Origin of the sequence: Peribacillus sp. YIM B13477, assembly GCF_042787955.1 — a bacterium.
Lineage (GTDB): Bacteria > Bacillota > Bacilli > Bacillales > DSM-1321 > Peribacillus > Peribacillus frigoritolerans.
Window position 1 is genome coordinate 353,259 of sequence record NZ_JBHZPD010000003.1, and the last position, 86,856, is coordinate 440,114.

Annotated in this window: 81 protein-coding genes and 3 pseudogenes; 28 read left to right on the top strand and 56 right to left on the bottom strand. The window is 43.0% G+C overall.

The features are described 5' to 3' along the window. Positions 1 to 49 precede the first annotated feature (49 nt). From ACFX4H_RS13440 to ACFX4H_RS13500, 13 genes and pseudogenes are all read right to left on the bottom strand, one after another. Positions 50 to 826: an HpcH/HpaI aldolase family protein gene (locus ACFX4H_RS13440; protein ID WP_377435595.1), complete on the bottom strand. Its 777-nt coding sequence runs from the start codon at positions 824 to 826 to the stop codon at positions 50 to 52. Between the two features lie 69 nt (positions 827 to 895). Then, complete coding sequence (locus ACFX4H_RS13445; RefSeq protein ID WP_377435596.1) at positions 896 to 1,594, bottom strand: alpha/beta fold hydrolase; 699 nt, start codon at positions 1,592 to 1,594, stop codon at positions 896 to 898. A gap of 2 nt (positions 1,595 to 1,596) precedes the next feature. Beyond that, positions 1,597 to 2,220 carry a cupin domain-containing protein gene (locus ACFX4H_RS13450; protein WP_063594732.1) on the bottom strand — a complete coding sequence of 208 codons (624 nt, stop codon included), beginning with the start codon at positions 2,218 to 2,220 and terminating at the stop codon, positions 1,597 to 1,599. Between the two features lie 52 nt (positions 2,221 to 2,272). Continuing rightward, complete coding sequence (locus tag ACFX4H_RS13455; protein ID WP_377435647.1) at positions 2,273 to 3,706, bottom strand: aldehyde dehydrogenase family protein; 1,434 nt, start codon at positions 3,704 to 3,706, stop codon at positions 2,273 to 2,275. A 4-nt stretch (positions 3,707 to 3,710) separates the two neighbouring features. After that, entirely contained in the window at positions 3,711 to 4,898 is a 1,188-nt protein-coding gene (locus tag ACFX4H_RS13460) for an iron-containing alcohol dehydrogenase (RefSeq protein ID WP_262871391.1), read from the bottom strand. A 35-nt stretch (positions 4,899 to 4,933) separates the two neighbouring features. Beyond that, complete coding sequence (locus ACFX4H_RS13465; protein WP_223255775.1) at positions 4,934 to 5,701, bottom strand: SDR family NAD(P)-dependent oxidoreductase; 768 nt, start codon at positions 5,699 to 5,701, stop codon at positions 4,934 to 4,936. A 210-nt stretch (positions 5,702 to 5,911) separates the two neighbouring features. Then, positions 5,912 to 6,937 carry a LacI family DNA-binding transcriptional regulator gene (locus ACFX4H_RS13470; protein ID WP_377435597.1) on the bottom strand — a complete coding sequence of 342 codons (1,026 nt, stop codon included), beginning with the start codon at positions 6,935 to 6,937 and terminating at the stop codon, positions 5,912 to 5,914. Positions 6,938 to 7,704: 767 nt separating this feature from the next. Next, on the bottom strand, positions 7,705 to 8,550 hold the full coding sequence (locus ACFX4H_RS13475; protein WP_377435598.1) for an HAD family hydrolase: 846 nt from the start codon (positions 8,548 to 8,550) through the stop codon (positions 7,705 to 7,707). A 119-nt stretch (positions 8,551 to 8,669) separates the two neighbouring features. Continuing rightward, positions 8,670 to 9,938: a PTS ascorbate transporter subunit IIC gene (locus ACFX4H_RS13480; RefSeq protein ID WP_377435599.1), complete on the bottom strand. Its 1,269-nt coding sequence runs from the start codon at positions 9,936 to 9,938 to the stop codon at positions 8,670 to 8,672. Positions 9,939 to 9,969: 31 nt separating this feature from the next. Then, positions 9,970 to 10,236: a PTS sugar transporter subunit IIB gene (locus ACFX4H_RS13485; protein ID WP_053536259.1), complete on the bottom strand. Its 267-nt coding sequence runs from the start codon at positions 10,234 to 10,236 to the stop codon at positions 9,970 to 9,972. 17 nt (positions 10,237 to 10,253) lie between these two features. After that, on the bottom strand, positions 10,254 to 10,520 hold the full coding sequence (locus ACFX4H_RS13490; RefSeq protein WP_048883162.1) for a PTS sugar transporter subunit IIB: 267 nt from the start codon (positions 10,518 to 10,520) through the stop codon (positions 10,254 to 10,256). Further along, entirely contained in the window at positions 10,517 to 12,583 is a 2,067-nt protein-coding gene (locus ACFX4H_RS13495; protein WP_377435600.1) for a BglG family transcription antiterminator, read from the bottom strand. Before ACFX4H_RS13495 ends, ACFX4H_RS13490 begins: the two co-directional genes overlap by 4 nt. A 381-nt stretch (positions 12,584 to 12,964) precedes the next feature. Beyond that, positions 12,965 to 13,293: pseudogene (locus ACFX4H_RS13500) on the bottom strand (NADPH-dependent FMN reductase); the annotation flags it as partial. Between the two features lie 219 nt (positions 13,294 to 13,512). Here ACFX4H_RS13500 and ACFX4H_RS13505 point away from each other — a divergent pair. The 3 genes from ACFX4H_RS13505 to ACFX4H_RS13515 are packed head-to-tail and all read left to right on the top strand — an operon-like array spanning position 13,513 to position 15,395. Then, positions 13,513 to 14,604 (top strand): low temperature requirement protein A, encoded by a 1,092-nt coding sequence (locus ACFX4H_RS13505; protein ID WP_377435601.1) that lies wholly within the window; start codon positions 13,513 to 13,515, stop codon positions 14,602 to 14,604. A 31-nt stretch (positions 14,605 to 14,635) separates the two neighbouring features. Continuing rightward, positions 14,636 to 14,758, top strand: a complete 123-nt coding sequence (locus ACFX4H_RS13510) for a hypothetical protein (RefSeq protein WP_264639418.1) — start codon at positions 14,636 to 14,638, stop codon at positions 14,756 to 14,758. Next, a complete protein-coding gene (locus ACFX4H_RS13515; protein WP_377435602.1) occupies positions 14,745 to 15,395 on the top strand; it encodes an O-methyltransferase in 651 nt (216 codons plus the stop codon). The genes ACFX4H_RS13510 and ACFX4H_RS13515 overlap by 14 nt, the downstream gene beginning before the upstream one ends. Here ACFX4H_RS13515 and ACFX4H_RS13520 read toward each other — a convergent pair. The 5 genes from ACFX4H_RS13520 to ACFX4H_RS13540 all read right to left on the bottom strand — a co-directional run bounded on the left by ACFX4H_RS13520 (position 15,366) and on the right by ACFX4H_RS13540 (position 20,546). Then, positions 15,366 to 15,680 carry a hypothetical protein gene (locus tag ACFX4H_RS13520; protein WP_377435603.1) on the bottom strand — a complete coding sequence of 105 codons (315 nt, stop codon included), beginning with the start codon at positions 15,678 to 15,680 and terminating at the stop codon, positions 15,366 to 15,368. The two genes, ACFX4H_RS13515 and ACFX4H_RS13520, sit on opposite strands and share 30 nt — an antisense overlap. Before the next feature lie 130 nt (positions 15,681 to 15,810). Beyond that, the gene (locus ACFX4H_RS13525) at positions 15,811 to 15,966 is read right to left on the bottom strand and encodes a DUF1540 domain-containing protein (RefSeq protein ID WP_065310844.1); all 156 of its coding nucleotides are present in this window, start codon (positions 15,964 to 15,966) and stop codon (positions 15,811 to 15,813) included. A gap of 144 nt (positions 15,967 to 16,110) precedes the next feature. Further along, on the bottom strand, positions 16,111 to 17,904 hold the full coding sequence (gene cstA, locus ACFX4H_RS13530) for a carbon starvation protein CstA (RefSeq protein WP_377435604.1): 1,794 nt from the start codon (positions 17,902 to 17,904) through the stop codon (positions 16,111 to 16,113). A gap of 141 nt (positions 17,905 to 18,045) precedes the next feature. Beyond that, positions 18,046 to 18,792: a LytR/AlgR family response regulator transcription factor gene (locus ACFX4H_RS13535; protein ID WP_063590143.1), complete on the bottom strand. Its 747-nt coding sequence runs from the start codon at positions 18,790 to 18,792 to the stop codon at positions 18,046 to 18,048. Further along, a complete protein-coding gene (locus ACFX4H_RS13540; RefSeq protein WP_377435648.1) occupies positions 18,789 to 20,546 on the bottom strand; it encodes a LytS/YhcK type 5TM receptor domain-containing protein in 1,758 nt (585 codons plus the stop codon). The genes ACFX4H_RS13535 and ACFX4H_RS13540 overlap by 4 nt, the downstream gene beginning before the upstream one ends. Positions 20,547 to 21,018: 472 nt before the next feature. On the opposite strand from ACFX4H_RS13540, the gene ACFX4H_RS13545 reads away from it, so the two are divergent. From ACFX4H_RS13545 to ACFX4H_RS13560, 4 genes are all read left to right on the top strand, one after another. Then, positions 21,019 to 21,237 (top strand): response regulator transcription factor, encoded by a 219-nt coding sequence (locus ACFX4H_RS13545; RefSeq protein WP_377435605.1) that lies wholly within the window; start codon positions 21,019 to 21,021, stop codon positions 21,235 to 21,237. Between the two features lie 34 nt (positions 21,238 to 21,271). Further along, on the top strand, positions 21,272 to 21,478 hold the full coding sequence (locus tag ACFX4H_RS13550; protein WP_377435606.1) for a hypothetical protein: 207 nt from the start codon (positions 21,272 to 21,274) through the stop codon (positions 21,476 to 21,478). Between the two features lie 84 nt (positions 21,479 to 21,562). Beyond that, positions 21,563 to 21,883, top strand: a complete 321-nt coding sequence (locus ACFX4H_RS13555) for a YbjQ family protein (protein ID WP_034304199.1) — start codon at positions 21,563 to 21,565, stop codon at positions 21,881 to 21,883. Beyond that, positions 21,883 to 22,110: a hypothetical protein gene (locus tag ACFX4H_RS13560; RefSeq protein ID WP_034304201.1), complete on the top strand. Its 228-nt coding sequence runs from the start codon at positions 21,883 to 21,885 to the stop codon at positions 22,108 to 22,110. The genes ACFX4H_RS13555 and ACFX4H_RS13560 overlap by 1 nt, the downstream gene beginning before the upstream one ends. A 64-nt stretch (positions 22,111 to 22,174) precedes the next feature. Here the strand turns inward: ACFX4H_RS13560 and ACFX4H_RS13565 are convergent, their stop codons facing one another. From ACFX4H_RS13565 to ACFX4H_RS13585, 5 genes are all read right to left on the bottom strand, one after another. Continuing rightward, the gene (locus ACFX4H_RS13565) at positions 22,175 to 22,636 is read right to left on the bottom strand and encodes a carboxymuconolactone decarboxylase family protein (protein WP_377435607.1); all 462 of its coding nucleotides are present in this window, start codon (positions 22,634 to 22,636) and stop codon (positions 22,175 to 22,177) included. An 82-nt stretch (positions 22,637 to 22,718) separates the two neighbouring features. Continuing rightward, entirely contained in the window at positions 22,719 to 23,588 is an 870-nt protein-coding gene (locus tag ACFX4H_RS13570) for an RNA polymerase sigma-70 factor (protein ID WP_377435608.1), read from the bottom strand. A 232-nt stretch (positions 23,589 to 23,820) separates the two neighbouring features. Further along, on the bottom strand, positions 23,821 to 24,525 hold the full coding sequence (locus tag ACFX4H_RS13575) for a hypothetical protein (protein ID WP_377435609.1): 705 nt from the start codon (positions 24,523 to 24,525) through the stop codon (positions 23,821 to 23,823). Between the two features lie 319 nt (positions 24,526 to 24,844). Continuing rightward, positions 24,845 to 25,021 (bottom strand): hypothetical protein, encoded by a 177-nt coding sequence (locus ACFX4H_RS13580; protein ID WP_164468801.1) that lies wholly within the window; start codon positions 25,019 to 25,021, stop codon positions 24,845 to 24,847. Positions 25,022 to 25,405: 384 nt separating this feature from the next. Beyond that, the gene (locus ACFX4H_RS13585) at positions 25,406 to 26,302 is read right to left on the bottom strand and encodes a LysR family transcriptional regulator (protein WP_377435610.1); all 897 of its coding nucleotides are present in this window, start codon (positions 26,300 to 26,302) and stop codon (positions 25,406 to 25,408) included. A 134-nt stretch (positions 26,303 to 26,436) separates the two neighbouring features. On the opposite strand from ACFX4H_RS13585, the gene ACFX4H_RS13590 reads away from it, so the two are divergent. Both ACFX4H_RS13590 and ACFX4H_RS13595 read left to right on the top strand, forming a co-directional pair. Further along, on the top strand, positions 26,437 to 27,420 hold the full coding sequence (locus ACFX4H_RS13590; protein ID WP_328136632.1) for a DMT family transporter: 984 nt from the start codon (positions 26,437 to 26,439) through the stop codon (positions 27,418 to 27,420). Between the two features lie 10 nt (positions 27,421 to 27,430). Beyond that, entirely contained in the window at positions 27,431 to 27,574 is a 144-nt protein-coding gene (locus ACFX4H_RS13595; protein WP_134402094.1) for a YrzO family protein, read from the top strand. 254 nt (positions 27,575 to 27,828) lie between these two features. Here ACFX4H_RS13595 and ACFX4H_RS13600 read toward each other — a convergent pair whose 3' ends face one another. From ACFX4H_RS13600 to ACFX4H_RS13615, 4 genes are all read right to left on the bottom strand, one after another. After that, complete coding sequence (locus ACFX4H_RS13600; RefSeq protein WP_377435611.1) at positions 27,829 to 28,455, bottom strand: class I SAM-dependent methyltransferase; 627 nt, start codon at positions 28,453 to 28,455, stop codon at positions 27,829 to 27,831. A 45-nt stretch (positions 28,456 to 28,500) separates the two neighbouring features. Then, positions 28,501 to 29,406 carry an NAD(P)/FAD-dependent oxidoreductase gene (locus tag ACFX4H_RS13605; protein ID WP_084737488.1) on the bottom strand — a complete coding sequence of 302 codons (906 nt, stop codon included), beginning with the start codon at positions 29,404 to 29,406 and terminating at the stop codon, positions 28,501 to 28,503. A 66-nt stretch (positions 29,407 to 29,472) separates the two neighbouring features. Next, entirely contained in the window at positions 29,473 to 29,886 is a 414-nt protein-coding gene (locus ACFX4H_RS13610; protein WP_328136629.1) for an Rrf2 family transcriptional regulator, read from the bottom strand. Positions 29,887 to 30,240: 354 nt separating this feature from the next. Then, positions 30,241 to 32,145 (bottom strand): endonuclease MutS2, encoded by a 1,905-nt coding sequence (locus ACFX4H_RS13615; RefSeq protein WP_377435612.1) that lies wholly within the window; start codon positions 32,143 to 32,145, stop codon positions 30,241 to 30,243. Positions 32,146 to 32,859: 714 nt separating this feature from the next. On the opposite strand from ACFX4H_RS13615, the gene ACFX4H_RS13620 reads away from it, so the two are divergent. Next, positions 32,860 to 34,161, top strand: a complete 1,302-nt coding sequence (locus ACFX4H_RS13620) for an aminotransferase class V-fold PLP-dependent enzyme (protein WP_377435613.1) — start codon at positions 32,860 to 32,862, stop codon at positions 34,159 to 34,161. Between the two features lie 19 nt (positions 34,162 to 34,180). Then, positions 34,181 to 35,434 carry a dicarboxylate/amino acid:cation symporter gene (locus tag ACFX4H_RS13625; RefSeq protein ID WP_377435614.1) on the top strand — a complete coding sequence of 418 codons (1,254 nt, stop codon included), beginning with the start codon at positions 34,181 to 34,183 and terminating at the stop codon, positions 35,432 to 35,434. 371 nt (positions 35,435 to 35,805) lie between these two features. Here the strand turns inward: ACFX4H_RS13625 and ACFX4H_RS13630 are convergent, their stop codons facing one another. From ACFX4H_RS13630 to ACFX4H_RS13645, 4 genes and pseudogenes are all read right to left on the bottom strand, one after another. Further along, positions 35,806 to 36,678 carry a MurR/RpiR family transcriptional regulator gene (locus ACFX4H_RS13630; protein ID WP_328136623.1) on the bottom strand — a complete coding sequence of 291 codons (873 nt, stop codon included), beginning with the start codon at positions 36,676 to 36,678 and terminating at the stop codon, positions 35,806 to 35,808. Between the two features lie 859 nt (positions 36,679 to 37,537). Continuing rightward, a pseudogene (locus tag ACFX4H_RS13635) lies at positions 37,538 to 37,756 on the bottom strand (adenosine deaminase); the annotation flags it as partial. A 16-nt stretch (positions 37,757 to 37,772) separates the two neighbouring features. Further along, entirely contained in the window at positions 37,773 to 38,837 is a 1,065-nt protein-coding gene (locus ACFX4H_RS13640; protein WP_377435615.1) for an ABC transporter ATP-binding protein, read from the bottom strand. A gap of 15 nt (positions 38,838 to 38,852) precedes the next feature. Beyond that, complete coding sequence (locus tag ACFX4H_RS13645) at positions 38,853 to 39,491, bottom strand: ABC transporter permease (RefSeq protein ID WP_377435616.1); 639 nt, start codon at positions 39,489 to 39,491, stop codon at positions 38,853 to 38,855. Positions 39,492 to 39,583: 92 nt separating this feature from the next. On the opposite strand from ACFX4H_RS13645, the gene ACFX4H_RS13650 reads away from it, so the two are divergent. The 3 genes from ACFX4H_RS13650 (at position 39,584) to ACFX4H_RS13660 (ending at position 42,840) form a co-directional block, all read left to right on the top strand. Beyond that, positions 39,584 to 41,119: a maltose/glucose-specific PTS transporter subunit IIC gene (locus ACFX4H_RS13650; protein WP_057278334.1), complete on the top strand. Its 1,536-nt coding sequence runs from the start codon at positions 39,584 to 39,586 to the stop codon at positions 41,117 to 41,119. A gap of 31 nt (positions 41,120 to 41,150) precedes the next feature. Then, complete coding sequence (locus tag ACFX4H_RS13655; RefSeq protein WP_377435617.1) at positions 41,151 to 41,843, top strand: N-acetylmannosamine-6-phosphate 2-epimerase; 693 nt, start codon at positions 41,151 to 41,153, stop codon at positions 41,841 to 41,843. Between the two features lie 154 nt (positions 41,844 to 41,997). Next, positions 41,998 to 42,840 (top strand): MurR/RpiR family transcriptional regulator, encoded by an 843-nt coding sequence (locus tag ACFX4H_RS13660; RefSeq protein ID WP_034304744.1) that lies wholly within the window; start codon positions 41,998 to 42,000, stop codon positions 42,838 to 42,840. Between the two features lie 122 nt (positions 42,841 to 42,962). Here ACFX4H_RS13660 and ACFX4H_RS13665 read toward each other — a convergent pair whose 3' ends face one another. The 16 genes from ACFX4H_RS13665 to ACFX4H_RS13740 all read right to left on the bottom strand — a co-directional run bounded on the left by ACFX4H_RS13665 (position 42,963) and on the right by ACFX4H_RS13740 (position 65,473). Next, the gene (locus tag ACFX4H_RS13665; protein ID WP_377435618.1) at positions 42,963 to 43,412 is read right to left on the bottom strand and encodes a YfmQ family protein; all 450 of its coding nucleotides are present in this window, start codon (positions 43,410 to 43,412) and stop codon (positions 42,963 to 42,965) included. Between the two features lie 210 nt (positions 43,413 to 43,622). Next, the gene (locus tag ACFX4H_RS13670; protein ID WP_034304228.1) at positions 43,623 to 43,817 is read right to left on the bottom strand and encodes a hypothetical protein; all 195 of its coding nucleotides are present in this window, start codon (positions 43,815 to 43,817) and stop codon (positions 43,623 to 43,625) included. Between the two features lie 1,672 nt (positions 43,818 to 45,489). Then, positions 45,490 to 46,920, bottom strand: a complete 1,431-nt coding sequence (pdxR, locus tag ACFX4H_RS13675) for a MocR-like pyridoxine biosynthesis transcription factor PdxR (protein WP_241635461.1) — start codon at positions 46,918 to 46,920, stop codon at positions 45,490 to 45,492. Between the two features lie 169 nt (positions 46,921 to 47,089). Continuing rightward, positions 47,090 to 48,658: a SagB family peptide dehydrogenase gene (locus ACFX4H_RS13680; RefSeq protein WP_034304236.1), complete on the bottom strand. Its 1,569-nt coding sequence runs from the start codon at positions 48,656 to 48,658 to the stop codon at positions 47,090 to 47,092. A gap of 23 nt (positions 48,659 to 48,681) precedes the next feature. Next, entirely contained in the window at positions 48,682 to 50,625 is a 1,944-nt protein-coding gene (locus ACFX4H_RS13685; protein WP_249599284.1) for a TOMM precursor leader peptide-binding protein, read from the bottom strand. Next, positions 50,622 to 52,565: a putative thiazole-containing bacteriocin maturation protein gene (locus tag ACFX4H_RS13690; protein WP_377435619.1), complete on the bottom strand. Its 1,944-nt coding sequence runs from the start codon at positions 52,563 to 52,565 to the stop codon at positions 50,622 to 50,624. Before ACFX4H_RS13690 ends, ACFX4H_RS13685 begins: the two co-directional genes overlap by 4 nt. Positions 52,566 to 52,590: 25 nt before the next feature. Continuing rightward, on the bottom strand, positions 52,591 to 52,830 hold the full coding sequence (locus ACFX4H_RS13695; RefSeq protein ID WP_377435620.1) for a hypothetical protein: 240 nt from the start codon (positions 52,828 to 52,830) through the stop codon (positions 52,591 to 52,593). Positions 52,831 to 53,231: 401 nt separating this feature from the next. Then, positions 53,232 to 54,527: a uracil/xanthine transporter gene (locus tag ACFX4H_RS13700; protein WP_377435621.1), complete on the bottom strand. Its 1,296-nt coding sequence runs from the start codon at positions 54,525 to 54,527 to the stop codon at positions 53,232 to 53,234. Beyond that, entirely contained in the window at positions 54,524 to 54,730 is a 207-nt protein-coding gene (locus tag ACFX4H_RS13705) for a hypothetical protein (RefSeq protein ID WP_241635469.1), read from the bottom strand. Before ACFX4H_RS13705 ends, ACFX4H_RS13700 begins: the two co-directional genes overlap by 4 nt. Positions 54,731 to 54,953: 223 nt before the next feature. Beyond that, positions 54,954 to 56,201, bottom strand: coding sequence for an amidohydrolase (locus ACFX4H_RS13710; RefSeq protein ID WP_377435622.1), 1,248 nt, complete (start codon positions 56,199 to 56,201; stop codon positions 54,954 to 54,956). A gap of 27 nt (positions 56,202 to 56,228) precedes the next feature. Beyond that, on the bottom strand, positions 56,229 to 57,479 hold the full coding sequence (locus tag ACFX4H_RS13715; RefSeq protein WP_377435623.1) for an amidohydrolase family protein: 1,251 nt from the start codon (positions 57,477 to 57,479) through the stop codon (positions 56,229 to 56,231). Positions 57,480 to 57,503: 24 nt separating this feature from the next. Continuing rightward, on the bottom strand, positions 57,504 to 58,751 hold the full coding sequence (locus ACFX4H_RS13720) for an amidohydrolase family protein (protein ID WP_377435624.1): 1,248 nt from the start codon (positions 58,749 to 58,751) through the stop codon (positions 57,504 to 57,506). 423 nt (positions 58,752 to 59,174) lie between these two features. After that, on the bottom strand, positions 59,175 to 60,740 hold the full coding sequence (locus tag ACFX4H_RS13725; protein WP_377435625.1) for a glutathione ABC transporter substrate-binding protein: 1,566 nt from the start codon (positions 60,738 to 60,740) through the stop codon (positions 59,175 to 59,177). Between the two features lie 100 nt (positions 60,741 to 60,840). Then, positions 60,841 to 62,340, bottom strand: coding sequence for a chlorohydrolase family protein (locus ACFX4H_RS13730; protein ID WP_377435626.1), 1,500 nt, complete (start codon positions 62,338 to 62,340; stop codon positions 60,841 to 60,843). Next, positions 62,337 to 63,851 carry an amidohydrolase family protein gene (locus tag ACFX4H_RS13735; RefSeq protein ID WP_377435627.1) on the bottom strand — a complete coding sequence of 505 codons (1,515 nt, stop codon included), beginning with the start codon at positions 63,849 to 63,851 and terminating at the stop codon, positions 62,337 to 62,339. Before ACFX4H_RS13735 ends, ACFX4H_RS13730 begins: the two co-directional genes overlap by 4 nt. 65 nt (positions 63,852 to 63,916) lie before the next feature. Continuing rightward, entirely contained in the window at positions 63,917 to 65,473 is a 1,557-nt protein-coding gene (locus tag ACFX4H_RS13740) for a glutathione ABC transporter substrate-binding protein (RefSeq protein WP_377435628.1), read from the bottom strand. Between the two features lie 210 nt (positions 65,474 to 65,683). Between ACFX4H_RS13740 and nikC the strand changes: the two genes are divergently transcribed. The 7 genes from nikC (at position 65,684) to ACFX4H_RS13775 (ending at position 72,420) form a co-directional block, all read left to right on the top strand. Next, positions 65,684 to 66,586, top strand: a complete 903-nt coding sequence (gene nikC, locus ACFX4H_RS13745; protein ID WP_063590113.1) for a nickel transporter permease — start codon at positions 65,684 to 65,686, stop codon at positions 66,584 to 66,586. Between the two features lie 12 nt (positions 66,587 to 66,598). Continuing rightward, on the top strand, positions 66,599 to 67,519 hold the full coding sequence (gene nikB, locus ACFX4H_RS13750; RefSeq protein ID WP_034304259.1) for a nickel ABC transporter permease: 921 nt from the start codon (positions 66,599 to 66,601) through the stop codon (positions 67,517 to 67,519). A gap of 12 nt (positions 67,520 to 67,531) precedes the next feature. Beyond that, positions 67,532 to 68,554 carry an ABC transporter ATP-binding protein gene (locus ACFX4H_RS13755; protein ID WP_034304261.1) on the top strand — a complete coding sequence of 341 codons (1,023 nt, stop codon included), beginning with the start codon at positions 67,532 to 67,534 and terminating at the stop codon, positions 68,552 to 68,554. Then, complete coding sequence (locus ACFX4H_RS13760) at positions 68,554 to 69,543, top strand: ABC transporter ATP-binding protein (protein WP_063590112.1); 990 nt, start codon at positions 68,554 to 68,556, stop codon at positions 69,541 to 69,543. Before ACFX4H_RS13755 ends, ACFX4H_RS13760 begins: the two co-directional genes overlap by 1 nt. Positions 69,544 to 69,631: 88 nt before the next feature. Beyond that, positions 69,632 to 70,396 carry a sensor histidine kinase gene (locus ACFX4H_RS13765; protein WP_034304264.1) on the top strand — a complete coding sequence of 255 codons (765 nt, stop codon included), beginning with the start codon at positions 69,632 to 69,634 and terminating at the stop codon, positions 70,394 to 70,396. Next, positions 70,393 to 71,091, top strand: a complete 699-nt coding sequence (locus ACFX4H_RS13770) for a response regulator transcription factor (protein ID WP_377435629.1) — start codon at positions 70,393 to 70,395, stop codon at positions 71,089 to 71,091. The genes ACFX4H_RS13765 and ACFX4H_RS13770 overlap by 4 nt, the downstream gene beginning before the upstream one ends. A 3-nt stretch (positions 71,092 to 71,094) precedes the next feature. Then, positions 71,095 to 72,420, top strand: a complete 1,326-nt coding sequence (locus ACFX4H_RS13775; protein ID WP_283866450.1) for an SLC5/6 family protein — start codon at positions 71,095 to 71,097, stop codon at positions 72,418 to 72,420. Positions 72,421 to 72,478: 58 nt separating this feature from the next. Here the strand turns inward: ACFX4H_RS13775 and ACFX4H_RS13780 are convergent, their stop codons facing one another. After that, a complete protein-coding gene (locus tag ACFX4H_RS13780; RefSeq protein ID WP_034304269.1) occupies positions 72,479 to 73,066 on the bottom strand; it encodes an NAD(P)H-dependent oxidoreductase in 588 nt (195 codons plus the stop codon). Positions 73,067 to 73,188: 122 nt separating this feature from the next. On the opposite strand from ACFX4H_RS13780, the gene ACFX4H_RS13785 reads away from it, so the two are divergent. Next, positions 73,189 to 73,617 carry a MarR family winged helix-turn-helix transcriptional regulator gene (locus ACFX4H_RS13785; RefSeq protein WP_053536324.1) on the top strand — a complete coding sequence of 143 codons (429 nt, stop codon included), beginning with the start codon at positions 73,189 to 73,191 and terminating at the stop codon, positions 73,615 to 73,617. Between the two features lie 91 nt (positions 73,618 to 73,708). Here the strand turns inward: ACFX4H_RS13785 and ACFX4H_RS13790 are convergent, their stop codons facing one another. Next, positions 73,709 to 75,166, bottom strand: coding sequence for a protein adenylyltransferase SelO (locus ACFX4H_RS13790; protein WP_241635474.1), 1,458 nt, complete (start codon positions 75,164 to 75,166; stop codon positions 73,709 to 73,711). A gap of 1,012 nt (positions 75,167 to 76,178) precedes the next feature. Between ACFX4H_RS13790 and ACFX4H_RS13795 the strand changes: the two genes are divergently transcribed. Further along, complete coding sequence (locus ACFX4H_RS13795; protein WP_377435630.1) at positions 76,179 to 76,874, top strand: FHA domain-containing protein; 696 nt, start codon at positions 76,179 to 76,181, stop codon at positions 76,872 to 76,874. 96 nt (positions 76,875 to 76,970) lie between these two features. Here the strand turns inward: ACFX4H_RS13795 and ACFX4H_RS13800 are convergent, their stop codons facing one another. Beyond that, positions 76,971 to 78,734, bottom strand: coding sequence for a hypothetical protein (locus ACFX4H_RS13800; protein WP_377435631.1), 1,764 nt, complete (start codon positions 78,732 to 78,734; stop codon positions 76,971 to 76,973). 232 nt (positions 78,735 to 78,966) lie between these two features. On the opposite strand from ACFX4H_RS13800, the gene ACFX4H_RS13805 reads away from it, so the two are divergent. After that, positions 78,967 to 80,355, top strand: a complete 1,389-nt coding sequence (locus ACFX4H_RS13805; protein ID WP_377435632.1) for a hypothetical protein — start codon at positions 78,967 to 78,969, stop codon at positions 80,353 to 80,355. Positions 80,356 to 80,711: 356 nt separating this feature from the next. On the opposite strand, the gene ACFX4H_RS13810 is transcribed toward ACFX4H_RS13805, so the two are convergent. Then, on the bottom strand, positions 80,712 to 81,677 hold the full coding sequence (locus tag ACFX4H_RS13810; protein WP_241635481.1) for a quinone oxidoreductase family protein: 966 nt from the start codon (positions 81,675 to 81,677) through the stop codon (positions 80,712 to 80,714). Positions 81,678 to 81,794: 117 nt separating this feature from the next. After that, entirely contained in the window at positions 81,795 to 81,941 is a 147-nt protein-coding gene (locus ACFX4H_RS13815; protein ID WP_141236089.1) for a hypothetical protein, read from the bottom strand. Positions 81,942 to 82,093: 152 nt separating this feature from the next. Here ACFX4H_RS13815 and ACFX4H_RS13820 point away from each other — a divergent pair, with 152 nt between their 5' ends. Then, complete coding sequence (locus ACFX4H_RS13820) at positions 82,094 to 82,618, top strand: GNAT family N-acetyltransferase (protein WP_377435633.1); 525 nt, start codon at positions 82,094 to 82,096, stop codon at positions 82,616 to 82,618. Between the two features lie 215 nt (positions 82,619 to 82,833). Here ACFX4H_RS13820 and ACFX4H_RS13825 read toward each other — a convergent pair whose 3' ends face one another. Beyond that, a complete protein-coding gene (locus ACFX4H_RS13825; RefSeq protein ID WP_241635486.1) occupies positions 82,834 to 83,664 on the bottom strand; it encodes an STAS domain-containing protein in 831 nt (276 codons plus the stop codon). Positions 83,665 to 83,782: 118 nt separating this feature from the next. After that, positions 83,783 to 84,214: an Lrp/AsnC family transcriptional regulator gene (locus tag ACFX4H_RS13830; protein WP_377435634.1), complete on the bottom strand. Its 432-nt coding sequence runs from the start codon at positions 84,212 to 84,214 to the stop codon at positions 83,783 to 83,785. A 149-nt stretch (positions 84,215 to 84,363) separates the two neighbouring features. Between ACFX4H_RS13830 and ACFX4H_RS13835 the strand changes: the two genes are divergently transcribed. Further along, entirely contained in the window at positions 84,364 to 84,948 is a 585-nt protein-coding gene (locus ACFX4H_RS13835) for a DJ-1/PfpI family protein (protein ID WP_377435635.1), read from the top strand. A 570-nt stretch (positions 84,949 to 85,518) separates the two neighbouring features. Here ACFX4H_RS13835 and ACFX4H_RS13840 read toward each other — a convergent pair. Continuing rightward, entirely contained in the window at positions 85,519 to 85,674 is a 156-nt protein-coding gene (locus ACFX4H_RS13840) for a hypothetical protein (RefSeq protein WP_377435636.1), read from the bottom strand. A gap of 61 nt (positions 85,675 to 85,735) precedes the next feature. Then, complete coding sequence (locus ACFX4H_RS13845; protein WP_161784817.1) at positions 85,736 to 85,906, bottom strand: hypothetical protein; 171 nt, start codon at positions 85,904 to 85,906, stop codon at positions 85,736 to 85,738. Positions 85,907 to 86,227: 321 nt separating this feature from the next. Here ACFX4H_RS13845 and ACFX4H_RS13850 point away from each other — a divergent pair, with 321 nt between their 5' ends. Both ACFX4H_RS13850 and ACFX4H_RS13855 read left to right on the top strand, forming a co-directional pair. Continuing rightward, on the top strand, positions 86,228 to 86,659 hold the full coding sequence (locus ACFX4H_RS13850) for a DUF1641 domain-containing protein (RefSeq protein WP_377435637.1): 432 nt from the start codon (positions 86,228 to 86,230) through the stop codon (positions 86,657 to 86,659). 39 nt (positions 86,660 to 86,698) lie between these two features. Next, positions 86,699 to 86,856 (top strand): annotated as a pseudogene (locus ACFX4H_RS13855) (NAD(P)/FAD-dependent oxidoreductase); the annotation flags it as partial.

The following is an 86,856-nucleotide window of genomic DNA, read 5'->3' on the forward strand; positions in this document are numbered from 1 at the left end:
TCCTTTTCGTATAAAGTAGTTTCGTCAAAATGCTGTACTTCTTGTAAAGTCATTTAACAGATTGAGTGGCCTTGCTTGCAGAGACAACATCATTTAACGCAGACGTAATCACATTATTCAATATGACCCCGACATATTGGGCGCCTTTGTCAAAAGCCCCATTAGCGGCAGCGCTGTTACTGGCTACGGTACCAATTGGCATATCAAGCTCTTTCCCTTTTATGAACAATTCATCGATGACCCTTTGCACTTCAGGATGACTTGCGCCTTCCAGTTGGTATCCCATGTTCACCGAGAGGTCTGTAGAACCGATAAATGCCAAATCAATGCCAGGAACTGTTGCAATGTCTTCAAAATTGTTTGCTGCAGCAAGTGTCTCAATATGCACAATTATCATAACATTTTCATTACTCTCATCTAAATAGGGTTTTCCGCCATCTTTTCCGTAGCGCGCCGGTCTGGTGGAATACGATACTCCTCTATTTCCATATGGAGGGAATTTAGCCCGCTTAACTACCTCAAGTGCCTCTTCTTTTGTATTGACCATTGGTACTTGTACACCTTTTGCTCCGCGATCTAAAGCCTTTTGAATACTGGAAGGGTCATATGAAACCCGGACGATCGGGACAGCCCCAACAGAATCTGCCGTACGGATAATGTTTTCAAGCTCTGATGCACTGAATGCACCATGCTCGTCATCTATTACGACGAAATCAAAGCCGGCATAACCGAGCATTTCGACTAATGGCGGGGAATTTATCCCTAAAAATGCACCAAGAACTTGTTCCCCGCGTTTGATTTTTTCCTTTATGGCATTATTCTTCATCGTCTTCCCTCTCTTTCTGCAGACTGTATCTCGTTCCATGCTGCAAAATCATGTCCAGTTCCCGGCACTTCAATTACCTGACAACCATTTCCTCATTGCAGCGCTCACTTTTTCAGGCTGTTCTAACGTACTTAAATGACCCGAATGACTAATGATTTCAAGACTCGCCGCCGGGATGTTCTCTTTTAGAAATTCGGACATATGAACAGGACATACCCTGTCTTCCTTTCCTGCCAAAATCATGGTCGGGCATTCAATAGCAGCAAGGATGGGACGTTGGTCAGAGCGCGTCATCACGGCTTTTAACTGATTGATATACCCTTCTTTGCCGACTTTTTCAGCCATATCGATGATCTTTGAAACTAATGCTTCATCATTTCTCCGGTCCGGATGGATTAACACCGGGAGAAGATAATTGCATGTAATATCGAGAAATTGGCCATTATTCGCCATTTCGATGAACCTCTCCCAGCCTTCGATTTGTTCCAGGCTAGGAGGGTTTGGATTCGTATCAAGTAACGCTAGCTTTATGACCCGTTCCGGTGCTATTCGCATGATTTCCAGAGAAATGATGCCACCCAGGGATAAGCCTGCAAGTGCAAACTTATCAGGTGCCTCTTCCAATACCGACTTTGCGATTCCTTCTATAGTATCAGCCTTCGATACATCACAGACTTTCACATCTGCTAGATCTGATAGGTTCACCATTTCCCATAGACGCTCATCACAAAGCGTACCCGGAAGCAAAATGAGCGGTACATTACCCATCCTTATTTTTCACCCATTTTCAATTTATCGGCAATTTCCTTTTCAAGTTCTTCAAAGTTATCCGGTTTAATCATTTTGCCTAAATCATTGGCAAAGAATCCATATTCAGCTGCATCCTTGATCACTTTTGGCGACCAGTAAGGGTCTTTTCCATCAAATACTTTATGTTGTTCAAGAACGGCGAAGATCCAAGCATCTTCTTCACTGATGTTTTCGAATCCTCTCCATAAGCCTGGCGGTAATGAAATTAAGTCCCATTGATCGATGATCGTTTCGCCATCAATTTCATCAGGACCCTTCCCCCAGTAGAAACGCCATTTTCCTGAAAGAGGAAGGAAGGATTCAATGTAATCATGCGTATGGTAAGCAGGACCGTTTCCTTTCTGGGCTTTCACCATTCCGATTTGAAAACCATGCGGCTCGGTAATTTCAGGTGTGAAATTATCATTTTCGCTTGCTGTATCCCCAATCAATGTATAGTTGATACGTTGATGACCTGGAATGATACTATCAATGAACATTAATGGTATTCCTTTTGATTTCATTTGATCAAAACGGACGATCCAATTGTTTTCCATTTCCTCATTCGTTACCGCTTTTTTTACTTTAGGTTCTTGTACTGACATTTTAATTTCCCCTTCCGTGTTCGTTAATTTTTTATTTTCATGACCGCGCTATTTAGAGAGTAAAGACGGCTAGTTTTAATTCAGTCATTTCCTCGACTGAATACTTAATCCCTTCCCTGCCTGTCCCGCTGTTTTTCACTCCGCCATATGGCATGTGATCCACCCTGAATGATGGTATGTCATTCACGATGACACCTCCGACCTCAAGCCGTTCAACAGCATCAAAAGCTTTTGGCATCGAAGTCGTATAGACGCCTGCTTGGAGGCCGTATAAAGAATCATTCACAAGGTCGATGGCTTCATCCCATGTTTTATAGGAATTGACTGAAACGATGGGGGCAAATGCTTCCTGGCAGCTTACTTCCTGTGTTGACCCCGCATTTTTGATAATGGTTGGGTGAAGGATTGCACCTGTTCTTTGACCGCCATATGCGATTTCCGTTCCAGCGTTTCTAGCCGATTCGATCCACCCTTCGACTCGTTTTGCTTCATTTATACTGATCAACGCGGAAAGATCTGTATCTTCTGATTCCGGATCTCCAAATTTTAACTGCTTCGTCTTTTCGGTAAACTTTTGCAAAAATGACTCATATAAATCTTCCTGTACATAAATTCGCTGGATAGAGATGCAAACCTGACCTGAATAGGCAAAGGAACCTTCGACACAACGCTGCGCAACGGCATCCAAGTCAGCAGCACTGTCGATGATGACAGCAGAATTGGAACCAAGCTCCAATGTCACCTTTTTCAAGCCAGCTCTTTCTTTGATCCCCAAACCGACTTCGACACTTCCTGTAAATGTGACCATTTTAATTCTCGGATCAGTGACCAATACGTCGCCGACGACGCTTCCTTTACCTGTGACAACATTCAGGGCGCCTTTAGGTAAACCTGCTTCTTCAAAAATTCCGGCTGCGGCCAATGCACTAAGCGGTGTCTGTGAAGCCGGTTTTAAAATGACCGAGTTGCCTGCAGCAAACGCGGGACCAAGCTTATGTGCCGCTAAATTAAATGGAAAGTTAAATGGTGTGATGGCAGCAATGACGCCGAGCGGTTCACGCTTTGTATAAGCAAAGCGTCCTTTGCCATTTTTAGCGGCATCCATCGGAATCGTTTCACCATGAATCCGTTTTGCCTCTTCTGCTGCAAACTTGTATGTTTCAATCGTGCGTAAAATTTCGCCCCTTGCCGCCTTTAATGGCTTAGCATTTTCCTTAGCGAGTATTAATGCACATTCCTCAAGTCTTTCCTTGAAAATTTCGGCTGCACGTTCCAGGATATTGGAGCGCTCAAGGGCTGTTAGCTTTTTCATTTCTTTTGCACCTTGTTCCGCACATTTTATCGCTTTTAGTACCGTCTCCTTTTCTGCCAAAGGCACTTGCGCGATCACTTTGCCGGAATAAGGGGACCGAAGATCGTAATGATCATTACCTTCCAGCCACTCGCCGCCGATGTATAATCTCTTTTTATCGGAATTTGTCTTGATCAAGTCAGTTTCCCACCCTTCCTTTAAAGGCGCTTTGGTAGATTCCGAGAATCTTTTGTTCATTTAGCTTATAAGGAGTGTTCGATAGCAAGCGATCAATTTTGGCCGCCTGTTCCGCCAGTATCGGTAATGATTCCTCTTCAATCCCAAGTTCTGATAACGATGTAGGTAAATCAAGATCCTCCAGAAGCTGATACATATAATCAACAACTGCCTTCAATGCTTCGCTTGGCTGTGATTTGAAATCACCCAACTGTAAAAAGGACGCTACCTCCATCATTTCTTCCGTGCATGTCTTCCCAATCACTTCGAAAACGAATGGCATTAAAAGGGCATTTGCGACACCATGCTCAATATGGTATTTACCGCCTAGCGGATAGGCCAGTGCATGAACCGCCCCAACCCCTGCATTTGCTAGAGCCACACCCGCTAATGAACTTACCCAGCTCATTCCTGTCCGTGCATCCAAATCATTTCCGTTATGGACAGCTCTCGTAATGTTCGAAGGAAATAGTTTCATTGCTTTCTCTGAATAAACTTTCGTAAGCGGTGTAGCCTTGATGGCAATATAAGATTCAATGGCATGTGTAAAGGCGTCCACCCCTGATGCCGCAGTAACTCGTGCCGGGCAGGAAATGGTCAATTCCGGATCGATGATCGCTACATCCGGAAGGAATACCGGGCTTACGATCCCTCTTTTTACTTGCTGCTCTTCATCACCGAAAATGGCATTCATCGTCACTTCCGAACCTGTTCCTGAAGTTGTCGGCAAAAGAATGCATTTAACCGTTCTCGTTTTCACCACTTTTTCACCGTTAAGATAACTTGTTATATCGTCTTTCCCGCATAAAGCTGCTGTTGCTTTTGCTACATCCAGCGCACTTCCCCCGCCGATTCCGATGATTACATCACATTTCTCGGCATCTAGCGTTAGTACGGCCTCCTTCAATAGCTGAAACGTCGGCTCTCCCGAGATCTCCGTATATGTAATGGTTGGTACGGATAGAGGCTTAATATGATCCAACACTTTTTGAACAACGCCAACTTTTTCCAGACCCTTGTCACTTACAATCGCAACCTTCTTGGCTCCCAGCTCTTCAATTTCCTTTACTAACGTCGTAAATGCCCCAACACCAACTCGGAAAACTGTCGGCATTCGAAAATCTTGGATTATATTTTGAGCTATAGACATCATTCACCCTCCTTTTGAATACGTATTCAAAAAACTCACCAGACGGTCCAACCGCCATCGACCACCAATGTTTGACCTGTCATCATATCTGAACAATCTGATGCCAGGTAAACCACGCCGCCAAATAGATCCTCCGTTTTAGCAAGTCTGCCAAGCGGAATCCTGCTCAATACTTCATCTTTGAACGTTTCATCTTCAAACATCTGCTTGGTCATCGGTGTTTCAATGAAGGTTGGAGCAATGGCATTGACATTGACTTGATGCGGTGCCCATTCTATCGCGAGCGCTTTCGTCAGCTGTGTAATTCCTCCTTTACTGGAGGAGTATGCAGCCCGTTTGTAATAACCGACGAATGCCATTTGCGAAGACATGTTTATGATCTTGCCTTTTTTTTGGTCGATCATATACTTCCCTGCCGCTTGGCTCGTAAAAAATACACTTTTTAAATTAATGTCCAGGACGGTGTCCCACTCTTGCGATGTCAACACTTCAGCTGGCTTTGCCACGTTTATTCCTGCATTATTTATTAAAATATCAATCTTACCGAAGTGTTTGTATATCCCTTCCATTACTTGTGCCGTTTCTTCAACCTTTGTTAAGTCGAATGAAACGGGTAAGACATTTACACCGGTTTGCCCGATTTCATGTGCTGCTTCTTCAAGTTGCTGTTTATTGCGGGCAACTATTGCTATATCGGCACCGGCCTGCGCAAGCAAATGGGCTAAGTCTTTACCGATTCCTTTACTTGCACCCGTTATGATGGCCACTTTACCGCTTAAATTAAATAAATGATTTATATCCAATCTATCACCTATCTTTACCTCATCGAGGCGATTTTTCATTTTGCATTTTGATTTTGAATACGTATTCAAAATGATGCAAAATACTTGTTAGCGATTACAAATTAAAATATAAACAACTTTCTGACTTTTGTAAATAGTAAAATTTTAAAAATTCCCGATTTTTATGAAAGTTAATACACATAAGGTCCGATCCAAAACCGGCCATTCCCCTTAATCTTGTACGGGGGCTGGCCCTGTTGTTTTACGGACCATCAGTTCAGGCTTAAGGAAAATTTGTATGGATGAAGATGATGTTTCTTTATTTTCGATGAGATAGATTAATTTTTCCAGAGCTGTTAAAGACATTTGATCCATTTGTTGGGATATTGTGGTCAGCCCTATGAATTCATTAGCGGACAATCTTATATTATCAAACCCAACAACCGATAAATCAGTAGGGATTTTCAAATTTAGGCTTGAAGCTGCATCTAGGACTGCGAGAGCCATCTGATCGGATGCGGCTATGATTGCAGTCGGCCTATCCTTCTTTTTCAGCAGTTTTTTTGTAAATGAATAAATCTTGTCATAGGAAAATTCGCTATTGAAAATCAAGCCTTCATCAATTTCATACCCGTTCTCCATCATCTCTTCTTTATAACCAACCGTTCGTTCATATGTTGCCAAGTATTTGGATGGGCCGGATATTTTCGCTATTTTTTTATGTCCTAATTTTATTAGATGCTGAACAGCGAGCCTGGCACCTTTATTATTGTCCATTACGATAAAATTAACGTCCTTGATATCGAGGAAACTATTATATAATAATACGGGAAATCCATTATCATGTAACTTCTTAATTTTTTCAGTATAATTTTTACTCACGCTTGTAAGGATGATTCCCTCTACCCTTTTGCCAATAAGCAAATTAATGGCTTGTTCCAAGTTTTCATCTTTATGCCCCGTGTTGTAAACGATGACATCATATTTTAATTCTTGTGCCCTTTCTATGATGACTTCCGCCGTTTCGGCAAAGAATGGATTTGAAATGCTCCCCAATATCAACCCTATTGATTTGGTTCTTTTTTCAACAAGGCTTCTGGCTATTTCATCCCTTGTAAATCCCAGTTCATTAATTACAGCAAGAACCTTGTCACGCGTATTTTTCTTAATATAGGGGTAATCATTCAGCACCCTGGAAACGGTTGATTGTGAAACACCCGCTATTTTGGCCACATCTTCTGTCGTCACTCTCTTCATGCTTCATAAATCCTTTCTACGTCTAGTATTGTTATCCTAGGAAACTAAAATAACGTATTTATATCAATATAAATATTATGATTTCCCTTTAATATATCATAATATTTAAAATTTTACTTCCAGTTATGGAACTGTTTTGGGTTTTGGATTGCGTCAGGTTGTATTTTTCGGAAAATATGAGGATTTAAAGTAAGCGTTTGTTGCTCATCTTATCCTATAGGAAAAAGAGCCGATCTTTATAGATGGGCTCTGGAGATAAGCTCGATATTAATTGAGTTTGCAAAAATCGTTGATTGGAACGTAGGGCACTCGCTTTCCGCGGGCGGTCCGCCCTCGGCGCCTTTGCGCCTGTGGGGTCTTCCCTGGACACGCTTTTCCCGCAGGAGTCTCGTACCTTCCGTTCCAATCAACTTTGCCTTTAAAACTTAGATGGATCTCTTTTTGTCTATAAACTGCTGTAACTTCTAGACTGTAGACAAATTAAAACACGTTCGGCGTTGATGTCAGAAATCCGCTCCCTTTCCGCTGGCTGTCTGCCAAGCCGCATCAAAGCAAGCGTCTGTGGGGTCTCGTCTAGCCTGTTATTCGGGAGGAGTGTCGCAAATTTCTTCAATCCTTTGAGGGTTTCAAACAGTTTAAAACCATTAAGGAATCTTGTTTAATATCAAGGTCCGGAATGATACCATTCCGAACCCCTTTTGTAGACATAGTTAAGTTGTCAAAACTCATACGTTGTTTGGAACGTATGACACTCGCTCTTCCAGGTTTCAGTGAAACTTTGCCTTTAAAAAGCGATACAGTCCATCTTCTCGATATGAATACTCCGTCACCTCATCGGCTTGTTCTTTGACAAGGTCAGTTGCGTTTTTCATGGCAACGCAATGTCCGGCGAGTTTAAATAGCGGGAGGTCATTTTCACCATCGCCTACTGCCAGGATCTCTTCGGGTGCTAGCTGAAAATGTTTCAGCAGCAGTTGAACGCCTGTTGCTTTTGTGATGCCTTCCACCGTCACTTCTACATTATGATGGGTGGAGGAAGCTGTGGTAAAGGCATTGTACTGCTTGATTTTCCCCAACTCCGCTTTCCATTTTCGAATCGTATTCATTTCATTGCTGAAAAAGTAGATTTTGGCGACGCTCTTTATATCCAGTTGTTCTGACCATCTTATTTTGTCTTCGACTGCATCCTGTCTTGATAGCCATTCATTTTCATCGACCGTCCCAGGTTTTGGTATCATACCTTGTTTAACCATATAGTCTTTATCTTTAAGTAATGCCATCCGTGTTCCTTCGTTCGGATGAACTTCATAAAAAATCTCTTCCGCTCCTGCTTTGGCGACCAATTCTTCGACAAGTTCCGTCGGCAGGGCGTGCTCGACAATCTGTTCCTTTCCGATGAATACGGACATTCCATTGGCGGTCACCATTCCATCGGCCCCCATGTCGGCCGGCAAAACGTCCCTCACCTCTTCCAGCGTTCTTCCTGTTGCAATGAAAATCAGCTTACCGCTTTCCCTAAGTTCGCCTATGTATTGTTCCAGCGTCTCATTCACAGTATTTCTTTCGTTCAATGTCGTGCCATCCAAATCGAGCACAATTGCTTTGTTGGCCATGCCAATCACCTCAAAAATCAGAATGATGATGAAAATGCCAACAGCCCATTATCTTTAAGATCTTAGGCTGTTGGTTTCATTCATATATTTTTACTTCTGTACCTTATCAGTATAACAGTTTAGGATAATCCTAAAAGTTTCATGACACTCAGGATCAAGAGACCTACCACACCGAAGTCCGAATCACCAAATGTGGTGCCTTCAAACCCTACATCCCCCAAGAAGACCAGGAGTATTGCCGGCAGGAAACTGATGATGAGTCCGTTTGCAAACGATCCAAGCATCGCTCCGCGTCTGCCTCCCGTGGCATTTCCGAAAACACCTGCTGCAGCTCCGGTGAAGAAATGCGGTACGAGCCCAGGAACGATTACTTTCAATCCAAGTGCCGGAAGGAGGAACATGGATAGTAGTCCAGCCAGGAAACTGAATAGAAACCCGATGATCACTGCATTTGGAGCGAATGGAAAGATGGTCGGACAGTCCAATGCAGGTTTTGTATTCGGCGCCACTTTATCGGCAATCCCTTTGAATGCAGGGACGATTTCAGCAATTAACATCCGTACTCCTGCAAGGATGATGTAGACTCCCGCAGCAAATGTTATCGCCTGGATGAAAGAGAATACGATGAAGTTCGAACCGCCGGATAATTCCGTTTCAATATAGTTCTGCCCGGCAAACAATGCGACGATCACGAAGAACATCGTCATTGTAAGCGATACAGCGACCGATGTGTCCCTCAGGAATCCTAAAGACTTGGGAACCTTGATTTGCTCTGTCGTTTTTTCCTTATTTCCAAACCATTTTCCCACAGTCGCGGATACGAAATATCCGATTGTCCCGAAATGGCCGATGGCAAAATCATCGCTGCCGGTAATTTTCCGTACGTATGGCTGAAGGAGGGCTGGGAACAACACCATGGATACTCCTAATAGAATGGAGCCGACCAAGATAAGCGGAAATCCGCTGAGCCCGCCGACGGATAGGGTGACTGCAAGTAAACAAGCCATGAATAAGGTATGGTGTCCCGTTAAAAATATATATTTAAATGGCGTGAAACGAGCAAGCAAAACATTGACAACCATCCCAAATACCATGATAAGTGCAGTCGAAGTCCCAAAATCACTTTGGGCGGCTGCGACAATGGCTTCGTTATTCGGTATGACGCCTTGTACGTTGAATGCATGATCGAACATTTTACTGAATATATCAAGGGCGCCAATGAGCACTGCCGCTCCCGCTCCGATGATAATGAAGCCCATGACGGTTTTTAGCGTTCCAGATACGACATCCGCACTGGATTTCCGCTGTAACAGCAGTCCAATGAGGGCAAACAGCCCCACAAGTATGGAAGGTGTACCCAAGATGTCATTCATGATAAGTTCCAGCATTGCCTCTCCCCCTATTCTTTATGTTTTCTTCTTATAGATGTGAAGTTAATTTCGATGTGATTTCAGGAATGCTCATCATGTTTTCCAGTGTGACGATCGTCCGGGTTCCATCATCCAGCTGACCGACAATATCCGCCGCTCCCAGGAAAATATCAGCCTGAACCGTTTTTGCGGATGCCAGATCCGTATGGTCCACCTCGGCTGTCTTCCCCATTTCCGTCAATGCTTTCTTCACATTCATCTCCATGATGAAGCTGCTTCCCAATCCATTTCCGCATACTACCATGATTTTCTTCATATCAATCTCTCCTTTTTTTATCCTACATGCATTTCCAATTTAGATTTGATTTCAGGGATGCTCATCATGTTCTCCAGTGTGACAATCGTCCGGGTTCCATCATCCAGCTGGCCGACAATATCCGCTGCCCCCAGGAAAATGTCAGCTTGAACCGTTTTTGCGGATGCCAGATCCGTATGATCCACCTCGGCCGTCTTCCCCATTTCCGTCAATGCTTTCTTCACATTCATCTCCATGATGAAGCTGCTTCCCAATCCGTTTCCGCATACTACCATGATTTTCATTCCGCTTCCTCCTTCGAATATTTATGAACGTACTCCATAAGGACCGATTTATCTGAAGTGCTTACTATTTCTTCTATATTGGCCGGATCATTCAATAATTGAGTGAGCTGGATCAATGCCCGCAGATGCGAATCGTTATCTACGGCCGCCAAAATGATAATCAGGCGGACCGGTTTATCCGGAGCAAAGTCCACGGCTTCGTCCAATTTCAGCAAACTCATGGATAAAGACCTGACCCCCTGCTCCGGGCGTGCATGGGGAATCGCCACTCCAGGCGTTATCACTACATATGGTCCATTCGTTTCTATGGCCTCGATCATTGCATCCACATATCGTTCTTCGACGGTACCTAAGTCCACGAGAGGCTTGGCCGCGACTTGAATCGCTTCTTTCCAATCGGAAACTTGCTGCTGTAATTGGATCGTTTGCATATTGAGCAGTTCTTCTAACACGGGCTTCTCTGCCTCCTTTAAAGAAAATTGGGTTATTTTTGGTGTATGGGTATACACATTCGACTTCAAAGCCTTTTCAAGCTGATCCTGTTCATGGATGGTTGCATACTTGGAAATGATCTTTAATAAAGCTGCAACATCCACACTTTCCGTCGTATATCCATACAATTCCTGCATGACCTGCTGGCGCAATGTATGTTTGTCCTGCATTTCCAAAATCGGCGGTACAACGAATAATGCCGCTTTTGTTCTCATATGCACCGTCGAGAAAACAAGATCGTACGACAGCGGGTATTCAGCCGCATTTCTAACGGACAAAACATCCAGGAACAAAATATCAGGAAATAACTCCCTCAATGTATAAATGAGGATATTGCTGATGCCGATACCATTCGGGCATACGACAATCGCCCGTTTTCGATCATCCAATGTGGTTCCTTGCCTGCGCAGCCATCCGCCAAAATAAATCGTGAAATAGGCCACTTCTTCTTCCGATACTGGACAGCCAACCTCTTTCTCCAAAACCCACAGGGATTTCTTTGTCAAATGATGCAGTTCGGGATAGACCTTCTGCACCCGTCCCGTCATCGGATTCATTTGCGGAAGACCATACCGCAGTCGATAATATGCCGGTTTAAAATGAACGTATAATTGCTGGCATAGCTGCTCTTTGTCTTTCAGGTGAACAAATGCCAGCCTCTCGAACTCTTCCACGATTTCCTGCAAAAGGTGTTGAATGACTTCATCATCCTTAAGAGGGGAAATATCCTTCGTTCGATTCATGCTCAATAAATGTAAGGCTGCATATAAGTTTTCCGTTTCGCTCCATACTGATTGAAAGGCATCCGTCCTGGTCATCTCCTCGACCAGTTTGTATTCTTCCGTCGCAACAAACGGCGTCCAGCTCTGGTCGGCCTGTAACTCTTCCCCTTTTCCTATGAGCTGATCTGTACATAGAAATAAATAGCTCAGTTCATGAAGTCGTTCATCCGTAAAGGTGATGCCCAATTTACGTTCGGCGCTTTCAAGCTGCAACCGGATCGAGCTGATTTGCTTTTCATGATTTCCCCATATGCATTCCATGATCCATTCACTATTGGGACTGTTCAGTACATCATGCACGAGACGTTCAATGATATATCTCTTTGTTCGGCTGTCCCCAATCACCACGTAGCCATCTTGTTTGGAATACTGGATCTTGAGCGATATGTCCCTGTTTTTATCTTTAAGTCTTTTTAAATCCTTCAGCACCGTATTTCGCGAAACCCCGGTGATCGTCTGAAAATGATAGACGGACAATTCTTCTTGGCTTAACAGGATCATGAGGTAAAAAACCTTTTCCCTATCTGTCTCTGAAAATATATAATTGCGTTTTGTCAGTTTTACATTCAATTCTTCATCCCTGATTGTTTCAGAAAAGGAGTAGCCCATTTCACGATTATATTGAATCGGTTGATATCCATGAAATTGGAGCCAGTCATTCGCTTTGCTCAATCCATATTGAATCTGCCTTCTCGTCAGACCTGTTTGGGCTTCAAGTTCTTTCATTTTTGAAATGGGCGAATGCTGTAATAGTTGTAGTAAATTGGCGCTTCTTTCATCTAAAAACATTCTCAATCCCTCTCCCTGCTTCTACGATATCTCACTTCTTATTAAAAATGTAGCGTTTCTCAGTCCGAATGTTGTCATGGGTACTGCACAATAATATACTCTTTAAATATTTGTGCACAATACCGCATGTAATCAGTTTTCAATACAGGCTATATTTGGAAGGTTTGTACATATGCAGTTTGGAGGCAAGTGTGGTCATGAGGATAAGGTATAAAGGGGATTCGGGGATGAAAGTTGAGGGGGTGGAATGAGGCGCTTTAAAGGGCTAAACTTAGCTTCATCTAATCAAAATGAAAGGGAAATCAACGTTCATATTTTACAAAACCCAAGAAGAAGTAGCTTGATTTCAGAAATCCGATCCCTTTCCGCCGACTGTCTGCCAAGGCCAACTGGTTTTTTGGTAAGAACGGCGGACTCACGAGGTCTTGATGCCCAGTCCATTGCATTTTTTAATACGTCTGGCATTCCAGAATCGTTTTCAGGACTTGCGATAATGATACCGTCGACGTCCTGGATGGCGGATTTAAATGATGTCACTGTTTCTGGAACCCCACTAATTTCTAGATCTTCGTTAAACAACGGAAGATCATTAATTTCGATCCAGCGAAATTGATACGAATCAACCATATCTATCAATGATTGAGCAATGATTCGATTATAAGAATTTTCCCTTATAAACTGCCGCAAATACGGCCGATGGTTCTGGTCATCTACTTCCCTCCCTGTTTATCTCATGCGGTACCACAATATACCAAAAGTAAAAAAGTGACGTTATTCCTAATTACACGCTTGTATGTACTAAATTTGGCTTAACTTAATATTGGAAAAAAAGAACTTCATATCTTATCCCAAAGTTATATTGGACCCCTTCCATTTTCTGAATGTTTCCAACATACTATAACCTATAAGGCGTTGGGAGGAGTACAGAAATGGATGAAAAGAAAGTTACATGGTTAGAGCTCTTTTATGATTTGTTATTTGTGGCTGCCGTTGCGGGCGCAACTCATGTTTTACTGCATGTTGAAGATGGATATATCCACCCAGAGTATTTATTAAAGTTCGTGCTGATTTTTATTCCTATCTGGTGGGCTTGGGTAGGGCAAACCATATTTATTAACCGGTTTGGAAAGGATGTATTTCATCAACGGCTATTTTTGATATTGCAAATGTTTTTTGTCCTGATCATGACATCAAGCTTATCTGCAGATTTTGATCCTTATTACCTTTCTTTTTTAATTGGTTATATTGGTTTAAGAGCCGTTACTGCTATCCAATATCTCGTTGTACAGCGGATAGAAGAGGGATTTCGAAAAAAGGCAGCACTCTTTTTGGGAAGGTATTTTTGGATTGGAATCGCCATTTCAATATTGTCCGTCCTTTTTGATTCTTGGCTTAGGTATGCTGTGTTGTATTTGGGCATCCTGGTCGATATCGTTGTCCCGATCCTTGGAAGAAAGTGCTTGGAAAAGGTTCCTACAAATACGGCCCACCTGTTGGAGCGTTTTGGCCTATTCACCATCATTCTCTTTGGGGAAGCTCTGGTAAGCACGCTTGCGGTCATTCAACCTAAACAAGGAAATTGGGATTCGATAGCCTTTTCCATCATTTCATTTGCGCTGATAATAGCCATGTGGTGGCAATATTTCGATAATATGGACAAGAAAGTCGACAAGTCTGTACAATCTTCCGGCCAAATCATCATTTACGGTCATCTGTTTATTTTAATGTCTATAAGCATGATTGCAGCAGCCATCAGGTTATTGTTTTTACATGAGGTCCATTATTCATTTATCCTCTATTTTGTTTTTGGTTCCGTATTGCTCTATTTCATGTCAGCAACGTTTGTTTTCCACCAATATAGACATAAGCACCAGCGGTTGCAAATATATCATTTAGGGTTATTTTTAGGGATTTTAGCCGTCTTTTTTATTTTTAATTTGTTTGTCGGTGTACCGAATATTGTGATAATAGCCGAATTAACACTGTTCTTTATCATCTATGCTAAACTAACGACTACATAAAATCTTAGTCGGTGAATTAAAAGCGATTGATATGTTAATCAACGAATTCATTCAATTATTCGAAATACAAGAAAATGAAGAAGCAGCCGAAAAGGGCAGTGAAGAAAAGGAAACTTCCAATGAGAAAGGAATGGAAATGAATGAAACAAATTAACGGTTATATCGATTCATTATTTTATACTAAAGATGATCTCTTGGAAGAAGTCATTGCGTCCATACAAGAAAACGGTATGCCGTCCATATCGGTATCTCCCTCATCTGGGAAACTTCTTACCATGCTCATATCGATTTCAGGAGCTAAAAATGTGTTGGAAATAGGCGCTCTTGGAGGCTATAGCGGGATCTGCCTTGCCAGGGGTTTCGGCAGCAAAGGTAAATTAACCTCCCTTGAATTACAGGAGGAATACGCAAAATTAGCTTATCGCAATCTATCCAAAGCTGGCTTTGGCGATCAAGTATCCTATATGACCGGAGAAGCCCTGCAAAGCCTTGAAAAACTCGCTCATGATAACAAGAAATTTGATTTCTTCTTTATAGATGCTGACAAGGACAATTATGAAAATTACCTGCAATATTGCATTAAACTCGCAGAACCAGGCGCTTTAATCGTCATGGATAACGTACTTGCAAGGGGCAGTGTCGCAGATCCGGATGCTGAACCTAAACGTCACACTGCCTTCATGAAGGCATTCAATGAAACCGTGGCCAAACATCCTCAACTGGAATCCATGCTAATCCCAATCGGTGACGGGCTGACCCTTTCAAAAGTAATCGATCAAACTCACGAGTAAATAGTGCAAATTCACGAGTAAAATGCCTAAACTCACGAGTAAACTGCCCAAACTCACGAGTAAACTGCTCAAATTCACGAGTAAACTGCCTAAACTCACGAGTAATCTGCTCAACTCACGAGTAAACTGCTCAAACTCACGAGTAAACTGCCTAAATTCACGAGTAAATAGTGCGAATTCACGGGAAAACTGCTCAAACTCACGAGTAAATAGTGCGAATTCACGAGTAAACGGCGAATTCACGATTATATCGATCAAACTTTTGATTTTATCGCTCAAACTCACGATATTGTCACCCAAATATCCTTTTCATGAAGAAAAATAAAATGAATTTCTATATTCTTGAATGAAAATGATTTTTATTATCAATAATAAAATGAAAGAGGGTAACCAGTTGATGGTTACCCCCGATGTTTTAAATTTCTGGATCAAATGTTTTGCAATCCGTTTCTTTGCTATTTGATGCTTGGTTCCCTTTATGGCTGACAACATAAATAGCATCTGCACTGCATTTGTTTCCAGAATCCCAATATTTACAATTATTCACTTCACATAGAACATCTTTTGCCATCTTATCACACCTCCTCATTTGCTATCATTAACAAAGTTGGGGTTATTGATACTTTCCTTTTTCAGGTTTTGGTGCCTTAATTTTAAATGTGGGCGTCATAACGTACAAAAATCCGGGCAGTTTCCGCCCGGATTTTCTGTATGCTCATGCTGATCTTTTCAATAGTTCTGCCTGAGGGATTTTCCAAAGCTCCCGCCATTTTTTAAAGGCGGCAACCAGGATGATCAAGCCCAGGATTAACATGCTGATCGATAATATTCCGTTCAAGATGCTGAATCCTGCTGAGTCAGGGTTCAGGTATACGTTTTTCACCATCCAGTACCCTGCTACATTGACTGTTACATATAAGTAGGCAAGGGGTACGAGGCATGTCCAGATATACCAGCGTTTGTCTGCGATTTTCAGTACGACGGTCGCACCGATTATGAGTCCAATCGAAGCCATGAGCTGGTTGGATACGCCAAAGAGTGCCCAGATTGAACCGATATCCCCAGAGTAAAGCAGGTATCCCCAGATAAAGCAGGCTAATGCGCTGGCGAAGATGTTCCCCGGCAGCCAGTCGACTCGTTTTAATGGTTTATAGAACTCCCCGAAGAAGTCCTGGATTAAGTAACGGGCAACACGTGTCCCTGAATCGATTGCGGTTAATATGAACACCGCCTCGAACATGATGACGAATTGGAAGAAAAACGAAGCCAGTTTGTCAAAGAAGGGTATTTCGGTGAAAATATAGGTCATGCCGACAGCAAGTGTAACTGCCCCGCCTGTCCGTCCCTCCAGATTAATGCCGATTTCTTCACTGAGTTCGTCAAGGTGTACCGTTTCCATACCTAATGTTTGAAATACTTCAGGTGTGGAGTTAATCGCAAAATAATCTCCTGGCTGCAGTGAAACCGCAGCAATCAATGCCATGATGGCAACGACACATTCCACTAGCATCGCTCCGAAACCAACGGATTTGATATCACTCCAACGGTTTAACATTTTTGGAGTTGTACCGGATCCGACAAATGCATGGAATCCTGAAATCGCGCCACAGGCGATGGTGATTGAAATGAATGGCCAAACAGGACCGGCTACAATCGGGCCCCCGCCATTAATGAATTCGGTAAACGCAGGAAACTGGATTTCTGGATTCACTACGAAAACGCCGATAATCAATGCGGCAAATACACCGATTTTCATAAATGTACTCAGGTAATCACGAGGTGCCAGCAGCAGCCAAACAGGCAAGGCGGCAGCGAAGAAAGCATAGATCGGCAAAATGATGGCAAGTGTGCTCGCCTCAAGTGTCAATAAGTCGCCAAGTGCCGTTCCTTGAATGTTCGGCCCAAGTAAAATTGCGGCCATGATGAGCCCGAACCCAACGATGGTCGCCCCTTTCAGGTTGCCGGTTTTTTTATGGTAAAGCCCTACACCCATGGCGATCGGAATGGTGATCCCGACAGCGAACGTCCCCCATGGATTGTTTTCCAGAGCATGCAGAACGACCATTGAAAGTCCTGCCATCGTGATCGTGATGATAAAAAGCATCGCGAGTCCTGTACAGAAGCCTGCTACAGGTCCAAGTTCTTCTTTCGCAACTTCCGAAAGGGATTTGCCGTCTTTACGCATCGACGCGAAAAGCACGACGGCATCATGGACGGCTCCGCCGATTACAGCCCCGATCAGTAGCCATAATAAACTTGGCAAATACCCGAATTGTGCAGCAAGGATCGGTCCCACCAAAGGACCAGCCGCTGCAATGGCTGCAAAATGGTGGCCGAATGCCACCCATTTATTTGTTGGAACATAATCTTTTCCATCTTCTAATTTATGGGCCGGTGTCGGCTTGGAATCATCAAGTTTTAATACTTTGAGTGCTATGAATGTCCCGTATAAACGGTAGGCAATCATTAATATACAAATGGAGCCTATGACAATTGTAACCGCATTCATATTTGAACCCCCTCTATTACTTACATCGTAAAAAAATGATATCACAATGAAAGCGAATTCAATGGGTTTTCAAGTTACAATGCAGATATCGAGGGATGGACTGCATTATGATGAAGCTAAAATGCAGAATTATGAAAATTTTTAAAAGCCGATCAGCTGCTTTAGCTCCTTCACATACGTCCGGCTTACCGGGATGTTTGATCCGTCACTCATTATGAGATTGTAAGTCGAGTTGAACCAAGGCTGTATTTCGGATATATGGATGACATTCACGATAAAACTGCGATGCACCCGTAAAAATGAGCGCTTATCGAGCTTCTTTTCAAGCACGATGAGAGGGTCGCCGATTTTATATTCATTTTTCCCGGTTTTAATGACCGTCTTCCCTTCCACGAGACCTATGAAAAAAATATGATCCCGGTCGATCAAAACGATCCGATCATCTATTTCTACAGCCAATTTACCTGTCTGTTCCACTGCCATTCGGCTGGCGGGAGCTGCTGTTCCGGATTCGTCTTTCCCGATTTGACGCTGCTTCATGAGCTTATCCAATGTTTGACGTATCCTTTTTTCATTAAAGGGCTTTAATAAATAATCAAATGCATATAACTCGAAGGCTTGGAGGGCAAACTCATCATAAGCGGTCGCAAAAATGAGCGAAGGTGCGGGGTCAAGTTCCGCCAACTGCTTAGCCAACTGCAAACCATTGCCATCTGCTAGCTCAATGTCCAAAAAGACAAGTTCAGGTTTAAGGCGGGAGATATCCCTCATGGCATCTTCTATCCCCTCGGCCTCACCCACGACTTCAACTTGCCTGCTTCTCTTCAATAGATATTTCAATTCATCTCTAGCCAGTGGTTCATCCTCTACGATAAATGCTTTCATCATCGTTGCCATACTCCTTTCTCGTTGAGTGGTATTGATATGTTCACTTTGGTTCCGTGTCCCGCTTCACTTTCGATCGAGAGGCTGGCCTGACCTTTATAGATCCCTTCCAGCCGTTCACTGATATTATGAAGGGCCGTTCCTGTTCCCTTAGCCGATTCTACAGCATGCTTGCCCAATTCATCTATTCTCCCGCCCGGAATCCCTTTTCCGTCATCCTCGACAACAATGTGCATCGCATCGTCTTTAAAGTATGCGCGGATGATGATTTGACCTTTGTTTTTCACATGTGGAAATGCATGGTGTACCGCATTCTCAACAAGTGGCTGCAATGTGAATGGAGGGATGAGAACTTCCTTAAGCCTTGGCTCAATGCGATAATCGATATCATATTTATCTGGAAAACGTGCCTGCTCCAGAGATAAATATGCGTTAACATGCTCTAATTCCTTTTCTAGCGGCACCAGTATTTGTCGGGCCCCTTGTAAATTAGAGCGAAAGAAGGCACTGAGCTCCTGCAATAAACTTCTTGCCTTCTCGACATCCGTCCGGCATAGAACGGATATCGTATTGATTGCATTGAATAAAAAATGAGGATGGACCTGTGCCTGCAAGGCCTTAATTTCAGCATCTTTCAATAATTTCGTTTGCATTTCCGCTTTAGCGAGTTCCAATTGAGTGGAGAATAGTTTGGCCAATCCTTCAGCTAACTCTTGTTCCACTTGGCTTAATTTATCCGGATGCTTGAAATACATTTTCAAAGTCCCGACCGTTTTCTGTTGGACCTGCAACGGCAGGACTACGGCCGCTTGCAATGGACATTGATCATGAAAGCAATAAATGTCCTTTTTTGTTTTGGCCACGATGATTTTCCCTTGTTCAAGGGCTTGTTTCGTTAAGCCTGTTGCTATCCCCACCTTAGGGACATGGTGATCTGACGCGGCTCCAACATGGGCAAGCACGCTATGTTCATTGGTAATGGCCACGGCGTCGGCTTCAGTCAGCCCCAAGATGATTTGGGCTATTCTCTTGCATGAAATTTGATTCAGGCCTTGCCGGAAAAAGGGCAAAGTCTGATCCGCAATCAGGAACGCAAGATTGGTTTGTACGGCCCGAGTCCGGTCTTCGTCCCTTGTGATCGACTGAATGATGAGCATGAAAAGTAAAGTCCCGAATCCATTGATGATGATCATGGGAATCCCGATTACTTGTACAAGCTCCCACGCCCTTTCAAAGGGTTTGGCCGTCACCAGGATGATGCCCATTTGAATCGCTTCCAATGCCATGCAAATGGGCAGGGCAAACCAAGGGGTGATCGTCCCGTGCTTTCGCCGACTTTTCCCCAAAAGACCCGATAAAACCCCAGCCAAAATCGCAGCGATCGCACAAGCCCCCGCCGTAAAGCCTCCGAGAAAATAACGGTGAAGCCCCGCAATCAAACCTACTCCCAACCCAACAAAAGGTCCTCCCAGCAGACCGCCGATAGCCACTCCCATAATTCTTGTGTTGGCAATCGCGTTATCGGGATCAATCTCAGCATGCCAATCACCCTCCGGCATGGCATGGTTTCCGATTTCGATCCCTGTATAGTTACTTATGATGCCGAATGTTCCAAAAAGTGCGATAAACAAGATTTTCTTCGACATTTCATGTTCATGGCCTATCATTTGCCGAAAGGGTTTCATATAAGAAAGCAGGAAGGCAGCAATCACGATGATCCCCACTTTTTCAAACAGCGACGGTAATAAATCAACCAAAGCATTCACCCCATTTCTGGCTTTTTCATTCATCTTACACCAGCCATGAAATCCTTGTCGAATTTTGTTTTTACGATTTCAAGAACATGGAAAAAATGAGGGACCATATCGGAGAAAAAGCTAGATTATGATTCAATCTAAAAAAAAGCCTATAAATACCAAGGCTTTTTCAATAGAAAGAAATCATTTTATCCGGGTCATTTTCAAGGAATCGGACAACTGACGAGAGTAGTTATTATATAGGAAATCCAGGCATCCTGCTTTGCCAAATTGACAAGCAGCGCAGGTACATTAAGTATAGAACCTCCTATCGTAAATATGATGATAGTGAAAATTTCAAAATGATTTCTGAAATGCTCGCTAATCAAATCTCCTACGAGTTACATGTCTACCGTGAGAAATTATTAATTGAAGAAATAATAAAAACAGATAGATCATCTTTATTCACCAGGGACCGCAACATAAAGTTGATTTGCGGATCATCCAGAATATAATGCAAGGGCTCAAAGATAAAGAAATAGCTGATAATCTGCATATTATCGTTTCTACAGTTCGTAACCATATAAATAAACTGTTTGAAGAATTAGACGTGGCCTCCAGATCACAATTAATCAGCTTGCATTATGAAAATAAATTGCATGAAATTCTTCATGAAGTGAAGATGGAAAACCGCAATTTAAAGTACTTTTAGAAATAAAAAGCGAAATTCATTTTGAAGGTATGCAATGAGCATCATGAATCTACACATATATAACAATCAAAAAACAGCAGTAAAAACACAGATGAATTTAATCCCATTTCTTTTCTGCGAAATGGGATTTTTTATGCTTACCCGAAATATGCTATCCATTGTTAAGATGGATAAAGTTTATATTATGGTAAAATTTAAAGGAATGATTATTGCGCTTAAAGTACCTAAAGGGAATATTTAAACTTCATGTGAACTTGGATCATTTGTTCATGCTTTCAGTTCAGGAAAATTTCATAATAAAGTAAATAAGTCGGAGGCGATTAATGTGTTGGTAGTTACCACAGAAAAAATTGAAGGATACAAAATTGTTGAGGTAAAAGGGCCTGCCTTCGGTCTAATTGTAAGAAGCAGAGGGATTGGCGGCGATATCATGGCAGGGTTAAAGTCCCTGGTAGGCGGAGAGATCAAGCAATATACAGCGATGCTTGAAGATTCAAGAAAAGAAGCTATGGACCGTATGATAAAAAATGCCAATGAAATGGGTGCAAACGCAATTATAATGATGAGATATGATTCTGGGGAAATCGGTACGAATATGAGCGAAATCGTTGCATATGGAACTGCCGTCATTGTGGAGAAAATATAATGAAATTCATCATAGGGTACTATATATTACAAATTATTATAGTTATCTTATGCATTTTACTTGGATACTTTATCTATGATAAACGGTTTAAACGCAATCACGGTGTAAAAGTTCCTGATGGATTTCAATCGACAGATGAAATAAATATAGACCCCGTGACAGGAGAAAAAACAAGGGTATATTATAATCCTGATACGGGTGAACGCTTTTATAAAAAAGAAAAATAATTTAAAAGCCACGTTTTTATAATTAAAACCCCTTGTAATCATACAAGGGGTTTTGATAACGACATTATTTTTCAATTACAGGCTTATAGTGCCCTGGTATGTTTTGGGCTGAAATGGCCAATCGGTTCCAGCCGTTGATGGTGATGATTATGGTAACGAGATCGATATATTGTTTTTCATCAAAATGAAGGCGGACCCTCTCATACAGTTCATCAGGTACACCGTTTGCAGAAATGGCCGTGACCGCTTCCGTCAATTCCAGCGCTGCCCTTTCCGAATCAGAATAGAATGGTGTTTCACGCCAAGCACTCAAACAGTAAATTCTTTGTTCCGTTTCACCCATTGCCCGGGCATCCTTTGTGTGCATATCCAAGCAGTACGCACAGCCATTGATTTGGGAAGCGCGAATTTTAATCAATTCGATTAATGTGCTATCGATTTCCGTTGTTTTCTTGTACTCCTCCAAACCCATCATTAATTTGACCACTTCACGATTTGTCTTCATGTAGTTAATCCGTTGTTCCATGTCTATCTCCTCCATAATCTTTTTAGGTTCCACTTATAAGACAAAATAGAGGTTTGATTTGTGACATTCAAAAAAAGACCCCTCAATCTATAACAGGAATATGATTTAATTTATCGGGATTGGTGACAATGAAGATTTTGCGGATATTTTTTTGTTTTGGATCTAATTCAAAGCAGATGACTTTGATAGGCTTTCCTTCTTTCATTTGCAAAATTCCCTCCTGGCCATTGACCATCACCGGAAGAAGTTCTCCTATGAAGCCTCCTTTAGCGGAAACGCCTTTAAGAAAGGCGGATACGCGCTGTCTGGTTACAATTGGGTTTAATGCAGAAAGCACTTTTCCTCCGCCGTCAGTAACAAGGACAACATCTTCTGTAAGAAGGTCCAAAAACTCCTCAAAGTTTCCTGTCGCAGATGCTTTTATGAATTTTTTTGCCAAAAGATCGACATGTTTCGTATCCTCCGGATGGACGGGCCTATCATTCTGTAATTTCCGCTTCGCCCGGCTGTAGATCTTTCTGCAGTTCACTTCATTCTTTTCCAGCATCTCGGCGATATCTTCATAGCTGTAAGTGAATGCTTCCCTAAGCACGAAAACCGCTCTTTCAACAGGTGAAAGCTGTTCCAGCAAAACGAGGAAGGCATATGCAACCGTTTCATCCGTTACGACCTTATCTAGAGGCTGATCTGTTTCGTTTACCAGAGGTTCTGGCAGCCAAGGACCTGTGTAAACCTCTCTTCTCTTACGGGCTGACTTTAAAAAATTCAGACAGCGATTTGTCGTCATTTTCGCAAGATATGCTTTCATGTCCTTAATTTCGTCAGTATCAAGCTTAAGCTGCAGGAATAAATCATGAACGATATCTTCTGCATCGGTAACCGATCCGAGCATCCGGTATGCGATGGAAAAAAGAAAAGGTCGATATGTCTTATATAATGTATCCAACTCCACTTGCTTCACCTATTTTCTATCAAATTCGTTTTTCGAAAACCTATCACTAATTATTCTCTAACCCAATCATTTATCCTTCAGCATTCCATCTTATAATTCAAACAACCTAAAAAGAGCAGCAAAAAAGCTGCTCTCGGACTGTAGACAAACTAGCTCCCTACCGTTCAACAGTATTCCTTACCGGACAAAGATCTCTGTTAAAATGGCGTACCCAATTTCGGATACTCATTGATCAAGTTGCTTCATACCATACGATATCATCAAACATTTTTACAACCCGCGGTATGAAGCCTTCTTCATAATCTTCCGGGTATTGAACGATCGCATAGTAAACGCGGCCGCCATGCTGAAAAACGGACACTGTACCCAATATGGAGTAATTACTGCCATTCTGACTAATGTCAAATTCCACCTCAGACCAATCAAATCGGTTAGGCGAATTATCAGATCGCTGTTTTATCTCAAAGCCATTGCTTATCACAACTTCCCTCGCAAACTCCTTCTTTTCTTCTATTGTCGCATTCGCACCCTCACTTTTGGAAAAAATCTGAACTTTGGCATCCTCATTTCTCTTGCCTGCAAAATTTGCAAAAACAATCATTGCATCTCCTTCACCAGAACTAGCCTCTTCAACGACCATATCATCCACGATGTAGGTTGAGAATCCCAATGCCTGACTATGATGAAGCGTGAATTGGAATGGTTCTTCCATACCTTCCAATATGAGCATATCCGTTTTCGTATTTGGCAGACCTTTTGTCGGATCTTCAACCGATTCACCTGAAGGATCATCATCTTGCCCGTCGGTTTGCTTAGGATTATCATTTGGCTTTTCTGAAATTGGCGGAGATTCCTCATTTCCCTCCTGGACTCCTTTACAAGCACTAACTCCTGTTACCAAAAAAACGGCTGCCAAAATCAACAATATCTTTTTCATTGGAACCCTCTTTTCTTGTGTTTTAACAAATTATTATACGGTCCCATACGGAAAAAAGTTACACTACGCTTCATTGAAATATCAGACTTTATCGACTAAAAAAGATCGATACTCCACTCGTTCCGAAAAAGAAAATATGAGATTGATTCACTTTGATGCGTCTATATCTTTATTTAACTAAACCATTCAATAGATAGTTTGAGTAGGAGCGCTTGAATGTATGATAATGTAAAGGGTCGCACGTTCAAAAGGCCGCCAATTGGCGGCCTTCATAACTTCCCTTGCCTTATATGTACTAATTGAAAAATATATGTTTTGGTTAAGATCCAATGCTATGTTCTACTGCAGTATCCCAATTAGGAAAATAATACAATGCATTCTTCATTAACTCCGGATCTGACTTCTTTACCTCTTTCTTGCGAGGTAGCTTCCCTTCTTTTTCTACTAAGTCGGAAATTTGATTCACGACTTCTTCAACACTCATATTTACTTCCATCTCTGTTCCCTCCTTCTTGTTCTTATTTATATTTTTTCCCAATTAAAGAAAAGTAATACAATTTTTCTTAAACTAAACTACCAGTTTCGTTTAAGAAGGTTACTTGAATGTATGGATAATTGAAAGGATCCTACAAACAAAAAGCCAACGAAATCGTCGGCTTTTTGTCTAAATAATTCCCAAAATACTTTCTAGAAGTAACATGATCAATAAACGACAAGCATAAGGAACCGAAGCAATAATAAATGCCATACCATGCTATATCGCTGTCCCAGTTTCGCCATGTTTTTTATGTTTTACTTTTTATGAATAGTTTCGCAGCCTAAAATAATCGGTTTCAACGATCCTCTATCATTCTATGCAAAGCGATTTGCTGCTCACCCTTCATATCAGCTCAGGAGCTGTTTCTGGATTTTGCTTGAATCGGTCTTCATGATGAGCTTCAATCGTGTGCAGAAAGCTTTTCATGGAGTTTGTCATATAAGCATCTTTACGGTGAATGAAGAATGTCGAGATATTGCGGTATTCTTCCGGAATTGGATGCACGTGGACTTTTTCATTGGCTGTTAGGTGATTTACCGCCGATTGTGGTACGAGGGTAATGCCAAGGCCGAGTGTTACGCTGGTTAGGATCGTTTCCAATACATTGAACTCCATGATCCTTTTGGGCATCACCTCTTCTTCCCTCAGCCATTGTTCCAGTTTGGAGCGATAGCCACACCCCTGACTGAATACTAAAAATGGTTCTGTTATGATTTCTTCAAGGTTAAATGTTTCATTTCTTGTAACTAATACAAGTTTTTCTGTACAGACATCGTATGGCTGAATGAGCGGATGTTTGATCGGTCCTGTAACAAAAGCTCCATCCAGCCTGTGTTCAATGACATCTTTGATTAAGTCTTCCGTTAACCCCGCCTTAATGGATAAATCGACATTGGGATACTGTTTATGATAGGAGGCTAGAATCTTGGGAAGATCGCTGACCGTTTCAACTGTACCTATGTTCAATATCCCTGTAGGTGTTTCACTATCCAGGAATACTTGCTTGAGTTCTTCTACATCAAGCAAAATTTTGTTTACATACTCCAGCATCTTTCTGGCCTCCGCAGTTAGTGACATGCCACGTTTATGCCTATTGAATAAAGGCGTCCGTAACTCCTGCTCTAAATGCTTAATCCTCGCCGTTACATTGGATTGGACGTAATTCAACTCAACAGCCGCCTTACTTACACTGCCATATTTAGCGACGCACTGGAATATTTGCAAATCCCTCATTTCCACAAAAGTGCCCCCCTTTCTCAACTATCATTAATAATGATGATTATATTCATTTTAAGTCATTTTACATGATAATGACTTTATCATAAGGTGTGTATAGGAATTAAATCAATCATTATTTTTGAGGGGAAGCTTTTATGAAAAAAAATCAAGTTTTAATCGGTGCACTTTTATGTTTGACTGCCAGCATTTCTTGGGGAGCGATGTTTCCAGTTGCAGAAAGGGCCTTAATGTATATTGATCCTTTTTATTTCGCTTTTTTGCGATATTTAGCTGTTAGCGTCATTTTAGGGATATTGCTTTTAATGAAAGAGGGTAAGAAGTCTTTTAGCCTGGAAGGACAAGGAAAGAAATTATTGTTTTTTGGAACGATGGCTTTCACTGTCTACAACTTTCTCATTTTCGCAGGTCAAGACTTACTGGGGCATAACGGGGTGATTGTTGCTTCCATCATGGAATCATTAATGCCCATGATTTCAATTTTAATTCTGTGGGTTTTCAAAAGTGCCAGACCCATGAAGTATACAATCGCCAGCATGTTCCTTGCCTTGATAGGGGCCATTCTTGTCATTACCAATGGCAGCTTATCATTCGTATTTTTATTGAAAGATAGCATCATCCCTATCCTTTTCATTCTTATCGGGGTTATAGGGTGGGTTATTTATACGATGGGCGGCAACCAATTTAACGGATGGTCAACACTTCGCTATTCGACTTTAACGTGCATTTTAGGAACAGCCGTATCAGCCATCATAACATTCCTCGCAACGGCAATGGGCCTGTCCGTCCCTACGGCAGAGGTTATGCAATCCATTTATGGCGAGATGATTTTCATGATTATTTTCCCTGGTGCCATAGCCCTTTTAAGCTGGAATTCAGGCATTAAACTATTAACGCCGATCAATGGAATCCTATTTATCAATTTAGTTCCAATCACCACGTTGGCCATCGTTTTCATCCAAGGACGATCACTATCATCCTACGAATTACTCGGAACTTTTTTAGTGATATATGCTTTGATTCAAAACAATTATTATCAAAGAAAAAACTTGCCTTTCCGGGTTGAGAAAATGAATCCAAGTGAGAAGAAACACTTAATTAAAGGTACACAACATCAATAGGAGGGCAACAATGGATTTACTAACGCTTATGCTAATCCTTGGATTGGCTGTACTTTGGGAATTGGCAACGATTAATAAGAATGTGAAAAAGATGAATGAGCAAAATGCAGAATTGATCAATCTGTATAATGAAAGAAGGAAAAGAATTCAATAAAGTGGACTTTTGGCAATACAACGCAAAAAAGCCTCTCATTTAGAGAGGCTTCAGACTGTAGTGAAACTCGATACAAATCGAGTGTGTCTACAGTTTTTTTTGCATTTTGATGATCGTACTATTCACCAAGCTTAATCGTCGACCCTATATTCAAGCTCAGCCTTCACTTTGTCGGCGGACGAGAGCAAATAGAAAAGAGCATGTGTTGAAAAAATGATTGATCAAAACATGCCCTTTTTATGAATAAAGCCATTCTAGTCTTTTTGACATTTTACCATTATAAATTTAAATGGAGGTTTATTTTCCATATTCTTATGGGGCTCAACAATTTCCGAAAACTCTATCAGTCCATAATTTCCAAATTCTTGTTTAATCGAGTCAGGATCATAAAAAAACATTTTCATCCCTTCCATTATCTCGAAATAGTCTTTACCCAGTTGTTTGCCCTTACCAAACATTGGGGCTTCTTTTGAAATAGTGGTAAAAATCATATATCCGTTTGGCTTTAACTGATTATAGCAATCTTTAATAAACTTATCTCTCTCACGATTATTCAATAAGTGAATAAGGGCATAACAAAATATACCATCATAAAGTTTATTATCAAAAGGCATATCGGTTACTGAACCATGAAAAATATTAAGATTAAGCCCATTTTGCCTTGCCAGTTCAATCGCTGTTTTTGAAACTTCGATACCTGTTACATGTATTCCGTTGTCAGTAAAAACCTGTGCATTTCTGCCATATCCAATACCAGGAATCAATACATCCTTAACTTTCTTTTCAAGGAAAAAATCCTTTGTCAAGATTGCGGAGTCTGAAGGTTCAAATCCCCACATCATTTGATTTTCTATAAAACTTGATTCCCAGATTTCCGTCATACTTCAATCTCCTTTACAAATAGTCTCTTTCTTTAAAAAAGGATTTTATGCCTCCAAAAGAAAGGCAGCTTCAACTAAATCCATGATGACTCCAGCCGCCGCTTTATTGCCCTCCGCCGCCGCAATCACTATCTGAGAAGGCGTGCTGAGTGATGTATCTCCGGATGCATATACCCCTTCAACCGTCGTTCGTCCAAATGAATCCACTTTAATCCCGCCGTTCGGAGTGATCTCGCAGCCGAGCTGTTCCGCAAAAGGAGCGGACTGCACCAAGTCTGTCACCACAATACCTGCCTCCCTTTTGATTTCCTGTCCGTTTTGCAGCCGGATCGATGTCAGCTTCCCTCCTTTCGATTTAAGATCTTCAATCTTTTCTTTCACGACTGTCACGTGCTGCCTAGCCAAGATATCCTTCTCTTCATCAAGCACCTGATAGCCATTTGTAAACACCATTACATCACCGCTCCAGTTTGACAGCAGTTTTCCCATATGAAAAGCCCGTTCATTTTCTGCAATCACCGCCAATGCTTTGCCGCGCATTTCCCAGCCGTCACAAAAAGGACAGCTGAAAACACTCGTTCCGTATACATTCTGTATGCCTGGAATCTCCGGCAAAACATCCCGAAGACCTGTTGCGAGAAGCACTTTTTTCGCCATGTAATCCGTTCCGCCTTTCGTTTGAATCCGGAACACACCACTGGCTTTTTCAATAATCTCCACCCGCTCCTCCTTAATGGAGACGGACGGATATTTCTGGACATCCGTTCTTGCCCGCTTCTTGAACTCTGACGGCTTTACGCCATCCTGTGTGATAAATCCGTGCGACTCCTGCGTCACCCGGTTACGGGGTTTATCCTCATCAAACAAAATTGTTTTCCGTCCAGCACGCCCCATGACCAATGCAGCATTCAGTCCTGCAGGTCCTCCGCCAATAATTACACAATCCAACACATGCAACACCCCTTCTTAATAAAATCTATTAGAGACCCTTAATATCCTTAATTTGTGTAAAAAATTTTATTTTTCTTTTTTTGTCTCCTGACTCTGCTCCGCAATGCTCTGAATGGTCCGTCCAGCAAGTTCTTTCTTCATGTTGCCTTCCGCCTCGATCATCACGCGCTCAATTAAACAATCGCTTTCTTCATGGTCAAACGCACAGTTGAAAAGCACCGACTGACCCTCCACCGCTTCAATAACATCCAGAAACGAAATGTCCTGCGCACGGCGTGAAATACTGTAGCCGCCTTTTGCCCCCGGCACTGATTCAATTAATCCAGCCTTCGCAAGCTTCGTCAAAATCTTCGACAAGTACGTCGGGGACAAATCCTGCATACACGCCAGCTGATCCACGCTTACAGTCTGGCCTTTTGGTTCCATCGTTAAATGCACCATTGTATGTAGTGCATAATTGGTTGCCTTTGAATACTTCATTGATGCACCTCACAATTAAAACTATTACAGACTTTTAATATCCGTAATTGATTGTAACTCAAGCTGCAAAAAACCGCAAACTTTTTCACCTCACCTAACGATGATCATCTGCCGAAATCTTTTCTTGTTATAATTCTAAACCTACACTTTTTAAACAACAGTACGCTGATATTATGTATTCCTTTTTAGAAAGGGTATATCCACACGAGAATGTAAGCCAAAAAAGTATGAGCCCTGTTAAAACAGAACTCATACCCTGCCGACGTCTAATTTTTTTTGTGGAAAACGGTTATCACAACCGCTTTATTACAATTCCATAAATCATCCATTTTTCCCTTTCAAAATTTCCCCTGTCTATTCACCAAGCTTCTTCCGGATATCCGCTGCTACGTTCTTTAGCGCCTTTTTCGATCCCCGCTCTAAGTCATGGTTCAATTTCCTTTCTTTGTAGCTGACAAATAAAGAATCGAGATCATAGCCTTCAGGATATAAATCGACGGCCTTTATTTCAAGCTCGAGCTTATTGGCATGAACCTCCCTGAAGGTATCTTCGAAAAGTACGACGACATTATTGAAGGAGTCCTTTTTCTTATAAACGATCGCGTATCCATTCAGTTCGCTTACCTTCACTTTGTCGCCGACTTCATATTCATAAGATGATTCTTTAGGAACGGCCGCTGGCTTCGCTTTTTTGATTTTACTTTCCTGGACACGCTCCAAGTCGTAGTCTTTATTTTCGATATAGAGCTTTGCCTTTTGCAGAACCTTTTCACGGACATTCATTTTTTTGGCTATCCAAAGGGCATTGCTTTCCCCGGATTGACCGATCAACAGCTTGTATTTTGGCTCAAGTGTTTCGCTGTTGAATTGCATGGCCGCATTCATGAAATCACTGTGTATTTCCGAATAGCGCTTGATTTCACCATAATGGGTCGTCGCAACGGTTATGCACCCTCTTTGATAAAACTCCTCAAGGATGCTAATCGCCAATGCGGCTCCTTCATTCGGTTCCGTTCCGCTCCCGATTTCATCGAACAGCAGCAAGGAGTTATTGGTTATTGCCCCCATGATTTCCGAGATGTTTTTCATATGCGATGAAAACGTGCTCAGTGCATTTTCCATGCTTTGATTATCACCGATATCGACGAATACCTGGTCAAAGACGGCAAGCTCCGTCCCCTCTTTCCCTGCAACATGCAGTCCTGACATGACAGCCAATGTAAGGATGCCGATCGTTTTCAGGACGACAGTTTTACCCCCGGCATTAGGGCCTGTAATAATCAAGCTGCGATAGTCCTTACCGATTTCAAAATCCAAAGGTACGCTGTCTTGCGGCAATAGCGGATGCTTACAGCCCGTTAATTTAATATAACCGTGATCATTGATTTTCGGTTCGATGGCATCCATGCTTTTACTGAACTTGGCCTTTGCGAAGATCATGTCATATTGACTGATCAACTCGATGTTTATCTTGATCGGTTTCAGCTGTTCGAAAACCGTTCCGGATAATGTGGCCAAAAGTTGATACTCTTCCATCGATTCCTCCGCCTTTAAGCTTGCCAATTCTACATTCAATTTCGTAACAGAGGCAGGTTCAATGAACACGGTAGCCCCTTTTGCCGATACTTCCACGATTGTTCCGGCCACTTGATTTTTATAGGAGGCTTTGATCGGGATGGTGTAGCGATCATCCTTTTTACTGATGAAAAATTCCTGAATGAACTCTTTATTGGCTCCACTCTTCAAGAACTTATTCAGCCGTTCCTCTATTTTACTTTCTGTCTTGATGATTTGGTTCCTGATCCGTTTCAGGTCCTTGCTTGCTTCGGAAACGACAGCATTTCCCTTTATGGTGAATTGGATTTCTTCTTCAATGCTCCTGAATTCGGTCATGGAGCGGGCGTAGGAATGCAATGTCGGTGCAAAGAACTCTTTATCTGTCATGAATTTCTTGATATTCCTGCAGCCTCTTAAGAAATCTGCTATCGCCACTAACTCTGACGGCTCCAAAATCATTCCTTTTTCCAGTTTGTCGATATGGAGGCCAATATGTGAAATGCCCTTCAAGGGAATATGGCTTTCCGCATTCAGTAAATTCCTTGCCTCCGTGGTCTCGTTCAAACGACTTTTAACGACCTTCAAGGTGCCGCTCGGCTTAAGCCGATCCAATAACGCTTTTCCTAAACCGCTTACGCAATGGTTTTTGACCATTTCCTTGAGTTGGATATATTGTAATTTTTCATAAGTCATTGTATTCATCTAATGATCCTCCTTGAATGAGTGAGTGAATGAAATTCCCGAATCCAAAAAATGCCCGCAATGGTCCCCCTACCTTTACAAATGAACAAGCCATTTGAGTAGAAAGCTCCTGCGGGCATCGGCCTTATCCATGGATAAGTACCTGAAATCGATAACAAATAGGGCAGCTCGAATAGACCTGCGTACACAAAAAAGCATGATAGGACAAATCCCACCATGCTTTTCGCCGTAACACCTGCATGTTACACGAATTATGGAAAAGGAAGCAGTCTTAAGGTAGGTATCCACAATGCAGAATTGCACTGTGAAAAAAGGCATACGTAATCCACTGACATAACAGTGATTAAATACCTTATTCAACTAAATTAGTTGATACCTACTCCCGACATAAAACACCACACCTTTTCTTAGATTGGAATTAACATACCATATCAGTAAGAAAGAGTCAATTCATTTTTTGCCGTTTTCCTAGTTTAATCTTTATGTGTCACTTTGACCGATAATTTGTGTATATGTAGAGTGTTATTTTGCACATTCTAATTATAAAACCAACTACCTCCATAAGTATATTTCCCAATTTTCTTAATTGTTTAAATTTTTTTAATATTTTATTGTAATCAAGAAATAGCTGTGATAAAGTCAAAATGAAGAAAATTCTTCATTTTATTTTTTTTACGAAGAATATAAAGCACTTAAGCAGAGGAGGATCAATTTATGCACGTTTACAATTTTGGCAAACTAATGAATGAGAAACTATTAGCCGAAATACGTGAAAAATTTGCTTTTGTTGACCACGATCCAGACTATGGAGAAAGACTGTTTTTTGATAATTCAGGCGGTTCTTTAAGATTAAGAGAGGCTATCAAAATTAAGGAAAAAATCGATTCATTACCTGATTGTCCGGAAAGGTATCATCAAAGAGCAATAGATTTTAATAAAATTATGGACAGATGTACTGAAGATGTATTAAATGTGATGTTTGGGGCAAAATCCGATTCCCTAATTACCGATTTAACGGCATCTCAATCAATGTTTAAAATGGTTTCAACTGTTATTGAGAATGTCGAAGGAACCAATGCAGTCACTACTAATATCGAACATCCTTCTGCTTATGACGCAGTAAAATTCTATTGTAAAAAGAACAATAAAGAATTTAGGGTCGCTGAAGCAAATGTTCATACAGGATTTGTTGAGCCTGAATCCATAGCCGAAAAAATTGATAAAAATACTATTTTGTTAAGTGTAATAGCGTCAAGTAATATTTCAGGAAATATTATGGATCTCGAGAAGATTATAAAAGCAGCTAGGGCGAAAAATCCAGAGTTATATATTATTGTCGATGCCGTGCAGCATATGCCACATGGAACTCTGAATGTAAAAAAACTTGGTATAGATGGAGCAAACTTTGCACCATATAAGTTTATGGCAACAAGAGGAATTGGATTTGCCTATATTTCTGATAGACTATCGAAACTTCCACATCAAAAACTATATGCAAAAGATGACAGTGTTTGGGAACTTGGTTCCCCTACACCCGCTTTATTTGCATCCATGTCGGCAGTTATCGATTATGTATGCTGGTTAGGTTCATATGACAGTATAGAAGACATGTCTAGAAGAGATTTGTATCTTAAGGGTATGGAAAAAATAGTCTTACATGAAAGAGCACTGCTGCATCGACTACTTGAAGGAAGTGATAAAATTGAAGGATTGAGACACATGGATAAGGTAAAAGTTTTTGCAGATTATCCAGATTTAACGAAAAGAGACCTCATCGTTGCAATTGGAATTGAGGGGAGAGATTATGAGCAACTTAGAAAAGATTATCAGGATAGAGGAGTTACCGTATATGAACGTGTCAATACAAGTGTTTATTCCAAACGTATACTAGAAGCGATCGGCATAACAGGTGCTATAAGAGTTTCACCCTTCCATTGTCATACAGTAGATGATATCGATAAATTTTTATCTGTAACAAAAGAATTATCTGTCACTAGAGAATTGGCAAATTCATAATTTATGGGGAGGGCTATTAATGAAGAAAAAATTAGGGCTCGGTACAAAAGTTTTTATTGGATTTGTAATCGGTATTATACTAGGTTTAATTTTTAAAGAAAAAATATTAATCGTTAAACCTATTGGAGATATCTTTTTAACACTAATTAAAATGATTGTTGTTCCACTTATATTCTTCTCCATAACTTCTGGGATATTTAGTATTGGTGATGTCCAAAAATTAAAGAGAATCGGAACAAAAACTTTAGTCTATTATATTGGAACGACTTTATTAGCCGGTGGTATAGGTCTTCTAGTTGCACACTTATTTAAACCTGGAAAAGGAATAGATATAGCTAATATAGAAACCTCATCGGAATATGAAGCTTCTGAAATTCCTACTTTTGGAGAAACGATATTAGGTTTATTTCCTTCAAACCCTATGCAGGCTCTTGCAGAAGGGAATCTGATGCAAATTATTATCTTCTCCTTGTTCTTAGGTATCTCCATCGTATTAATCGGAAACAAATCCGAAACTCTTAAGAAGTTTTTTAATGAGGGTACCGAAGTGATGTATAAGATGACAGGTATCATAATGGCATTTTCTCCTATAGGTATAGCTGCGTTAATGGCTTGTACCATTGGTGAATACGGCTTGAAGATATTTGGACCTTTGGGCAAATTTATTTTAGTTGACTATATAGGCTTGATCTCTGTAATCATTTTGATGTACCTATTTATGCTAAAATTCATAGCTAAATTTCCAATATCTAAGTTTTTTAAATCAATCGGTAAAATTTGGATAGTGACTGCAAGTACAACAAGTAGTTCCGGAACTTTACCCGTTACCATTTCTGTTACAAAGGAAGACTATAAAGTAAAAGAGGAACTAGCACAGTTTACACTTCCTATTGGAGCAACTATGAACATGAATGGTGCCGTTGTGTATTATGCTGCTGCAGTCATATTCGTATCCCAAATATATGGAATTGAAATGCCATTAAGTCAACAATTACTTATTATTTTAATGACCACATTGATTTCCGTTGGATCCCCTGGCATTCCTGGCGGTGGTATTGTTATGACAATAATGTTGCTAACTACATTAGGACTGCCAATGGAAATCGTTGGAATGATTGCTGGTATTTATAGAATAATTGATATGGGGCACACTACCTTAAATGTTACTGGTGACGTAGTCAGCACATTATGCATAGCACGTAGTGAAAATATGTTTGAAGATGAGTATCTTAAACCTACAGAAAAAATTGTTAATAAAACGAACGCATTATAAAATAAAAATCCACTAAATTATTTATAAAAAAAGGGTTGTAAAAAAATAATTTTTTACAACCCTTTTTTTTTGAATAAGGAATGATCGAAGCTTCATTCCAAGCTACCGCATTCATTCTTTCATCAATTACATAAGCTGGGGGCACTTCTAACTGATTAAGGAAATTTTGGAGGGGCGGGTTAATCCAAGTTAACGACTTTAATACTTCCAGAGGATATTGTCTGTGTCAGAATTGCAAGAATGTACATGTGCCCGGGTTCCTTATTGTCCAGTTGAAGCACACTTGCTAAATTTTTCTTTTAGAAATGTCGTAACTTTTTTCAAAACTTCGGGACTTTTTACAAACATCGGGACTTATTTCAAATACACATTTAATACATCCCAAACTGACTGATATGTTTATTAATTCTTTCTAACTTTTCTTCACTTTGAATAACTGTTGCCCTACTTACATGTGTACATATTAATTCTGCTAAAAATAATACCGGAGTATATGAATTGAAGAAAGCATTACTATCCACTGAAACTAAAAGTAAAACATCAGCAAAATGTGCTATGGGCGCTGTGGCTTTATCAGTAATTATGACAACTTTTGCATTGGCCTCTTTTGCCATTTTGGCTGCTTCAATGTCTACTTCAGAATATCTTGGAAATGAAAAAATAATGACACAATCATCCTTACTACATGAAGCTAAGGTATCAAACGGTGTAAATGAATTAGTACTATTAATAACTATATTATCTATAACCTGATTAAGGAATACTCCCATTATCTCCGTTAAACCAGTTCTAGCTCTACTACCTAGAATATAAACTCTTCTAGCATCAATGATATAATTTATTGCCTTGTTAAATTCTGCAGATGAGTTTTTCTCTGAAATAGAGAAAATATTTTTTTCAAGTATTTTTAAATTGTCATTTAATAAATCTGATTGTTTAACTTTATCATAACTCAGCTTTAATCTTTCAGAAGGTATGGTAACATCATCAGATATTGCCAAACTTCCTTCATAACACTGCTCTCTTAGATACTTTTGAAAATCACTATATCCAGAGAAGTCCAATTTCTTAGAGAATCGGATAATGGTCGCATTGCTAACATTTAATCTTTTAGCCAATTCTATTGAAGTTACAAAACACGCATCTGTTAAATTATTCAATATATATTCTGCTATTTCTTCTTCTTTTTTTGTTAACTTGGAGTTACTTATAATTGATTTTAAGGACTGTTGTGATGAATCCATCTAATATACCTCCATATTCCTCTATTGGTTATTATATAAGAAAATAGAATTATTTAAAGCATGAAGCATTTGTATCAAAAGCTGTTCCCATGATTAACAACCAACTAAAGCCACTTTGGTCAAACCATTATTTTTCCGAAAGTGATTTGTAAAGGTATTAAGTAACTTAACCCATCTCACAAAAAAGTTCTTAGTCCTTCGTAAGCTATTCTTAAACAATGTACAATCAATTTGAGTATAAAACAAAAAAAGTCACTTTGACTTCTATTCCTTTCACCCATTGGAATGTGAAACCCTAGCGAAGCATCCTATAGGTAGGCAATGGATCATTCCATTCAAAAAAAACAAAAATGCAGCCAAGCCCATGGTACTCCCTTTACATTGTCTGAATATTTACTTTAAAATCGGGGTATGTTATCCTTATATTGACATAAACTAAAAACAGCCTCATGCGCTAACATGAGGCTGACAACTAGCAAGAGTGGTTGGTCACAACTAACTTAATTAATCGTCAGAAGAAGAACCATTGCCATCTTGGGAGGATGAGTGGTTCTTTTTCCGTTTCTTGGCGAACATAGACAGGATAAGACTGGTTGCTACTGCAACAAATATCTCTTTACCCATATCTGTTATCAAGTTCAATAAGAAATGAATCAAGCGGTCACCTCCTTTCCAATCTATCATTAGATGGAAAAGCAAAGCGTGACCTACCACTCTATCCTCAGTTGTTCCTCTATTTTATCATATTTTTACCTTAATGGTAATTATATGAAAATAAACAAATCCAGCTAACATTTGATGCATTAAGAAAGGGGATTATCCATTGGATAATCCCCTTTTCGGTTTAAGCTTCATCACGCGTCACCACCGTACTTTCAATGTGGAGATGGATATCGATCAGGCCTGGAACCATATACTTCCCCTGTCCATCGACGATTCGATCCGGCTCGAAGGCATCCAATTCACGTTCTCCAATATAATAGAACTTTCCATCCTTGATGGCTGCATTCCCTTTAATGAATCTTTTAAAATAGCTGTTAAACACGTTGATATCCCTTACAAGCATATTCATTCGCATAACTTACCCTCCTAAGCTAGTCAACAAGCACCATCTGATTTCTCGGAATTTCAAGGATGATTTCCTGACCCGTCCGGTAGGATTCCGCCATTTCCTTGTTCACAGTGAAATCTCCTATTGGAGTTTCAACGACATATTGATAGCTTCTTCCAAGATACGTACTTACCTTGACCCGGCCAGGTAAACTATTTTCCTGAACAGCTCCCGTGTTATCTTTTTCCCTGATCAACAGATCGTCCGGCCTGATGGCGCCTATTTTTCCCGTTGAATTGCTCATCTGCGGATCCTTGTGCAGTACAAATGAGTATCCAGATTTGTTCAGTTCGATTTTACCGTCATGATCTGTCCGCTTATCGAAGTCAATGAAGTTCTTGAAGCCGATGAAGTCCGCGACAAATTTCGTTTCAGGATATTTGTAAATGGTCGCAGGGTCACTAAGCTGTTCGATGATCCCTTTGTTCATGATCGCCACCTGGTCGGATATCGAAAAGCATTCTTCCTGGTCATGGGAAACATATACCGTTGTAATCCCCAGCTCTTGTTGGATACGGCGAATCTCGACTCTCATATTCACCCTTAAGTTGGCATCAAGATTACTCAATGGTTCGTCAAATAAGAGGATGTCCGGCTCAATCACCAGCGCCCTGGCAATCGCAACCCGCTGCTTTTGCCCTCCGGAAAGCTCTTGGGGATATCGTTTTTCAAAACCTTTCAAGTTAACGATCTCGAGCACATTCATTACCTTTTTTTCGATTTCACTTTTAGCATTCTTTCTCAGACGGAGACCGAATGCAATATTATCGAATATCGACAAATGCGGAAATAATGCATAGTTTTGGAACACAAAGCCAAAGTTCCGCTTGTTGACGGGCACTTTCGTATAGTCCTTTTCCTTGAATAAGAACTTCCCTTCATTCGCCTGTAAAACCCCGGCAATTAAACGGAGGGTCGTCGTTTTCCCACAGCCGCTCGGGCCAAGAAGGGATACCAGTTTCCCTTTTTCAATCTCTAGATTGAAATCCTTTAATATATTCTGTTTGTTATAGGCTACAGATATATCTTGTAAAGTGAATAAAGCCACCCATCATTACCTCCTTTATCGTTTTGTGAAATATGACAATCCCATGAGCCGTTCTACTATAAACATGAAGAAAGCGGTTATGAACATGAGCAATACGGAAATGGCCGAAATGGTGGGATCGAAGTAGTTCTCCACATACGTCAGCATCTGAATTGGAAACGTACTTACCCCAGGGCCTGTCATATAAACTGAAATGTCTACATTATTGAAGGATTCCAAGAAGGCGATCATGACTGCTGCCAGAATTCCTGATCTTATATTCGGGAGGACGACTGTAAAGAATGTGCCCAATTTACTCGCTCCGAGACTCTCGGCCGCTACTTCAATGGAAAAGTCAAAGTTTGATAAGCTTGAAGAAATCACACGGATGATGAAAGGCAGCATGATAACAGTATGTCCCACAAACAGGGCCGCATATATCGGAAGCTGATAAGACCCCACAATAAAACGTAAAAACGCAAAGCCCAGCACAATTCCCGGTATTAATATCGGCGAAACGAAAAAGGCATTTATCACGCTTTTCCCTTTGAAATCAAACCGGCTTAATGCATAGGCGGCCGGCACTCCCAGTAACAGTGCCCATGATATTATTGAAAACTTTTTCAGAGAAATAAGCACAAGATTGAAAACAGTTGATATAACCTTGCACCGCATTGAAAACGCTCTCAATGGGATTTAATATAGCTAGTATAGAGCGATAAAAAATAAAGAGTATCAAAGGCTCGTTAAATGAGGGAGGAATCATTATGAAGAAAGCTTTCGAGAAAGCGCAGCAGTTCGGTAAATCTTTTATGCTCCCGATTGCCGTTTTGCCAGCGGCCGGTTTATTGCTGGGAATTGGCGGTGCTCTTTCCAATCCAAATACAGTTGAGGCTTATCCATTTTTAGACTTTGCTTGGCTGCAGGCCATTTTCACGATCATGAGTTCTGCGGGAAGCATCGTATTCGGAAACTTGCCGGTTATTTTTGCCGTAGGTGTTGCAGTAGGATTGGCACGTTCGGATAAAGGGACCGCTGCATTGGCAGCCATGATCGGCTATTTCGTCATGAACAGTTCAATAAATGCACTGCTTCAAATAACCGGGGAACTTGCCAAAGAGAATTTGGCAGGTGCCGGACAAGGAATGGCGGTCGGGATCCAAACACTGGAGACCGGTGTGTTCGGCGGTATCGTAGTAGGGATCGTTGCCGCACTTTTGCACAATAAATATAATAAAATTCAGCTTCCGCAAGTGTTAGGATTTTTCGGGGGTTCACGTTTCATTCCCATCATCGTTTCCTTCGCATCCATCTTGGTTGGAGCCGTGCTTTTTATCGTATGGCCTTATTTCCAACTTTTCATAAACCAATTAGGTGCACTGGTAACGAGCACAGGTACGATCGGGACTTTCTTTTACGGATTCATATTACGGATGCTCGGGCCGTTAGGGCTGCACCATATTTTCTACCTTCCCTTCTGGCAGACAGCTTTAGGCGGAACGATGGAAATTAAAGGGCAGCTTGTCAGCGGGACCCAGAATATCTTCTTTGCACAATTGGCCGACCCAACTACCGTCAAGTATTATGAGGGTGTTTCCCGCTTCATGTCGGGACGGTTCATCACGATGATGTTTGGTCTGCCTGGCGCGGCATTGGCCATTTACCATTGCGCTAAACCTAAAAATAAGAAAGTCGTGGCCGGTTTGCTGCTTTCAGCTGCCTTGACCTCTTTCTTAACAGGCATCACAGAACCGCTTGAATTCAGTTTCTTATTTGTCGCACCGATCCTTTATGTTTTTCATGCCTTGTTTGACGGACTTGCCTTCATGATGGCAGATATATTCAATATCACGATCGGTCAAACCTTTTCTGGAGGATTTATTGATTTTACTTTATTCGGGATACTCCAGGGCATCAGTAAAACAAACTGGATTTATGTACTTTTCGTCGGCATTCCGTGGTTTTTCCTATACTACTTCACTTTTAAATTCTTGATCAGGAAGAAGAATTTGAAAGTGGTTGGCCGTGAAGATGATGAACAGGCCGCTGTTACACAAGTAACGGCATCAGAGAGAACCCAGACCATCGTTAACGGATTGGGCGGACAGGAAAATATCGAGATCGTCGATTGCTGTGCAACCCGTCTCCGTGTCACGGTAAAGGATGAAACATTGGTGAAAGAAGACGTCATAAAACAAACCGGTTCAAAAGGTGTCGTAAAAAAAGGAAACGGCATTCAAATAGTTTACGGTCCCCAAGTGACGATCATCAAAAATGAAGTGGAAGAATTCTTGGGACATTGAGAATATAGACAACGATAAGGACGTGTTAAACATGCAACAGGTGCTGGATAAAATTCACAAGAGCTTAATTGTATCATGTCAAGCATTGGAGAATGAGCCGCTGCACAGCTCTTTTATTATGGGACGCATGGCCATTGCTGCCAAAGAAGGCGGTGCGAAGTGCATTCGCGCAAACTCTGTAGCTGACATAATGGAAATCAAGAAAAATGTGGACCTTCCAGTCATAGGGATCATTAAACAGGTGTATGGACAAAACGATGTCTATATCACTCCCACCATGGCCGAAATCGATGCATTGATGGAAACCAAAGCGGAAATCATTGCGACGGATGCTACAGCCCGTGTAAGGCCGGACGGTAAAACGTTAAAGCAGTTTTATGGTGAAATAAGAGCAAAATATCCGGATGTCCTGCTAATGGCGGATGTATCCACCATTGAGGAAGCCAAATACGCTGACGATTTAGGATTCGATATTGTGGCGCCCACTTTATACGGCTATACGAACGAAACTCTCGGCGAGAAAATATATCAGGATGACTATGCTGTGCTCAAAGAAATAGTAAAAGCAGTGAAAAAAGCGAAAGTGATCGCGGAAGGAAATGTCATCACACCAGAAATCGCCCGCTCTGTATTGGATATGAACGTCCATGCAGTAGTGGTGGGCGGTGCCATTACCAGGCCGCAGCAAATCACCAAAAGATTCGTCGATGCCATCCAAGAATAAAAAATGGCACATAGTAATGAAAAGACCCAGACTGGCAACAACAGTTTGGGTCTTTTCTTTTTCATATTCCTGTTTCCGTTCCTCCGGTTATTGACGTCCCTGCTGGATACATTAAACTATAAATACAGATAAGAAATCCGAAATGGGTGATCAAATGGAATACCTAGCAGAAAACCTCATATATGGCATAGAATGCAGCATGGACAAGTTCACCAAAACAGAGGAAGAATTGGCCCATTATATTCTGCAGCGCCCTGAAGAAGTAAGTCAGTTAACGATCAGTCAAATAGCTAAAAAGCTTCATATTTCACCTGCAACCATTACGCGTTTCTGCCAGAAATTAGCCTTTTCTGGGTTTAATGAGTTCAGGCATGAGTTAAAAAGGTTCGTGGACCTCCGAAATACGCCGAAAAACATGAAGAATATCAAGCAGGTGGATTATTTCGCTAAACTGTATCAAGATCACTTAGGTATCATTGATAATACCTTTCATATAACGACATATGACAATATCCAAAAAGCTGTCTCTTTCCTTACAAAGGCAAATAAGATTCATGTATATGGAATAGGGAGTTCTGGTATAGCGGCCCAGGAGTTCAAGTCCAAGTTCTTTCGTATCGGCTTAACTGTCGAAGCCATCACAGACCCCCATCAGTCCATGATGGATGCAGCTTTAAGTAACGAGACTAGTGTTGTCATCGGCATTTCCATTTCCGGAACGACGAAAGAAGTGATTTCTGCAGTTAAAATCGCAAAGAAGCAAGGCGCATGTATCTTGGTCTTTACTGGAGATAAGAATTCCGAGCTCTCCAAGCTTGGCGACCTAACACTATTGGTCACAAGCAAAAACAGCATGCATATGGGACAAAACATCTCTCCATTGCTTCCGCTCCTTTTGCTTTTTGATTTATTATATACAGAGTTGGTAGCTAAAGATTATAAAAACCGGATAAGCATCAGGGAAAAGACTTTAAAAGTATTAACCGAGACCGACTGACTTTTGGCATCTGAAAGTTATCAGTTTGCTTGCTTAGCTGAACCTGAGCGATAGTCCTTTTTTCGTTATACTTCATAAAAAAACTGCATCTCCAATTGGGGTGCAGTTCACTTTTATTCCTTTTAAACTAAATTCCTTATTACTGGCATGGAACGTTCTTGGAGGCTCTCGGAAAGAAGACTATACGCAACTACTTTATTCTTGTACTGTTTGACTACGTCCACATGGTCGTTGTAAATGTACACATATAATCTAACCTCGTTCTTCCCTTTTTTCACATCCATTATAATGGGAGTCCCGCTGTTCTCTGGATGTAAAAACAATTTCTCGTTCCCGGGAAATATATGATTTTTTTTCAAAAACTTAGCTTCGTTAAAATAATTAAGCACTTGAACTTTATCTTCACCTTCCAAACGCTTTCCATCAAAGGTCACGATTGCATCCGCGTCACTAATTTCAGAATGTATTTTAAATTTACTCATAATCCAATTCACGGCTTCGGTTGGAAGACAGGTAACTAATAATTTAAGCAAACTTAAGATAATTGTCAAAATCAATACAGGCCATGTCATATTTGATCATCTCCGCTACACTATTATTTAATGATTCATCTATATATTTTTCATCCATAATTATGTCGAAAGGATTGTTCACTCAGCTTACAAAGGTATTGTTTCCAGGTATCGATCAGATTCTTTTTGTTCATATTTCCGCCACATTTGTGAATAAATTCACATTCCCATTCATTTTGATAGACAATTATAATAATCATTCACGGTATCTTAGGCTGATTTTATTACGAAGTAGATGATGCCCACAGTTAATACTAGGGCGAGACCGATATAAATATAACTAAGGTTCAACAAATTTCCTCTCGTTGCTGCAGAATAATCACTATCACTTTTCCCCGTTAATGAAAGGGTGCCGACCAGGGCAACTAAACAAATGACCACCACTGCTATTACACTTACCGTCATGAATCAACGCCTCCCAATATTATTTTCTATTTCCTTGTACCATTTAAAATCCTTCCGCTTCTCATCCTATTTCACAGTGTAACTACATAAAGATCGCAAAATCACAGGTAGATCGCTCTTTGTGTTTACTGAGTAAATATATTAGTAAAACCCTTCCCCTCTATAATAAAAGAACAACCATTTTTAGGACCATCCAATTCAGTAAAATTTCCACCATCCACTTGTTGAATTCTCTCGTTAATATCCATAGAGAAAGCGCAAAGCGCCACTTAAGAAATTGCTAAGATACCGCGGATTGCAGGAACTCATGCCTAACTTGCATCTTCAACTCCTCGGGAATGGTTACAATTTTTAGATGTTGATTTCCACTTCAGGCACGCGCTTTTCCCGCAGGAGTCTCGTACCTTCCGTTCCAATCAACTTTGTTTAACATTTAGATGAAACCTTTTTTGTCGACAACAGGAATATGCCATGATGCACATTACATATTTTAGATAAATTTGATAATAATGGCGTTGCCTACCATTTTTATATGGCTTGTACAAAGTAGATGTTGATTTCCACTTCAGGCACTCGCTTTCCGCGGGCGGTCCGCCCTCGGCGCTCGCCTGCGGGGTCTCCCTTCGACGCGCTTTTCCCGCAGGAGTCTCGTACCTTACGTTCCAATCAACTTTGTTTTATTTAGATAGAACCCTTTTGTTCACAAACTAGATAATAATTGTTTGCCGACAGCTTTTTTGTGGGTTTGTAAAATGGGAACGTTGATTTCCACTCCAGGCACTCGCTTTCCGCGGGCGGGCGGGAGCCTCCTCGGCGCGCCTGCGGGGTCTCCCATGCCACGCTTTTCCCGCAGGAGTCTCGTACCTTCCGCTCCAATCAACTTTGTGTTTTAAAAGAAGAAACTGCTGGCTCGTCTTATTCCAAACCCTCTTTAAGATTAGTTTATCCTTCATGTTTTTTCTCCTGTACTCCTTAATGGATGGAAGAAATTTGCGACACTCCTGCCGAATTACTGGCTTGCCGAGACCCCACAGACGCTTGCGTCGAGGAGGCTTGGCAGACAGTCGGCGGAAAGGGAGCGGATTTCTGAAATCAAGCTGGATATTTATTTAGAGAACGTATGAAACTGGTTTTCTTAAAGTTTGTTTACAAAAGGAGATTTCGGAATATCTCAGGATTTACCCTTCATGTTTTTTTCCTGTAACACTTATTGGATGGAAGAAATTTGCGACACTCCTTCCGAATTACTGGCTTGCCGAGACCCCACAGATGCTCGCGTCGAGGAGGCTTGGCAGACAGTCGGCGGAAAGGGAGCGGATTTCCGAAATCAAGCTGGATATTTATTTAGATAAGAACGTATGAAACTGGTTTTCTTAAAGTTTGTTTACAAAAGGAGATTTCGGAATATCTCAGGATTTACCCTTCATGTTTTTTCTCCTGTAACACTTATTGGATGGAAGAAATTTGCGACACTCCTGCCGAATTACTGGCTTGCCGAGACCCCACAGATGCTCGCGTCGAGGAGGCTTGGCAGACAGTCGGCGGAAAGGGAGCGGATTTCTGAAATCAACGGAACTTTTTAATAAAAAAAAACTGCAGGCAAACTGATTTATCATCAAGTTTGTCTACAGTGGGAATCATCATGACTCTCTCTCATGAATATCGCATATGATTATAAACTTTTTACCGCCTCTGCAAACCTTTTGATGCCTTCGTGAATGGAATCCTCATTTTCCCTTCCAAATGTAAAGCGTACGTATTCCTTATTTGTACCTAGCGTTGAACCCGGAACATATATGACTCCTCTTTTGATGGATTCCTCCAGTAACTTTATTTCGTTCAATGGCACTTTCAGCTTACACCACAAATGAATTCCGCCATTTGGCGAATAATAATCTACTTCCTTTTGCAGGAGTTGTTGAAGACTCGAAACCATTGCATCCCTTCTTTTTTCCAGTTGCCTCCTTAAGCCGGCAAGATGGGCAGGAAAATATTCTGAATCCAAAAAATCATTCGCTATCCATTGAGTGAATGAGCCATGACCGAAGTCAACCTGCTGCTTAGCATCCGATAGTCTATCTATGACTGATTTCGGTCCAATGATCCACCCAATTCTTAAACCGGAAGCAACAATTTTTGACAAAGAGCTTATGTATAAAACATTTCCGTTGTTGTCCATCGATTTAAGAGTGGAAATTTCTTCCCCGGCAAAGGATGTTAAACTATAAGGATCGTCTTCTATGACCGGTATTCCATATTCGGATGAAAGCTCAAGAATCCTTTTACGGCGGTTGATATGAAGGACAGTTCCTGTAGGGTTTTGAAATATAGGGTTCAAAAAAATCATCCTGATCCGATGTTTTTTATGAAGTTCCAGTAAATCCTCTGGGTTGATGCCATCTTTATCAACCGGCAAAGGAAAGGTTCTTAGCCCTGCGGATTGAAAGATGGGAAGGTTGTAACTATATGATGGATCTTCCAAAACAACGGCATCCCCTGGCTTTAACAAGCATTGGACCACCAGATGCAGGGCTTGCTGAGCGCCAGAAGTAATGAGTATAGAAGATGGATCCGTGTCAATTCTCCTATACTGTTTAACATGATTGGCTATCGTTTCCCTTAAAACCGCATTGCCTTGAGGGTGATCATAACCTAAGCTACCAATGAAGGATCTATTGGAAATGATCTCACGTAAAGATTGGACTGGAAATAAGTCTTCTGAAAGCTCCCCGCTAGCTAAGTTAATAAGGTTATGCCCTTCCGTTTCTTTACGTATTTTTTGGGTTACTGGCATATTGGGCAAAAAAGAACCCGCTTCGATATATCTATTCCAGCTAGGGATACGTTTTCGGGTAATTCCCCAGATATCTTTGCTGATCATCGTTCCGCTTCCTTTTTTTCGTTCAACCAGCCCATTTGCTTCCAATTCATCATAAGCCGCAACAACTGTGCTTCTGTTAACTCCCAGCTCACTTGCCAGGAAGCGTTCAGACGGTAACGGCTTATCCAATAGGAACGTTCCATCAGCTATGCCATTCTCGATGTAAGCGGCTATTTGTTTATATAAAGGCTTCTTGGATTTTCTGTCCGTTTTCCATTCCATAAGCTACATCCTTTAAAATGTTTAGTTAAAAGCGTACTGCATTAATAACTTTATCTACTTATTCATTCAGTATAATCTTCAGCAGAGATTATTGCACTCTGCCATACTGCAATATAAAAATGAAAGCCTCCATTGCTTAAATGAAATGGAGGTTTTCGTTTCATCTTCTTCAACTATGCAGACTCCCCTTCAGCCAAGGGCGATTCAGATAGGGTCCTATAGGGATTTGAATCAGGCTCGTTTTCCTTTGCGGACCGTCTATCTTATAAAGCTCATCACACATATTCACATCAAAGCCGAGCAGCGGGTGCCCATTCATTCCAAGGGCTGACGATGCCAGCAGTAATTTCTGAACGAGCATCCCCGCCTCCATTTGCTGGATGCGGTATCCTCTATATCCAAGTTGCGTTTTGGAATGGTCCCGCTCACCCACTACATGTATGCAGATCGGCACTTGCTGAAAGTTCATGATATCGAGGGACATTCCGTATTGCAATAGGAGCCGATGATCTCCTGGTTGTATCTGCCGTAATGAATGTGTGGTGCTGTCATAATGGTAGGCACCATCTTGTATGTCTTCCACATTATATAAACAAGCATAGAGGGAAACGCGATTTCCGTTGTTCCCGTTTGTTCCATCCAAGTCATTTCGATAGGAGAACGAAGCGGTTGCCTCCTGCAGGAGAGCGGCCAGTTGCGATTGACTGACTTTCCCGAGCACAAAGTCCATTTCAGGTGAGAAGCGCTTCCGGCAAACTGATGCCAAGTCATAGGACAACCGTTTCACGATAGGAAGGGCTATAATTTTCCCTTCTGATTCCGCCCCATTCTTTGGATGGATCCGCCGGAATGATTGGGTGGATTCGATCATGGATGCTTCATTCATTTTGGTCAGCATCGGAAATTCCTTGATCCTTTGCGACCGAACATAGTGCTCAGGCTGAATTCCCTTCAATTCCAGTAATAATTCCGTCGAAGTGACAGGTCGGTCCATACTCCTTCCTTCCCTAAATCTCCAAGAAGGCTCTGATGATAAGGGGATCGCCGCATACGTGCTCTCTTCCTCCTCCGAAAGCCCGAGCAGATGATTGATGGCCCGATCAAGGAATTGGAAGCACACCCCGGCAGCGATTCCAAAGCGTTTCGCCACTTCGAGCAACTGTCCAAGAAGCACGCCTGCATCAAGACCTTGCAGACGGTATGAAAAGTTATTATATTTGTAGAAGTTTTTCCAAAACATCGTCGATACGAAAACCGTGCCAAAGCAAGCGGACATATCAATGGTTCCACCAAGAGCCTTTGTTACATATGAATCGAAATTCCCTTCCCGCAGCAAAACCAGCCGGTGGTGTGCCGCATCATAATGGTATACGCCAGCAGGTAATCCCTCGATCTTCAAATATACGTACAATTCGCTTGGATACAAAGCCCCCCCTGATGGCGGAAAGCGCCGGAATGACTGCATGAGGTCCTCAGATTCCGAGGATCTCGGTACCTGACTGACTTGGGTCAGGCCATAGGCATACCAGAGGAAATGACCGATTTCTTCGAGATCCTGCTTTGAAGGCCCGCTTCCCCCCTCGAGCGTCAGCGGCACCTCCAGTGATAGCGGAAAAACAGGCAAGTCACGGTAAAGCTTATACGTTAGCGGTGCATCATCCCAATCCACTTCCCAATCCGGCGGACTTGCCTTTTCGATATCAAAATGTAAATTGTGCAAAAATGCCTCTAGACTCATCCTCCAACCTCCTACGTCAACGCTTATGGAAAAGGATGCGGATGCGGATTGAGCTGTTCGAAATCAAGCGGCCGTTCAGCATATCCAAGTTCCATCGGAACCCTCAGTATTCTCTCAAGCCCCGTTATGCGGGTAAGATGATGGCCGAATGTCATCGGCAGCATCCCCGGGATCAGGACTTTCACACAATGTAATCCATTCCGTGCAATTTCCGGTGTCGTCTGATCCACCACAATCACCTCGAGTTGCAATCGGCGAAACGCCTGAAGGATTTCCTGCAAATCTTCCGTCAAGTCCGGATGGTTCACCTTTTCCCCGTATTCTTCAGCGAAAGTTCGCATCGGGCGGTCATCATCCAGCAGAAACTGCAGTCGCTCTTCGGCTTGCGGTAAACCGTACAGCATGCCATGATCATCCATTTTCCGTACCAGTGACGAATCCTGCAGCATTTTCTCAACCTCATCCCGGTTCTCTTCCAATTTATCGTCAAGTGTCAGCATCATGCCGGCCAACTCGAAGACTGCGCTTTTCACAGCCCGGACCGGGTCGAGATGGGCCCCTGCCGCACAGATTATATTCAATCCTTTTTGTTTCCTGTTTTTCGCCAGCGCCCATACGCTCGGTATACCATGTTCCATTGTCGCATTAAACAAATGGATATCATATCCCGCTGCCGCCCTCGCCCTGTCAATCATCAGCTCAAGTTCTTTGTCATTTGCAGAATAAGGGTCAAGGCGTGTGAGCGGCAGCTGCGCATACCAGGTCAGCAGGAACGAATCACGTTCGACCACTTCCATGATGCCGTAGAAAATGGCCTCCTCCATACTTCCCCCTAAAGCACAGCCATTGGAAGTTTCATAGACAAATCCATGACCGCAGCCCAAGCTGTAATACGAAAGCAACTCCGGGACCAAGATCGGCCTCTCTTGCAAGAATGAGTGGCCCCATACCCAATCTATCGAGCGGTCGGGATTAAATGGTTGAAACGGGAAATCATGCTGTGCGTAATTTTCCTTCGAGTGCACCCCGATCCTGGTGGGATCGAGCGCAGAATCTTTCAGGTTGTTGTAGCTGTCATGTATGACTGTCCGTTTACCGCGGGGCTCCATTCCGCAATACCTTTCCAATCCCTCCAATATGGCCGTCATCTCACTGACCGCATATGAAAGAGTCCGGCCAGCCGCCCCCTCATCGCCTATGAATAAAGGTAAATTAACACTTACATCGGCAAATGGCGGCACAAGGTCTATCATTTTATTATTCAGGAAACCTGTGCGGTGGTCCAAGTAATCCTTGGCCAGCAATTCATTCAGCTCATCCATTGAACGTGTTCGGTAACTGTCGGGACTGATTTTCGGACTTGGCTGCAACGAAATCCTAGCACGCTCCTTCGAGTCATCAGGTAATGTTGAGCAAACCGGACACAATGGATCTGGTAAAAAAGAGTGCCACGAACCATTCAGCGTTTTCAGGCTGATTAAAGATACATGCCCCTCCGAACGGGCGCGCTCTCCTTTCATCACCTTCCTTACCTCTGCACAAATCAAGTGTGCCATCTGTAAAAGGCCAGTGCGGGATGCCGCCGGATCACGCTCCATCCCCCCATTTGCCTCCAGCTGCTGGCGGATTCCCCACATTTCTTTTCGATCACGCCCGGCCATGAGATGCCTTTGGTCCGCACACTGTGAACAGCCAGGAACACCCGGGCGCACCAACGGCCCTACCACTCCCTCTCCAAATGATACGAACCCCCGCAGCCATGGAATGCCCGCTTGCCCTATCACCTCTTCCGCCTTTACATGGACAGCGGGATTCCAAGCATCTTGCAGCAGAAGGACCATCGCCGTCGTTTGCGGAATTCCTGCCTCGAAATCGGTTTGGCGATTCACCTGATATTGGCCGGACAGGTCCCCATGAACATGGTCGGCCAACACTCCTTCCCCGACAACCAATACGTCAGTTTTCACCCTGATTCCCCCTCTCGCAAAAACACCCCGAACACTCCTGCCATTTCTTCCTTCAAGAGAAGTTCCAGATTTAATTCGAAAACACAAATTCGCTTACTGTTCTTCTTCAAGACTTGAATGGCGGACTGTACCAGTTCGGAATTCCCTTTCACCCCGCATGAAGGAATCACAAGATTCACCTTTTCTTCTTCAAGAACAGGCGATGCCACTAAACCGGGAGCTGTAAGGCAAACGGTCTGGTTTTGGACTTTCATGACAGCCTTTTGCAATGCATTCCGTAATGCGATCGTTACATTCAAACCGACAGCTCCGGACCAGCCATCGCTCGTTCCTGCCCAAACTACCGGGAAACCTGACACTCCCTCACCCAAGGCGATGATCGGATCTCCCTGCAGCCGGGTCAGTGCTTGTAAATAATACCTGCAGCGCTCATCTTCCACTTGATCCAACTGCACCGTCACAAGTTTCTCCTGGTTGAACCGCTTATTTAAAAACTCCGTTTCCAAACTGCTTTGCAATCCACGGCAGACACATTCAGCAAATGTTTCCCCAGCACCGACACCGATCGATTCCTTTATTTCATCTGCTCCCTGAAGAGGAGGAAGAGTCGCAACGAGCTGGCTGAGTGTTCTGGATGCATATGCTTCAACTCCTGCAAGACCGGTTTCCCTCCTCGCTTCCTCATGCGTCAGATCTGAACGGATGATTTCGGGCAGGAGTCCGGCCGGACCGGACGATAGCGGATCCACGACCTGAACGCGGCATTGAGCCAGCGGCAGCTGTTTTAAATCCCCCTCATCCCAACGATGAAAGATACCGGATTCCGCGGATGTCAACCGGCTGAAATACATAAATACTTTCCCCGGTTCAACCGGGTCCGAATTCTGTTCAAGCCGCCGTTCAAAATCTTCAATCCATGCAGCAGTCCCTTTACCCGTCACGCCAGGGTGGGGAATGAACGGGTGCCATTTTCCCTCCAATGTATCCATATCCAACAGATAAAATTGATTGGCTTGTTCTGCTGTCGTAACGCCTGCAGCGTCTTTAAACCATTCGAATACCATTATATTGGCTAACATCGCTCCGGCTGTGGAGGAAAAAGAAGATGATGCCTGATTCTTTTCCAGCTCAGCTTGATGTAAACGATGCCACGCTGACTCCCAGCACCCCTTGGAATCCGGATGGACGAGCGGTCCAGCCATGCCTACTTGATTGATGATCAACGCAGGAAACAGGATCTTTTCCCCTTGCCTGCAAACCGAATGAAGTTCTCTTAATTCCTCTATATCACCCTCCTGTGACACATATAAGATCGAGTCAAAAGGCCGCACGATCCCCCGCCATTCAATCTCTGTTCCCTTTTCAAGCATGACCTCCTCTATGGCAACCTCGTCGTCTGTCTTACGCGCATGTGCCACGATCTCGTTTAATCTTTTTCTATTGGTCGGTACCGTGTCCGTAATGAAGATATGGAAAGCAGGCAATCCGGATTCGATCAGGGAGGACACCAATGAAAGGAACAGCGGGCCAGAGCCTATGGCCAACACCTTTTTCTTTCGATAAGTTTCAAAACGGTGAGCCCCCGAATCGCCGCAGCTTTCCAGGAATTCGATTTGCGAAGCATACCTTTCAAGAACTTGTTCCCTTAATTGATGGGGACTCTCCTGGCTTACATCCCGAACAAACCCATTCCCGTACAAAACCTCGGCAATTTCCATCACCCGGTTCCGGTATGGGCCAGGCAATCCATCCGTCAACTCGCTTAATGTATGGTTCCCGTTGAACATCGGTAATAACTTTTCAATCCACTGAACGATCGAGGTGCCCTCCATACGGAACGAACTTACGTTATTCCTGAAATACACACCTCTGTTTGGTTCCGGAAGAAAAAACGTATCCCTTTTCACTTTCAAACGCATAGAAGGGGTTAAATTCACCATTCCGCTCCTCCTAACCCGATGCATTCTAAGTACCGCTTTTAGCACAGTACTTCACTTCAATCCTATGTACGACAATTTGTCTCTTATGTCTAATAAAGTAAAGAAAAGTCCCTGCTGCACCGCAGGGACTTTTCTTTAGAAGACCTGAAACCTTAACGTCCGCAACGTCCGCAACGTCCGCAACGACCGCCGCATCCGCCGCAGCGTCCGCATCCACCACAGCGACCGCCGCAGCCAAAGCAGCCAAAGCACAAGAAACAGCCAAAACAACCAAAGCCGCCCACACCTATGAATTGCCGGGACGAATCATCCAAACTATACTGGTTTTGCTCCCAAGGAACTGGCTGAGTCACCTGGAAATCATCGACATTCAGATTTTGCAATTGATTTTGAAATTCATACATCTTATATAACCTCCGTGTATTAATTAATAGGGCAAATCTTAAAACAGGAACTCGAAACGAAATGGTCAGGGAATGAACAGCACATCAAATACTCCCTCCAACAAAATATGTAAGGGGATTGGGTATTGCTACTGATTACAACGCCCATTTCCAATGAAAAAACAGAAAACCGGAAGGGTAATACCCTTCCGGTTTTCATGATCGCCTCTTCAATTAGCATTGTCGTTTCCCTTTATGTATAGCCTTTTCAATCAAAGTCCCATTAGTTATGCAGTTGTTCATAACGAGTCCAGTTGACCGATTTTTCCAGCACGATTGATATCAATACTCCCATTATGAGCCCATTCGTCAAAAAGGGCTGTAATAGCGCGGGCAGGTTCGAAAATGCAGTAGGCAGGACATTCATCAAACTCACGCCAATCAATACTGGTACGGCAAGCCTGAATATCGTGTCTGAAGTGAAATTCTGACCCTTGACGCTGTTGAAAGCCGTACCGAACAGCTGAAGGTACGCAACGAACAATACTGCATTCCCGACTGTTATCGGCATCGTGGCCAGGAAAGAAATGAAAGGGGGAATGAGCCCGATTATGGTCAATAACATGCCTCCAAGCAAGAAGGGCTTCCGCTCATAGATTTGGGTGCTCTGCAAAAATCCAATCGATGAAGTAAAAGGTGTATAAGGAACAAGGCCAAGCAGCGGAGCGAAAATGGTAAATCCGCCAGTCATGAATAAAGAATTTCGATACTGCTTGTGTTCAGCTTCATCACCGATTAATTCCGATGCAGCCTGAATGGAAGCGAACGTGTTGCACAAATTCAGCAATCCTGCAAAAAAGGAAATCGCTATGATCCCGAATTGAAGGTTTGGAGTGCCTAATGGGAAAAATGAAAAAGCGGCACCCGTCGATCCCATTTCTCCCCCGGCCTCCGGAAATAGCAGCTCGTAAAAAATCCATCCCACTATAATCCCGATCAATATGGAGAAATTGCTTATTGTCCTTGGTCCTTTTATTTTTAATATACTGACTAGAAGTACAATCCCCACTGATAGGAAACTGACCGGGATGTTGATTTCGCCATTCTCCGTAATCCCCAGCATCCCCTTAAAGAAGACAAAAATGAGCTGGAATGTCAAAAGGAATAAATAAACCGTCATGACCATGGGAGTGAAAATCTTCTGGACATGAGATATCAGGTTGAAGGCAGAAATAATGAGGGTCACGACACCAGCGGCAATGAGGCCAGTAGCTATGCCCCCTCCTATCTCAGCATAACTGAGCCCTAAGGATGGTGCAGATAAACCTAAATTAAGCATCACTCCCCACAATAGACCGGAGTGACCTTCCATAAGCGGATACTTATGCCCCTTCCACCCCTGAAACACGCAAGCGATCCCGGTGAAAATGAGCGAGCTTCTCATGGTCATTTCCGTAACATTGGGAGGAAGATCAAAAGCTGCGCCAATCGATATGGGCACAACTACCGTATTTGCAAAAATAAAAAACAACCATTGAAAAGAAGAAAATAGAGTCACAGAAGATCTCCAACTTTTCATAGATTCCATCTCCTTTGAACATGATACTTTTCAAACTCATGGTGAATTTCACTTGTCCTTCCCTTGAAAATGGCGAAAGGACAGCACCATGTTAATAGACGCGGTCCCGGATGGTCCGCTGCTGCATTGCTGGACACATGATTTATGTCATATGACCTTTGCAGATGCATGAGAAATGATAACGTTCCCAATAATAGTAACAAAGACTGCGGCTCCCTGCTAATTTGTTTGCTTGGATAAAGGATGCAAGGCAGGCAAACAGAGCGTTTTAAAATATAATAATGATAAAGACTGGGAGGGCTAATTCATATAGCCAAAAAAAATCACTTCCACAGCATATAACAGTTGTAAATAAAAGTACACGGAAGCCGCCAAAAACGAAAAAGGAAATCCGGAAATATCCAGAAATCCTTTTTTGGTTCAGTCCTACCGTTCAATGGACTGCTTTTGTTTATATAGTGAACCGGAAACCAAGTTCCCCTTGTAAATGACCGCTTTACGTTCCGAACGCCTGGCAACTGCCTCTGCAGAACAGCTTCCGTCAATTAACACCAGACTTCCGGCATCCCCAACTTTCGGCCATACCTGGTTACCCTTATCATCCAATGGGGTTTTTCCGCCAGTTATATATCCGAGTGTCCGGGAAAGCGAGACTTCATCAATCCATTTGAAACGTTCTGCGAGCCTTCCTGCCCTCTCCAAGATGTCACCATTCCCAAGAGGTGACCATACATCAAAGATATTATCATTTCCTACTGATACTTCAACCGCTCTTTCATGTAATAAATCAACAGGGGGCATCTGCCTGTTGATCGGGACACTGGTGACGATGGAAATCCCCGCCTCCCTAAGAATGTCAGCCAGTTCATAGGCTTCTTCCCTGGATACGTCCCCGATGCCGAACGCATGGCTTAATGCCACCCTTCCTTCCCAGCCCGCTTGCTTGGTCAGAGCTGCCAAACGTTTCATGGTGAACGTGCCCAGATGGCCGGGATCATGTAAATGCAAGTCCACATCAGCATTAGCTTCCACTGCTAAATCCATCAATTGCACGAGCGATGCTTCAATATTGTTATCGACTGTGGCCGGATCCACCGCCCCGACGATTCCTGCTCCGTTCCGCAATGCCTCCCTGACAAGCTTGACAGAGCCGGACCGCAGCAAACCGTGCTGCGCAAATGCGACGATTTCTGAACTGAGTCGATTGGAATAGCCAGCAAGCGCCTGCTGAACTTGCTCTAAGTTTTGCAAGCCCGCTTCCGGATAAATATCAACATGAGTCCGTATATGTGCAGAGCCAGAAGCTAACAGGATTTCCAGTAAAGATTCTGCACGTTTACATGTGCTTGTTGCAATGGAAGGCAGAACCCTCTTCTCATTTTCAAAGCGTTCAATGACACTTGAAGAAGGAGTGCACGCTCTCCAAACATCCCCCATCAGTGTCTTATCAAGATGGACATGCTTTTCAATGAAGGATGGTACCGCCAGCAATCCTTTTGCATCTTCCACTGGTAAATCATCACGTATGGCTTCCCCATCTTTGATAATCTTCGTGATCCTGCCATCCTCCATCAACAGATGAAATAACCCGGTGATCGTTCCTGTAACTCTTTCATTCTCTTTCCGATACCCACATTCCAAACGAACATTCTTTAACCAATAGATTCTATTCATGATCTTCTCCCTTCTTGAACCATATCTTCAATTCGACTTCAAGGCAAATTCGCGATCAAGTCCGCCGTATACCAGGTTTCCATTGACCATGACCGCAGCCCGCGTCGATCTCCTGGCAATTGCCTCGGCAGCACATGATGCATCCACAAAAACCATAGTTGCGTCATTTCCCGCTTTCGGCCATAAACGATTTCCTTCATCGTCCAATGTCTTGACTCCGCCCGTAATGAATTGGAGCGATTGAGACAATGCATACTCGTCCTTCCAGTTGTACCTCTCAGCCAATCGGCCTGCCTTTTCCAGCATATCCCCAGTACCGAATGGGGACCAGGAGTCGTAAAAGCCATCGCAACCGAGAGCAACATGGACACCTTTCTCATGCAGTGAATCAATCGGGGGCATGACCCGGTTGATCGGAACTGTAGACATGATCGCTATCCCCAGGTTTGATAATTCACTGGCCAGTTCATTTGATTCTCCTATTGCAACATCACCAAGTGCAAAAGCATGACTGATGGCCGCTCTGTTCTTCCATCCTGCTTCATCGATCAAAGAAGCCAGTTTCTTGATCGTATATAAACCAAGGTGACCGGGATCATGTATATGAATATCAATATCTGCATCAAATTCAACAGCCAAATCGACCATTTCATACAGGGAAGCTTCTATATTATTATCCACCCCGCCAGGATCCAGGCCGCCCACCAAGGACGCCCCTTCCTTCATCGCTTGTCTCATCAACCCTTTTGAATTCGTTCTTAGCAGTCCGTGCTGCGGGAAAGCCACGATCTCGTATGTCATTTTCCCTTTGAAACGATATAGGGCACGTTGAATCTCTTCCAAGTTCTTCATACCAATGTATGGATCGATATTTACATGCGTCCTAACATGCGTTGCCCCGCCGCTTAACAATAGTTGAAGCATCCGTTCAGCCCGGAGCTGTCCAGTTTCAGCCAGTTCTGCAAGCTCTTTTGCTTCTAATTTTAAGCGTTCGATTAAGTTCGGAACCGGAGTGCATGATTTCCATGGCAGTCCTAAATACGTCTTGTCCAGATGGTTATGCATCTCTTTAAAAGGAGGAAGTGCAAGCAGCTTTCTCGCGTCGTGAACAGGACCATCCGTTTTCAAAGGCATAGTTGAAGCCAATTGCAAATCCTCTATGATCCCATTTTTTATATACATGTTGTATGTAGCTGTTTTCGTCCGATCAATTCGTTCATTCTCAAAAACAAATCCACTATCAAGCGTAACGTTTGTAAGCCAGTATGCTTCATTCATCCAATCACTCTCTTTATTAAAAGATTAAACACCTGTCGTCTCAAAAGATGAAATGGATCCGCTAACAACATTGCCCCTGAAGATGACAGCAGCACGCTTCGCCCTTCTAGCCACCGCTTCCGCTGAACAGCTGGCTTCAAGCAAAACGATATTCGCCTCATCCCCGACATTAGGCCATGCCTTGACCCCGTCTTGGTTTAATGGGGTCTTCCCTCCTGTTATGAATTGCAGGCTTTTCGCTAAGGAACGTTCATCAATCATGCGAAACCTCTCTGCAAGGCGACCGGCCTTTTCCAGGTTGTCCCCGATGCCAAATGGTGTCCAATGATCAGTGATGCTGTCATTACCCAATTCCACTTTCACCCCTTTTTCATGAAGCAGGGGGATGGGGATCGTTCTGAAGATCGGCACTGTGGATGTAATCGATATTCCTGTTTCCGAAAACCTTTCGGCTATGCCCGTAGCCTCCGGGACTGAAAGATCTGCCAACCCGCTGGCGTGGCTAACCGTGACCCTTCCTTGCCAGCCTGCGTCTTCCGTAAGTGAAGCAAGTCGCTGCATGGTGAAGAGGCCAAGGTGATCCGGATCATGTAAATGAACATCGATATCGGAATTGGATTCAACTGCGATATCCATGATCGTTTCAAGTGACCGCTCTATGTTTTCATCAATGGTGGCGGGGTCCACGCCTCCTACCAGATTCGCCCCATTCTTCATGGCCTCCCTTATTAACCGAACGGAATCGCTGCGTAAAAGTCCATGCTGTGGGAATGCGACGATCTCATACGTCAATTTATCCTTATAGCCTTCCAGTGCCTGAATGGTCGCTTCCAAGTTCTTCAGTCCTATGACGGGGTCGATGTTGCAATGTGTACGTATATGGGTAGATCCGAAGTTCAATAATAAATCGAGCATTTTCTCTGCTCTGACTTTAGCGGTAGGCAATAATTCGGGCAGCAAGACCTGCTCTTCCTCTATCCTGGTTTTCACGCCATTAATGGCAGGCATGCAAGCCTTCCATGGACCGCCATAGTACGTTTTATCAATGTGGATATGCATTTCCTTAAACGAGGGAACCATCAGAAGGCCGTGAACATCATGCTGCGGATACTGATCCGCTATCGATTCCTTCGCCGATAAAATGGAAGAAATTTTCCCACTTTCAATCTTGATGTGGTAATTGCCGGTTTCAGTGCCGGTGATCGTTTCATTTTCATTATAAGTAAAACCATTTTCCAAGCGGACATTCGTTAACCAATACGATTGAGACATTACACTCACCCTTTCATTCCAGATTGACTATGCATCACTTTTATTATAGTTTTAAAGATCAACAAATAATTTCAGTATTTTTACTCGTTTTTATGTTATTTTTACTTATTGTGCCAAAGAAAAAGGCTCACCCTAATGGATGAACCCTTTCAGACTGTAAAACAACTCGATGAAACTCAGTTTGCCTGCAGTATTTGAAACGTTCAATTGATTTCAGAGATCGACTGTCTTTCTTTTGTAGACGTTGATTTCCACTCTAGGCACTCGCTTTTCCGCGGGCGGTCCGCCCTCGGCGTTTGCGCCTGTGGGGTCTCGGCCAGCCAGTAATTCGGCAGGAGTGTCGCAAATCTCTTCCCATGAGGATTACAGGAATTATCCATTCCCCCCATTCGGACTCCTAACCCCTTTCCTCAACACACTGCATCACTTGATCGTTACGTCATTTATCTCCAGGTAACCTGAAGGGCTGATTGAAAATCCTTTTACTTCTTTGGCTACTGCAGCAACATTTTCTATGACCCTTACAGGAATGTACGGGGTGTCAGCCATTTCGATTTCCTGTGCCTCTGCGTATAGTTCTTTGCGTTTCCCTTCTTCTTTTTCCTTCCTGGCGGCATCTATTAAACGATCAACCTTTTGATTGCTGTAAAAGAATGTGTTACCTGCCGCTCCCTGTGATTCCGTATGAAACAGATTATATTGATTATAATCAGCATCCCCGGTCGCGTTTCTCCAACTGATGATGAACATTTCCGATTGTCCTTTATTCACTTGTTCCACGAATGAACCGTACTCCATGACCTGCACTTTCAAATTAATCCCGATCCCTTTCAGTTGGGATTGCAGGACCTCAGCCAAGTTGACTCTTTCTTTACTGTCCATTGTCAGGATGGTCGCATCCAAGCCTTTTGAATATCCAGCTTCGGCCATCAGTTTCTTCGCTTCCTTTAAGTTGTAATCATAGGCTTCGAGATCTTCGTTGTACCCGAATACTTTAGAGCCCATCAAGGAGTTCGCCTTTACTCCCACATTATTGAAGACACCCTTGATAATCGAGTCCATCTCAATGGCATGGGCAATGGCTTTACGGACCCTTTCATCATTGAACGGTTCATTATTGACATTAAAGCCTAAATATTCGGTACCATACCCTTCACTGCGGTAAACATCCATTGCCGGTGATGATTCCACCTGGTCCATGACCGCTACAGGAAGCGGCTCGGCGATATGTGCTTCACCGGTTTCTATCATCGATATCCTCGTGGAGTCTTCCGGGACGACCTTGAAGATGACCTTGTCCACTTTTGGCTCGTCTCCCCAATAGCTGTCGTTTTTCGTCAATGTGATTTCCTGGCCTGGGGACCATGAATCAAAAGCGAAAGGGCCGGTTCCATTCGGTTCCTGGATAATCTTTTTGCCATACTTTTCAATCGTTTTCGGACTGATGATTCCGCCTTCGTGATTCGCCAATATGGAAAGGAGAGGGGAAAAAGGTTCCTTCAGGATGAATTGCACGGTAAATTCATCAACCGGTTTCACCTCTTTCACCATATCGAATACCACCGCTCTGGGAGAAGCGACCGCCGGATCCAATAGTCGATCAAACGTCTTCTTTACCGCATCTGCATTAAATGGTGTGCCATCATGAAACTTTACATCTTCCCTAAGCTTGAATTCCCAGGTCGTGTCATTTATTTGCTTCCATTTTTCTGCCAGCATTGGCTGTATCTCACTATTCTCATCCCGCTGTACAAGACCTTCATAGATTTTATGGTGAGTGACGCTAGCGGCGTTAATCGTGGACATGAACTGCTGATCCAAGTTCTCAGCATCGGATAAGCGGGCAATAACCAATGTACCCCCTCCGTTTGATGCTTTGTTCGGATCACTTTCTGTTGTGCTTACGTCATTGTTAGAAGAACAGCCTGTAATGATGATAGCCATGATCATGACTAGAAAAAGCTTTCCTGCCCCACGTTTTACCCCCATGGTCTTCTACCTCCCAATTTCATTTTTTGAATATTTATCTAATTATAGGAAATATTCTGACTATTTTTTTCGATTATCTTTACTATGTTTTTCATTTTCTTTACTTGTTTTTACAAATGGCTTCTGTATCGCTTATCGATTCCACGACCTTGAATGATGGCTTAAACAATTCTTTCTCGGGAAGCTCCTGATAGTCCCTTTCCATATAGCCTCTTCTCATCTTATTGAAATATAGCTGCCCCTTATATTTGATTTCCGTTAAATCAAGGTCGGGGATTATTTGATCCTTCATGACCACCTTTCCATTGATGATCGATAATTTAACGTCCCTCCCGGATCCGCTTGCGAACATCGTTCGAATCGGATCATCGATTACCCCCATATGGAAACCGTCCAAGTTAATCGCGATGATATCCGCCTTGGCCCCCGTAGCGATGCGTCCTAGATCGTTCCTGCCAAGAAAAGCGGCCGCATCCAGTGTGGCTGACCGAAAGAAATCGGCATAGACAGAGCCTTCCGTTTCTCCTGCCGCCAGCCGTGAGAGCATGCTGCCTGTCCTGACGTTCTGGAACATATCTGGAGGGAATGTGTCCGTTCCAAGGGCTATATTGATCCCAGCCCGTTTATATTTGGCAAAGGACTCTAACGCCTCCCCATGCCTCCCGATGATCAGCGGGCAATGGATCACCGTTGTATTCGTTTCCGCAAGCAGCGCCAAGTCATCACCCTGGCCATATTTCGCTTTACTGTATCCTGAAATAAAGTGGGCGTGCGGGATCCCTGTTCTTGGACCGAGAAATCCAAGGTCATACAAATATCTGATCGGTGTAACATGATGGGCTTCCCAGATGGTGTTGAATTCAAAGCTTCCTTGTGCAGCATGAAGCTTTATGGGTACATTCAATTTTTCGCTGTAGTATTTAATCTGTTTTAATTGATCGGCCGTTTGAGACTCAATTCGTTCTGGAGCAAGCATCCCCCTGACCATGCCTTCATGGGCTCCATCGAACTTTTCCACAAACTCGACCGCTTTCCGTAACCCCGCTTCACCGGCTTTTTCATCCCAATGCAGTTTGATTTTCCCGTCAGGCTGGACGGCTCTCATTCCTGATTGGAAACTTGGGCCAAGGTAAATCCTTAATCCCAAGCCAGCGGCATGTTCTGCGGCAGCTGCCAATTCATCATAGGTTTCAGCCCAGCTTTTATAAAAGACGGAAGTAATGGGCATCGCCGTCGTCACGCCATGCAGTATGAGCTGTGAATAAGCATATAGTGATTTAAAAGCTTCTTCTTCCTTGGTCATTAATTCGGGATGTCCGCTTTTTATATAATTCTCCGACCAAAGAAGGTTTTTCTGTCTGTCGGCACCGGCTTCAAAATGTAAAATATCATGGTCAATGTCCCCTAATGCATTTAAATCTATGAACCCGGGACTGATAATCGCATTACCGGCATCCATTACCTCGTCCACTTCTTCTGGATAATTTTTTCCGACATACAAAATCGTGTCTTTTTCATAAACGATCTCCGCGTTTTCCAATATGACATGATCGCACCCGTCATACCCGATTACATATCTTCCTTTAAGTTTGGTTTTCATCTTATTCCCCTTTCACTTTTCGCGGCAGCGTCTTCGCGTTCGTCATATCGCTTTTCATCTACATAGGCCCTGGCATGGCCCCAGAAATATTTAGTCGGCTGCATATACTTTTCGAGCCCTGCACGCTTTATCGTTGAAAAGGCCTCCTCATTCGCTTCATCAAGCACTGTACTTTCATGGACCGTCCGTACATTCCTGCCTTCCATGATCAATTTCCCATCCACGATGACATGCTCCACATCATTCGCCACAGCTTGAAATACAAGCCGGTGAACATGCATGAATTCAGGGGTCAGGTGAGGCTGATGAAGATTGACCGTAATGACATCCGCTTTTTTCCCGATCTCGAGGGAGCCTATTTCATCATCCCAGCCAATGCATTTCGCAGCATCTATCGTGATCATTTCCAACAGCTTGCCTGGCGGTAAATAATAGTAGTCCCTAAGGGCGGCCTGGTGAACGAACTGTGTTTTCCTCATTGCCTGGAACATATCGAAACTTGTGGAAGGGGACGTCCCATCCGTGGAGATTGCCACAGTTGCACCCATTTCCAATAATTCAGTTATCGGGGTACGGGCATGAACCTGGCCAAATCCAGGTGATGCACTGACGTTGGTACCTGTTTCTGCCAGTATTCTTGCCTCATCGAAGGAAATGCCCCGACAGTGCTGTAAATGGACATCCGGACCCAATAGGGCATTTTCCTTATCCTGTATCGCTAAATGGATCATCCCGCCAAAGGCATCTGAGTGAATGCGTGTGTTATACTTCCTGGCAATCTCCCTTATTTTCTTCGCTTGATACAGGTCATGGTCATTCAGCCCATAAAGCCTGTCAGGAGATGTCGGATTGGAGGGATCCACCGATGTAACGATGACAAATGGTGTAATGAAGGCTCTCGTACGGTCCTCATTTGCATGGTTCAGCGCCTCGATTACCGCTTCCGCCCCCTGTAATACTTCTTCATAGGTAACTTCCTTTACCACTCTCTTTCCATCGATCCATCGGCTGAATGAATGGGGCCATGGAGGATTGCAAGGACCCGTGCATACCACTTCCCTGATTCCCACTTCGGCATATGCTTTTGCATGATTGATGGCGAAAATCGGTTCATCGGACCGCGGCATGGATCCTAACACGCTCACCCCAGTCGTCACGCCAGCCTTCAATCTCTCAAGGGCGGATAACTTTCCTTCGTAATACCAAAAGTCATCCGTTACAAAATGCTTGTACGTATTCGTCATGATCGGCATCCAAAAATCAATATTCTCCATGGCAATCGTTTTGAACATGGAATGTCCCCCATGCCCATGAACATCTATCAATCCGGGCAATATGCACTGATGGCTGCAATCGATGACTTTTACTGCCTCATACTTCGATTTGAGTTTTTCGGTCGAATCTACGGCTAAAATCCTTCCTAAATGTATGGCGACGGCGCCATCTTGCAGAACTCTCCTGTTTTGATCCATGGTAATGACGGTCCCATGGATTAGCAGTAAATCTATCATACTTTCCCTCCTAATTGAGAAGACAGCATAACATCCTTATGCTGCCTTCCTTTTGTGATGAATTCCTACTTCACGGTTACGTCATCAAGCATTAAATAATTTGCCGGATTCAGCCAAAGCCCTTTAACTGTCCCGCCATATACGGCCAAGTGTTCATAGTTACGGATAGGAACATATGGAACTTCTTCTCTTTCAATTGCCTGTGCCTTCGAATATAGTTCCTTACGTTTATCGCCATCCGATTCTTTACGTGCATTTTCAATCAATTTATCCACTTCCGGATTGCTATAGAATGAACTATTTCCCGCAGCACCTTGGGATTTACTATTGAAAAGATTGAATTGATTATAATCTCCATCACCGGTAGCATTGCCCCAGCCGCCTATCGATACCTGGTGCTCGCCCTTGGCTGTCGCGTCAATGTAAGCCCCATACTCAAGGACTTGAATCTTGACCTTAATTCCAATTCCTTTTAACTGGGATTGAATCACCTCGGCCATATTGATCCTTTCCTTACGGTCACTCGTCGTCAGGGTAAACTCCAAACCATCCTTGACCCCCGCTTCAGTCAAGAGCTTCTTCGATTCATTAATATCATAGTCATAGCCTTTTATATCCGGATCATAACCAAACACCTTTGGGCTCATTGTTGAATTTGCCCTCGTGCCGACATCGTTATAAACCCCTTTGATGATGGAATCGACCTCGATGGCATGAGCGACCGCCTTACGGACCCTTACATCATCAAAGGGCTTCTTCTTAACATTGAAGCTTAAGTATTCAACGGCAAGTCCCTCCGTGCGATATAAATCCATCGTGCCCGACGCTTCGATCCTATCAATCTCCGTCACTGGCACTTGATCGGTCACATGCGCTTCACCCGTTTCAATCATCGCAATCCTCGTGGCATCTTCAGGGACCACCTTGAATACCACCCCATCAATCTTAGGCTTATCCCCCCAATAGTCCTTGTTTTTCGAAAGGGCGATTTCTTCACCAGGCTTCCACGATTTAAAAACGAATGGACCTGTCCCAACGGGGTTTTGCCCGAGTTTGTCACTATTTTCCTTAATCGCTTTAGGGCTGATGATGCTTCCTTCATTACTCACTAAAATCGATAACAGCGGAGCATAAGGATATTTCAGCTTGAATTGTACGGTCGTTTCGTCAATCACTTTAATTTCCTTGATCATTTCCAATTTACCAGCCTGCGGAGAAGCTGTTGCCGGATCCAGTATCCTGTCGAAATTGGTTTTCACCGCTTCGGCATTGAATGGAGCTCCATCATGGAATTTGACTCCCTCCTGCAATTTAAACTCCCAAGTGACATCATCCAGTTGTTTCCACTCTTTTGCGAGCAGCGGTTTAGGATCCATGTTCTTGTCAGGAACGACCAATGTTTGATAAACCTTTTCATAAACGACGTTTGCAGATGGAATGTCTGTTATGAAATGGGGGTCAAGTGTGGTCGCGTCAGATAAGCGCGCGACGATCAGCGTACCTCCTTCTTTCGCTTTTTCTACTGTTTCCTTACTGCCGGTTTCTTCTGATGCACACCCTGATAAAACGGATGAGATGCCCAATAAAGAAGCAAAAAGCAACCCAATCATACCTTTTCTCATTCTATTTCCTCCCTTTTCAACCTGCCTTTGTTTCTCCAAGTAACTTACAGCTATGAGTACATCGGGCTTACTGTAAATTATAAAAAAAAACCGAATTTTATATTTTCAGAATCTTTACTCTTTTTTTAATTATCTTTACTGCTTTTCCGCATCATATTTACTTCAATCCTTTTTTTGAATAAATTGAATGAAAGAAAAGGAGGAAATCCAATGAAGCCAGAGGTCGTCATCAATAATACCGAATTGAATGTAAAAGAAAGAAAATCTCCGAAACTAAGACACTGGAAAGCCTTTTATAAAAAATTCAAGCGAAATAAATTGGCATTGGTAGGCGGGTACATCGTACTTTTTTATATTTTATTGGCTATCTTTGCCCCTTTGATCTCACCGCAGGATCCCTATGAAATTGATTTGGTCAACAAACTCCAGCCTCCATCAGCCGAACATTTGATGGGTACGGATGATAAGGGAAGGGATATTTTAAGCAGATTGTTATATGGAACACGGCTTTCATTAACGGTTGGGTTTGTCTCTGTTTTCTTCGGGGCGTTCATTGGCATACTCCTCGGGTTAGCAGCTGGTTATTACGGAAAATGGATCGATACCGTCATTATGAGGATTGTCGATGTTCTGCTGGCTTTCCCGGGAATACTGCTTGCTCTTGCGATCATTAGTGCCCTTGGTCCGAGTTTAATCAATGTTATGGTGGCGGTCGGAGTCTTTTCGATACCGATGTTTGCCCGGATTGTACGCGGTTCCACACTGTCAGTCAGGAAGCTGGAATATATCGATGCCATTCGTGCATTGGGAGCGACTGACTTCACGATCATATGCAAACATATTTTTCCGAATATTCTATCACCCGTCATCGTACAAGCTACATTACGTCTGGCAACGGCCATTCTGTCGGCAGCCGGATTGTCATTCCTTGGACTGGGAGCCCAGCCGCCTTCACCAGAATGGGGAGCGATGCTGAGCAGCGGACGGGATTATTTGTTCAGTGCCCCCCACATCGCATTGTTTCCAGGGATAGCGATATCAACACTGGTACTTGGTTTCAACATCTTCGGGGACGGACTTAGAGATGCCCTGGATCCAAGAATGAAAAAATAAGGAGGAGAGAAAATGTTCGTATTCATTATCCGGCGGGTACTTCAAACGATACCGGTATTACTGGGAGTAAGCCTTGTTGTTTTCCTCATCATGCAAATGGTCCCGGGAGATCCGGCAACACTGCTTGCAGGTGAAGGAGCGACTAAAGAAACGATTGAATCGCTGCGGCATGAACTTGGCTTGGATCGTCCAATCCTCTATCAATACGTTGACTATGTCCTTCATGCCGTTCAAGGTGACTTTGGGGAATCACTCCGCAGCAGCCGCCCTGTTTTGGACGAAATCATGGTCCGCTTGCCCATCACCCTTGAACTGGCACTTGCCAGCATATTCATAACCGTTGTGCTTGGAATGATCGCAGGAATCATCTCGGCCACCAAGCAATACTCGGCAGCTGACATTTCCATCATGATCGTTGCTTTATTGGGAATCTCGTTACCTAGTTTTTGGCTGGGCCTCATGCTTATCTACTTCTTTTCCGTGAACCTTCATTTGTTTCCGGTTTCAGGTTGGGGAACCTTCAGCCACATGATTCTACCAGCCATAACCCTTGGGGCCGGCGGAGCGGCCATCGTTGCCAGGATGACCAGGTCGAGCATGCTTGAAGTCGTTCGCCAGGACTACATCCGGACCGCGAGAGCCAAGGGATTGAAAGAATATATCATCATTTATAAACACGGCCTGAAAAATGCACTCATCCCCGTCATTACCGTCGTTGGCCTCCAGTTCGGTGCACTCCTTGGCGGCACGGTATTGACAGAGTCCGTTTTTGCCATCAATGGACTTGGAAGATTGATAGTCGATGCAATCAGGACGAGGGATTTGCCGATGGTCCAAGGCGGGGTCCTCATCGCTTCCGTCATCTTCGTATTCATGAACTTGGCAGTGGATGTCCTCTATCGGTACTTTAACAAAAGAATAGACTTGAACTAAGGAGGTATGATGATGAATCAGGATGCTGATAAAATACTGGAGGTAAAAAACCTGCAGACCCACTTTTTCACTGATGAAGGAACGAGTAAAGCAGTCAATGGGATCAGTTTCTCCCTCAATAAAGGGGAAACGCTAGGAATCGTCGGGGAGTCGGGAAGCGGGAAAAGCATAACATCGCTCTCATTGTTAAGGCTCATTCCATCGCCACCCGGCAAGATTGCCGGCGGCAGCATCCTTTTTAAAGGGGAAGATCTGCTTACGAAGTCTGAAAAACAGATGCGGTCCATACGCGGGAATGAAATTTCGATGATTTTTCAGGAGCCGATGACGTCATTGAATCCCGTATATTCAGCGGGCGAGCAAATTGCGGAAGCGATCCGGCTCCATCAAAAGCTGGGAAAAAAGGAAGCATGGGATAAAGCCGTCGACATGCTTCGGCTCGTCGGGATCCCTTCACCTGAAAAGAGGGCAAAACAGGAGCCGCATGAGCTAAGCGGCGGAATGAGGCAAAGGGTCATGATTGCCATGGCACTTGCCTGCCACCCTGAGGTTTTAATAGCCGATGAACCTACAACAGCACTGGATGTGACGATCCAAGCCCAAATCCTCGAACTGATCAAGACGCTGCAAAAGGATTTCGGGACGGCTGTCATTTTGATTACACATGATTTGGGTGTCGTATACGAAACCTGTGATCGGGTCGCTGTCATGTACGCAGGGAAAATCGTTGAATATACCTTGGCCAAGGAAATATTCACAAATCCTAAACATCCTTACACCATTGGTTTATTGAACTCCCTTCCCCGTCTGGACATGGACCAGGAAGAACTGACCACAATTCCAGGGACCGTTCCAAGTCCTTACAACATGCCCAAGGGATGCAGCTTCGCTCCCCGCTGTCCACATGCGAAAGGCATTTGTGAACAAGCCGTACCGGATCTCCAGGCCATCGGCCCAAGTACGGAGGTCAGCTGCTGGATGTTCACCCCCCAATGGGAGAAGGCATATGACGCTCAAGAAAAGGTGGGGATTTAATGATGGGTGTACCAGCTGCAGAGAAAAAGGTTCTGCTTAAAGTGGATCAATTGAAGCAATATTTTCCGATCAAGGGAGGATTTTTCGGAAGGACCATCAATCATGTAAAAGCCGTTGATGACATTACCTTCGATATCAAACAGGGTGAAACCTTAAGCATCGTCGGCGAATCCGGCTGCGGGAAATCGACTACCGGAAGGGCCATCCTTCGATTGGATGAACCGACGAGCGGGAGCATTCACTTTCAGGATAGGGATTTACTGAGTTTAGGCAAAAAAGAAATGCGGCGTACCAGGAAGGATCTGCAGGTTATTTTTCAAGACCCCTTTGCCTCCCTCAACCCAAGACAGACGATCGGCAAAATTCTCGGGGAAGCTTTGGCGATCCAAAATGTAGTCCCTAAAGAAAACCGGAAGAGCCGGATTGAAGAATTATTGGGACATGTCGGGCTGAGACCTGAATCCATGGAAAGATACCCGCATGAATTCAGCGGCGGCCAAAGACAGCGGATCGGGATTGCGCGGGCTCTGGCCGTGGATCCCAAATTGATCATATGTGACGAAGCTGTATCTGCACTGGATGTCTCCATTCAAGCGCAAGTGCTGAATTTATTAAAATCCTTGCAGCGCCAGTTCGACCTTACCTTTCTTTTCATTTCGCATGATTTAGGTGTGGTCAGACATATCTCGGATCGGGTGATGGTCATGTATCTCGGAAAAATAGTCGAAATAGCCGATAAAAAGTCCATTTTCGAACAGCCGCAGCATCCATATACAAGGGCATTGCTATCGGCCATCCCAGTACCGAATCCTGTACATGAAAGAGAACGGATCCTATTGACGGGTGATGTCCCGTCACCCATCGACCCTCCAAACGGCTGCCGCTTCCATACACGGTGCCCGTTTGTACAGGATATCTGCAAAACACAGCTGCCCGAACTGAAACGATCGGCACAAAACCATCAAGTGGCTTGTCACATTGTGTCTTAAGCTGTAGATTTCCGGAGGGGTCTTTAGTATGATACTAATAAACAGAATCATTCAAGTTATTTAAAAATATAACAAGCAGAGGTTCTCCATGCTAAGTTACGAGGGATTCACGTTAATTATCATGCTCTTCATTTTAGCTCCCATCATGGGAGCTATCGCTCTTTTATTTCTATTCATATTCGAGAAAAGGATCGATCTTCTTGAAAATAAAAACAAGGAGATCCGCCTGGAGCAAGCACTGCAAGAAGCACAATATAATAAATTGAACCAGCAGATCCAGCCGCACTTTTTGTTTAATACACTGAATGTCATTCTGGGCTTGGCCCGCCTGAACAGGACGGCAGAATTGATACGGGCCTTAGAGGCTTTTTCGCAATTCCTGAAATTCAAGTATAAAGCATCGGAACCATTGATCCCCCTTTCCCAGGAAATCCAGTATACCCAGCATTATCTCGACATCCAGACCCTTCGCTTCGGTGATCGGCTCAAGATTGATATGGAGTGCCCGGAACCGTTATCAACCGCACTTGTCCCGCCCTTCATTCTCCAGACCTTGGTGGAGAATTCATTTAAACACGGGTTGGAAAAAAAAGTGGGTGAAGCCCTGCTGCATATCCGGTTCTATCTGGAATCACAAATGGTGTATCTGGAAGTGGCGGACAATGGATTGATGGGAAATGAATCTTCCGTTACGGACGATGGCGGCCATGGCCTCGATAATATCCAAAAACGTTTATATTTGTATTTCAATGACCGTGCACAATTGCATATAGCTTCCAATGAATCGGGAACAAAGGTAGAGGTATCATGGCCGCTGGTTTTTGATAGGAAAATGGAGGAGGCGGAGGAATGAATGTATTATTAGTTGATGACGAACCATTGGTCCTTGAACAAATGGAATATATGATTCAGTCCATTTACCCTTTTTGGAAATTTCACAAAGCTGCTGATGCCTGTCAGGCACTGACCCTCAACCAAAATCATAAAATCAACCTCGCTTTCCTGGATATTAATCTGCCGGGGCGATCGGGTCTTGAATTTGGTGAAGACCTAAGGGCGCTGAACAAAGAAGTCGAAATCATCATGGTGACCGCGCATCAAAGCTTCGATTATGCCCAGCAATCCATCAGGATAGGCGTGGTTGATTATTTAACGAAACCTGTAATAGAAAGTGATTTGCATAAAGTCCTGGCCAAGTATGACAAAAGGGAATCTTCCCATAACTATTCAACACTTATTCACCATTCGCTTTCATTCATTCATGAAAACTATGCCGATAAACTCTCCCTTTCGGACATCGCCCGTGAAGTGCATACCAATCCGACTTATTTAAGCAGGAAATTCCATGAAGAAGTCGGCACTTCATTTTCGGAATATTTAATGCACTATAGAATAAAGGCCGCAAAAAGGGCCTTAACCAATAACACCAGCTGGAGCATATCAGACGTCGCTGAAAAATCGGGTTTCAATAGCCAGCATTATTTCAGCACTTTATTCCGGAAGATAGAGGGAATCACGCCCAAGGAGTTCCGCGAGAAAGGAAAATGAACATTGCGATCACGTACATTTCAAGAATACGTACAAGGCCCCATTCAAATCGGGATGGGCTTGGGGATCATCTCCCTCCTGGCACGCTGGGTGACAGGCACCACAATATTATCCTCCCCTGAATCGATGGTGAAGTATGGAGTTTTCGGAGGGATCGGATACGCCCTGATGGGAGCGATCGCCCTGTTCATGTTCAGCTTCATCGGGAAGAGGGTCCGGCAGGATTTCCCCGAGGGCTTGACCATCGGGGACTATTTAAAAGCCCGGCTCCATCCTCTCGGATATTGGATATTGATCGTGATCCTGGTCATAACCAGCTTACACATTTTATTCATTCAGGGAATGGCCGCGTCCACCCTATGTCAGTTTCTTTTCGATACGCCCCTCTATGTAGGGCTGTTCTTTTTTTTCGCCTTCTGTGTCCTTTATGCTGGATTCGGCGGTTTAAAGCTCATTCATGGATTCGCCGCTTTTCAGGTCATATCCATGTTTGCCGCAGTTATCTTGATTCCTTTATACTTTTTCGTCAAGGAAGGGATTCAGCCTGTTTATGATGGGATTCGTTTATACCATCCATACATGCTCGTAATCAATAAGTATGATCTATGGAGTTTTCTTTTTGCAGGACTTCTTGTCGGGTTCGGCCAGTTTTTCTTTGACCTGACTTCGTGGCAGCGATTATTCATGATGGAAATGAAAAAGGTAAGATTGACATTCTCTTTATCCGGCCTTATATGGATCATATTCCCGCTCTCCTTTTCATCCCTGTTCATCATGGTAATCTTTACGGGCGGCTTCACTGATATACACTCGATACTGGCTGGATTGGCAAATAAAATAACGACACCATTCTTTTTCATCCTTTTTGTGCTCTGCGCCATCAGTGCAATCACCTCAACATTCGGTGCCTGCCTGCATTCATTGGTAAGCCTGATCGTAGCCAATATACTTGAACCATTACAAACAAAAAAAAGCGACCAGCAAAAAATAAGGATGGCCTGCCTGCTTTCGATCTGTATTGGAGGATTGGTTTTCGTTGCTACACTCTTCTATTCCCCAAACCTATTGGAGCTCTTATTTTATTCAGGCAATATATATTCGGCATTGCTGGCTCCAATCCTGGTTATCGTATTCAGTAAAGGAAAAGTCGCTGATTACATACCGATAAGCGCGGTCCTGGCGATTGTGGCTTCATACATCATCCAGCCTCATGTAAGTGAATTCCAAAGCATATGGTTCAGCGGATTGGCTTCATTGACGATCCTGGTGATTTGTACGATCCTTACCCTTATCAAGAACAAATGGAGGATCGTGAAAACAAAACCATGAATACGGCCACCCCCATTCATTATGAATGAATGGGGTTCTTCTTTAATCCCGTAAAAACTTAGCTAGCCACCTTCCTGAAATACCGATAAACCTTTTCTAGCTTTTGCGTTTGTTTCCCCTTTGGGCTTTCCATATTACCGAATTCGAAAAACTTCACTTTCTTGATCCCGACAAAATTGAATAATGCTCTTTTCATCAATATTTTATGCGCATCATTCAACCAGAGAAGCGGATACTTTGCAGGTCCCTTCATCGTGGACACACATACGACCGACTTTCCTTTCAGAAGGCCTTCCGGGAACAAGCCCTTTTTATCCCTGTAGGCAAAATTCGCAGAAAATAATTGATCGATGTATCCCATCAGCATGGCCGGTGGCCTCCCCCACCAGATCGGATAGACAAAGACAATCTTGTCGGCCCAAATAATTTGATTTCTATATTTTTCAAACTGAGGATCACGATGCATATCACGCCTTCGTTTATGCTCATTGAACTCCAAGAGCGGATTGAAGCCCTCTTCATATAAATCCAAGACCTGCAGCCCCTTTATGTTCGGGTTCTCCTTACTTCCTTTGACGACTTTTTCTAAAAAAGCATGGCTTAGGCTTTTATGATTTGGATATGTGTAGATGACCAGCATGTTCATGACGTACCCCCTATTTACTTATCATTTGATAACAATCATATAACACCATCTTTTTTGTTGTCAAATGATAATTGTATTTTGATAATATTTTTGATATCTTCTCAAGTAGAGAGGTGAACGTTATGGACAAAAAAGCTCTTTTTGAAAAAATGGTCACATTTACAACTTCCGTACATCAAGTGACACACGAATTGACACAAAACGCCAAATCCGATTCCATCACGCCGGTACAATATAAAATTCTTGAATATATAACCGTCAGTCAGCCTGTCACACCAAGTGAAATCAGTGACTGTCATCATATCTCCATGCCTAACACGAGCCGTGAACTGAAAAAATTAAGCGAAAAGAATTTAATTGAAAAAATAAGTGATTCGGAAGATAGACGGAAACAATACATCCGCCTCTCCAAAGAAGGGGAAATGATGATGAACGAGGCTTTTGCAATCGTGGAATCCCGTTTTCAAAGCCGGCTGCAACATGCATCAAAGGAAGATTTAGCGGAGATTGACCGTGCCCTGGACATTCTTCAAACAAAACTTTTTTACTGATGAACACAAAAAGGGCTCCCGCAATTGAAGTTGACGAAGAATCGACTTCAATCGCGGGAGCTCTTACATTATCTCCATGCATGTTTTATGATCAGGTACCGCAAAAAGTCCGATAAGGTTTTGTTGACTCAGGCAGTGCGGCGTATTCTGCTTGTTTTTCGCAGTGTGCATAAGGATTTGCAAGAACATCCAACAGCCGTTCCATCACACTGTAGTCCTCTTGTTCCACTGCCGCCTCCAACGCCTCTTCCACCCGGTGGTTCCGCGGAATCACTGCAGGATTGCTGTTCTGCATCAACTGATTCGAAGACTCTTTCGATTCCTTCTGCCTCCCTAGCCTCGCCTGCCAAAGCTCCTGCCACTGAGCGAATTCCGGTGTCCCGAAAAGGACCGTATCCTCCTTTTTATCAAAGGTCAGAGCTCGGAAAGTATTGGTATAGTCGGCACCATGCTTCTTCATCATACTGAGGATGCCATTTATTAGGGCCTCATCCTGAGTCTCTTCGTTGAATATCCCCAGTTTCGCCCTCATTCCCGCTAACCAATTGGAATGATACAGATCATTAAAAACGGAAATCTTATCTTGGGCCAGTGTAACGGCCTGATCATCGTCATCATGCAACAGCGGCAATAGGGATTCAGCGAACCGTGCAAGATTCCAACCCCCAATTACCGGCTGGTTACCATAGGCATAGCGGCCTTGCCTATCAATTGAACTGAATACGGTTGCAGGGTCATAGGCATCCATGAAGGCGCAAGGGCCATAATCGATGGTTTCCCCGCTGATCGTCATGTTGTCGGTGTTCATCACTCCATGAATGAAGCCGACCAGCTGCCATTGGGCAATGAGCTCAGCCTGACGCTTGACCACTTCCTGCAGCAGCGAAAGGTAACGGCTTTCATCTGCTTCAATGTCTGGAAAATGACGCTCAATGGCATAATCGGCAAGTGTCCGCAGTTCCTCGATCGTGCCCCATTTTGCAGCGAATTGAAAAGTTCCGACACGAAGATGACTCGAAGCCACACGGGTCATGATGGCACCGGGCAGCCCTGTTTCACGAATCACCGTTTCACCGGTCGTCACCACTGCCAGACTTCGGGTGGTAGGAATGCCGAGCCCGTGCATCGCCTCGCTGATGATGTATTCGCGCAGCATCGGTCCAAGTGCAGCCCGGCCATCGCCCCCGCGGGAATATGGCGTTCTTCCTGGCCCCTTCAGCTGGATATCGACCCTCCCGCCTTCTGGCAACACCTGCTCGCCAAGCAATATCGCCCGGCCGTCCCCTAACATGTTAAAATGACCGAATTGATGCCCAGCATATGCTTGGGCAAGAGGCGAAGCACCTTGCGGGATCTCGTTTCCGGCAAACACCGCCACACCATCTTCGCTTTGCAGCGACTTCACGTCCAAACCAAGAGAATCCGCCACACCCTCATTGAGAATGATCAACTCCGGTGAACGTACAGGAGTCGGGTTCGTGCTCGTGAAAAACTTTTCCGGTAGACGTGCATAGCTATTGTCTAAATTCCATCCTGTTTCATTAGTCATGGTTTCTCCTTTTCTTATTTTGATTTTTTATAAAAGATATTTCGCTCAAGATTCAGTTAAAACACGCGATAAAACTAAGTTGCAGTCCATTTTTTAATGTCTGCTTCTAACAATTAATTATACCTTTTTTGCATAAAAATGGCTCTTTTAAAGTCGTGTTAAATCCATTACGTCCCGGGATTTCATAAAACGATTGCGGTCCTTAGAATGAAAGAAAGCAGGTACCCTTAATGGGTTCCTGCTTCAGACTGTAGACAAATCCGATGAAAATCATTCCACTCCAGGCACTCGCTTTACTCCTGCGGGGCCTTCCCTCGACGCGCTTATCCCGCAGAAGTCCCGCACCTTCCGTTCCAATCAATTTTGTTCCATTTGCCTATAAACTCAAGTAGGCACCCTTTAGGTTCCTGCTTCTTTTCCTAAGATGCCAATAGTTACAATTCCATTATGAAACATTATGCATCAAAAAAGCCTGCCATTGATTCGGCAGGCTTGTTTCTTCTCTTCTTATTGGTTCCATCCTCCACCCATTCAAGGATATGCTTAATTCAGTAAAGTCAGGCTGATAAAGGCAATGCCAAATATACAGTACAGAATGAGGGTAAAGGGCTGGGGAAAAATAATATATACGATCATACTGATGATCATCAGCAGGATGCTGAAGGCATTTATCCTATCTCTCCACATACTCACCTTTGGTCAACTCCTTTTCCACAAGCGTAAGGTACATTTTCATCGCAAACTTCTTCCGGTGCTGCCTGGCCGGCTTTGAGGAACCACTTCTCCCACAGTCAAAGCGAACATCAGCAAAAATAGAGTTTCTTCTTCATCCTTCGTTCCTCTTTGTTATAATGGCTGTGTGCCTAATTTGATTTTTTTCATTTTTCGTTAGTAAGTAAGCGACTGATAATTTATAATTATAAAATTGAACCCACTAAACAGCCATGTAGCCAAAATGATAAATTCATGAAAATAATTTAAATTTTCAGATTTTTTAAGGGGTATGAAGTGAATGATCTATAAAACTTTCAAGGTTGTATTGAGGACCATGCACAAAGGCCAAACCGAGGAATTCGCCTATGTATATGAAGGGAACAGCCTGCTGATCGGCCGGGCAAGCCAGCACTCCAAAGCTGATTTCAGGCTTTACAATGACTTTGTTTCCAGGGAACATTGCCGGATTTATATGGAGGAAGGGCAGCTCCTCATTGAGGATTTGGCAAGCAAACACGGCACCTCCGTGAACCAGATGCCCCTCGTACCGGGCAATCCCTGTCAAATTGAACCGGGGGATTCGATTACATTGGTCAATGGATTGATTGAATTCATAATCTCCATCGACAACGATTTAACAATGGATTTCACGCCGGTGAACCCCGAATTGCTGCAAACCGTCGCTATCAATGAGCACCTTCAGACCGTGATCATCAATGAAGAAGCACCCATTAAAATGCCGACCAAGGAATTCAATTGCTTTAAGCTGCTTTATGAAAATTTGGACAATCTTATTTCAAAGGAAGAAATTGTCCAGCAAGTCTGGCCAGAGCGAGTCGGAGATCCCGAGCAAATAGTGACGGCAGAGGAAATCGCTTCACTGCTGTACCGCGTCCGGAAAAGGTTAAATGGGCACTTTGCGATAAAGGCCGTCATTCAAAAGGGATATTATATGGAATCCATCCATTCATTCAATTTATCGGACTTATCATGACATTCATTCGAAAACATGAAAAAAGCATTGTTGAAAACAATGCTTTTTTTCATGCTTATATTGGAGCTGGCAAGTGTACATGTCCACGGTCCATTATCATTTCTTTGGCAAATCCAGATTAGTGAATTCATCGACTGGAACGATGTCTTCTTCCATATCCATCACCTTCAGCACAACCCGGTCCCCTACATTCGTCAACACCACATCAGATAGCGCATTGACACCTGGGTCCACCGAGAACCTCTTGGCATTGCCTTCGACGATTAAATGGAATACGTATCCATTCGAGAGATTGGCATCATTGATCCTCATTACCTTCCCCTTTATTTCTTTCATCTCAAATCCTTTTTGAGGCGTCACACCGCTTACTTTCCCTAAAGAGGCAATCAGTTTTTTATAATTGCGGAAAGCTTCTTCTTTCGTTTTCCCAAAGACCACTTGGGGATTATCGCTATTGGCATAAACGATCGCCACACCCTGGAACTTGCTGCCCTTTGTAACCGGGATCACATATGTGGGAGCACCGTAAATCGTATAGAAAATTCCATTTGTGGCTTTCCAGCCTGGATATTTGGACAAAAACTCACTCGCATTGGCGTTGGATTTTGCTTCCTTTCCGGTCAGAACGGACGTGACGCCTTTGTAGTACGTCATTTCACCGGTTTTGGCATTGAAAACACCATAACCTACAAGGGTTTTGGAGTTGCCTTTTGATTTAGCCCGGGTAAAGTCCACTACATAAATGAATTCGCCTTTTTCGTTAAACGTAACCTGCATATTATCCTCATTAGGAATCAGGACATCTTTCTTCGGCCCAATCAGGGACTGGTTTTTCCAACCGTGAACATATTTTCCCCAGTAAGTCCAATATTCCAGGGCTGTTTCCAATGTGAATGTCCGATCTACCCATTTAGGTTCTTTTCCTTTTGGATAGTATTTCGTGTCCCCCGTTTCCGGATTCACCAATACCACCCCGTCCACCACGGGACCGCTGCGGTATTTCAAAAAATGTCCGACTGAAGCTACGAAGAAGGGCTTTCCATCTTCATTCGGTTCCAAATATGAATCATGGATGATTTTATTCGGATATGCCTTGCGGATGGTCCTTTCCAAATCATGATCAAGGTACTGTGAGGGAGCATACAGCATCTTCCCTTTGACAGTACTTGCCCCTTTATCCGTCGATATGGCGGAAATCAGATTATAACCTGGCGTGTAATCCGCTTTCCCGGCTTTTAAAAACCCGTCCATTTCAATGGGTGATGTATAAGCCAATTCATCATTGATATTGGTCAGACGGTATTCGCCTTCAGTGAAATATGATGCATTTTCTATTTTATTAATCGCCGCATCGCCTTTTGCGTCAGCCATTTTCACTGTAACGAGCGGCATGGTTTTTATATCTTGAACTTCTTCCAGCTCTTTTTTCTTATCGACCTTCGCCAATCCATGCAGATCTGCGGCAAAAGTGAGCGGGTAAAACAGCATGATGATCCATGCGGCAATCAACACGACACCCATCAAACTGTTGAAATGTACGTTCCAAGGTGTTTTTGGCTGCTTTGCCGCTTCATTTCCCCTCCGATTCCGTCGGGTGCTTGAAGAAGATTCAGTGGCCCTGTACATATACATGCTTGAATCGATGATGAGAATGAGCCCGAGAATAATGGCAAAACACGAAAAGAATCCAGCGGCAGTAAGATCCAGCAGCATGATATCGATAACGAAAAACAATATCGCAGCAGAAACTAAAAGTCTCAGCATTTGTTCTATGAAAAAAGGTATATCCTTTTTGGTGATGGCGTTCGTCCATCTCTGCGGAATCAAAGAAAGTCCCAATATGGCAAATGGTATTTTCATTAAAATTCCTTTTAAGATGAAACCGAGTAGTGAAAGTATCATGGTTTGAAAAATCTCTCCTTGTCATGTATGTTCCCATTTACCCATTTTACCACTTTTATGCAACTAATTTACTATTTTTTAAATCTAGCGAAATTACGTCAAAACTATTTGCCCCACCGATGCTACTTTTTCCGATTCAATGTTTATATAGACTCTAGAAAAGAATCGATGCCAAAGGGGGCGAAGCCTTATGATTTATGAAGAAACATACCGGTACCTATTAAGAAATGTATCCTCCACTGAATTCGATACGTGTTTGTACGCCTTGCTCCACAGTGATTGGGACGGGGTCATTCAGAGCCCGCTTCATATGATGGCCCGGGGAGTCGGAACGACAGAAAAGTACTTAAGGCAGATCATCCATAAATTCACCGCACCACAAGGATCACTAAAAAAAGTGTTTGTGCCTGTTCATCAAGGTGAAGATGTTTTGTACAAGTTTAACCTTGGTCCTGCAAGTAATCTTGGCTATAACAGGAAGACGGACCGTTATTGCAAAAAGTACCGTTTCTTTTATAGCGCTGCTTTCAAGGCATTAACGATTCATGGAAAACGGCTGCTGCTTATGGGTGCCTTCCGAATGTCCGTTTTGAAGTCTGAAGAAGTACTGTTCGATTATCATGAAATCGTTCCTGATTCCAACTCGCCATTCACAAGGCAGCGCTTATTGGATGCAGTCGCTGCAATCCATGACGCTTTAGGCCATATCGTGACGATTTCTTTTGCGAGCAGGGCTTTTTCAAAAAAAGAAGTTCTGGTATTCACCTTTACCGAAGGCGTCTTGGAGGAGTATAAGGAAAATAGGGCGGAACGGACATTGTTGCGGAGAACGATTTTTAACTCTGGCTACCTTGGGCATATCAATGATTCTGTATGCAGGGAATTGGAACGGGTCGGCAAATATATTTTCCGTTCATTTCTGCAAGAAGCGACGAACATCTCCCATGATATCCAAAAGGAACTGCAGAAGTTAGCCCGTTTCATCTATTCTCATTCCCTTAAGAAATTTGGCCAGGCTCTACCCGCCAATAAGCAGTTGCTTCATGCCCCAAAACAAGCCTCTGCTTATTTAAGCAAAATCATGTACAATGAAGCATTGGAACAAATGGTCAAGTATGCCCACCAGGCAGAATCCATCAAAAGCCTGCTTGAACGCGACCATTTTCATAGAAACATCTCCGAGAAAGCTCTCCGCAGGGAAGTGAATGATTTGGAAATGGATGAACATATCGAGCCCATTCTCCGTAAATACCATCAAGCGGACTTCATCCGCCATATGCTGAACGACTGGTGCGAAACATGGCTCATTTCCCGTGTAAAGACAGTGACCGATGAATTCCGGGCGGAAGGAAAAAGGAAAAGTACCGAAGATAAACAGGTCGCGGCCGAATATATGGCCCGCATTAGAAACGATGCATATGGCCAGTTGGACAGGCTATTGACCTTGCTTCTCCAATTCGGCAATCATGCAGTGGCCCCGGACGTCCGGAACTTCCCTCTCACAAAGAAAAAGGAAACCCTCCAATCCTATTTCGCGATTCAAAAGGAGCGTCTCGATGTTCTCTCCATTTCGTCTTAAAATAATATGTTTTCCAAGAGAACGGATCCGTTCTCTTTTTTTGCTTGTAACAAATGCCGTCTGTGAATTGCAGAATGACGATTGTGGTTTGGTGATTGGCGCACTGTGGATTTCACCTCTGAATTCGTGTGTTGCATATGGCTCTTGTGGATAAGGGGACTTGGGAAGCAAGTTGTTTTGACGGCAGGCCATAACACCTGTAAGGGCAGGGGCATTTATTATGGAGTTATTCCAAGGGTCTAAGCATGGGTTTATATAAAGGAACTGAAAAAGGTTTTAATCATCAGTATGAATAAGGGGTTGAATCTCGACAGACAAACAGGCCCCCATTTAGAATGGAAAGCCCTCATGATTTGTTATGGTATTAATAATAGTTTCCCCGAACTTTTCCTGCTTTCAAGAAGTCGATGTGCATCCGCCCCATTTTCCAACGAAAAAAGAGTCGGTTCTTTGATGTGGATTTCCCCTGACAGAATCCATTGGAACAGCTCTGCTGTCCTTCTTGTCCGTTCTTCATGGGTAGTCAGGACGTTCCATAGGTCTCCGCCTATTAATGCCTTGGATGTATCCATTAACATCCTGGGATCGATTTTCTCAGGATCACCGCCTGCCATCCCAAAGAATACGACAGCTCCTCCAGTCTTGGTCGCACGGAAACTATCCATCAAGGTTTGGCCCACTGATTCATAAACGACATCAACGCCTTTACCGCCAGTAACATCCTTAATGGACTCCACCCAGTCCGATCCGTAAAGGAAAACATGATCCGCACCCATTTGTTTGGCAACAGCCGCTTTATCATTCGATGAGGTCAAGCCAATGACCTGACCGCCCTTCATCCTGATCATCTGTGTCAGTAATTGACCGACTCCGCCTGCAGCGGCATGGACCAGAATAGTTTCCCCTTCTTTAACTCGATGGCTGTCATGCGTTAAATATTGGGCAGTCAATCCTTGAAGTAAAATGGAAGCGGCCGTTTCAAAGGAAATGCCCTCAGGCAGCGGCAACAGCTTATCAGCTGGAACTGAAACCAGCTCCGCATTGGCATGGGGAACATCAGCGAACCCGACACGATCTCCTGCTTTCACATGATGGACATCTTCCCCGGCATATTCGATGACCCCTGCCCCTTCATACCCTAGAATGAAGGGGGGATCACCCACCAAATGATAATTCCCTTTCCTTCTATATACATCAGCAAAATTCAACCCAATTGCTTTCATTCGAACGATCACGGCTGTTTTTGAACGTTCAGGCTCTGCAATTTCCCTTACAGACAGAACTTCCGGCCCGCCGAAATCATCAAAGACAAGTGCTTTCATCATCCTAACTCCCTTCAATGTTTCTTCATTCTTTAAGATATAGGATGGACCCTTTGATGGCAATAAACACAAAAGACCGCCCTGCCCATTAAAGGCAGGAGCGGTCACTACACTTACTCAATCTATATTGGAACCAGGGCCATTCTTTCGTTTATTTGCAGAATATTCCTTACCGTGTGCTTCATGTTCTGCAATGATATCCGCTTTCGGTATATGGTTATTCTTTTTTGGTGAAGCAATGCGGTTGCGATGTTTTTTTCCCATGATCTATCTCCCCTTCATCCAATGTTTTTTGAACTAATGTTAGCTTGTCCGATTACCACCGAAAATACCGGCAAAATAAGCACTTCATAATAAAGGAAAAACCTTTATCGAGACCGAATAGATAGAAAACTGATTTATGAGGAGGGAAAAAAATGTTTCCTGTATTGAACACGGAAAGGTTACGCTTACGGGAAATTCGTGAAAGTGATGCGGAAGCTCTTTTCCAATGCTTATCAAAAGATGAAGTCACCCGCTTTTATGGACAGGATACATTGGAGAATGTCGAACAGGCCAAGGATATTGTAGCAGCCTTTGCGAAAAACTATCATGAAAAACGAGCCGTTCGATGGGGAATGGAAAGAAAAGATACACAGGAATTGATTGGCACCATCGGTTTTCATGCCCACAGTCCCAAATACAGGCGGGCGGAAATCGGTTATGAAATCCATCCAGCGCATTGGCGTAAAGGATTTGCGTCAGAAGCGCTTAAGGAAGCTATCGCCTACGGTTTCACCGACCTTGATTTAACCCGTATCGGCGCGGTCGTTTTTCTGGAAAATCAGCCATCAAGTGAGCTCTTGCTTAAGCTGGGTTTCATCAAGGAAGGAATATTAAGAAGTTATATTTACCAAAACGGGATCCCTCATGATACATATGTCTATTCCTTGCTGAAGTGAAACCAACTTCTTTGGAAGGTTGATCCTGAAGAAATTCGCGACAGTCGGCGGAAAGGGTGCGAATTTCCGGAACCAAGATTCGGTTCTGTCCGGAGCATCCTTTTCCCATTCCATTTACTTATTTTGACAGGATAAAACCGCAAATAATCTTCCTTTATATTCCAAATTACCTACAAAAAAAAGTCACCAAAACATGGCGACTCCCACTTCACGATTTAGGTAACTACAAGATAGTCCTTCAAGGCCTGCTGCAGCGTACCCTTTGTTTCTGCTTTATTATCGAGCTGAATCCCTGAACGGATCATTTTCGTAACAACTTCTGGGCGTAATCCAGTCACCACAGCTTTACACCCCATCATTGCCGTTCCATCGAGGATTTTCATCAAATCATTGATCATTTCAACTTCGATTTCGATGATACCGGACAAATCCAAGATCAAGGTTTGTATCCGCAGTTTACCTATCTCCATCAATACCTTTTCTTCGATTATCTGAATTCGTGAATAATCGATTGTCCCGATTAACGGAAGGACACAGGTGGTGGAAGTGACGGGAATGATCGGGACGGATAGATTTTCCACCAAGTTTTGCTGAGCGAGAATCAATTTGTCTTTGTAATCGGAGTAACTGACGAAAAAGGATTTAAGAAATTCATCAACCTTTTCATTCACTATTTTCTCTAAATCAAAAAAGACCTTGGAATCCTCAATGAACGCTTTCTTTTCTTGTTCGAACTTATAAAGAAAGGTCCAAAGCGTTCTGCGAAGGGCCTGAATCCATTCCAGCTTGAATGAAAGCGTCAAGGAGTGGGTTGCCCACGTAACTCCCTCTTGTTCGGCAAAGGCAATCAAATCCGTTTCATTCTGCTCCACTATATAACGGACGAGCTTATGTGCATTATTCAAAAGATCGACATTTCCAATCAGAAGGATTTCTTCGATTTTATCTCTGACATTGACCGCTGCTGATAAAAGATATTCTTCAAACTCACTTTTATTCTGCAAAAGGAATTCCATTATTTTATCTTCATCATAAACAAAACTCACTCTTCTCCACTCCCTTTTTGAACATCCAACTGTGATTTTTGTTACTATTTACTTTCTATATTGATGGAGTTTTTTCCTGCTAATCGCTCATATATTAAAGAGAAGGTGTTGAAGCTGGTTAAATCTCCTCTCCTGAAAAAACATTTTTCGATGCGGAAGAAAAAATCAGATGGGTGGAAGATTTCCCGTATTTAATGGCTTCATCGACGAAGTTTTCCAGCGTTTCCATCGAATATGTACTTATTTTGATAAGATAACTGTATTGACCGGCTAACCGGTGGCATTCCAGAACTTCCGGATGGCTCAAGCTAAATTGATAAAAATCTTTGCATCTATCCGTTTCGAATAATATGAATGCCGTAATGCTCCTATCAAGTTTTTCAAGTGATATTTCCGTTTTATACCCCTTTATCACTCCGCTTTCCTCTAATTTATTCACACGTTCTTTCGTTGCTGGAGCCGTTAAGGACACTTCTTGTGCCAGTTCTTTCATGGACATGCGCCCATTATTCTCAAGCAAGGAAAGTATTTTTTTATCCGTTCGATCCATCTCAATCGCCCCACTTTTTATTATTAACAGAATCCTTTCAAATACATTATAAAATAAAAAGAAATGAGATGAATACGTAATTAATCACATGTATAAAGGAATTTGCTTTTTATATAATTAATTCAAATATAAATAAGGGGGATGCTGTTATGAAAAAAGTATTGATGCTGCTATCCAATGGATTCGAAGCGGTTGAAGCAAGTGTGTTTACAGATGTATTGGGGTGGAATAAATTAGAGGGTGATGGCACCACTGACCTGGTTACGGTGGGACTTCACGAACGATTGAAATGCACCTGGAATTTCATCGTGCAGCCCGAACTGACCCTCGATCAAGTGAACCTTGATGACTACGATGCCCTGGCCATTCCAGGAGGCTTTGAAGAAGCCGGTTTCTATGAGGATGCCTATGATCAGAGGTTTCTTGATGTGATCAAGCATTTTCATAATAAGAACAAAATCATCGCAACCATTTGTGTAGGTTCCCTCCCACTAGGAAAAAGCGGGATATTGAATGGAAGAAAAGCCACAACATACAACCACCCAACCAGTACGAGACAGGGGCAGCTAAAAGAGGTTGGGGCGATTGTCGTGAACGAACCGATTGTCGTCACGGACAATATCATTACATCCTACAATCCATCCACAGCATTCGATGTTGCCTTTACGCTCTTGGAAATGCTCACTTCACAAGATAATTGTAAACATGTGAAGGAATTGATGGGTTTCCATTAAGAATGACACGATTGGGATATTGGTTTCCGCTCAAGAAACTCGCTTATCCGCGGGCGGTCGGGGAGTCGCACTTTGTTACAAAATACAGATGGAAATCATACTTGGAGTCGAAGGAAATACTTTACATTATTTAAATATTATTTAAATACGTTTTCCGACCTCTTTCTCCTACAGTCTTTTTAAAATAGAAGGATGAAAACTTGAAACATGGAAGATATCAAAGCAATTAGGAAGTACAAAGGACCGTGAAAGCAGCGGCAAAAAGAGGTACGGAATGGTCTAATTCCAAACCATGATTTTAAAAGAAACCTTTGGTTATGTTTTTTACTATTTTATACGGATGAAACCCTTAAAAGATTGAAGAAAGTTGCGACACTCCTGCCGAATAACTGGCTAGCCGAGACTCCGCAGCCGCTTGCGGTGAGGAGGCTTGGCAGACAGTCGGCGGAAAGGGAGCGGATTTCTGAAATCAACTGGATCTTTTTTTCAAAAAAAAACTGCAGGCAAACTCGTTTTTTTCGAGTTGATCTGCAGTCTGGGGTTCCGAGTGAATTCGGAACCTGTTTCACGTTATTTCCAATAAGTCAATGAACGGGTTTTCATGGATGCACGGAACTGTTTTGTTGATTCCGGCAAGGCTTTATTCGTTGCATAATCGATGATGACACCATACCGGCGAATGACATCGAGACTATCCAGCTCGCCATTGGCGAATTTATCTTCCACGCTTTGTATGTTTTCCTCAAGCCTGTTGTTCCTGCTATTTAAGTATGCTTACACAACAATATTATTTATCAGGTGTTTCCGATGTGCCTTCCTCGCTGTTTTTGAGGTAAACTTCAGAAATCCCATTCATACCTTCCATTAGTTGCGCTTTAGTATATTCCATACTGCCAACCAGTTTATGAAGCTTCTTACCATTATTCTCTTCTGTAAGTTTAGATTCTGAATCCGTCACATTTTTTCACCTCCATCATTTAGGATGGCAAATCAAGATGGAAATATGTATGACAGGCGTCGATGGCAGACACCCTCTTACAGTACACTTTAGGTAAAGACAGGTAACTTTCATTAAAATCTGTACTTCAAATAAGCAGGAAAAGATGATTTTATGAATCTTTTTTAAAAAATCAGCTGTTTTCAAGCCACTAAAGGGATATACTATAGTTTAGCTTTTATTACATTTTTGTTAGTATTTTTTCTCGTCTCACATTGTGTAATATTTTACAAGTTTTTCTAATTACATCAACAAAATGCTTATTGCAAAGGAGAATTGGATATGTCAGAAACGATTACCCAATCACAAACTGAACAACTTAATGCCCGCCAAAAACAATTAGATGTACTGGACCAATTATTAAAGCCTGAGGTTCAGGAATCATTGAACACTTTAGTCGAGCAGTTACCAAAACTAACTGAGTTAGTGAATATTTTAACAAAGTCTTATGATTTCGCTCAATCGGTTGCGACTGATGATGTGTTGAAAAATGATACGGTCTGCGCCATTTCGGAGATCGCGACACCTGTGGTCCATTCAGTGAAAGGGCTTGCTGCTAATGCCATCGAGGCTAAGGATCGTGCAGAAGAGAATAATGATGTGATCGGTCTTTTTGGTCTGTTAAGGATGATGAAAGATCCGGAAGCACAAAAGCTTTTCCGTTTCGCCCAAGCATTTCTTGAAGTCTCTGCAGAACGTAAAAACCAAAAATAATTTGATGAACTTTCAATCAGTAAGGACGGGGGATTAACTATGTCAAAACAAATCGTCATCTTAGGTGCAGGTTACGCAGGATTACTATCTGCCTTATCCGTACGTGAATATTACAATAAAGATGAAGTGCAGGTTACAGTGGTGAACCAATTTCCAACGCACCAAATCATCACCGAATTGCACCGTCTTGCAGGCGG

Coding starts and splice junctions, on each gene's coding strand:
- ACFX4H_RS13440 (WP_377435595.1), bottom strand. CDS start 826: ATGAAGAATAATGCCATAAAGGAAAAAATCAAACGCGGGGAACAAGTT.
- ACFX4H_RS13445 (WP_377435596.1), bottom strand. CDS start 1,594: ATGGGTAATGTACCGCTCATTTTGCTTCCGGGTACGCTTTGTGATGAG.
- ACFX4H_RS13450 (WP_063594732.1), bottom strand. CDS start 2,220: ATGTCAGTACAAGAACCTAAAGTAAAAAAAGCGGTAACGAATGAGGAA.
- ACFX4H_RS13460 (WP_262871391.1), bottom strand. CDS start 4,898: ATGTCTATAGCTCAAAATATAATCCAAGATTTTCGAATGCCGACAGTT.
- ACFX4H_RS13470 (WP_377435597.1), bottom strand. CDS start 6,937: ATGAAGAGAGTGACGACAGAAGATGTGGCCAAAATAGCGGGTGTTTCA.
- ACFX4H_RS13475 (WP_377435598.1), bottom strand. CDS start 8,550: ATGGCCAACAAAGCAATTGTGCTCGATTTGGATGGCACGACATTGAAC.
- ACFX4H_RS13480 (WP_377435599.1), bottom strand. CDS start 9,938: ATGCTGGAACTTATCATGAATGACATCTTGGGTACACCTTCCATACTT.
- ACFX4H_RS13485 (WP_053536259.1), bottom strand. CDS start 10,236: ATGAAGAAAATCATGGTAGTATGCGGAAATGGATTGGGAAGCAGCTTC.
- ACFX4H_RS13490 (WP_048883162.1), bottom strand. CDS start 10,520: ATGAAAATCATGGTAGTATGCGGAAACGGATTGGGAAGCAGCTTCATC.
- ACFX4H_RS13495 (WP_377435600.1), bottom strand. CDS start 12,583: ATGTTTTTAGATGAAAGAAGCGCCAATTTACTACAACTATTACAGCAT.
- ACFX4H_RS13505 (WP_377435601.1), top strand. CDS start 13,513: ATGGATGAAAAGAAAGTTACATGGTTAGAGCTCTTTTATGATTTGTTA.
- ACFX4H_RS13510 (WP_264639418.1), top strand. CDS start 14,636: ATGTTAATCAACGAATTCATTCAATTATTCGAAATACAAGAAAATGAA.
- ACFX4H_RS13515 (WP_377435602.1), top strand. CDS start 14,745: ATGAAACAAATTAACGGTTATATCGATTCATTATTTTATACTAAAGAT.
- ACFX4H_RS13525 (WP_065310844.1), bottom strand. CDS start 15,966: ATGGCAAAAGATGTTCTATGTGAAGTGAATAATTGTAAATATTGGGAT.
- cstA (WP_377435604.1), bottom strand. CDS start 17,904: ATGAATGCGGTTACAATTGTCATAGGCTCCATTTGTATATTAATGATT.
- ACFX4H_RS13535 (WP_063590143.1), bottom strand. CDS start 18,792: ATGATGAAAGCATTTATCGTAGAGGATGAACCACTGGCTAGAGATGAA.
- ACFX4H_RS13550 (WP_377435606.1), top strand. CDS start 21,272: ATGAGCATCATGAATCTACACATATATAACAATCAAAAAACAGCAGTA.
- ACFX4H_RS13560 (WP_034304201.1), top strand. CDS start 21,883: ATGAAATTCATCATAGGGTACTATATATTACAAATTATTATAGTTATC.
- ACFX4H_RS13565 (WP_377435607.1), bottom strand. CDS start 22,636: ATGGAACAACGGATTAACTACATGAAGACAAATCGTGAAGTGGTCAAA.
- ACFX4H_RS13575 (WP_377435609.1), bottom strand. CDS start 24,525: ATGAAAAAGATATTGTTGATTTTGGCAGCCGTTTTTTTGGTAACAGGA.
- ACFX4H_RS13580 (WP_164468801.1), bottom strand. CDS start 25,021: ATGGAAGTAAATATGAGTGTTGAAGAAGTCGTGAATCAAATTTCCGAC.
- ACFX4H_RS13590 (WP_328136632.1), top strand. CDS start 26,437: ATGAAAAAAAATCAAGTTTTAATCGGTGCACTTTTATGTTTGACTGCC.
- ACFX4H_RS13595 (WP_134402094.1), top strand. CDS start 27,431: ATGGATTTACTAACGCTTATGCTAATCCTTGGATTGGCTGTACTTTGG.
- ACFX4H_RS13600 (WP_377435611.1), bottom strand. CDS start 28,455: ATGACGGAAATCTGGGAATCAAGTTTTATAGAAAATCAAATGATGTGG.
- ACFX4H_RS13610 (WP_328136629.1), bottom strand. CDS start 29,886: ATGAAGTATTCAAAGGCAACCAATTATGCACTACATACAATGGTGCAT.
- ACFX4H_RS13615 (WP_377435612.1), bottom strand. CDS start 32,145: ATGAATACAATGACTTATGAAAAATTACAATATATCCAACTCAAGGAA.
- ACFX4H_RS13620 (WP_377435613.1), top strand. CDS start 32,860: ATGCACGTTTACAATTTTGGCAAACTAATGAATGAGAAACTATTAGCC.
- ACFX4H_RS13625 (WP_377435614.1), top strand. CDS start 34,181: ATGAAGAAAAAATTAGGGCTCGGTACAAAAGTTTTTATTGGATTTGTA.
- ACFX4H_RS13630 (WP_328136623.1), bottom strand. CDS start 36,678: ATGGATTCATCACAACAGTCCTTAAAATCAATTATAAGTAACTCCAAG.
- ACFX4H_RS13645 (WP_377435616.1), bottom strand. CDS start 39,491: ATGCGGTGCAAGGTTATATCAACTGTTTTCAATCTTGTGCTTATTTCT.
- ACFX4H_RS13650 (WP_057278334.1), top strand. CDS start 39,584: ATGAAGAAAGCTTTCGAGAAAGCGCAGCAGTTCGGTAAATCTTTTATG.
- ACFX4H_RS13655 (WP_377435617.1), top strand. CDS start 41,151: ATGCAACAGGTGCTGGATAAAATTCACAAGAGCTTAATTGTATCATGT.
- ACFX4H_RS13660 (WP_034304744.1), top strand. CDS start 41,998: ATGGAATACCTAGCAGAAAACCTCATATATGGCATAGAATGCAGCATG.
- ACFX4H_RS13665 (WP_377435618.1), bottom strand. CDS start 43,412: ATGACATGGCCTGTATTGATTTTGACAATTATCTTAAGTTTGCTTAAA.
- ACFX4H_RS13670 (WP_034304228.1), bottom strand. CDS start 43,817: ATGACGGTAAGTGTAATAGCAGTGGTGGTCATTTGTTTAGTTGCCCTG.
- pdxR (WP_241635461.1), bottom strand. CDS start 46,920: ATGGAATGGAAAACGGACAGAAAATCCAAGAAGCCTTTATATAAACAA.
- ACFX4H_RS13680 (WP_034304236.1), bottom strand. CDS start 48,658: ATGAGTCTAGAGGCATTTTTGCACAATTTACATTTTGATATCGAAAAG.
- ACFX4H_RS13690 (WP_377435619.1), bottom strand. CDS start 52,565: ATGGTGAATTTAACCCCTTCTATGCGTTTGAAAGTGAAAAGGGATACG.
- ACFX4H_RS13700 (WP_377435621.1), bottom strand. CDS start 54,527: ATGAAAAGTTGGAGATCTTCTGTGACTCTATTTTCTTCTTTTCAATGG.
- ACFX4H_RS13710 (WP_377435622.1), bottom strand. CDS start 56,201: ATGAATAGAATCTATTGGTTAAAGAATGTTCGTTTGGAATGTGGGTAT.
- ACFX4H_RS13715 (WP_377435623.1), bottom strand. CDS start 57,479: ATGAATGAAGCATACTGGCTTACAAACGTTACGCTTGATAGTGGATTT.
- ACFX4H_RS13720 (WP_377435624.1), bottom strand. CDS start 58,751: ATGTCTCAATCGTATTGGTTAACGAATGTCCGCTTGGAAAATGGTTTT.
- ACFX4H_RS13725 (WP_377435625.1), bottom strand. CDS start 60,740: ATGGGGGTAAAACGTGGGGCAGGAAAGCTTTTTCTAGTCATGATCATG.
- ACFX4H_RS13730 (WP_377435626.1), bottom strand. CDS start 62,340: ATGAAAACCAAACTTAAAGGAAGATATGTAATCGGGTATGACGGGTGC.
- ACFX4H_RS13735 (WP_377435627.1), bottom strand. CDS start 63,851: ATGATAGATTTACTGCTAATCCATGGGACCGTCATTACCATGGATCAA.
- ACFX4H_RS13740 (WP_377435628.1), bottom strand. CDS start 65,473: ATGAGAAAAGGTATGATTGGGTTGCTTTTTGCTTCTTTATTGGGCATC.
- nikC (WP_063590113.1), top strand. CDS start 65,684: ATGAAGCCAGAGGTCGTCATCAATAATACCGAATTGAATGTAAAAGAA.
- nikB (WP_034304259.1), top strand. CDS start 66,599: ATGTTCGTATTCATTATCCGGCGGGTACTTCAAACGATACCGGTATTA.
- ACFX4H_RS13755 (WP_034304261.1), top strand. CDS start 67,532: ATGAATCAGGATGCTGATAAAATACTGGAGGTAAAAAACCTGCAGACC.
- ACFX4H_RS13760 (WP_063590112.1), top strand. CDS start 68,554: ATGATGGGTGTACCAGCTGCAGAGAAAAAGGTTCTGCTTAAAGTGGAT.
- ACFX4H_RS13765 (WP_034304264.1), top strand. CDS start 69,632: ATGCTAAGTTACGAGGGATTCACGTTAATTATCATGCTCTTCATTTTA.
- ACFX4H_RS13770 (WP_377435629.1), top strand. CDS start 70,393: ATGAATGTATTATTAGTTGATGACGAACCATTGGTCCTTGAACAAATG.
- ACFX4H_RS13780 (WP_034304269.1), bottom strand. CDS start 73,066: ATGAACATGCTGGTCATCTACACATATCCAAATCATAAAAGCCTAAGC.
- ACFX4H_RS13785 (WP_053536324.1), top strand. CDS start 73,189: ATGGACAAAAAAGCTCTTTTTGAAAAAATGGTCACATTTACAACTTCC.
- ACFX4H_RS13790 (WP_241635474.1), bottom strand. CDS start 75,166: ATGACTAATGAAACAGGATGGAATTTAGACAATAGCTATGCACGTCTA.
- ACFX4H_RS13795 (WP_377435630.1), top strand. CDS start 76,179: ATGATCTATAAAACTTTCAAGGTTGTATTGAGGACCATGCACAAAGGC.
- ACFX4H_RS13800 (WP_377435631.1), bottom strand. CDS start 78,734: ATGAAAATACCATTTGCCATATTGGGACTTTCTTTGATTCCGCAGAGA.
- ACFX4H_RS13805 (WP_377435632.1), top strand. CDS start 78,967: ATGATTTATGAAGAAACATACCGGTACCTATTAAGAAATGTATCCTCC.
- ACFX4H_RS13810 (WP_241635481.1), bottom strand. CDS start 81,677: ATGAAAGCACTTGTCTTTGATGATTTCGGCGGGCCGGAAGTTCTGTCT.
- ACFX4H_RS13815 (WP_141236089.1), bottom strand. CDS start 81,941: ATGGGAAAAAAACATCGCAACCGCATTGCTTCACCAAAAAAGAATAAC.
- ACFX4H_RS13820 (WP_377435633.1), top strand. CDS start 82,094: ATGTTTCCTGTATTGAACACGGAAAGGTTACGCTTACGGGAAATTCGT.
- ACFX4H_RS13830 (WP_377435634.1), bottom strand. CDS start 84,214: ATGGATCGAACGGATAAAAAAATACTTTCCTTGCTTGAGAATAATGGG.
- ACFX4H_RS13835 (WP_377435635.1), top strand. CDS start 84,364: ATGAAAAAAGTATTGATGCTGCTATCCAATGGATTCGAAGCGGTTGAA.
- ACFX4H_RS13850 (WP_377435637.1), top strand. CDS start 86,228: ATGTCAGAAACGATTACCCAATCACAAACTGAACAACTTAATGCCCGC.